Origin of the sequence: Rhodococcus sp. WS1 (assembly GCF_003797745.1) — a bacterium.
Classification (GTDB): Bacteria; Actinomycetota; Actinomycetes; order Mycobacteriales; family Mycobacteriaceae; genus Rhodococcus_F; species Rhodococcus_F erythropolis.
The window spans coordinates 2,186,293-2,301,635 of sequence record NZ_RKLZ01000001.1 but is presented as its reverse complement, the minus strand read 5'-3'; the positions used below and the strand labels follow the sequence as shown (position 1 = coordinate 2,301,635).

Annotated in this window: 104 protein-coding genes (1 of these 104 running past the window's edge); 58 read left to right on the top strand and 46 right to left on the bottom strand. The window is 62.5% G+C overall.

From position 1 onward, the window contains the following. Positions 1-46: 46 nt before the first annotated feature. From EEB12_RS10630 to EEB12_RS10600, 7 genes are all read left to right on the top strand, one after another. Positions 47-892: a M55 family metallopeptidase gene (locus tag EEB12_RS10630; RefSeq protein ID WP_019747026.1), complete on the top strand. Its 846-nt coding sequence runs from the start codon at positions 47-49 to the stop codon at positions 890-892. A 208-nt stretch (positions 893-1,100) separates the two neighbouring features. Next, the gene (locus EEB12_RS10625) at positions 1,101-2,381 is read left to right on the top strand and encodes an MFS transporter (protein ID WP_141487744.1); all 1,281 of its coding nucleotides are present in this window, start codon (positions 1,101-1,103) and stop codon (positions 2,379-2,381) included. A 14-nt stretch (positions 2,382-2,395) separates the two neighbouring features. After that, positions 2,396-3,253, top strand: a complete 858-nt coding sequence (locus EEB12_RS10620) for a tryptophan 2,3-dioxygenase (RefSeq protein ID WP_019747028.1) — start codon at positions 2,396-2,398, stop codon at positions 3,251-3,253. A 160-nt stretch (positions 3,254-3,413) separates the two neighbouring features. Further along, the gene (locus EEB12_RS10615) at positions 3,414-4,508 is read left to right on the top strand and encodes a M20 family metallopeptidase (protein ID WP_020968524.1); all 1,095 of its coding nucleotides are present in this window, start codon (positions 3,414-3,416) and stop codon (positions 4,506-4,508) included. Positions 4,509-4,510: 2 nt separating this feature from the next. Beyond that, positions 4,511-5,449, top strand: coding sequence for a GNAT family N-acetyltransferase (locus EEB12_RS10610; RefSeq protein WP_258537556.1), 939 nt, complete (start codon positions 4,511-4,513; stop codon positions 5,447-5,449). Continuing rightward, positions 5,446-6,561, top strand: coding sequence for an o-succinylbenzoate synthase (gene menC / locus EEB12_RS10605; protein ID WP_020968526.1), 1,116 nt, complete (start codon positions 5,446-5,448; stop codon positions 6,559-6,561). The genes EEB12_RS10610 and menC overlap by 4 nt, the downstream gene beginning before the upstream one ends. A 47-nt stretch (positions 6,562-6,608) precedes the next feature. Further along, a complete protein-coding gene (locus EEB12_RS10600; RefSeq protein ID WP_020968527.1) occupies positions 6,609-8,228 on the top strand; it encodes a PucR family transcriptional regulator in 1,620 nt (539 codons plus the stop codon). 71 nt (positions 8,229-8,299) lie between these two features. On the opposite strand, the gene EEB12_RS10595 is transcribed toward EEB12_RS10600, so the two are convergent. The 3 genes from EEB12_RS10595 to EEB12_RS10585 all read right to left on the bottom strand — a co-directional run bounded on the left by EEB12_RS10595 (position 8,300) and on the right by EEB12_RS10585 (position 10,672). After that, positions 8,300-9,196 carry a serine hydrolase gene (locus EEB12_RS10595; protein WP_020906342.1) on the bottom strand — a complete coding sequence of 299 codons (897 nt, stop codon included), beginning with the start codon at positions 9,194-9,196 and terminating at the stop codon, positions 8,300-8,302. A gap of 173 nt (positions 9,197-9,369) precedes the next feature. Continuing rightward, entirely contained in the window at positions 9,370-10,005 is a 636-nt protein-coding gene (locus EEB12_RS10590; protein WP_019747034.1) for a ScbR family autoregulator-binding transcription factor, read from the bottom strand. A 238-nt stretch (positions 10,006-10,243) separates the two neighbouring features. Next, entirely contained in the window at positions 10,244-10,672 is a 429-nt protein-coding gene (locus EEB12_RS10585) for an HIT family protein (RefSeq protein ID WP_046377986.1), read from the bottom strand. A gap of 87 nt (positions 10,673-10,759) precedes the next feature. Here EEB12_RS10585 and EEB12_RS10580 point away from each other — a divergent pair, with 87 nt between their 5' ends. Then, a complete protein-coding gene (locus EEB12_RS10580; protein ID WP_020906343.1) occupies positions 10,760-12,001 on the top strand; it encodes a glycosyltransferase in 1,242 nt (413 codons plus the stop codon). Further along, on the top strand, positions 11,998-14,148 hold the full coding sequence (locus tag EEB12_RS10575; RefSeq protein ID WP_141487742.1) for an ArnT family glycosyltransferase: 2,151 nt from the start codon (positions 11,998-12,000) through the stop codon (positions 14,146-14,148). The genes EEB12_RS10580 and EEB12_RS10575 overlap by 4 nt, the downstream gene beginning before the upstream one ends. Before the next feature lie 85 nt (positions 14,149-14,233). On the opposite strand, the gene EEB12_RS10570 is transcribed toward EEB12_RS10575, so the two are convergent. The 6 genes from EEB12_RS10570 to EEB12_RS10545 form a co-directional block, all read right to left on the bottom strand. Next, on the bottom strand, positions 14,234-15,538 hold the full coding sequence (locus EEB12_RS10570; RefSeq protein WP_141487741.1) for an HNH endonuclease signature motif containing protein: 1,305 nt from the start codon (positions 15,536-15,538) through the stop codon (positions 14,234-14,236). Between the two features lie 70 nt (positions 15,539-15,608). Continuing rightward, entirely contained in the window at positions 15,609-16,256 is a 648-nt protein-coding gene (locus EEB12_RS10565) for an ABC transporter ATP-binding protein (protein ID WP_070796334.1), read from the bottom strand. A 1-nt stretch (position 16,257) separates the two neighbouring features. Continuing rightward, the gene (locus EEB12_RS10560; RefSeq protein ID WP_141487740.1) at positions 16,258-17,175 is read right to left on the bottom strand and encodes an ABC transporter ATP-binding protein; all 918 of its coding nucleotides are present in this window, start codon (positions 17,173-17,175) and stop codon (positions 16,258-16,260) included. Next, on the bottom strand, positions 17,172-17,993 hold the full coding sequence (locus EEB12_RS10555; protein WP_020906350.1) for an ABC transporter permease: 822 nt from the start codon (positions 17,991-17,993) through the stop codon (positions 17,172-17,174). Before EEB12_RS10555 ends, EEB12_RS10560 begins: the two co-directional genes overlap by 4 nt. Further along, the gene (locus EEB12_RS10550; protein WP_029254541.1) at positions 17,986-19,020 is read right to left on the bottom strand and encodes an ABC transporter permease; all 1,035 of its coding nucleotides are present in this window, start codon (positions 19,018-19,020) and stop codon (positions 17,986-17,988) included. The genes EEB12_RS10555 and EEB12_RS10550 overlap by 8 nt, the downstream gene beginning before the upstream one ends. Further along, complete coding sequence (locus tag EEB12_RS10545) at positions 19,017-20,639, bottom strand: ABC transporter substrate-binding protein (protein ID WP_141487739.1); 1,623 nt, start codon at positions 20,637-20,639, stop codon at positions 19,017-19,019. Before EEB12_RS10545 ends, EEB12_RS10550 begins: the two co-directional genes overlap by 4 nt. Positions 20,640-20,810: 171 nt before the next feature. On the opposite strand from EEB12_RS10545, the gene purD reads away from it, so the two are divergent. The 4 genes from purD (at position 20,811) to EEB12_RS10525 (ending at position 25,956) form a co-directional block, all read left to right on the top strand. After that, a complete protein-coding gene (gene purD, locus EEB12_RS10540) occupies positions 20,811-22,067 on the top strand; it encodes a phosphoribosylamine--glycine ligase (RefSeq protein WP_021333105.1) in 1,257 nt (418 codons plus the stop codon). Between the two features lie 242 nt (positions 22,068-22,309). Next, entirely contained in the window at positions 22,310-23,878 is a 1,569-nt protein-coding gene (locus EEB12_RS10535; RefSeq protein WP_201026968.1) for a GMC oxidoreductase, read from the top strand. Positions 23,879-23,989: 111 nt separating this feature from the next. Then, a complete protein-coding gene (locus EEB12_RS10530) occupies positions 23,990-24,823 on the top strand; it encodes a helix-turn-helix domain-containing protein (RefSeq protein ID WP_031332880.1) in 834 nt (277 codons plus the stop codon). 191 nt (positions 24,824-25,014) lie between these two features. Then, positions 25,015-25,956, top strand: a complete 942-nt coding sequence (locus tag EEB12_RS10525) for an ABC transporter substrate-binding protein (protein ID WP_141487738.1) — start codon at positions 25,015-25,017, stop codon at positions 25,954-25,956. Between the two features lie 6 nt (positions 25,957-25,962). On the opposite strand, the gene EEB12_RS10520 is transcribed toward EEB12_RS10525, so the two are convergent. After that, a complete protein-coding gene (locus EEB12_RS10520) occupies positions 25,963-26,418 on the bottom strand; it encodes a MarR family winged helix-turn-helix transcriptional regulator (protein ID WP_019747049.1) in 456 nt (151 codons plus the stop codon). A gap of 99 nt (positions 26,419-26,517) precedes the next feature. Here EEB12_RS10520 and EEB12_RS10515 point away from each other — a divergent pair, with 99 nt between their 5' ends. After that, the gene (locus EEB12_RS10515; RefSeq protein WP_258537476.1) at positions 26,518-27,597 is read left to right on the top strand and encodes an ABC transporter substrate-binding protein; all 1,080 of its coding nucleotides are present in this window, start codon (positions 26,518-26,520) and stop codon (positions 27,595-27,597) included. Here the strand turns inward: EEB12_RS10515 and EEB12_RS10510 are convergent. Further along, positions 27,533-28,366 (bottom strand): phosphatase PAP2 family protein, encoded by an 834-nt coding sequence (locus tag EEB12_RS10510; RefSeq protein ID WP_153213272.1) that lies wholly within the window; start codon positions 28,364-28,366, stop codon positions 27,533-27,535. The genes EEB12_RS10515 and EEB12_RS10510 overlap by 65 nt on opposite strands. A 117-nt stretch (positions 28,367-28,483) precedes the next feature. Here EEB12_RS10510 and EEB12_RS10505 point away from each other — a divergent pair, with 117 nt between their 5' ends. Beyond that, a complete protein-coding gene (locus tag EEB12_RS10505; protein ID WP_060938451.1) occupies positions 28,484-29,158 on the top strand; it encodes a response regulator transcription factor in 675 nt (224 codons plus the stop codon). A gap of 3 nt (positions 29,159-29,161) precedes the next feature. On the opposite strand, the gene EEB12_RS10500 is transcribed toward EEB12_RS10505, so the two are convergent. The 4 genes from EEB12_RS10500 to EEB12_RS10485 all read right to left on the bottom strand — a co-directional run bounded on the left by EEB12_RS10500 (position 29,162) and on the right by EEB12_RS10485 (position 37,108). Continuing rightward, on the bottom strand, positions 29,162-30,550 hold the full coding sequence (locus tag EEB12_RS10500; RefSeq protein ID WP_060938376.1) for a sensor histidine kinase: 1,389 nt from the start codon (positions 30,548-30,550) through the stop codon (positions 29,162-29,164). A gap of 106 nt (positions 30,551-30,656) precedes the next feature. Further along, positions 30,657-32,054, bottom strand: a complete 1,398-nt coding sequence (locus tag EEB12_RS10495) for a serine hydrolase domain-containing protein (protein WP_021342978.1) — start codon at positions 32,052-32,054, stop codon at positions 30,657-30,659. Positions 32,055-32,074: 20 nt separating this feature from the next. After that, positions 32,075-35,443, bottom strand: a complete 3,369-nt coding sequence (locus EEB12_RS10490; protein WP_019747055.1) for a serine hydrolase — start codon at positions 35,441-35,443, stop codon at positions 32,075-32,077. 54 nt (positions 35,444-35,497) lie between these two features. Further along, on the bottom strand, positions 35,498-37,108 hold the full coding sequence (locus EEB12_RS10485; protein ID WP_019747056.1) for an ABC transporter substrate-binding protein: 1,611 nt from the start codon (positions 37,106-37,108) through the stop codon (positions 35,498-35,500). A 207-nt stretch (positions 37,109-37,315) separates the two neighbouring features. Here EEB12_RS10485 and EEB12_RS10480 point away from each other — a divergent pair, with 207 nt between their 5' ends. The 4 genes from EEB12_RS10480 (at position 37,316) to EEB12_RS10465 (ending at position 41,097) form a co-directional block, all read left to right on the top strand. Continuing rightward, positions 37,316-38,431, top strand: coding sequence for a pyridoxal phosphate-dependent aminotransferase (locus EEB12_RS10480; protein WP_181447623.1), 1,116 nt, complete (start codon positions 37,316-37,318; stop codon positions 38,429-38,431). A 64-nt stretch (positions 38,432-38,495) separates the two neighbouring features. Further along, entirely contained in the window at positions 38,496-39,104 is a 609-nt protein-coding gene (locus EEB12_RS10475; RefSeq protein ID WP_024487531.1) for a TetR/AcrR family transcriptional regulator, read from the top strand. 91 nt (positions 39,105-39,195) lie between these two features. Beyond that, positions 39,196-40,617 carry an adenylosuccinate lyase gene (gene purB, locus EEB12_RS10470; protein WP_019747059.1) on the top strand — a complete coding sequence of 474 codons (1,422 nt, stop codon included), beginning with the start codon at positions 39,196-39,198 and terminating at the stop codon, positions 40,615-40,617. Positions 40,618-40,683: 66 nt separating this feature from the next. Next, the gene (locus EEB12_RS10465; RefSeq protein WP_047889106.1) at positions 40,684-41,097 is read left to right on the top strand and encodes an HIT family protein; all 414 of its coding nucleotides are present in this window, start codon (positions 40,684-40,686) and stop codon (positions 41,095-41,097) included. Positions 41,098-41,112: 15 nt separating this feature from the next. Here EEB12_RS10465 and fes read toward each other — a convergent pair whose 3' ends face one another. Further along, the gene (gene fes / locus EEB12_RS10460) at positions 41,113-42,348 is read right to left on the bottom strand and encodes an enterochelin esterase (protein ID WP_141487737.1); all 1,236 of its coding nucleotides are present in this window, start codon (positions 42,346-42,348) and stop codon (positions 41,113-41,115) included. Between the two features lie 66 nt (positions 42,349-42,414). On the opposite strand from fes, the gene fepB reads away from it, so the two are divergent. The 3 genes from fepB to EEB12_RS10445 all read left to right on the top strand — a co-directional run bounded on the left by fepB (position 42,415) and on the right by EEB12_RS10445 (position 45,494). Next, positions 42,415-43,410 (top strand): Fe2+-enterobactin ABC transporter substrate-binding protein, encoded by a 996-nt coding sequence (gene fepB / locus EEB12_RS10455; protein WP_030534669.1) that lies wholly within the window; start codon positions 42,415-42,417, stop codon positions 43,408-43,410. Positions 43,411-43,521: 111 nt separating this feature from the next. Next, on the top strand, positions 43,522-44,835 hold the full coding sequence (locus EEB12_RS10450) for a sensor histidine kinase (protein ID WP_258537475.1): 1,314 nt from the start codon (positions 43,522-43,524) through the stop codon (positions 44,833-44,835). Continuing rightward, entirely contained in the window at positions 44,832-45,494 is a 663-nt protein-coding gene (locus tag EEB12_RS10445) for a response regulator transcription factor (protein ID WP_019747064.1), read from the top strand. The genes EEB12_RS10450 and EEB12_RS10445 overlap by 4 nt, the downstream gene beginning before the upstream one ends. Positions 45,495-45,590: 96 nt before the next feature. Here the strand turns inward: EEB12_RS10445 and EEB12_RS10440 are convergent, their stop codons facing one another. Beyond that, complete coding sequence (locus EEB12_RS10440; RefSeq protein WP_134998382.1) at positions 45,591-46,523, bottom strand: tyrosine-protein phosphatase; 933 nt, start codon at positions 46,521-46,523, stop codon at positions 45,591-45,593. Positions 46,524-46,773: 250 nt separating this feature from the next. Here EEB12_RS10440 and EEB12_RS10435 point away from each other — a divergent pair, with 250 nt between their 5' ends. From EEB12_RS10435 to EEB12_RS10425, 3 genes are all read left to right on the top strand, one after another. Then, positions 46,774-47,799, top strand: a complete 1,026-nt coding sequence (locus EEB12_RS10435) for an ABC transporter substrate-binding protein (RefSeq protein ID WP_141487735.1) — start codon at positions 46,774-46,776, stop codon at positions 47,797-47,799. A 155-nt stretch (positions 47,800-47,954) separates the two neighbouring features. Then, entirely contained in the window at positions 47,955-48,848 is an 894-nt protein-coding gene (locus EEB12_RS10430; protein WP_019747067.1) for a phosphoribosylaminoimidazolesuccinocarboxamide synthase, read from the top strand. Next, a complete protein-coding gene (locus EEB12_RS10425; protein WP_141487734.1) occupies positions 48,845-50,959 on the top strand; it encodes a S9 family peptidase in 2,115 nt (704 codons plus the stop codon). Before EEB12_RS10430 ends, EEB12_RS10425 begins: the two co-directional genes overlap by 4 nt. 12 nt (positions 50,960-50,971) lie before the next feature. On the opposite strand, the gene EEB12_RS10420 is transcribed toward EEB12_RS10425, so the two are convergent. After that, positions 50,972-51,661, bottom strand: a complete 690-nt coding sequence (locus EEB12_RS10420) for a response regulator (protein ID WP_003945570.1) — start codon at positions 51,659-51,661, stop codon at positions 50,972-50,974. Then, positions 51,658-53,244, bottom strand: a complete 1,587-nt coding sequence (locus tag EEB12_RS10415; RefSeq protein WP_019747069.1) for a sensor histidine kinase — start codon at positions 53,242-53,244, stop codon at positions 51,658-51,660. Before EEB12_RS10415 ends, EEB12_RS10420 begins: the two co-directional genes overlap by 4 nt. A 119-nt stretch (positions 53,245-53,363) precedes the next feature. Between EEB12_RS10415 and EEB12_RS10410 the strand changes: the two genes are divergently transcribed. Continuing rightward, positions 53,364-54,776: a C4-dicarboxylate transporter DctA gene (locus EEB12_RS10410; RefSeq protein ID WP_003945501.1), complete on the top strand. Its 1,413-nt coding sequence runs from the start codon at positions 53,364-53,366 to the stop codon at positions 54,774-54,776. A 131-nt stretch (positions 54,777-54,907) separates the two neighbouring features. On the opposite strand, the gene EEB12_RS10405 is transcribed toward EEB12_RS10410, so the two are convergent. From EEB12_RS10405 to EEB12_RS10395, 3 genes are all read right to left on the bottom strand, one after another. After that, positions 54,908-56,131 (bottom strand): acyl-CoA dehydrogenase family protein, encoded by a 1,224-nt coding sequence (locus tag EEB12_RS10405; RefSeq protein ID WP_019747070.1) that lies wholly within the window; start codon positions 56,129-56,131, stop codon positions 54,908-54,910. Then, entirely contained in the window at positions 56,128-57,405 is a 1,278-nt protein-coding gene (locus EEB12_RS10400) for an acyl-CoA dehydrogenase family protein (protein WP_020906373.1), read from the bottom strand. The genes EEB12_RS10405 and EEB12_RS10400 overlap by 4 nt, the downstream gene beginning before the upstream one ends. 125 nt (positions 57,406-57,530) lie before the next feature. Beyond that, positions 57,531-58,517 (bottom strand): sucrase ferredoxin, encoded by a 987-nt coding sequence (locus EEB12_RS10395; RefSeq protein WP_250885132.1) that lies wholly within the window; start codon positions 58,515-58,517, stop codon positions 57,531-57,533. 122 nt (positions 58,518-58,639) lie between these two features. On the opposite strand from EEB12_RS10395, the gene EEB12_RS10390 reads away from it, so the two are divergent. The 4 genes from EEB12_RS10390 (at position 58,640) to EEB12_RS10375 (ending at position 62,555) form a co-directional block, all read left to right on the top strand. Next, complete coding sequence (locus EEB12_RS10390; RefSeq protein ID WP_020906375.1) at positions 58,640-59,578, top strand: ABC transporter substrate-binding protein; 939 nt, start codon at positions 58,640-58,642, stop codon at positions 59,576-59,578. A gap of 63 nt (positions 59,579-59,641) precedes the next feature. Beyond that, positions 59,642-60,139 (top strand): glutathione peroxidase, encoded by a 498-nt coding sequence (locus EEB12_RS10385; protein WP_003945816.1) that lies wholly within the window; start codon positions 59,642-59,644, stop codon positions 60,137-60,139. A 123-nt stretch (positions 60,140-60,262) separates the two neighbouring features. Beyond that, positions 60,263-60,967: a DUF2334 domain-containing protein gene (locus tag EEB12_RS10380; protein WP_019747074.1), complete on the top strand. Its 705-nt coding sequence runs from the start codon at positions 60,263-60,265 to the stop codon at positions 60,965-60,967. 226 nt (positions 60,968-61,193) lie between these two features. After that, positions 61,194-62,555 (top strand): Ig-like domain-containing protein, encoded by a 1,362-nt coding sequence (locus EEB12_RS10375; protein ID WP_141487733.1) that lies wholly within the window; start codon positions 61,194-61,196, stop codon positions 62,553-62,555. An 8-nt stretch (positions 62,556-62,563) separates the two neighbouring features. On the opposite strand, the gene EEB12_RS10370 is transcribed toward EEB12_RS10375, so the two are convergent. Then, positions 62,564-63,211 (bottom strand): MBL fold metallo-hydrolase, encoded by a 648-nt coding sequence (locus tag EEB12_RS10370; RefSeq protein ID WP_029254557.1) that lies wholly within the window; start codon positions 63,209-63,211, stop codon positions 62,564-62,566. Positions 63,212-63,376: 165 nt separating this feature from the next. On the opposite strand from EEB12_RS10370, the gene purS reads away from it, so the two are divergent. Together purS and purQ are read left to right on the top strand one after the other, a co-directional pair. Further along, positions 63,377-63,616: a phosphoribosylformylglycinamidine synthase subunit PurS gene (purS, locus tag EEB12_RS10365; protein ID WP_003945817.1), complete on the top strand. Its 240-nt coding sequence runs from the start codon at positions 63,377-63,379 to the stop codon at positions 63,614-63,616. Continuing rightward, positions 63,613-64,290: a phosphoribosylformylglycinamidine synthase subunit PurQ gene (purQ, locus tag EEB12_RS10360; RefSeq protein WP_019747077.1), complete on the top strand. Its 678-nt coding sequence runs from the start codon at positions 63,613-63,615 to the stop codon at positions 64,288-64,290. Before purS ends, purQ begins: the two co-directional genes overlap by 4 nt. Positions 64,291-64,373: 83 nt before the next feature. Here purQ and EEB12_RS10355 read toward each other — a convergent pair whose 3' ends face one another. Beyond that, entirely contained in the window at positions 64,374-65,594 is a 1,221-nt protein-coding gene (locus tag EEB12_RS10355) for a pyridoxal phosphate-dependent aminotransferase (RefSeq protein ID WP_141487732.1), read from the bottom strand. A gap of 138 nt (positions 65,595-65,732) precedes the next feature. Between EEB12_RS10355 and EEB12_RS10350 the strand changes: the two genes are divergently transcribed. Continuing rightward, entirely contained in the window at positions 65,733-67,139 is a 1,407-nt protein-coding gene (locus tag EEB12_RS10350) for a PLP-dependent aminotransferase family protein (RefSeq protein WP_141487731.1), read from the top strand. A 57-nt stretch (positions 67,140-67,196) separates the two neighbouring features. Next, entirely contained in the window at positions 67,197-67,643 is a 447-nt protein-coding gene (locus EEB12_RS10345; protein ID WP_019747080.1) for a hypothetical protein, read from the top strand. A 6-nt stretch (positions 67,644-67,649) separates the two neighbouring features. Here the strand turns inward: EEB12_RS10345 and EEB12_RS10340 are convergent, their stop codons facing one another. Beyond that, positions 67,650-68,858, bottom strand: coding sequence for a macrolide family glycosyltransferase (locus EEB12_RS10340; RefSeq protein ID WP_141487730.1), 1,209 nt, complete (start codon positions 68,856-68,858; stop codon positions 67,650-67,652). 180 nt (positions 68,859-69,038) lie between these two features. Between EEB12_RS10340 and EEB12_RS10335 the strand changes: the two genes are divergently transcribed. Next, the gene (locus tag EEB12_RS10335) at positions 69,039-69,329 is read left to right on the top strand and encodes a YiaA/YiaB family inner membrane protein (RefSeq protein ID WP_003945505.1); all 291 of its coding nucleotides are present in this window, start codon (positions 69,039-69,041) and stop codon (positions 69,327-69,329) included. Here EEB12_RS10335 and EEB12_RS10330 read toward each other — a convergent pair. Then, on the bottom strand, positions 69,313-70,434 hold the full coding sequence (locus EEB12_RS10330; protein ID WP_141487729.1) for a sensor histidine kinase: 1,122 nt from the start codon (positions 70,432-70,434) through the stop codon (positions 69,313-69,315). The two genes, EEB12_RS10335 and EEB12_RS10330, sit on opposite strands and share 17 nt — an antisense overlap. After that, positions 70,431-71,144 carry a response regulator transcription factor gene (locus EEB12_RS10325; RefSeq protein ID WP_141487728.1) on the bottom strand — a complete coding sequence of 238 codons (714 nt, stop codon included), beginning with the start codon at positions 71,142-71,144 and terminating at the stop codon, positions 70,431-70,433. Before EEB12_RS10325 ends, EEB12_RS10330 begins: the two co-directional genes overlap by 4 nt. A gap of 215 nt (positions 71,145-71,359) precedes the next feature. On the opposite strand from EEB12_RS10325, the gene EEB12_RS10320 reads away from it, so the two are divergent. Both EEB12_RS10320 and EEB12_RS10315 read left to right on the top strand, forming a co-directional pair. After that, positions 71,360-72,010, top strand: coding sequence for a DUF305 domain-containing protein (locus EEB12_RS10320; protein ID WP_141487727.1), 651 nt, complete (start codon positions 71,360-71,362; stop codon positions 72,008-72,010). A gap of 112 nt (positions 72,011-72,122) precedes the next feature. Further along, on the top strand, positions 72,123-74,201 hold the full coding sequence (locus tag EEB12_RS10315) for a heavy metal translocating P-type ATPase (RefSeq protein WP_141487726.1): 2,079 nt from the start codon (positions 72,123-72,125) through the stop codon (positions 74,199-74,201). Between the two features lie 18 nt (positions 74,202-74,219). Here EEB12_RS10315 and EEB12_RS10310 read toward each other — a convergent pair whose 3' ends face one another. The 3 genes from EEB12_RS10310 to EEB12_RS10300 form a co-directional block, all read right to left on the bottom strand. Further along, positions 74,220-74,990 (bottom strand): alpha/beta fold hydrolase, encoded by a 771-nt coding sequence (locus EEB12_RS10310; RefSeq protein ID WP_024487536.1) that lies wholly within the window; start codon positions 74,988-74,990, stop codon positions 74,220-74,222. 143 nt (positions 74,991-75,133) lie between these two features. Continuing rightward, complete coding sequence (locus EEB12_RS10305; RefSeq protein ID WP_021343034.1) at positions 75,134-75,673, bottom strand: hypothetical protein; 540 nt, start codon at positions 75,671-75,673, stop codon at positions 75,134-75,136. A gap of 51 nt (positions 75,674-75,724) precedes the next feature. Then, positions 75,725-77,326 (bottom strand): ABC-F family ATP-binding cassette domain-containing protein, encoded by a 1,602-nt coding sequence (locus tag EEB12_RS10300; protein WP_141487725.1) that lies wholly within the window; start codon positions 77,324-77,326, stop codon positions 75,725-75,727. Between the two features lie 281 nt (positions 77,327-77,607). Between EEB12_RS10300 and EEB12_RS10295 the strand changes: the two genes are divergently transcribed. Continuing rightward, on the top strand, positions 77,608-78,063 hold the full coding sequence (locus EEB12_RS10295) for a VOC family protein (protein ID WP_019747088.1): 456 nt from the start codon (positions 77,608-77,610) through the stop codon (positions 78,061-78,063). Next, positions 78,060-78,695, top strand: coding sequence for a flavin reductase family protein (locus EEB12_RS10290; protein ID WP_020906389.1), 636 nt, complete (start codon positions 78,060-78,062; stop codon positions 78,693-78,695). The genes EEB12_RS10295 and EEB12_RS10290 overlap by 4 nt, the downstream gene beginning before the upstream one ends. Here EEB12_RS10290 and EEB12_RS10285 read toward each other — a convergent pair. Continuing rightward, positions 78,662-79,258 carry a MarR family winged helix-turn-helix transcriptional regulator gene (locus EEB12_RS10285; protein ID WP_021333122.1) on the bottom strand — a complete coding sequence of 199 codons (597 nt, stop codon included), beginning with the start codon at positions 79,256-79,258 and terminating at the stop codon, positions 78,662-78,664. The two genes, EEB12_RS10290 and EEB12_RS10285, sit on opposite strands and share 34 nt — an antisense overlap. A 107-nt stretch (positions 79,259-79,365) precedes the next feature. Between EEB12_RS10285 and hpaH the strand changes: the two genes are divergently transcribed. Then, positions 79,366-80,190: a 2-oxo-hept-4-ene-1,7-dioate hydratase gene (hpaH, locus tag EEB12_RS10280; protein WP_092765086.1), complete on the top strand. Its 825-nt coding sequence runs from the start codon at positions 79,366-79,368 to the stop codon at positions 80,188-80,190. Beyond that, a complete protein-coding gene (locus tag EEB12_RS10275; RefSeq protein WP_020906392.1) occupies positions 80,187-80,987 on the top strand; it encodes an HpcH/HpaI aldolase family protein in 801 nt (266 codons plus the stop codon). The genes hpaH and EEB12_RS10275 overlap by 4 nt, the downstream gene beginning before the upstream one ends. 14 nt (positions 80,988-81,001) lie before the next feature. Here EEB12_RS10275 and EEB12_RS10270 read toward each other — a convergent pair whose 3' ends face one another. Then, the gene (locus tag EEB12_RS10270; protein WP_020968571.1) at positions 81,002-81,556 is read right to left on the bottom strand and encodes a hypothetical protein; all 555 of its coding nucleotides are present in this window, start codon (positions 81,554-81,556) and stop codon (positions 81,002-81,004) included. A 96-nt stretch (positions 81,557-81,652) separates the two neighbouring features. Between EEB12_RS10270 and EEB12_RS10265 the strand changes: the two genes are divergently transcribed. From EEB12_RS10265 to EEB12_RS10255, 3 genes are all read left to right on the top strand, one after another. Beyond that, on the top strand, positions 81,653-83,470 hold the full coding sequence (locus tag EEB12_RS10265) for a penicillin-binding transpeptidase domain-containing protein (RefSeq protein WP_181447622.1): 1,818 nt from the start codon (positions 81,653-81,655) through the stop codon (positions 83,468-83,470). Between the two features lie 107 nt (positions 83,471-83,577). Then, entirely contained in the window at positions 83,578-85,257 is a 1,680-nt protein-coding gene (locus EEB12_RS10260) for an NTF2-like N-terminal transpeptidase domain-containing protein (protein ID WP_020968573.1), read from the top strand. Positions 85,258-85,287: 30 nt separating this feature from the next. Beyond that, positions 85,288-86,025, top strand: coding sequence for a sulfite exporter TauE/SafE family protein (locus EEB12_RS10255; protein WP_003945554.1), 738 nt, complete (start codon positions 85,288-85,290; stop codon positions 86,023-86,025). 6 nt (positions 86,026-86,031) lie between these two features. Here EEB12_RS10255 and EEB12_RS10250 read toward each other — a convergent pair whose 3' ends face one another. The 4 genes from EEB12_RS10250 to EEB12_RS10235 all read right to left on the bottom strand — a co-directional run bounded on the left by EEB12_RS10250 (position 86,032) and on the right by EEB12_RS10235 (position 90,367). After that, on the bottom strand, positions 86,032-87,504 hold the full coding sequence (locus EEB12_RS10250; RefSeq protein WP_019747095.1) for a peptide MFS transporter: 1,473 nt from the start codon (positions 87,502-87,504) through the stop codon (positions 86,032-86,034). A 57-nt stretch (positions 87,505-87,561) separates the two neighbouring features. Beyond that, a complete protein-coding gene (locus EEB12_RS10245) occupies positions 87,562-87,939 on the bottom strand; it encodes a DUF3054 domain-containing protein (RefSeq protein WP_029537615.1) in 378 nt (125 codons plus the stop codon). A gap of 64 nt (positions 87,940-88,003) precedes the next feature. Then, positions 88,004-88,552: a YceI family protein gene (locus EEB12_RS10240; protein WP_019747097.1), complete on the bottom strand. Its 549-nt coding sequence runs from the start codon at positions 88,550-88,552 to the stop codon at positions 88,004-88,006. 78 nt (positions 88,553-88,630) lie between these two features. Continuing rightward, complete coding sequence (locus EEB12_RS10235) at positions 88,631-90,367, bottom strand: 2-isopropylmalate synthase (protein ID WP_029254569.1); 1,737 nt, start codon at positions 90,365-90,367, stop codon at positions 88,631-88,633. Positions 90,368-90,530: 163 nt separating this feature from the next. On the opposite strand from EEB12_RS10235, the gene EEB12_RS10230 reads away from it, so the two are divergent. After that, on the top strand, positions 90,531-91,211 hold the full coding sequence (locus EEB12_RS10230; protein ID WP_007734477.1) for a FadR/GntR family transcriptional regulator: 681 nt from the start codon (positions 90,531-90,533) through the stop codon (positions 91,209-91,211). Here EEB12_RS10230 and EEB12_RS10225 read toward each other — a convergent pair. Together EEB12_RS10225 and EEB12_RS10220 are read right to left on the bottom strand one after the other, a co-directional pair. Continuing rightward, positions 91,208-92,314, bottom strand: coding sequence for a YbhN family protein (locus EEB12_RS10225; RefSeq protein ID WP_029254570.1), 1,107 nt, complete (start codon positions 92,312-92,314; stop codon positions 91,208-91,210). The two genes, EEB12_RS10230 and EEB12_RS10225, sit on opposite strands and share 4 nt — an antisense overlap. Before the next feature lie 9 nt (positions 92,315-92,323). Further along, positions 92,324-93,802, bottom strand: coding sequence for an adenylate/guanylate cyclase domain-containing protein (locus tag EEB12_RS10220; RefSeq protein ID WP_003945952.1), 1,479 nt, complete (start codon positions 93,800-93,802; stop codon positions 92,324-92,326). Positions 93,803-93,994: 192 nt separating this feature from the next. On the opposite strand from EEB12_RS10220, the gene EEB12_RS10215 reads away from it, so the two are divergent. From EEB12_RS10215 to EEB12_RS10200, 4 genes are read left to right on the top strand one after another with little or no spacing between them, the layout of a single operon-like run. Then, positions 93,995-95,173 carry an AI-2E family transporter gene (locus EEB12_RS10215; protein ID WP_019747101.1) on the top strand — a complete coding sequence of 393 codons (1,179 nt, stop codon included), beginning with the start codon at positions 93,995-93,997 and terminating at the stop codon, positions 95,171-95,173. Further along, the gene (gene macS, locus EEB12_RS10210; RefSeq protein ID WP_141487724.1) at positions 95,166-96,389 is read left to right on the top strand and encodes a MacS family sensor histidine kinase; all 1,224 of its coding nucleotides are present in this window, start codon (positions 95,166-95,168) and stop codon (positions 96,387-96,389) included. The genes EEB12_RS10215 and macS overlap by 8 nt, the downstream gene beginning before the upstream one ends. 28 nt (positions 96,390-96,417) lie before the next feature. Then, on the top strand, positions 96,418-97,050 hold the full coding sequence (locus EEB12_RS10205) for a response regulator (RefSeq protein WP_047269712.1): 633 nt from the start codon (positions 96,418-96,420) through the stop codon (positions 97,048-97,050). A 17-nt stretch (positions 97,051-97,067) separates the two neighbouring features. Continuing rightward, complete coding sequence (locus EEB12_RS10200; RefSeq protein ID WP_029254571.1) at positions 97,068-97,787, top strand: DUF1707 domain-containing protein; 720 nt, start codon at positions 97,068-97,070, stop codon at positions 97,785-97,787. Positions 97,788-97,791: 4 nt separating this feature from the next. Here EEB12_RS10200 and EEB12_RS10195 read toward each other — a convergent pair whose 3' ends face one another. Both EEB12_RS10195 and EEB12_RS10190 read right to left on the bottom strand, forming a co-directional pair. Next, on the bottom strand, positions 97,792-98,244 hold the full coding sequence (locus tag EEB12_RS10195) for a MaoC family dehydratase (protein ID WP_019747104.1): 453 nt from the start codon (positions 98,242-98,244) through the stop codon (positions 97,792-97,794). A gap of 35 nt (positions 98,245-98,279) precedes the next feature. Continuing rightward, positions 98,280-98,807, bottom strand: coding sequence for a cupin domain-containing protein (locus EEB12_RS10190; RefSeq protein WP_141487723.1), 528 nt, complete (start codon positions 98,805-98,807; stop codon positions 98,280-98,282). 150 nt (positions 98,808-98,957) lie between these two features. On the opposite strand from EEB12_RS10190, the gene EEB12_RS10185 reads away from it, so the two are divergent. Together EEB12_RS10185 and EEB12_RS10180 are read left to right on the top strand one after the other, a co-directional pair. Further along, complete coding sequence (locus EEB12_RS10185; RefSeq protein ID WP_047889126.1) at positions 98,958-99,530, top strand: TetR/AcrR family transcriptional regulator; 573 nt, start codon at positions 98,958-98,960, stop codon at positions 99,528-99,530. A 121-nt stretch (positions 99,531-99,651) separates the two neighbouring features. Further along, on the top strand, positions 99,652-101,499 hold the full coding sequence (locus tag EEB12_RS10180) for a DUF2339 domain-containing protein (protein ID WP_141487722.1): 1,848 nt from the start codon (positions 99,652-99,654) through the stop codon (positions 101,497-101,499). On the opposite strand, the gene EEB12_RS10175 is transcribed toward EEB12_RS10180, so the two are convergent. From EEB12_RS10175 to trmB, 3 genes are read right to left on the bottom strand one after another with little or no spacing between them, the layout of a single operon-like run. Beyond that, on the bottom strand, positions 101,474-104,380 hold the full coding sequence (locus EEB12_RS10175) for an MMPL family transporter (protein WP_141487721.1): 2,907 nt from the start codon (positions 104,378-104,380) through the stop codon (positions 101,474-101,476). The genes EEB12_RS10180 and EEB12_RS10175 overlap by 26 nt on opposite strands. A gap of 10 nt (positions 104,381-104,390) precedes the next feature. Continuing rightward, the gene (locus tag EEB12_RS10170; RefSeq protein ID WP_003945733.1) at positions 104,391-105,098 is read right to left on the bottom strand and encodes an NYN domain-containing protein; all 708 of its coding nucleotides are present in this window, start codon (positions 105,096-105,098) and stop codon (positions 104,391-104,393) included. Further along, a complete protein-coding gene (gene trmB, locus EEB12_RS10165) occupies positions 105,095-105,853 on the bottom strand; it encodes a tRNA (guanosine(46)-N7)-methyltransferase TrmB (protein WP_019747110.1) in 759 nt (252 codons plus the stop codon). The genes EEB12_RS10170 and trmB overlap by 4 nt, the downstream gene beginning before the upstream one ends. Positions 105,854-106,052: 199 nt before the next feature. Between trmB and EEB12_RS10160 the strand changes: the two genes are divergently transcribed. The 6 genes from EEB12_RS10160 to epsC all read left to right on the top strand — a co-directional run bounded on the left by EEB12_RS10160 (position 106,053) and on the right by epsC (position 112,562). Further along, positions 106,053-106,949, top strand: a complete 897-nt coding sequence (locus EEB12_RS10160) for a GTPase domain-containing protein (protein WP_019747111.1) — start codon at positions 106,053-106,055, stop codon at positions 106,947-106,949. Then, entirely contained in the window at positions 106,942-108,282 is a 1,341-nt protein-coding gene (locus tag EEB12_RS10155; RefSeq protein WP_258537473.1) for a hypothetical protein, read from the top strand. The genes EEB12_RS10160 and EEB12_RS10155 overlap by 8 nt, the downstream gene beginning before the upstream one ends. A gap of 133 nt (positions 108,283-108,415) precedes the next feature. Further along, on the top strand, positions 108,416-108,754 hold the full coding sequence (locus tag EEB12_RS10150) for a DUF6802 family protein (RefSeq protein ID WP_021333139.1): 339 nt from the start codon (positions 108,416-108,418) through the stop codon (positions 108,752-108,754). Positions 108,755-109,031: 277 nt separating this feature from the next. Beyond that, on the top strand, positions 109,032-110,861 hold the full coding sequence (locus EEB12_RS10145; RefSeq protein ID WP_020906412.1) for a phosphoenolpyruvate carboxykinase (GTP): 1,830 nt from the start codon (positions 109,032-109,034) through the stop codon (positions 110,859-110,861). A 181-nt stretch (positions 110,862-111,042) separates the two neighbouring features. Further along, entirely contained in the window at positions 111,043-111,978 is a 936-nt protein-coding gene (gene cysK, locus EEB12_RS10140; RefSeq protein ID WP_019747115.1) for a cysteine synthase A, read from the top strand. 5 nt (positions 111,979-111,983) lie between these two features. Beyond that, positions 111,984-112,562, top strand: coding sequence for a serine O-acetyltransferase EpsC (epsC, locus tag EEB12_RS10135; protein ID WP_019747116.1), 579 nt, complete (start codon positions 111,984-111,986; stop codon positions 112,560-112,562). 58 nt (positions 112,563-112,620) lie between these two features. Here epsC and EEB12_RS10130 read toward each other — a convergent pair whose 3' ends face one another. The 3 genes from EEB12_RS10130 to EEB12_RS10120 are packed head-to-tail and all read right to left on the bottom strand — an operon-like array spanning position 112,621 to position 114,860. Further along, positions 112,621-112,923 (bottom strand): hypothetical protein, encoded by a 303-nt coding sequence (locus EEB12_RS10130; RefSeq protein ID WP_020906413.1) that lies wholly within the window; start codon positions 112,921-112,923, stop codon positions 112,621-112,623. A 28-nt stretch (positions 112,924-112,951) separates the two neighbouring features. Next, complete coding sequence (locus EEB12_RS10125; protein WP_019747118.1) at positions 112,952-113,911, bottom strand: cation diffusion facilitator family transporter; 960 nt, start codon at positions 113,909-113,911, stop codon at positions 112,952-112,954. A gap of 10 nt (positions 113,912-113,921) precedes the next feature. After that, positions 113,922-114,860 carry an alpha/beta hydrolase gene (locus tag EEB12_RS10120; protein ID WP_134998371.1) on the bottom strand — a complete coding sequence of 313 codons (939 nt, stop codon included), beginning with the start codon at positions 114,858-114,860 and terminating at the stop codon, positions 113,922-113,924. Between the two features lie 148 nt (positions 114,861-115,008). Between EEB12_RS10120 and EEB12_RS10115 the strand changes: the two genes are divergently transcribed. Further along, on the top strand, positions 115,009-115,343 hold the 5' portion of the coding sequence (locus tag EEB12_RS10115; protein WP_410055700.1) for a TetR/AcrR family transcriptional regulator. 178 nt of this gene lie beyond the right edge of the window; 335 of the gene's 513 nt are visible here — the first part of the coding sequence; its start codon is at positions 115,009-115,011; its stop codon lies off the right edge, out of view.

The window sequence follows — 115,343 nt, the reverse complement described above, 5'->3', positions numbered from 1 at the left end:
AAGCGAAGTTATCAATTCAGCCGATTGAGATCGATGGAGGACAGGAATGCACGTCTATATTTCGGTGGACATGGAGGGTATCGCGGGTATCGCGACGCTCGATCAGACGATCCGCGGCGGTGGCGGCTATCACCGTGCGCAGATGCTCATGACTGCCGAGACCAATGCTGCGATCGCCGGTGCGTTCGACGCCGGTGCGACGAGCGTCCTGGTCAACGACAGCCACGGAACGATGGACAACCTGCTTCACGCCGATCTGGATCCACGGGCGCGCCTGATCTTCGGATCACCCAAGATGCAGTGCATGGCCGAAGGAATGACGTCGGATCACGACGTCGCCCTGTTTGTCGGCTATCACGCACCAGCTGGTGGACCCGGCGTCTTGGCGCACACGTTCTCGAGTTTGTTCGCCGACGTCCGCCTCGACGGCAAGTCCGTCTCTGAGACCGACGTCAACACCCTCTACGCTGCCACCCAGGGCGTTCCCGTCGGTCTCGTGACCGGTGACGACATCATCTGTGGCTTGGTGGACGCGGCCTCGCCGACAACCGAGACCGTCGAGGTCAAGAAGGCACACGGATGGTCGGCAACCAATTCGCTGCCGCCGTCGCTGGCGTGCGAGCAGATCCGAGCAGGCGCCGAGCGCGCAGTGCGCAAGGCCGACACACTGAAGCCGGTCGAGCTGCGTGACGAATGGACCCTCGAGATCGTTCACCCCACCACTACGGGAGCTGAACTCGCCGAGGCTGTTCCCGGCTCACGACGGATTTCGGATCGTACGATTTCGCACACACTCGGCAGCGTCGACGACATTCTCGGCCTGATCACTGTCAATGCTCGGCTTGCAGCCGCAGGCGTCTCGACGATCGTGGCAGTCGCTAATCGCACGTGATGAAGTAGCGACTCTATCGCGAAATGCCGCCGACGCCGTGTGCGTCGGCGGCATTTGTCATCTACTGGGGCAGAACATGTTCCGACCGACCAAACGTTGCTTCAGGTATTGGTGAAACGGACCAATGCGGTAGACGTGTTCGCTGTCACACTTCATCAGTCTTTTCAATGTTCTAGTCCATGCGGCACAAGACAATTCGGGAGGCTTGATGAAGGCGGAACGCGTCACAGTGGAAGAACCATTGCGGGGGACCGGCGGTTCGGTTCGAAACATGTTGGACAACAAGTCGATTCGTCGCACAACCACCGTTACGGTGGGGCTGCTCAGTACTATCTGGTTGATCGACATGGTGGATCGCGTCATGATCGGGCTTGCGCTTCCGATGATCGGCGACGAATTCTCGCTCAGCAGTACGCAGTTGGGTGGTGTGGTTTCGGTCTTCGCGATCTTCTACATGCTCGGGCAGGTCCCCGGCGGAATGTTGGCCGACCGCTTCGGACCCAGGCCACTGTTGATCGTCGCCTTGATCCTGTGGTCGGTGTTCACCGCGTTGACAGGGTTCGCGTGGGGTCTCATCTCGCTGATGGTCATGCGTGCGATGTTCGGTATCAGCCAGGGGCTCTTTCCGGCGGCGTCGTTCAAGGCTTTGGCTGAGCGGACGCGTCCGAAAACCAGAGCGACCGCGATGGGTTTCATGCTCGGCGCCAACAACCTCGGCCCCGGCGTCGCACCGCTGATCATCGCGCCGGTCCTCATGGCCGTGGGGTGGCGTGACGCGTTCTGGCTGGTGGCCATCGTCGGCGCTGTGATCGGCACGGTGGTGTGGTTGGTGCTGCCGGCACCGTTGGACACGGACATCTCGGAAGATCCTGAGGCTGCGCTGCAACCTCTGGCGAGCGAGCACTCTCGCGCCGCGGTGTTCAAGTCCGCGTCGGTGTGGAAGTTCGCAATTCTGTTCTGCCTGGCCAACATGTCCGCGTACGGTCTGATGACCTGGGTGCCGAGTTATCTGCTCAACGACAAGGGACTCTCGCTGATCGACACGGGAATCTTTGCCGCGATCCCCTTCATCGTCACGGCGCTGGCCACGATTGTGGGCGGGCGGTTGGTGGACAAGTACTTCCACGACCGGGCTCGGATTCTTCTGGTTCCGTGTATGGCCACGTCGGCAGTCCTGTTGTTCCTGATGACCACCGCTGACACCGTCGCGATGTTCACGTTCTACGAGACGTTGGCTCTAGGCATCAGCGGTCTGTGTTCGATGTCGATCTTCGCGATGCCGTTGCGGGCACTTCCTTCCGAATTCCTCGGTTCCGGAATGGGTTTGATCAACGGTTGTGGTCAGTTCGCCGGTTTCATCACCCCGCTCATGATGGGATGGATGGTGGACCAGTTCTCGTACATGGCTGCATTCGGAGTCCTGGTCGGAGCGACGAGCGCTGCCGCATTGGTGGCCATGATCGTTCCGCAGACCCCGGCGAAATTCTGAGAAGGAGACTGAAGATGTCGGCAACGGACGGCACACGGAAGATCGAAGACGACGTCGTCACCGATTTTTCCGAGAAGATGAGTTACGGGGCCTACCTCGGACTCGATACCCTCCTGGATTCGCAGCATCCGGTGAGCGAGCCGGAACACCACGACGAACTCTTGTTCATCATTCAGCACCAGACCAGCGAGTTGTGGCTCAAGCTGTTTCTCCACGAGATACGGGCGGCCAGAGCAGCGATCGCTGCCGACGACATTCGGGTCGCATTCAAGCGGATCGCACGCGTCAAACACATCCAGGCCACTCTGACCGAACAGTGGTCCGTGTTGGCGACACTGACGCCGGCGGAGTATGCGGAGTTCAGGGGCGTTCTCGGCAACTCGTCGGGGTTCCAGTCGTACCAGTACCGCGCCGTGGAATTCGTGCTCGGAAACAAGAACGCCGGCATGCTGAAGGTGTTCGAATCGGATCCGTCCGCCCATCGATTGTTGGAGACCCTGCTCGGAGAGCCGACGCTGTACGACGAGTTCTGGCGGTACCTGTCCAGGCAGGGTTACGACGTTCCGGCGTCGGCTCTCGAACGAGACGTCAGCGCGCCCTACGTGCGAAACGACGAGCTGATTCCGCTGGTCAAGGCAATCTACGAGAACGTCGAACAGCACTGGACGGCGTACGAGGCATTCGAGGAGTTGGTCGACCTCGAGGAGAGCTTTCAGCTGTGGCGGTTCCGGCATCTTCGGACCGTGCTGCGGGTGATCGGCATGAAGAAGGGGACCGGCGGTTCGAGTGGTGGTGCCGGGTTCCTGCAACGTGCGCTGGAGTTGAGCTTCTTCCCCGAGCTGTTTGCCGCCCGAACAGAGATCGGTACCTGACACACCTGCTTGATGACACACAGTTGCTTGTCACACCCAGCTGTTCGTGACGCACGACGAATCCGAGCCCGAAGGACAGGAGTCTTGGACAAGATCCGACAGGGTCGCTTCGGCCAAGCTTGACTGCGAAGTTGCAAGTCGGTGACAGGAGAGCGTCGGAGTGGACAAGAAATCAATGGTGGCGGACCTGGCGGCGCTGGTAACCGCCGAGTCGCCCAGTTCCGACCTCGGCGCAGTCGATGCATGTGCGGACGTGGTGGCCGACATCGGCGAACGCCATCTCGGAAGCGCCCCCGAACGTATCCGTATCGACGGACGCCAGCACTTGCGTTGGTCGTTCGGCGCGGAGCCGAAGGTGATGCTCCTGGGCCATTTCGACACCGTCTGGCCGCTCGGAACGCTCGCGGAGTTGCCCTGGTCGGTCACCGACAACATCGCCACCGGACCCGGAGTCTTCGACATGAAGGCCGGCATCGTCCAGCTCTTCCATGCGCTCGCATCGCTTCCGTCGCTCGACGGGGTGGTCGTGCTCCTCAATTCCGACGAGGAAATCGGCTCCCCGACTTCGCGCGCACTGATCGAGGAGCAAGCCCGTCAGGTCGACGCTGTGCTGGTACTCGAGGCCGCCGCCGACGGCGCGGTGAAGACCGCGCGCAAGGGTATGTCGCTGTACTGCGTCGACATCGAGGGACGCGCTGCACACGCCGGACTGGAACCGGAGCGAGGTGTGAACGCCGTAGTTGAGCTCGCACATCAGATTCAGGCCGTGGTGGAGCTCGCGGACCCGGCGGCGGGAACGTCGGTGGTTCCGTCCGTGATCAGTGGCGGCACGACCACCAATACCGTTGCAGCGCAAGCGCAACTGTGGTGTGACGTTCGCATGTGGTCCGCGAAGGAGCAGGAACGCATCGACCGTTCGATCCGTGCACTGACACCGGCGTTGGCCGAAAGTCGAATTTCGGTGTCCGGAGGCCCCAACCGTGGACCACTGGAATCAGTGTCTTCGGAGAAGCTGTACTTTCTCGCTCACCAGGTCAGCAGTGAGAGCGGCTTGGGGATGCTTCGCGACTGCGCCGTCGGCGGTGCGTCGGACGGAAATTTCACTGCGGCAGTCGGAACTCCCACATTGGACGGCCTCGGTGCCGTCGGCGGTGGTGCCCACGCAGCGACAGAACACGTAGAGATAGATCAGATGATCCCGCGCGCCACCTTGTTGGCCGGTCTGGTGACGCGAATCCTGGAGGGAGGACTGTGACGATGACGTCGCCGAACAATGTCCAACGCAAGACCGTTCAACCATTCGGAGGTGTATCGCCTTCACGGATGCGGCAAGCAATCAGCCAGGCCGAGCAAGCCGCCCTGCTTGCATGTGTGACTATCGAAACCGTCACCGGGCATGCCGAGTTGGAACAGGTATTCGGTCTGTTCGAGAAGGTATGGCAGCCGGAGAGCGGCAACCCTCCCGTCCATCGGGACATGATGAAAGCGCTCGCGCACTCCGGTAACTACGTCGCCGGCGCTTTTCGTGGCGGAGATCTGATCGGCGGCTCGGTTGCATTCTTCGAGGAACCGCAACATCGTTCGTTGCATTCACACATCACGGGGATCCTGCCGAACGTGCAGAACGGGCACATCGGCCTCGCGTTGAAACTGTTCCAGCGAGCGTGGGCACTGGAACGAGGAATTCTCCACGTGCGGTGGACTTTCGACCCGCTCGTCGCTCGCAATGCCTACTTCAACGTCTCGAAACTCGGTGCGTTCCCGATCCAGTATCTGCCGCGTTTCTACGCGCCGATGAACGACAGTCTCAACGGCGGCGCAGACAGCGACCGATTGCTGATCGACTGGGAAATCGGTAGCAGCAAGGTTTCCGACGTCGTCGCCGGTTCGGGAGAGGTCCCGACTCCCGAGTCGTTGGGAGCGAGCGAACTGTTGTCGATCTCCGAAGCCGGTCTGCCCGTGTTGAAGTCGACCAAGAATCGTTTCGTCACGGTGGCTACACCGAATGACGTGTACACACTGCGTAAGTCGGACCCGGCGGCAGCGAACGACTGGCGCCTGGCAGTCCGCGAGACTCTGGGGGGTGTGCTCGCCGAGAACGGAGTGGTTCTCGCAGTCACCAGGACCGGAAAATATGTACTGGACCGTGCGCCGGGAACACCGGCAGGCAGGACAACAGCGGAGGTTACATCGTGAAGATCGACGGAGTTGAATTACGCCGGGCAGCAATGCCGTTGAAGGCGCCGTTCCGAACCTCGTTCGGCACGGAGACCACCAAGGACGTGTTGTTCGTCAAGGTCGTCACCTCGGAGTCGGCGGGCTGGGGCGAGTGCGTTGCGATGTCCGAGCCTCGCTACTGCTCCGAATACACGGACGGCGCCGCCGAAGTCCTTCGTAAGTTCCTGATTCCGTCTCTGGGTGAACTCACCGATCCCGACGTGCACGCACTGAGCGCGACGATGGAACAGTTCGCCGGACACCCCATGGCCAAAGCGGCACTGGAAACCGCATTTCTCGACGCCGAGTTACGGGCCGCCGGGACGAGCATGTCTTCGTACCTGGGTGCAGTAGTCGATCGCGTACCTGCGGGTGTTTCGGTGGGTATCAAGAATTCGATCGACGAACTGCTCGAAGAGGTAGGCGGGTTCCTCGAGGCCGGATACCTGCGCATCAAACTGAAGATCGAACCGGGCTGGGACATCGAGCCGGTTCGCGCAGTCCGCGAGAGGTTCGGCGACGACGTACTCCTCCAGGTCGACGCGAACACGGCGTACACCCTGGCTGACGCGCGCCATCTCCAGCGGCTCGACGACTTCGACCTCCTGCTGATCGAGCAGCCCCTTCCCGAAGAGGAACTGCGTGGCCACGCCAGGCTGGCCGAGATGATGCGGACGCCGGTCTGCCTCGACGAGTCGATCACCTCCGCGAAGGTCACCGCCGACGCGCTGGCAATCGGTGCGTGCAGCGTGGTGAACATCAAACCGGGACGTGTGGGCGGTTATCTGGAATCGCGTCGTATCCACGACGTCTGCAAGGCCAACGGAATTGCCGTGTGGTGCGGCGGAATGCTCGAGACCGGAATCGGCAGGGCTGCCAACGTCGCCCTTGCCGCGCTCCCCGGATTTGTCCTACCAGGCGATACGTCGGCTTCCGACCGGTACTTCGCCGAAGACATCACCGAGCCGTTCGTACTCGACAACGGTTACGTGAAGGTTCCGGAAGGGCCGGGCATCGGCGTCGAACCGATCCCTGACCTGCTCGAAGCAATCACCACGTCGGTCGAATGGATCGGCATGGATCGGCTTTGACGAATCACTATGACACACTTCGTTCACAGGACGAAGGAGTGATAGACGTGGGCACCGTACGACCTCGCATCAGTTTGGTGCGGCTTCTCGAAGACGTGGGAACTACGGTGCTGAACCCGGTTGTCGGCGACCCGGAGGCGGTCCAGGAGATCGCCTCGGTGGTCATTCACGACCCCGACGACGACTCACCCTCGACACCGGACTCCATGGTGCTGCTCGTCGGCATCACCGGAGGCGAACGTATCGCGGAGTCCGTGGCCGGCCTGGCCGAGCGCGGAGTACGCGTGGTGGTCGCGCGAGTGACCACCGAGGTCAGCGATGCCGACCGTGAATCCATCATCTCCTCCGGCGTTGTCGTATTGACCTTGGCGCGTGGAGTTTCGTGGGTTCAGCTCACAAGCCTGCTTCATTCGGTGCTCTCGGCACGGAACGAAGTCGGGCACATCCACTCGCGCGGAGGTGGACCGGCCGGCGATCTGTTCGCTTTCGCCAACGCCGTCAGCGCACTTCTGGATGCGCCGATCACGATCGAGGACCGAAGCTCACGGGTCATCGCCTTCTCCGGACGTCAGGAAGAAGGTGACGGTCCACGTATCGCGACCGTTCTGGAGCGCCAAGTTCCTGACCAGTACATTCGAGTGCTCGAAGAAGCGGGAGTCTTCGACCGGCTCTATCGCAGCGATGATCCGGTGTGGGTTTCGGCCGAGACCCTCGGTACGAAAATGGGTCGTATCGCCGTGTCCATCAGAGCCGGCGACGAGTTCCTCGGCTCCATGTGGGTGGCAACCGGTGAGCCGATGTCCGAGGACCGGATGCGTGCACTGCGCGATTCGGCCGGGTTGATTGCACTGCAGATGTTGCGGTTGCGCGGCGGCGCCGACGCCGAGCGTCGACTGCGCGCAGACCTGATCGCAACCCTTCTCGACGGTGGATCCGGTGCGGTCGACGCGATGAATCGCCTCGGCCTCGGGACCGGTCCCGCACTCGTGATGGCATTGGGCCGCAGGTCTTTCGAAGGATCGTCGAAGCCGGACGACGCAGCCCATGTGGTGCGGCTGACCGACGCTCTGGCCATGCACCTGGGCGCGGTCCATTCGCAGTCGGCTGCTGCTCTGGTCAACGGAACCGGCTACGCGGTGCTGTCAGTGCGAGGGCATTCCCCGGCAGAAGCCGAGCTACAGGCGTTCCGTGTGGCCTCGGACTTCCTGGACCGAACCGGAGCGTCCGGCGACACGATCATCGGGATCGGCCGGGTCGTGACCAGACCGGCGCAGCTGAGCCGATCGAAGCGCGACGCCGAACATGCCCTCGAAGTGTTGTTGGCGGGACGAGCGTCGGGCAGCGTCGCCACCTTCAGTAGCGTCCACGTCGATGCCATCCTGTTGGAGATCGCGTCGGAAGCTGCAGCCGAAGGGTTCTCGGACCTCGGACCCATCGAGGCGATCGCCAGCCACGACGCAGCTCACGCGACCTCGTTCGTCGACACCCTCGATGCGTGGCTCAACGCCTTCGGTGACGTCGGTGACGCCGCGGCGTCATTGCACGTACACCCCAACACCTTTCGGTATCGTCTCAGCAAGTTGAAGGGTATGGCCGCGTTGGATCTGGACGATCCCAACGTCCGCTTCCGGTTGATGGTGCATCTTCGTCTGCGCGGTCCACGCTAGCTCGAAAGCCGAAAAATGCGGGTCGCACTGATTTCTCAGCGCGACCCGCATTCTTCGTCAGTGGGTTCAGATCAGCTGTTGTTGCGAAGTGCTTCGACAGCGATGCGGCCGACGGTTCCGATGGAGGCGTCGATCTTCGGGGCGCGGTGGGTGAGCTCGTGGGACTTGGTGAAGACACCGACGGCGTAACGCTTGCCGTCCGGGTACGCCACGACGCCGGCTTCGTTTCGTACCAATCCCAGCGTTCCGGTCTTGGCGGCGACAGTGACCTCGTCGGGGAACCCGGACGAAAGGCGGTGCGGCCAGACCTGCTTGCTCATGATGGTTCGGACTTCTTCACAGGCTGATGCGGGGCCGGCTTCGTCCCTCCAGATTGCAGCCAGCAACATTGTGATCTCACGAGGAGTGCTGGAGTTGGAGCGGGCCGGATCCATGACGGAAATTGTCCGAAGAATTTCGATGGGCGGCATTTCCAGCAAGGTGCCCTTGTCGACACCGAGGTCGTCGTAGACCGATTTGAACAGACCACGGCAGTCACGGACCAAGTTGGTCTTCTCCAAACCGAGCCCGCGCAGCGTTGCGACGATGTTGTCGAGTCCGAGGCGTTCGTACAGGAAATCCGTGGCGGCGTTGTCGCTGAAGCTCATCATGAGCAGAGCGAGGTCTCGCCAGCTTGCGGTGACGTCGTCGGCGCAGCCGCCGATACCGATGCCGCCGGAGCGGAACTCGGCGGTCACCGTGGCGTGCTCGGTCGGATCGAGGGTTCCGGCCGCAACTTCACGGGCGTACTGCAGTACGACAGGAATCTTGAAAACGGAGGCGAGGATGACACCTTCGTCAGCGCCGTAGCCGAACTCTTCGCCGGAATCGATGTCGCGTGCGTGGACGAACGCATCGGTCTTCGCTTCGGCGAGTACAGCAGCGATCTCCTGCTGTGCGCTCTCAACGTACGTGGCGGTTTCGGTCATTCGAGAAGCCCTTTCGTCGGTATCCGTATATCTGGGTTATTCGTGGATCTGACGATAGTGAGTCGACGCCGGGGGGTCTTGTACGAATCGACGAAGGTTGGCGCACGGTTCGGTGCTGATACGCCGAATCAACCGATTGTCAGGGTGTTCCGGGGGCAGGGGTGTTCCGGGGGTCAGGACGCATAAGTTTCGAGGCGACGTCCGACCAGTTCGGCGACGTCGGTCCGACGCTTGTCCGAGACCACGCCTGCCAACAGGATGGTGAACAATTCGTCGATACGGTCGTTCAAATCGCTTCGTCTGGTGAGCACGTTCGAAACCAGTTGAACGCCGGTGAATGCCGAGATCGCCACGCGACCCACCGATTCCGGCTCCACGTCGTCGCGGATATCGCCTTCGAGCTTCGCGGCCTCGGCCAGTTTTCGAAGCTCGCGGATCCACACGACGTACGGGCCTTGCGAACCGTCGGCAGAGGCCAATTCGAGGGTAAGTCGGACTCCCGCACGAACAATCGGGTCCGCGACGAGTTGGCGGCCCATCTCGTGGCACACCATGACGAGCTGCTCCAGTGCCGGTGCGCCCGTGGCTGCAACTGCGGTGAAGGCAGTGATCGACATCTGGTGCTGTTCTTCGATGACCGCCTGAGCCAATTCGTCTTTGGACGAGAAGTGGAAATAGACCGCGCCCTTGGTCATCTGCGCCGCGGACACGATGTCATTCATGCTCGTGCTGCCGTACCCCGTGACTTCGAACCGATCAGCAGCGCCTTGAAGAATCTGTCGGCGACTGATCTTGGCACGTTCCTGCATTGCTCCCTTGTCCTCCGACTGTTAACACGTGAACCAGTTTTAGGGCCCTAGGTCCCGGACCAGCGCCCCACGGTAGCAGCGAATCTCGTGCTCGCGCGACAGCGCGAAACGGACTGTTCGGTGTGCAATCGCAGGTCACGGTCGGTAGGAGTGACAAATGCGACCGCCGCAACCTCCGTTGGAGGCTGCGGCGGGGAGTCCAGTTATCGGCCAGCGAAATTCGGTCGAAGGTACGCGATCAACGAGTCGAGACAGTTGACTCGAAGCCGAGGTCGCGTAGCGCCGACTTGAGTTTGGTCTGCGCCTCGTCGAGAGATTCGGGTGACGGCGAAGTATCGGCGCCACTGATGTCGAAGTTCCCCATGTCGTATGCGGGGAAGACGTGAACGTGAAGATGCGGAACTTCCAGACCTGCGACGAGGAGGCCCGCCCGAGGCGCGTCGAACGCCTTCCTCACAGCCTGACCCAGGGTGCGGGCAACCGCGGTGACCTTGGCAAAGAGTTCAGGATCCACGTCCTGCCACTGATCGACCTCGGCTCGCGGTACCACGAGTACGTGGCCCTGCGTTACCGGCGCGATGGTCAGGAACGCGACAACGTCGTCGTCCTCCCACACGAAACGTCCTGGTAGATCTCCGTTGATGATGGCGCTGAAGACTGAAGGCATACCCCGAGATTAGCCCGCGTCCGGTTGCCAGGAAACTCCCAGGCTGGACGCAGGTTCGTCGGAGCCGGCCCGACAAATCTAGGACGCATGACGACAGAAGCCATGCAGACCGCGGGCAGCACGGACGCAGGGGAGCTTTCCGCGACGACTGTAGTGCTGGACGTGGTCGTCCCGGTATACAACGAAGAGGCCGGCCTCGAGACGTGCGTGCGGCGCCTGCGCCGGCATTTACGCACACAGGTGCCATTCTCTGCACGAATTACCATCGCGGACAACGCCAGTGTCGACGGCACGTTGGCACTCGCGCGTTCCCTCGCCGAAGAATTCGACGACGTCCGGGTCGTCCACCTGGATGCGAAGGGCCGTGGTCGAGCACTGCGGCAGGTGTGGAGCGACTCCGATGCCGACGTGGTCGCGTACATGGACGTCGACCTCTCCACCGATCTCAATGCCCTGATGCCGTTGATTGCTCCGCTGCTCTCCGGCCACTCGGACATCGCCATCGGTTCCCGGTTGGCACGTTCGTCGCGCGTGGTACGCGGCCCCAAACGCGAGTTCATCTCACGTAGCTACAACCTCATCCTCCGAAGCGCACTGCATGCTCGCTTCTCCGACGCTCAGTGCGGATTCAAAGCCATGCGAGTCGATGTTGCGCGGCAACTACTTCCGCTGGTGGAGGACACCGGGTGGTTCTTCGACACCGAATTGCTTGTGCTGGCCGAGCGAGCGGGCATGCGGATTCACGAGGTCCCCGTCGACTGGGTGGACGATCCGGACAGTCGGGTGGACATCATTGCCACCGCAGTTGCCGACCTCAAAGGTGTGGTCCGCGTCGGGCGAGCACTGTCGACCGGTTCCCTTCCCTTGGCTGAGCTCAGGGCGAGTTTCGGACGTGAACCACTGGTTCCCGGAGTTCCTCGAGGAATGGTCGGGCAGCTCTCGCGCTTTGCCGTGGTGGGAGTCATTTCGACACTCGCGTACGCACTGCTCTACCTCGCACTGCACTCTGTGATGGGGGCGCAGTGGGCCAACGCCGTCGCATTGCTGGTGACCGCGGTATTCAACACCGCCGCCAATCGAGCCTTCACCTTCGGGATCCGCGGGTCGGAAGGATCCGCCCGTCACCAGATGCAGGGCCTGCTCGTGTTCGGGTTCGGTCTACTGCTCACCAGCGGATCGTTGTTCGTTCTCGACGTCATGGCGCCCGACGCGTCCAAGCACGTGGAGCTTGCCGTACTCGTCATTGCCAATCTTGTTGCCACAGTGAGCCGATTCGTCGCGCTGCGCTGGGTTTTTCGCACTGCACAATCCGTAGGAGCCAATCGATGACCGCCACTGCAGAGACACTCGCCGCGCCGCTGCCGGCGCCGGAACCGCAGCGTCAGGTGCGCCGGGAACCGTGGGCGCTCGGAGTGTTGTTGGTGGGCACCGGAGTCGCCTACATCTGGGGCCTGGGCGCGTCCGGATGGGCCAACTCGTTCTATGCTGCTGCGGTCCAGGCAGGTTCGGTGTCGTGGAAGGCCTTCTTCTTCGGTTCCTCGGATGCTGCCAACTCGATCACCGTCGACAAGCCACCGATGTCCCTGTGGTTGATGTCGCTGTCGGTTCGCATCTTCGGACTCAATTCCTGGGCGATGTTGGTGCCGCAGGCACTCCTCGGGGTCGGATCGGTTGCGCTGTTGTGGGGAACGGTTCGACGGTATTTCGGTGCGGCCGCCGGCCTCATCGCCGGCTTGGTACTTGCGCTCACACCCGTAGCGGCGCTGATGTTCCGGTTCAACAACCCGGATGCCCTGCTGGTGCTCCTGATGATCGCAGCAGTGTGGGCGATGATGCGCGCCGTGCAGGACGGTCGCACCCGCTGGCTGGTGTTGGTCGGTATCTTCTGCGGATTCGGTTTCCTGACAAAGCAATTACAGGTCATGTTGGTAGTTCCACCGCTGGCGCTCACCTATCTGATCGCCGGACCGCCGAAACTGGGTAAGCGCGTACTCCAACTGTTCGCGGCACTGGGCGGACTGATCGTCTCCGCCGGATGGTGGTTGGCAATCGTCGAACTGTGGCCGGCCGACTCACGTCCGTGGATCGGTGGTTCGCAGAACAATTCGATTCTCGAACTGACGCTCGGCTACAACGGGCTCGGACGCTTGAGCGGCAACGAGACCGGAAGCGTCGGCGGCGGCGGAATGCGCGGTGCTGGTGATGCTGCGGCCGGTGCTGCTGCGGGAGGCTTCCCCGGAATGGGCGAGGCCGCAGGCGGTATGGCAGCGGGAGGCATGGCACCAGGTGGTGGCGCCGGTGGCGGCATGTGGGGGAGTACCGGCATTACCCGACTGTTCGAATCTGCCCAGGGCGGACAGATTGCCTGGTTGATTCCTGCTGCACTGATACTTCTGGTGGCTGGAATCGTGCTGCGAGGCAGGGCTCCCCGCGCTGACACACAGCGCGCGTCATTCATCGTCTGGGGACTGTGGCTGTTGGTGACCGGACTGACCTTCAGTTTCATGGCGGGAATCTTCCACGCTTACTACACCGTTGCGCTGGCGCCGGCGATCGCCGCACTGATCGGTTCAGGATCCGTATTCGCTTGGCGTCATCGTGACGTCCTCTGGGTTCGCCTCGTTCTGGCGGTGTCGTTGGCGGCAACCGTCGCGATGGCGTGGGTACTGCTCGGACGCTCGCCTTCGTTCGTACCGTGGCTTCGCTGGGCGATTCTGGTCGTCGGCATCGTCACTGCCGTGGCAGTGCTGATTCCGGCAGCGACGCGAGGTCGATTGGCTAGGGCAGTGATCCTCGCGGCGATCTTCACCGGCCTGGCGGGTCCGACTGCGTACGCGATCGACACGATCAACACTCCGCATACCGGTTCCATAGTTTCGGCCGGACCGAGCGTCGAAGGTGGAATGGGCGGGCCGGGCGGTGGCCGCGGAGGATTCGGAGGATTTGGCGGCATGGCTGACGGCGGTAACCGTCGGACTGACGGGGCAGGGACCGGAACGCCGGGAACGCCCCCTGCCGGAATGGGTCAGATGCCCGGTGGTGCAACAGCTCCGAGTACCACCACATCGACCACCGACGGAACGCGGGGTGCAATGGGCGGCGGCGCAGCCGGTGGTTTGCTTCAGGGCAGCACACCGGGAGCCGCGGTCGTGTCCACACTCGAAGAGAACTCCGACCAGTTCACGTGGGTAGCCGCGGCAATCGGGTCCAACAGCGCATCGGGTTATCAGCTTGCGACGCAGTCACCGGTCATGGCTATCGGAGGGTTCAACGGGAGTGATCCGTCCCCGACACTCGCGCAGTTCCAGCAGTACGTGTCAGAGGGCAAGATTCACTTCTTCATCGCCGGCGGTGGGATGGGTGGCGGTATGAACGCCGAAGGCACCGCTACCGCCATCTCGACGTGGGTGACCGAAAACTTCACCGCCACAACGGTGGACGGAGTAACCCTCTACGACTTGACGGTTGGGGGCTGACCAACATGAACGCACGCCAGGTCCGCATCGGAGGTGCTCCCCCCGATGCGGACCTGGCGTGAAGTTGTATGTCTGAGGTTCGTCCTCAGGTTTTGAAGGTGGTGTTCGCCGGCCGCGGGTGCTGCTGCGGGTCGATCGAGGGTGGTGGGATGAACCAGGGTTTGTTGTCGACGCCGATGCGGATTACCCATTTTCCGACGAAACCCGATTTCCGGTGCATCAGCCGGTGATGTGAACGGCACAGTAGGACAAGGTTGTTCATCACGGTCGGGCCGCCGTTGGCCCAGTGCCGGATGTGGTGTGCGTCGGTCCAGGCCGGTACACATGTGCAGCCGGGGAACGCGCAGCCTCTGTCGCGGGCGATCAACGCCACTCGCTGCTCCGCGGTGACCAACCGTTTCCCGGGTCTCGCATCCAAGGGCGCGCCGTGATCATCGAGCAGAACAGTCGACAGGAAACAATCACAACCGAGGAGTCTGGTCTGCGAGACGGACAGTGGTCCGAGCCACGGCATATGCCCGACATCAAGATCCGACACAGCCGCTCCACCATCAGGAGCAGCGGGTGTTGCGGCGCAGTCCCGATGCTCCGCGAGATCGCGGGCGTTGATGTGCACGTTCACGTGCGGCCGCTGGCCACCATCGTTACCGGTCTTCGCGCAGTCCAGGTAACGCCGGATCAGTTCGGTGAACCCGTCCGCGGTCCGCTTCGCTGCCGACCGGGCATCGGGGGTTCCATCGGGTGCCGGGGTGGGCATCGTCAGATTCGACAACGCCGACAACAGCATTTCGCCGGTGAGGGCGTCGAAATCTCCGCGCACCACCACTCGACCGTTCAGTGTCGATGCGATCCGCAACTCGTTGCGGTCGATGTCTTCGGCGGGTGGAATCTCATCGGATTCGAAGATTCGCTCCAAGGTCGCGATAACACTCCGGACTTTCGTGGTCGTCGACTCCACGCCCGACGCAGCAGCCAACAACAAATCGATGCACTTCGGTAGCGCTTCCTCCGGCATCCCCTTCGGTGGTGATTCGCAGAACGCCACGATCAGCACGGCGTGCTCGAAGGAGCAGTCCCCGACGTCGAACCGGGCCGTCACCGCGGGAAACGGTCGTAGCGCTGCACCGAGGGCGGCGATCTTCTTTCCGTCCCGAACCTGCAGCATCGTGTTCGCCGCCAACCAGGCACCGACACCGCGGCTGGCGATCAGCTGATCATCGGGCCGCATCGAGAGTTCGTCGACCACCGCCACCCGAACGGCCTCGAGACGAAGAATCTCCGCACTCGCCTCGATAGCGGCAGCACGCAACTCAGAAGCAGACAGCTGCCACAGGCGTCCGCGCAACCCCACCGCAGAACCCGAAACCACGTCCGACAGATAGACACTCATTGAATCCCCCGATCCCCTCCCCAAATCATACTCGAACATCCGTTCGAGTCAAGGGTGGATTTCGCAGGGGCTAAGCGCTAATACTGTCGAGGTCGTGGACCGCGTCGCAGCAGGCGCCGAGCAATTCGCGATCATGGCTGATCAGTAATACGCCGACGCCGGTTTCGGTGGCGCGACTCTCGATCAACCGAATGAGCGCGGCCGTCGTGGCGGCGTCGAGCATCGCCGTCGCCTCGTCACAGATGAGGTATTTCGGTTGTTGCGCCAGCGATCTCGCTAGACAGGCGCGCTGCAGTTGGCCGTCGCTCACCTGGTGGGGTCTACGGGACAAGAGATCGGGAGTGAGGCCCACTTCTGCTGCCAGTGCGACCACATCGATTGTCCTACCGGCAATATCGCCGGGTTGACCGATGATCGAGGCGAGCGTCTGCCGAGGGTCGGTTGATGCGCGAGGTGACTGAAACAGCATGGACACCGTCCCGCGCAGTGCCGCGGATACCGAGAATTTGGTACCCACGACGGGTGATCCGTCGATTCGCACCTCGCCTGACCATGGTGCATCCAACGAGGCGAGAATCCTTGCAAGTGTTGATTTTCCGGTGCCCGAAGGCCCGGTCAGGCCGATCAGCCTTCCCGGCGGAATTTCGAGCGAGACGTTCTCGAGAACTGGCCGGTTGCGGTGGTAACCGCTGGTAATTCCCAGAGCTTGCAAACTCATGTCAGCCCACCTTCCGCAGCGTTCGGTACGTGCGGTCACCCAGTGTGACCAGTTCGGTCGGGCCACCGGATTGTTTCGACTCCGGGCGTCGTAAGTGGTAGACGCAGTCATCGGGGAGATCGGTGAGTTGCGGTGGTGATCCGGGCATAGGAGTCAAGCCTCGGGATGGCAAGGCGCCGAGCAGGTCTCGGGTGTAGTCGTGAAGCGGATCTTGGAACACCAGAGCCGCCGGACCGGTTTCCATGATGCGTGATGCGTACATGACGGCAAGTCGATCCGCGACATCGCTGCGGGTGAGTGATGCAAGGTCATGGGTGATGAGCAGGACAGCCGCCCCGGAGTCAGCGCACTCTCGAAGTAATCCCATGACGTGGTCGGTGAGTTCGCGGTCGAGGTTGGCGGTGGGTTCGTCTGCGACGATCACCGATGGATTCCCGGCCAGCGCACCGGCAATGGCAACGCGTTGCGCCATGCCGCCCGACAGTTCGTGCGGGTAACAGTCCAGGGCCGACGGTTCGAGTCCGACGCGAAGTGCCAAGGCGTCGCAAGTGTGATCGCTGCCGAGTGCGTCGATCGTCTCCTGTAGCTGCGATCGCGCAGTCCGGACGGGGGTGAGATGTGTTGCGGCGGATTGTGGAACGAGAGCCACGTGACGCCCACGGAACGCGGTGCCGGAGAAGACGTCGAACTCGAGGTCCGCTGTACCGACGGTGACCGTTCCGGTTCGAGAAGCATTCGGCGGCAACATGTTCATGACCGAGGTGGCGATGATCGACTTGCCACACCCGGATTCGCCGACAAGCGCGGTCACCGTGCCGGCTGGAACGTCGAGGTCGATGTCGCTCGCAGCGTGGACTACGGATCCTCCGGGCAAAGGGATCCTGACGGTGAGGGATTTGATGCGTAGGCCGCGTTTCACAGTCGTAGCTCCGAAGGTCGAGGGGGCGTGAGCATCGACCGCAGGGCCGAACCGGCAACTGCAACAGCGACGGTGGCGATCACAAGGACTGCGGCGGGGAATGCAAGTGTCCACCAACCGCCGAGGAGTAGAGAACTGCGTGCCTCTTCGAGAAGCGTCCCGAGACTGGGTTTGTGCGGGGGAAGACCGAACCCCAGGAAGGATAGTGTCGATTCGTGCCAGACGGCATGGGGCAGCAGGAGAACGACTGCGATCAAGGCCTGTGGCGCCGTCGCCGGCACGAGGTGGCGCATGATCACGTGACGTCGACTTGCTCCCGCGAGAATGGCGGCGTCGATGTAGGGACGCTCGCGCAGACTCAAGATCTCTGAGCGGATGATCCGGGCCACTTGGGTCCAGTGGGTCAGTGCGATCGAAAGCACGATGGCGGCAATGCTTCCACGGAACATCGCGACGATGACGATGCCGAGCAACAGGTGGGGGAGCGCGTTGACGGCATCGGTGCCGCGCATGACGAACCTGTCCACCCAGCCGCCGACCAGTCCGGCCGTAGTGCCGACGGCGACGCCGATCACCGTGGCGAGCAGCGCGCAGGCGAGTGCGATCAGAAGTGAGGTTCTGATGCCTGCAGCTATGCGCACGAATAGATCTCGGCCCGCCGAGTCAGTTCCGAACGGGTGATCGAACGACGGAGCCAGGCGAGCCGCCGAGAAGTCTGTGACTCGGTCGTCGACGTCGGCCAACCATGGGACCAACGCCGCGTACAGCGCAACGAGGATCAGCACGCCGAGGGCGATCTTGAAGCGTCGTTCAGCCATCGGTACTCACTCTCGGGTCGAGGACTGCAACGAGGACGTCGGCAAGCAGTGAGCCGAGCATGACCGTCAATGTCGTACCGACGGTGAGGAACGCGAGCAGTGCCATGTCGAGGTCACGGGCTGACGAGACGATGGCGCCGGCGATCCCCGGCCAACTGAACACCTCTTCCACCAGCACTGCCCCGACTATCAGCTCGGGCAACCGCACGCCGACGATGTTGACGAAAGGTGCCAGTGATGTGGGCAGTATGTGGCGCTTCGTGATGGTCGGCGTCGGGATACCGCGTGCTACCGCGCCGGCGACAAATCCCTCACTTTTCGAACCCACGACGGACTCTCGGACGGCGAGTAGGAGCCACGGCATTTGCGAAATGGCGAGCACCGTAACCGGTAGGACCAAGTGCCGGATCACCTGTCCCGGTGTGGGATCGGCGCCCCCGTCGGTCAGTCCGGCGACCGGGAGCCAGCCGAGAGTCAACGCGAAGAGCGCGATGGCACCCAGCGACAAGACAAACGGCGGAAGTCCTTGGACTACGACGCTCAGCCCGGACACGGTCTTGTCCAGGAATCCTCCACTGCGGATTCCGGCGAGAACACCGAGTGTCAGCGAGGCGAGAATCGCGATGAGGAGTGAGATCCCGACCAGCAGCAAGGTCCATGGCAGACGTTCGAAGATGACTTGGGAAACAGGCTGATTGAACGATCTGGAGATCCCGAGATCGCCGGTGAACACACCCTGGAGCCAATTCCAGTACGTGCTGTACCAGGGGTTGTCGAAACCCATCTGGTCGGCGATCAACGCTTTGTCCGCGTCGCTTGTCGTCATGTATCGCGTGCCGAGGTAGCCGACCAGTGGATCGAACGGTGAGATCGCGGCGGCGGCAAAGAGTCCCGCGGACACCACGGCGATGACCGGCACGATGAACAACACCCGCCGACCGACCATCGTGAGGATGGCCTTTCGGCGGGAGTTGTCACGGTGGCCCCGTGTCGGCCCCGCGTCTGGCCGAACGTCGACCGCTGTCATTGCCCTCGGGCCCACGTCTGCAGTGACCACCACGGACCCCAGGTCACACCGTGTGAGTGTGGCTCGAGTACCGTTCCGGACATCTGCCAGTCGGAATCCTTCGACACGTACGTATGGTCGAGGAACACGAGGATGACAAATCCGGGATCTTCGACGTACGCCTGCTGTACGTCGCGATACGCGGCATCACGCGTTGCCTGATCCAGGCTGCGGCGTCCTACTTCCAAGCCTGCGTCGACTGCTGGATTGGAGTAGTCACTGGCGTTGTCGTAGATGCTGCCGACCCCGGGCGCGATGTACTTCGAGTTCAGCGCGTCGTACGCCTGTGTGTCGGGGTCGAAAGGTTCGTCGCCGCCACCGAGAAGCGTCGAATCCTGGTTGATTCGAGGGTCTATGCGGTCCCAGGAGAGTGCTTCGAGGTCCACCTCGATGCCGACAGCGAGAGCGTCGGAGGCAAATGCCTGAGCGAGATCGCGTCGAACGGTGTCGACGGAGTTGTACATGATCGTGAACTGCGCCCGCTGACCGTCTTTCGAACGGATTCCGTCGGCACCTTCGATCCAGCCCGCTTCGGTGAGTATTCGCTCGGCCTGGGTCGGGTCGTAGGCGAAGGTTGCGTTCGGGTTGTACGAATCGCCGTAGACCTCGGGGATCGGAGTGGCGGCGACGCGGCCGTGTCCGCCCAGGACGTTGTCGATCATCGACTGGCGATTAGCGGCGAGGTTGAGCGCCATCCGCACGGCTTTGTCGCCTGCCACGGGATTGTTCGTCGGGAGTGAGAGTCCGCGCCAGTCTGCTGACTGATGGGCCGTCACGGACATGTTGTCCTTGCCCGAGAACGTATTGGCAAGCAGTGGAGGGAGATTGGTTCCGTCGATCTCGCCGGACACCATACGTTGGGCGCGGGTGTTGTCGTCAGGAACGTAGAGGAGAGTGAGCTTCTTGATCTCCGGCGCACCGTCCCAGTAGTTCTCGTTCGCCTCGAAGACCGCTCGATCCGGTGAGAGGTCGACGAGTGTGTACGGACCCGTACCGACCGGTGCGGTGTTCAACGGCGATTCGGCGGCAAGCCCGGGTGTCGCGAGGGACTCCGATGGAACCATGCCGATCAGCATCTTCGTCAGCAGTGGGGCATACGAGTAGGCGAGGCGGAACTCGACTGTGCTGTCGTCGACGGCCACGACGTCGCTGATCATGTCGTACGACGACCGCGCTTCGGAGGCGGAAGCGGGATCGAGGATCGCCTTGTACGTGGCAACCACGTCGGCGGCGTCGAAGGTCGATCCGTCGGAGAAGGAGACCCCGTCGCGGAGTTTGACCGTCCAGACTGTCGCGTCGGCGTTGGCCGTGGGCATCTCCGCGGCCAGAGACGGCTCGAATCCCGGCATACCGGTGCCTCCAGTGAGCCGGACGAGACCGTCGTACATCTTGGCCTCACCGGCAGCGCCGAACCCTGCGACCGGGTTGTAGCCGCCCAGTTCGTAGCCGTCGGCCAAGACCAGGCCGTCGTTGTTGCCCGAGGAGCCGGTGCCAGTCGGGCTACTGCACGACGTGATCAGAAGTGCGCCGATTGCGGCGGTTGCGGTGAGCGTCAGAACGCCTGGTTTGTGGAGTTTCACGGGTGTCCTTTCCTTGGTGGACAGGTGTCCGAAAACATCTGTTCACCTATTCAGGTATTCATATGATCTCATCTCGAAACGGATATTTCGCACAAAGGTCGAACGCTGGGACCTTGGCCCCGTCAGTGGCACTCCGAGAGCGCTGTTATCGCAGGCCGTAGTCTGTTCCCCGTGCGCGTACTAGTAATCGGCTCCGGAGCCCGTGAACATGCCCTCCTTCTCTCTCTTGCTCGCGATCCAGGTGTCACGGCCCTGATCTGCGCGCCTGGCAATGCCGGGATCGCAAAAATCGCCGAGCAGCACCCCGTCGACGTCGCCTCTGGTGACGCGGTTACCGCGCTGGCCCAGAAGGTCGAAGCCGACCTCGTCGTCATCGGACCCGAGGTTCCGCTGGTCCTCGGCGTCGCAGACGCGGTGCGCGCAGCAGGTATCGCCTGCTTCGGTCCTTCGGCCGACGCCGCCCGCATCGAGGGTTCGAAGGCTTTCGCCAAGGACGTGATGGCTGTCGCCGGCGTCAAGACCGCTCACAGCGAGATCGTCGACAATCCGGCCAAGCTCGACGAAGCACTCGACCGCTTCGGTCCCAACTGGGTGGTCAAGGATGACGGGCTGGCCGCGGGCAAGGGCGTAGTCGTCACGACGGATCGTCTCGCCGCGCGCGATCATGCCGCTGAACTGCTCGAGACCGGGCACCCGGTTCTTCTCGAATCCTTCCTCGACGGTCCCGAAGTTTCGCTCTTCTGCCTCGTCGACGGTGAAACTGTGATCCCACTGCTCCCGGCTCAGGACCACAAGCGCGTCGGCGACGGAGACTCCGGACCCAACACCGGCGGCATGGGCGCGTACACACCCTTGCCGTGGCTGCCCGACGAGATGGTCACGCAGATCGTCGACGACGTCGTCAAGCCCGTCGCTGCCGAGTTGGTCGCACGCGGTAGCAGTTTCTCCGGCCTTCTCTACGCCGGTCTCGCGATCGGTGTCGACGGCCCGGCCGTCGTCGAATTCAACTGCCGATTCGGTGACCCCGAAACTCAGGCCGTGCTTGCTCTCCTCGAAACGCCGCTGGGCGGTCTACTCAATGCGGCATCGACCGGAACACTCGATTCGGTCGGTCCGTTGCAGTGGCGCGACGGTTCCGCTGTCACGGTCGTGATTGCTGCCGAGAACTACCCGGCGACCCCCCGCACCGGCGACGTGATCACCGGAGCCGACGCCGACGGAGTCCTGCATGCCGGTACCAAAAAGCGTGAAGACGGAGCCGTCGTCTCGGCCGGCGGGCGTGTGCTGAGTGTTGTCGGAGTGGGCAAGGATCTGACCGAAGCGCGTGACGACGCCTACGCAAAGATCGCCGACGTCAAGCTTCCCGGCGGTCATTTCCGCACGGACATCGGACTTGGCGCCGTCGAAGGGCGCATCTCTCTTCCCTGACTCGTTCTTTCGGAGGGCCGGTGAACTTTCTGTTCATCGGCCCTTTTCATGGAAAATCAACGGTTCCTCGAAGTTACCCACGAGTATGGACTTCTCGTTCGGTTTCTCCCGGTATATCTCAGCGCGGGGGTCACGGAAAGAGAAGGGCACACTTGAGCATTCGCGCTGGATCCAACGAACGGCACGCACGTACCAATTCCACGCTCTCGCGTAGAAACTTCTTGGCAGCAACAGGATTAGCTGTGGGCGCCGCTGCGCTCTCGTCCTCGTGGACTACGGCCGCCGCTGCGCCCAGGCGAGCATTGAGCGACGGAGACCGTGTCCCTGCGCTCGTGATCGGCAGCGGGTACGGCGGAGCCGTTGCGGCACTTCGGCTGACGCAGGCCGGCATCGACACACACATGGTCGAGATGGGGAAGTCGTGGACCACACCGGGGTCCGACGGCAAGGTCTTCTGCCCGATGCTCTCACCGGACGGACGTTCCTTCTGGCTCAGAGACCGTACAGTTCAACCGGTTTCACACTTCTCCGGCGGCTCGGTGGACAAGAACATCAGCCGCTACGTCGGCGTTCTCGACGCCGAGGACTTCGGCGGGATCAAGGTCTATCAAGGCCGAGGGGTCGGCGGCGGGTCGCTGGTCAACGGCGGCATGGCCGTCACACCCAAGCGCAACTACTTCGAAGAGATCCTGCCCGGGGTCGATTCCAACGAGATGTACTCGACGTACTTCCCGCGGGCCAACGCTGCGCTCGGAGTCAACAACATCGACCCGGCCTGGTTCGAGTCGACCGAGTACTACAAGTTTGCACGAACCGGGCGAAAGACCGCTGAGAGATCCGGTTACACAACAACATTCGTGCCGAATGTTTACGACTTCAACTACATGAAGCAGGAAGCTGCTGGTCAGGTCACCAAGTCTGCCCTGGTGAGTGAGGTCATCTACGGCAACAACGCGGGAAAGAAGTCTCTGGACAAGACGTACCTCGCTGCGGCATCCGCCACCGGCAAGCTCACGATCTCGGCGCTGCACGTCGTGACCTCGGTTGCGCCGGCCGCGACCGGTGGTGGATATCAAGTGGTGATGAACCAGATCAACGAGCAGGGCAACACCGTCGGCACCAAGACGGTGACCGCGGACAAGGTCTTCTTCGCGGCCGGCAGTATCGGTACCAGTAAGCTCCTGGTCGCGATGAAAGCACAAGGGCAGCTGGCGAATTTGCCGGGTGCGGTTGGGCAGGAATGGGGGCACAACGGCAACGTGATGGTGGGTCGCGCCAATCACATGTGGGACGCCACCGGCGCGAAGCAGTCGGCGATCCCCGTGATGGGTATCGACAACTGGGCCGACGCATCTGCTCCTGTGTTCGCGGAAATCGCGCCCTTCCCAGCCGGTACCGAACTGTGGGTCAGCCTGTACTTGGCGATTGCCAAGAATCCGCAACGTGCTCAGTTCCAATTCAACTCGGCAACAGGCAAAGTCGGTTTGAATTGGCAGCGCTCGCAGAACCAGCCGTCGATCGACATGGCGAAGAAACTCTTCGACAAGATCAACAAGAAGGAAGGCACGATCTACCGGACCGACCTCTTCGGTCCGGTGCAGACGTGGGGCGACCAGTTGACGTACCACCCCCTCGGCGGTTGTGTGCTTGGCAAGGCGACCGACGGCTACGGTCGTCTGCCGGAGTACCCGGGACTGTATGTCATGGACGGATCCCTCGTTCCGGGCAATGTCGGAGTCAATCCGTTTGTCACCATCACCGCTCTGGCCGAACGGAATATCGAGAACATCATTGCGAACGACATGAACTAGAGCGGCGACTCGGGGTCAGGTGCGGTGGGATCAACTTCCTGCCGCACCTGCTCTGCGTGGGTAGCGGTTACAGTCACCTGGACAGACGACGGTCGATCCAGGGATGTAGACGTGAGGCGGACAAAATCCGAGGTCGACGGTGATTGGCTCCGGTGGGGCGTGCCGTCGAGCGACGAGCTGGTGGTATCTGAACACGAATTAGACGACGAGCCCGAAGATTTGGTTCTGTGGGGTGGTGCGTCGAGTGCTGATCAACCGGTGACATGGGAAACCCACGCGCACCGATCGAACGAGATTCTGTTCCCTCGTTCCGGCATTGTGGTTGTTCGCTCGGGCGCCCAGATGTGGACATTGTTGCCGGGACGAGGGCTGTGGATACCGGCACTGCATCGACACTCGGTGCGCGTTGCCGCGGGTGCGCAGTTCCTGACGGTGTATTGCGCTGTAGGGCAGGGGCCTTCGCTCGGTGATCGCCCGGTTGCGGTACACGGCACGCCGCTACTCTACGAGTTGTTTCTGCATCTGAGTGCTCGCGAGATGTCGGACGACGCGAGGCGCCGCGCCGAGCGAGTGTTCTTCGACCTCGTTGTTCCCGGCGACGAGCGCGGAGCGATGAAGATCCCCGATTCGGGCCCGGTCGGGCGGATTGCGCGCGACCTGTTGTCCCATCCGGAGGACCCACGCAGTTTCGGAGACTGGGCGAACGAGATCGGCGTCAGCACCAGCACTTTGGCTCGTCGATTCAAGGTGGACACCGGCGTGAGTTTCGGTCAGTGGCGAGTACTGCTTCGGATGAACGTGGCGATGTCCCTACTCGGCCAAGGTGTTGCGGTCGCCGACGTGGCAGAGCAGATCGGATACTCGACGCCCAGTAGTTTCGTCGCCGCTTTCAAACAGTCCACCGGTGTCACGCCGATGGCATTTCGAAAGAACGCGGATCGTTGATCCGATTTCGACATTCTTTGACAAAACTCCGCGATTGCGTCATCCCCTGATCCGCTCTACCGTTAGCCATGTAGGCGAGGCTTACTTTACTTTCCGGGTTCGGGGTTCGCCCGAAACCCGCTCGACAGCATGGGGCAGAAGTGATCGATTTTGTTGCGTCGCGTTCGAAACGCGGTAGCAGGGCCATCTTCATGGCTGTGGCAGTGGCACTTTCGACGGTGCTGGCAGCATGTGGCACCTCGACGACCGACGCGAAGTCCGACGGTGATGCGTGGACGTATGTCGATGCGCGTGGTCAGCAGATTTCACTCGACAAGATCCCTGAACGCATTGTGGCGACGGCGGACACCGCGCCGGTGCTACTCGAATACGGGGTCGTTCCAGTCGGTATCATCGGCTTTTCCAGGCTCGACGAATCCACGTTGAATGCATTCGACTTCAGTGGAATTGCCCATGTCAGCGAGACCGACACAGATATCAGTGCCGAGAAACTCCTGGCAGTGGACCCGGATCTGGTCATCGACATCTGGAGTTCGTACAACGGCGGAAACTTCGGCAGCATCTGGGGCGACGATATCGCTCGCGTCGAAGAGGTTGCTCCCATTGCAGGTGTCAAGATCACCGACGGGGCGCAAGCGGCGTTGGACAACTTCAGTTCGTTGGTCCAGGGTATCGGCGGCACCGACACCTCGCCGGTCTACGCGGCAAAACGGGAAGAGTTGAGTGCGCTCGGTGACCGGGTGCGTGAATTGGCCACATCGCGAACGAATATCTCTGTTGCATACGTGATTCCGTTGGAGTCGAGCCTTGACTACGCGGTGCCGGGATGGACTCCGCTCGGAAGTATTCTCGAAACGAAGGGCGTCGAATTCGCGAAGCTGGACAGCGAGGACGGTTTCTGGGCATCAGCGAGTTGGGAAGAGCCGGGCGTCTTTCCGGCCGATCTCCTCCTGATTCCGCCGACGTGGTCTGACGCACCGGAGCTCAATTCGCCGACGTTCACCAGGCTTCCGGCTGTGGTTTCGGGCCAGGTTGCCTCGGTAGAACTGCGTACGGGGTACAGCCTGACGGGCATCACGGAGCAGATGAGGCGTTTTGCCGACGTTTACGAGAAGAGTGGGAAAGTCACCTGAGTGGCATCATCGCGGTGCGTGAACTCGCAGTGATCGATTGACTCGGTCGAGGATGCCGATGGCAGTGGTCAATGTGTCGAGGTCGCCTTCGTCGAGGGCTGTCAGTTCTTGGGCCAGGACGCCGATGCGTAGTTCGGACCGACGGTCCCGGCGCGCGCTTCGCTCGTCCTTCACGAAAAGCGTGCTCACCCGGCCGTCTGTGGGATCGGGTCGCCGCTCGATCAGGTCCTTGTCGGAGAGGATGCGCACCAGCGTGCTGACGGTGTTCGGGCGTCTGGAGAGGCGATCGGCCACGGCCCCGATGCGAGTGCCGGGATGGTGCGCGACATCGTGAAGTACCTCGGATTGTGCCTCTGGCAAAGTCGCGTCGGTACCCGACGTATCCATGTATTCACGCAGCGCTCGACGCAATTCGAACGCCGCAGCGATGAGTGATCTCGATGCTTCTTCCGCAGTGGGCACGCGATCAGAGTAGCGATCGACCTCGTGTGATCCACGCCCCAAAACTGTATCTGACACAGATATAGTTTACAGTTCCTCAAAGGGTAGGGTCACCTAACCATGACGGTAGATGAAACTGTCATGCTTCACGACGTACGGGACACGATCATGAATTTTGGACAGAAGTCACGCAGTGTAATGCTGATCGGCGCACTGACATTGGTGGCAGCTCTCAGTGGCTGCTCGAGCGACGCCTCGCCCACGGACACTGACATCAGTGCGTCGACTCCGGCGGACTCTGCGTTTGTCGCTCCGCGAGAAGTCCCGGCTGGAATGGGGAGCGGAAAGTCGGACGGCGAATTCCCTCGTACCGTTTCACACTTCAAAGGTGACACCACGATCGAATCGCAGCCCGAAAAGGTTGTCGTCATTTCGACCGGGCAAGCAGATGCGCTTTTATCTCTCGGCGTCGTTCCTGCGGCTTCGACTCGTGGTGACGGTGCGGACCTGGTGCCGCCGTACCTGTTGGCCGCATACCCCGAATTCCGCACCCAGCTAGGTGATGTCGCCGACGCAGGTGGGCGCTTCACACCGAACTTCGAAGCGATCGTCAAGCTCGATCCTGACCTGATCTTGATGAATGTTGCAGGGAAGGATGCTGATTCGCTGTACGACCAGCTTTCGGCAATTGCGCCCACCGTGGCAACGCAGGGGACCGGCGTCAACTGGAAGCAGGACTTCCTGCTGGTTGCCGACGGGGTAGGTAAGACGCAGCAGGCGACGGCACTGCTGGATACGTTCAACGCCGACGCCGCGGCCTTGGGTGCGTCCCTTTCGTCGCCGCCGACAGTGTCGTTCACCCGCCAGAACGGAAATCGCTTGCGCATCTTCGGCATTCCTTCGTTCACCGGCAGTATCGCCCAGGATGCCGGCCTGACGCGTCCGGAGTCGCAGCAATTCGACGACACCTCCCGAGACATCAGTGAGGAAGAGTTGAACGTCGCGGACGCTGATTGGATCTTCTACGGAGTGCAAGGCGGGGACCCGGCGACGTTGACCAACGCGCCGTTGTGGGCGCAGTTACGTGGGGTGATTGCCAACCATGCCGTTGCTGTCGACGACGACGTCTTCTACCTCAATACCGGGCCGACTGCGGCTCGTGAAGTGCTGAAGGTTCTGCAGAGCGCACTGCAGCAGTAGTTGATTCGGACTGGTTGTGCGTGCCGACGAACCGGAAGACTGCTCCACCCGCAGTGACGGCAAGCGTCGCGAGGACAGCTCCGGCAACGACGTCGGTGAGCCAGTGAGCTCCCAAGTAGAGGCGAGTGAGCGCGACGACAACGGTGACCGTCACGGCGAGCAGCATCAGAAGTCGTTTGACGGCCGGTGTTCGGTCGACGCTCACAACGAGAACCGCAATGCCGAACAGCGCTGCTGTGCCCGTGACGTGACCGGACGGGAACGAGTGGCCGGTCTCGAGAAGAACTTGGATGTTGGTCGGCGGACGTTCGCGACCGACGAGCGCTTTGATTACCGTGCTGGCGACTGCCGCACCGCCAACGGTTCCGATCACGATCAAACCTGGAACAACCGAACGCGCTCGCCACGATATGAGCACTCCGCAGGTGATCCCGAGCAGCGCGGTGGCGACCGGGCTACCGAGATCTGTGACGGCGACCGCGATCTGGTTGAGGGCGCCGCTCCGATGATCGACCATCCAGTCGGTCACCGGCCCGTCGAAGCTCGTCAACCACCCGTTTCGATATACCTGGATCGAGAGCGTCACCAGGGCGAGGGCGAGCCCGGACGCGCGTAGCGCTGTTGACCGAACGCTGGAGGCCCGGTAGATCGAACCGAATGCGAACAGCGCGGCTGCCACCACGATTGCGGCAACCGCAATTTCTGCGGTGGTGCTCTCGGTCAAGACTTCGGTGACCACGTTTCGCACGGTCGACACAGTTGCTGGCATGAATGCAGTGTGACGATCAGAAGCTGAAGAAACGCTGAACGTAACTCGGTCATGGGCCCACCGTCTGCTCTACTGGGTGCATCCGAACAACTGCGTGTCGACGAAACGGGGCCGGTGGTGCGAGTACTGGTTGTCGAAGACGAAGTACGCCTGGCCGAGACGATCCGGCGGGGATTGGTAGCCGAGGGATTCGTGACTGCCGTGGAACTCAACGGGGACGACGGATTCGCGATTGCCTGCAGCGACGAATTCGACGTGATCGTTCTCGACATCATGTTGCCGGGCAAACACGGTTACGACATCGTGCGGGACCTACGCGCCCGGGAGGTGTGGACGCCGATCCTCATGCTTTCGGCGAAGGACGGCGAATACGACCTCGCTGATGCTTTCGATCTCGGTGCCGACGACTACCTGGTCAAGCCCTTCTCGTTTGTTGTATTCCTGGCGCGGCTTCGTGCACTGGTGCGGCGTGGCGCTCCCCAGCGTCCATCGATACTCACCGTGGGAGACCTGTCCCTCGACCCCGCCAAACATCAGGTGCTCAGAGCGGGAATCGAATTGACGCTGACGCCACGTGAATACAGCGTTCTCGAGTTCCTGATGCGCAACAACGGAGTTGTGGTCACGAAGACCGAGATCGTTCGCTCGGTCTGGGACACCAACTACGAAGGTGACGAGAACATCGTCGAGGTCTACATCGGTTACCTACGTAAGAAGGTCGACCTCCCGTTCGGAACCCACAGCATCGAAACCATTCGAGGCATCGGGTACCGCTTTGTCGGCACTGCCTGATCTTCAGTCGGTCGGTAGCGGAATTGTCACCTCGAATCGACTTCCACCGCCTACCCTCTCGCTGACGGAAATGGTTCCGTGATGCGCCGCAACGATTTCCGACGCGATGGCGAGTCCGAGTCCGGAGCCACCTCCCTGCCTCGACCGCGGCTGGTCTAGGCGGACGAAGCGTCCGAAGATTCGTTCGCGTTCTGCTGCAGGGATTCCGGGCCCGTCGTCCTCGATCACGATATGGGCTTCGTGGCCGGCTTCGGAACACTCGAGATGCACGAGGGTCTCGGAGTGCCGCACTGCGTTGTCGACCAGGTTTCGCACCATGCGCGCCAACGCCCTCGGGTCTCCGGACACGCGAACCGGAGCAACGGTGGCGGTGACCGCGATCTCGGAGATACCGTCGATCCGCTTCTGCTCGGCGAACAGAATGTCGTCGAGGTCGACGTCGACGACGGTACCGATGGATTCGAGTTCGCTTTCGTCCGAGCGCGCGAGAATCAACAGATCCTCGATCAACTGCCGCATCCGTCGCGCCTCGGGAAGTAGCGCGTCTTCGATCAGTGCGTCGTCGAGGAGATCCGGGCGTCGGTGTGCCAGTTCGAGAGCCGTAGTGATCGTGGACAGTGGACTACGTAATTCGTGGGAGGCATCGCTGACGAATCGTTGTTGAGCAAGTGCGCCTTCGTCGAGGCGCGCCAGCATGTCGTTCATTGTTGTTGCCAGTCGGGCTATCTCGTCGTTCCCGGACGGGACGGGGACTCGTTCACCTTGACGGCCACTCGAAATCGAGGCAACCCGAGCGCGGATGCGTTCCACGGGAGCGAGAGCCGAACCCACCAGGCGGTAAGTGGCAAACGCGGCCAGTCCAAGAACCAGGGGCCCGGCGATGGCGAGCAGAACGGCAACGGTGGTCACCACGGTTTCAACCGGTTCACGGTCGGCGCCGACGAAAACGGTGACCGGTCCGGCCGGCGTCTGAGCGCCTTGTCCGATCAGCCAGTAGTCCTCGTTGTCGGACTTCTTGACCCTTCCATAGGTGTCCGATTCGTCAGGGCCGAGAATGCGTTCGGACAGTAGGTCGCTGTCAGTTCCAGGCGATTGGGCGACTATTCGGTGATCGGCGTCGACGATCTGCACGATTCCGATCTGGCTGTCGGTGGACAGAAGCGAAGGGTCGAGATCGGCTGGGCCCTTCCCGGTGAGTTGCTGGACCAACTGTGCGGCACGGGCCTCGGAGCTGTTCAGTGCGGACAGGTGCAGGGAGTTCGCCAGTACGAAAACCAGTGCAAGCCCGGCGATCACCAAGCAGAAGGCGATCACGAGGGTCGATGCCACGGTCGTCCGGGCGCGCACGCTCCACCGGGACGGGTGCAGAATCGACTCGCCGATGACGTTCATGGCGTCCAGTCTGTACCTTCGCGGCTGTGCATATATACAAAGGCTGTGCATATACAAAGACGGGTGACGCGGCCTCGTAATCGGACCGCGTCACCCGTCTAGAGGATCAAGCCACTCGCTTGGCGGTTCGGCCGCCGAATTCGAGCATCACGGCGCGTCCGGTGTCATCGGTGACGAAGCGCCCCAGCGTCCGCGTGGTGTCGGCGCGAGCAGCGAAGTCGAGATCGTTGACGAAGGCGATCGGGATCGCCGGTGGCCAGACGATGTCCTCGTATTCGCCGAGGTCCTGCGCGCTGCCCATGCGGACGCCGATTCCCTCGTCACCGGGGGCGACGGTCATGGTCAGGTTGCCGGCCTGGTACTTGCCCAGGACGGCGTCGACGGCAGAGGGTTCGGGCTCGACCACGTCGAGAGATGCCGGCGCGGGCAACTCTGCGAGGTTGGCCATGCACCAGTCGACGATCTTCTTGCCGATTCCGCCGCCGAGTGCGTTGGTCAGCACGGTGACGGCGAAGTTCTTCTCAGGCACGGTCAAGAACTCGGAGACCTGGAGGTTGCTGACGTTTCCGCCGTGCCGCACTACCTGGGTGGTTCCGTATCGAGTCAGCAGCCAGCCGATGCCGACTTCCTCGAACATCATCGCGGCGGGACGCTGCGGCTTCTGCATCAGCAACCGGGTGGACTCGTCGAGCGGCTGTCCCTCACCCGGGTGTTCGCCCGACAGTGCGTAGCGTGCCCAGACGAGCTGATCGCGCACCGAGGACCACATTCCACCGCAGGGCGTCATACCGCGGTCCAGTCCGGTCTCGTTGGACACGAACGGCTCACCCTCGCGGATGTAGTGGCCGAGTGCAAACCGGTGGGTCATCACGTCCCAGGGCAGGAACGCCGAGTTCTTCATCTCGAGTGGGTCCAGAACGCGCTGCTTGACCAGCTCTTCGAAGGTCAGTCCACTGATCTTGGCTACGACGTATCCGGCGAGGACGAATCCGGAGTTGCTGTAGGAGAAGACCTCTCCGACGGGAAATTCCTGTCGTAGTTCCTTCAGCCGTGAAATCGATCGACCCAGGGCGTCTTCACCCCAGCCGGCCGAGAGGCTGGCGTCGCCGGTGAACCCGCCGGTGTGCGTCAGAAGATGACGCATCGTGACTGTGCGGGTGGCTTCGTCGTCGGCGAGGATCAGTTCGGGGACGTACTCGACCAGTGGGGTGTCGAGATCGAGTAGGCCGTCCTCGACGAGTGCCATCGCGGCTGTTGCAGCAAAAACCTTTGTGGTGGAACCGATCATGAACATCGTCTTGTCGGTGACCGGGAGCTGGGTTTCGACGCTCTCGATGCCACTGGTGACGACGATGTCCTTGTCGCCGTGCACGATACCGACCGAGACGCCGGGGATGTTTGCCTCGACCCTCCACTGGTCGACGAGTTCCTGAAGCTGTTCTTGCATCTTTGATTCCTCGAGTTCGCTGGCGTTCTGTGTTTCGGCGTTCGGTGTTTCCGTCATCGTATGTGTATCGGTCGTCGTCACGCGTTAACCCGTGGTAGGAAGCGGAATCCGACGTACACGCCGTCGCGGTGCGGCCGTACCGTCGTCCAACCGGCAGCCCCGGGTTGACGGGTGGTCCAGGTCCCCGGGATCTGCGACGGTACGAGAGTGGCCACCGCTGCAGGCTTCTTCGGAGCTGTTTCGTCTTCCTCGGGATTCGGGATGACGTCACCGATGACGGTGATCACAGCCTCGTCAGCGGACTCTCCACGACGGAACTCGATTGCTATTCCGCCCGAGCTGTACTTACCCAGAACCGAATCCGGAATAGACTCCACGCTCGCGGGGTTCGGGGCGAGGGCTTGCGGAGGTTCGAGTCCGACCAATGCGGCCGCGGCTTCGGTGAAGAGATCACGATAGAGGCCGTCTGCTTTGCCGCCGCTGGTCAGCAGCGCGATCGCGACATTGTGGCGGGGGAAGATGCGCAGATATGCGTGCTGCCCGATGGTGCTGCCGTCGTGGCCGAAAATTTCTTCGCCCGACCAGGTTTCGTGGAACCAACCCAGACCCCAGCCCGACTTGTCCGGGAACAGTTCGCTGATATCGATTTCGGGTGTACGCATCGCTGCGGCTGATTTTTCCGACACGATCCGCACACCGTCGACGCTCTGACCTTCGAGAAGGCCGAGTTCCGCGAACGTGAGCAGATCTCCGATGCTGGCAGTGATGCAGCCGGCGGGCCCCATCGAGCGCGTGATCGGCCAGACGGGCATCACGACGGAGTTCCCTGTATGACCGGCTGCCACAGAGTATCTCGGAGTATCTCCGGTCAACGTGAGTGTGTGTGCGAGGCCGAGCGGATCGATGATTCGCTCCTTGAGGATGTCGTCCCAGATGCCGCCGCGAAGAACCTCGACGATACGAGCTGCAAGGACGTACGCGGAGTTCGAGTACGCGAAGCCGTCCTCGAGTGGATGAACCTGACGGAAGTCACGCAGGCCCTCGACGTAGCGTTCGACGACGTCGTCTCCGCGACCCTTGTCGATGAAGAGGTCACCGTCGATTCCGTTGCGATGGTTCAGAAGTGCGCGAACCGTGATGCGGGCGGCTGTTTCCTCGTCCTGCAGTGCGAAGTCGGGCAGGATCGACCGGACGGTCGCGTCCAGGTCGAGCAAGCCTTCGTCGACCAGCTGCATGACCAGCATCGCGGTCCATACCTTGGTGATGGATCCGATCTGGAACAGGGAGTCGGTGGATACCTCGACCCCGGTGTCTGCATTGATCACGCCGGAAGCCACCGTCGTACGGGTGATTTCCTTGCCGCTGGAATCGAGTGTGAGAATACCGAATTGAGCACCGGTGACGCCGTAACGCTCACACAGTACGTCCAGTGAGCGCTTCCATGCGTCGGCGCCGGCAGATGCGTTGGCCAGGCCGGTCTTGGGCAGCTTCGCGGAGGTGTATCGCTTGACCCACTCGATGAGCCGTGTGCTGTAGTCGATTCGGTGCGAGATCGAGCCGTTGACGAGGAACCCGTGGCTTGCACCGGGATACGCCACCAGTCGGGTGGGTACATGCTGCTGGCGAAGTGCGGCGAACCAGGCCTCGGCCTGACCCAGCGGGCACCGCTCGTCCGACTTTCCGTGCAGGATCAGCGTCGGGGTCACCACGTTCTTCACGGCGGCGAGCGGTGAGGCTGCCAGGAGCCCCGCGGAGTTCTCGGGAACAGTGGTGCCGGTGGCGAGCGACGCGAGGTGCGGACCGAAATCGCAGACTCCGGCCATGGCGTTGAAATCGCAGATCAGCCCACCGGCCACCGCCGCGGCAAAGCGATCGGTCTGCGAGGTGAGGTGGCAGGTGCTGTATCCGCCGTAGCTGTACCCGGTGATCGCCAGGCGGTCCCCGTCGACAAGTCCCTCGGCGACAAGTGCGTCGATCGGCTCGAGGAAGTCGGCTTGGTCCGAGGTACCCCAGGCGCCGTTGACGGCATACATGAAGTCTGCGCCGTACCCGTCCGATCCACGTGGATTGAGGGTCAGGATGCGCCAGCCCTGCGCTGCGAGAACCTGGTGGGCGGGGTGATAGGTATCGGCAACGCCGGTCCACGCGTTGTGCGGTCCGCCGTGAATGTCGAGCAGAAGAGGTGCAGCGCCATCAGTTTCGGGAGCGGACAGCAACCAACCATGCACGGTACGGCCGTCGGAGATGGTGAATTCGCGCTCCTCGGCGGCAAACAGGGTCACCTCGGGGAGTGCTTCTGCGGTGAATTTTGTCAGCGTGGTGACAGCGCCGCTGTCGAGATCGACGAGTGCGACCTCGCCGAAGGACTGCTGTGTGGTGACGATGACGGAGGCGACGCGGGCGTCACGGGCAACGGAGAGCGCCGAGACGACCTCGTTGGGATTGGCGACGAGGGAGCGAGAGGTGCCGGTTTCGATGTCGGCTGCATACAGATGCGTCCATCCGCGATCGCGGAGGCAGAACACGATTTCGTCGCGAGTATTCGACAGTGCCGGTGTGCCACCGGGGTAACCGGGCGCGCCGGGCATCACGTTGCGATCGAGATGAGCTGTGAGGGTGACGTCGACCGGTGTCTCAGTTGGGCCGGGGACGGACAGACGGATCAGGTCGGCAGTTCCGACACGGACCTCGGGGGTGCCGATGGCGACGACCGAATCTCCTTGCGGGTGCCACAGTGTGGAGCCCTGCACCCCGGTGGCGTGACCGAGTCGCTGCGGCGGAACTGACAGATCGTCGACGAGGATTCGGTAAGCGCTGAACGTGAGGTTCAGATCGCTGTCCGGTTCGAGATTCGCGGTGAAGGCAAGAGCCGTGCCGTCGGGCGACCAGGACGGTACGTCCGCATTCCAATCACCGTCGGTGAGGCGTCGTACTGCCTTCGTCTCCAGATCGACGGTGTGCAGGTGGCGACGGAAGGTGCCGAGCCAACCGGCGCCGTCCACCTTGTATCCGAGTCGGTCGGTGACGATGGGCGCATTCGGATCGGTGGAGTCCGAACGTGAGATCACAGCGGCGAATGCAATGGCATTTCCGTCCGGGCTCCAGACCGGTGCGCCGGCACCGAGGGGGAGTGATGCTGCTGTGGTGAGGGTTTCGGCCTCGCCGCCGGCGAGCGGGATCAGGTGCAGCTGCGCGGAGTCGCCGACCTTGCGGAGGAAGGCAATCGAAGTTCCGTCCGGAGAGAACCGAGGTGCCGAATCGGCGGGCCCCGCAGTGAGGCGGCGAGCCTGGGAATCGCGGGACACTGCCCAGAGAGATGTAGTTGCCTTTCCGGCAACAATTTCCGAGCGAACGAAGACGACCACGGTGCCGTCGGGCGAGATTGCGGTTTCAGTGGGTGTGACCACGCGGTGGAGGTCGTCGAGAACAAATGGACGGTCAGTCATGTAGATCCTTCGAATCGGAGAAATAGATGCAGACGTAAAGCTTTGTCTTCCGGCTTATTTCAGAACTCGGATGCCTGGGCCCGCCAGGGTTCCACCAATCGGCGCGTACAGGGACGTCGCACCGTTGAAGAACATGAAGTTCGGCGATGTGGATACCGGAACGACGTCAGAAGAGGTGAACAGCGCCTGTTCCGCTTCCTTCCACACCGAGCAGGATTCCTGCCCGGGCAGAACCGAGGCCTTCGCAGCCAGTTCGGTGTACTCGGGATTGTCGATCGATGCGAAGTTGACGCCCGCCGGAGGGGTCGGGCCGGAGAAGTACGGAACGAAGATGCTGGGAGTGTCACTCTGGACGGTCAGACCGATCGAGATCGACCAGGATGTCAGGTCCTTTGCCGCGAACGTATTGGAGATGATGAAATTGTTGTCACCACCGCGAAGCTCTACCTTCGCGCCGAGTTCCTGCCACTGCTTCATCGCGTATTCTGCTGCTGCAGAAGTGGTATCGCGGTAGTTGGCAAAGATGACCGTCAATTGCAGCGATTGACCGTCCTTGGTCAGAACGCCGTCGGATCCGGGCTTCCAGCCGGCGTCGGCGAGGGTCTTCTTCGCCGCGGCCATGTCGAACTTCGGAACTACACCGGTGACACTGTCGTAGTCACATGCCCGCGGATCGACAACGGCCAATGCCGTAGCGCGCGAACCCTTGCCACCGGTGTTGATGTCCGTGTAGTCGTCGAGATCGATTGCCTGCACGAGCGCGCTGCGCACCGCTTCGTCCTTGGTGGGAAGAGCAGCATTGTGGTTGAAGATGAACTGCCCGCTCAAGGTGTTCGACGTCATCGATTCCAGGCCGGACGCTTCCACACGTTCGATATCCGCACCGGCCACCGGTGCTGCGTTCACCGTTCCGGTGAGGACCAGGTTCGCCGTCGTCGCCGCGTCGGTCACGATCTTGATCGTGACGGCCTTGGGCACTCCGAGGGTGTCCGATGTGGTTTCGCCGTTCGGTCCCCAGTTGTATCCGTCGCGGCGTTCGAGCGTCACGTGATCGTTTGCCACTACTTCGGTGATCTTGAACAGGCCGGTTCCGTTGCTGCTGCTGCGAACACTGGCGGGGTCGTCGAGTGCTGCCTGGCATGCCAGTTTGAGAGCACCGATGCGCTCGAGCAGGAAGGGCGCAGGTTCCGCCGTCTTGATCGTGAGCTCGTCGCCATCGGCGGTTGCTACCGCAGTTTCGGGTACCGACGCTCCCAGCCACGGCGAGCCGTTCGTCTTGTCGACGACCCAGTTGATGTTGTTCGCGGCTGTCTGGGCAGTGAACGTCGTGCCGTCTTCACACGTGATCCCTTTTTTGAGGGTGAAGTTCAGCGAAGTTCCGTTCTCGCTCCATTTTTCGGCCAGATACGAGCCCGCTGCACGGGTTTTGGGGTCGATGGCCAACAACGAGTCGTTGGTATAGCTGTTGATTGCCTGCGTGGCAGTCAGGTTGGTGATCAGGGGATGAAGGTTGCCGGGGTCGGTGTTCACGATCGTCGTGAAACTCCCGTCCTTGGCGTAGTCCCCGGAGGTACCGCCGCCAGGATCAGAGGTGCTTCCGCACGAGGCAACCGTGAGAACGCCGATCGTGACCAGAGCCGCGGTGGGCACTGAGCGAGCTTTCATCTGATGCACCTTTTGATCGAAGGATGTCGTTGATCAATGCTGCGCGAGGGACGTGGCCCAGGTCTCGTTGAATCGACTCATGCTGAGCACCTGAATCTGTCGGATCGTCACAAAGGATGGTCGTCGTTTCTCACGGAAGTGTGGTTCGGCTACCGTCGGGGTGTGCGCTCAGAATCTCGTCGATCAGATATCCAGACCTTCCATGTCATGGATGTATGGAAGGCCGCGACCGAACGTCAGCGGACGCACGGTGACGTTCTGACGTTGGCTGCCGGTCAACCGTCGACCCCCGCGCCGGCACCGGTGCTACGTGCGACGCGCGAGATCCTCGGCACCGAACTACTCGGGTATACCGAGACTTTCGGGATCCTGCCGCTACGCGAAGCTATTGCGCGCTACCACAGCGAGCGATCGGGAATAGCCGTCGACGCCGAAGACGTGGTGGTGACGACAGGTTCGTCCGGGGCGTTCACCTTGCTTTTCCTGGCCGCGTTCGACGAGGGCGACACCGTGGTGGTCGCTCGCCCCGGATATCCCGCCTACCGCAACACCCTTGCCGCTCTCGGCTGCAACGTCGTCGAAGTCGACTGCGGGCCGGCAACCCGATACCAGCCGACGGTGGACATGCTCGAGGCCTTGCCGTCGCCGCCTGCCGGTCTGATCGTCGCCAGCCCGGCAAATCCGACGGGCACGGTGATCTCGCCCGAGGAGCTCGCTGCGTTGGCGACGTGGTGCGAGCAGCACGGCACCCTTCTGATCTCGGACGAGATCTACCACGGCATCGGATACGGCGATCAGCACACGTCGAGCGCCTGGGAGACCTCACGCGAATCCGTAGTGATCGGCTCGGTGTCCAAGTACTTCTCGATGACGGGTTGGCGGCTCGGGTGGATGTTGGTGCCGACGTACTTGCGGCGCCCGCTGCAGAGACTCGCGTCGAACATGACGGTGTGTCCACCCGCGATCTCTCAGTACGCCGCCATCGAGGCGTTCTCGGACGAGGCGAAGGTCGAGTTGGACGGGCACGTTCAGCGGTACGCCGTCAATCGTGAACTGCTGTTGACCGGGTTGCCGAAACTGGGCATCACCGAACTGGCTCCCGCCGACGGTGCGTTCTACGTCTACGCGGATATCGGCCATCTGTGTGGCGACGAGGGCGCCACCGCGTGGTGTGCCCGGTTGCTGACAGATACCGGGGTCGCGTTGGCACCCGGAATCGATTTCGACACCGTCCACGGAAACCGGATGGTCAGACTTTCGTTCGCGGGCGCGACAGCCGACATCCAGGAGGCGCTGACCCGCCTCGAGAAGTGGCTCGGGTAACAAACAGCAGGGTCTTCGAGCTGTTTCGCCATGCGGAGGTGCCCTCTGCTGGCACGATGTCGTGGTGTCTTCTGCAGCTACGCCCAAGGGTGAACGACGTCGCCAAGCTCTGGTGGCGTCCGCTGCTGAACTTTTGCTGGAGGGCGGGTTCGACGCCGTTCGTCACCGAGCGGTGGCAACCAGGGCCGACCTTCCTCTGGCTTCGACGACCTATTACTTCGACTCACTCGACGATCTGATCGCGTGTGCCGTCGAGCTCAACGGCAACGCCGACATGGAAGCGATGCGCGCCAGAGTGGCTGCGGTGACCCAACGTCGGCGGGGCGCGGAATCAACCGTCGAACTTTTGGTCGAGCTGCTGCTCGGAGACGAAGAGAAGCGGCCGGAGAGCCGCGAACGATTGATCTCGCGCTACGAACGATTTGTGGCGTGTGCCCGTCATCCCGCGCTTCGTGACGTGCAGTTGCGCCTACGCGCCCAGCTCGACGACCTGTTGACCGATGCGCTTCGACGCTCGGGCCGAACGGCTCCCGAGGGGCAATTGCGCCGTCTTGTCGCGATGGTCGACGGCGCGATGATCACGGCGCTCGGGGAGTACGACCCGGATCCACGCGGGTTGGCCAGAGGAATGCTCTTGGAATCGATCGACGTGATGGCGCCGCCGGTCGTCTAGCTCGGGGGTGACAGCTGCTCTAGCTCGGGGGTGACAGCTGCTCTAGCTCGGGGGTAACAGCACTGCTCGGCCACCGTTAGACTGAGGCCTCGTGAGCCGCATCCCGAATGTCCTTGCCAACCGATACGCCAGCCCTGAGCTTGTTGCTCTGTGGTCTCCCGAGTACAAGATCGTGCTCGAGCGTCAATTGTGGGTGGCGGTGTTGCGTGCGCAGGCAGAGCTGGGCATCGACATTCCGGCCGACGCCATCGACGACTACGAGCGCGTCATCGACAACGTCGACCTGGCGTCCATCGCGGACCGCGAGCGGGTCACCCGCCACGATGTGAAGGCACGCATCGAGGAATTCAATGCACTCGCCGGACACGAGCAGGTCCACAAGGGCATGACCAGCCGTGACCTCACCGAGAACGTCGAGCAGCTGCAGATCGTGCGTTCTCTCGAACACGTCTACAACCACGGCATCGCCGTCGCCGCCCGTCTGGGTGAGCGCGCTGCCGAGTACTCGTCCATCGTGATGGCCGGCCGCTCGCACAACGTCGCAGCTCAGGCCACCACCTTGGGCAAGCGTTTCGCTTCTGCGGCCGACGAGCTTCTCGTTGCACTGACGCGTCTGCGTCAGCTGATCGACCGCTACCCGCTGCGTGGGATCAAGGGCCCGATGGGTACCGCTCAGGACATGCTCGACCTCCTCGACGGCGATGCGGCCAAGCTCGAGCAGCTCGAAGCGAAGGTCGCGGAGCACCTCGGATTCGCTCACGTACTGACCAGCGTCGGCCAGGTGTACCCGCGTTCCCTCGACCACGACGTCATCTCCGCGCTCGTCCAGGTCGGCGCGGGCCCGTCGTCGTTTGCACACACGATCCGCCTGATGGCCGGCCATGAGCTGGTCACCGAAGGCTTCCAGCCCGGCCAGGTCGGCAGCTCGGCGATGCCGCACAAGATGAACACCCGCTCGTGCGAGCGAGTCAACGGACTTCAGGTGATCCTGCGCGGCTACGGCTCCATGGCAGCCGAGCTCGCGGGTGCACAGTGGAACGAAGGCGACGTCTTCTGCTCCGTCGTGCGCCGCGTCGCTCTCCCGGATGCGTTCTTCGCGATCGACGGCATGTTCGAGACCTTCCTGACCGTGCTGATCGAGATGGGCGCGTACCCGGCCGTCATCGAGAAGGAACTGACGCGCTACCTGCCGTTCCTCGCCACGACCCGCGTTCTCATGGCAGCGGTGCGCGCGGGCGTCGGACGCGAGACCGCGCACGAGGCGATCAAGGAGAACGCCGTCGCAGTTGCGCTGGCGATGCGTGAGGAAGGCAAGGAGCCCGACCTGCTCGATCGCCTTGCCGCCGACGACCGTTTGCCGCTCGACCGCGCCGCACTCGACGAGGCTCTGGCCGACAAGGCGGCCTTTGTCGGCGCCGCGTCTGCTCAGGTCGACGCCGTTGTCGCCGAGGTGCAGAAGCTTGTCGACGCCAACCCCGAAGCTGCGGCGTATGCGCCGTCGCCGATTCTGTAAGGGCTACGCCCCCGTGCGCCTTTTCGGTAGTCACCACTACCGAAAAGGCGCACAGGGTCGAAGAGCATGAACTGCATCTTCTGTTCCATCATCGCCGGTGAGGCCGAGGCCAGCGTCGTCTACGACGACGCGAATGTCCTTGCCTTCATGGATATTCGGCCGTTCACATCCGGCCATCTCCTGGTCGTGCCGAAGCGCCACGCCAGTGGATTGTCCACGCTCGATTCCGACGACGGTGCCAGGATCTTTGCCGTCGCACAGAAGATCGCCGCAGCGATGCGTACCGGACCTCTCCCGGTCGACGGAGTGAATCTGCATCTCTCCGACGGAGCTGTTGCGGGGCAGGAAGTCTTCCATGTTCATCTGCACGTCATTCCGCGAAATCGCGGCGACGGCTTCGGCCTGCGTGCACTACCTCGCACGCCCAATCGGGCAGTTCTCGACAGCACGGCTGCCGTCATTCGCGGTGCACTGAACTAGCGGCACCGGCCACTTTCAGGGACTGCCGATCAGTTCGACAACGGAGTCCAGAAGGACACTGCGCCAGCACAACCAGTCGTGGCCGCCGTCGAAGATCCGATACGACACTTGCGCTCCGGCAGCCTTCAACGCCTGTGCGACCGCTGCGCTGTGCCCGACCATGTCGGACTCGTGCCTACCTACTTCGAGGACAACGCGTAAACCGTCCGGCACGCCATCGCGCTCGATGCGTGCGGCGATGTCTCCACCCGGCGGACCGTCCTCGCCGCGCTTCAAGCCTGTCGGCCACCAGAATGAACCGGACCCGCTGGCGACCAGCGCGAAGTGTTCGGGGAATTCGAGTGCTGCGAACATCGAGGCCAGGCCGCCGAAACTCTGCCCTGACACCACCGTTCGCGTTCGATTAGACGAGAAGGGTGCGACGGCGCGCACCTGTGGAAGTAGTTCGTCGACGACTGCACTCCAGTAGTCCCGGTTGCACGGCAATTCCTTCGAACGACGTTGATTGTCAACGGAATCAATGGCCAGCAAAACGCAGGACTTCAGTTTGCCGGTCTGGACTGCACGATCGAAGGCGGCACCTGCTGGCATGACCTCGGCCCAGTGGCGCCCGTCGAGAAGTATCACGAGCGGCCGTTCTTCGAGCGGTGTCAATCCGTCGTCCACGGTCTCGTAGATCCACACCGGCCGCTCGACGTCCAACGTCGAACTGGCCCAGGTGAGCTGTATCGACTTCCTGAAAACTGGAGCATCCCAACCGAACTGGACCGGCGCCGAGGGCATCTCAGCGACGGAACGCCTTGTGTCCACGCCTGCGGAAAGCGGATTGAGTGGGTCGGCAATTCGGTGTTCGAGCAACCCCAACCAGCGGGTGCGGCGGGTCGTGTCTTCCTTGCCTGCTCCCGGATAATCGAATTCGTCGACTACAGACTTCGGCGCCGGGATGATGCTGTAACTGCTGCGCCAGGTGTTCGAGACTTCGGCGGCGTAGAACCACACCGGACTCTCACCGATCCGTTGCATCACGCTGAGTTGTTCCGTGTGATGGTCGGTCAACGAGTTTGCGTCGAGGTAGACGCGCTCGACTTCCGTCTCCTCGGGCTGTCGCCAGAGGAAAGTTACTCGAACTGTATGTGTGTCAACACTTTCGATGATCGGCGTGCCTTGTTGCACTATCCGGTTCCAGAAGGTGTCGATGTCGGGCGAGGCCGCGAGGGAAGCGGACAATTCTGTCACCGCCTGAGTTAGCATGAGCACAGCCTAACCTAATTTCATGGGCTTTTGAATTCGAGGAGTGGTCCGCCAGTGGGCGTCACAATGAAAAAATCGCGCGCCTTGAAGGTGCTCTCCGCAGTCTTGGTGGCAGGGTTCGCTCTCGCCGGATGTAGTTCTGCGGATGCCGATTCCGGTGCTGATTCGGCTGCATCGCAGGGTAATTGGCCCCGCACGGTGGAAACGCCGAAGGGGCCGGTGGAGATCACGTCGAAGCCGGAGAGGATCGTCTCGACCAGTGTGACGCTGACGGGCACGCTGTTGTCGATCGACGCTCCGGTGGTGGCTACCGCATCGACGGGACCGAACACCGACGTATCGGATGCGCAGGGGTTGTTCACACAGTGGGGCGACATAGCTCGAGAACGTGGACTCGCAGTGCTGCCGATGGGCGGAGCGAACGCAGAATCCGTTCTGGCCCAGAACCCGGACCTCATCGTCGTCTCGGCGACTGGAGGTGACTCCGTCGTCGATCTGTACGAACAGTTCACGGCCATCGCTCCGACAATAGTGGTGGACTACGGCGGAAGTAGTTGGCAGGAAGTGGCCGCCGTGCTGGGTGAAGCGACAGGTCTCGAAGACAACGCAGCGGCCACGGTCGCGAAATTCGACAGCGCAGTAGAGGCAGCGAAGGCCAAGATCACACTTCCCCCGCAGCCGACCACCGCGCTCGTCTACTACGAGGACGGCAGCGGCGCCAATATCTGGACGCACGAGTCCGGGCAGGCGAAGTTGCTCACGGCGATGGGTTTCACGGTCGCCGACATTCCCGAGTCTGCGAAGAGCAGTGAATCCATGGGTAAGCGCAAGGACATCATTCAGGTCTCGGCCGAGAACCTCTACGACGGTATCGCGGGCAACACCCTGATCTTGGTCAGCGCCGACGACGGTGCGGTGAAAGCGGTCGAGGCACTTCCCCTGTTGGCGCAGCATCCGGCAATTCGTGATCACCATGTCTATGCCGTGGGGCTCGATACCTTCCGTCTCGACTACTACAGCGCAACCAACATGGTGAACCGGTTGGTCGAGCAGTTCAGCTGATCCATAAGTACTAGTGCTTTCACCCCGAACTAGTCCTTTGGTTGTAGCCGAGAATCGAACATTCCCTTCACGTTCGTCGAATGTGGGACCAAGTGGTGCGCGCATGCCACCATGAACGTCAATCATCGGATGCGGAATGGGGAGTGGATGTTCGACTCGGCTGGTCAGAATGTCTCGGGGCAAGCCCTGGCATCGCGAGGGTGGGGACGTTTCAACCTGAACAACCCGGCCACGGCGGCCGTGATCGTCGGCCTGCTGAGTGTGCCGTGGGTGTTCGGTCTCGCCAGTCTCAAGACTGAACCCGAGACGAGCAATCGAGTGCTGAGCGATCCGGGAACCGTCGTCGGCATCATGGGTTTCCTGACGGTGTTGACCGTTGTGGCGTGTGCGCGCCGGCGGTACCCGATCGCGTACTACCTCCTGACGTTGGCAGGATCCGGCGGATTGATGCTCTTCCTCGGCAGTCGATCGCTGGGGGCCACGCCGCTTTTCTGGTTCGCGATCATGGCAGTGTCCATCCGGGTGAGCGGCATGCGCCTGGTCGGACTGCTGGTCCTCGGAATGGCGATGGACGTGATCTTGGCGTTGTATCTCACCGAGCGGGACGGGCTGACGGTCGCAGAGGTTCAGGTGGGGGAGTTGCCCCACCTGTTCCTCGAGCCGGCGGCAAACACCGTCACGAGTTTTCTGGTCGTCGCCGCCATGGGAAAGATCGTCGCGCGTCTGCGAAAGCAAGCAGTGGAGAACAGTCAGGCGGTAGCGGATCTGCACCGGGACCGCGAACGCAAGATCGCGAATGCCGTTGTCGCCGAACGGCAGGACATGGCACGTGAGTTGCACGACGTCGCGGCTCACCACATGACCGGCATGATCATCCAGGCCCGTGCCGCCGACAAGTTCTTCTCGAGCAATCCCGAACAAGCGCAAGCCCTCCTGGGCGGCGTCATCGAGCAGGGGCAGCGGGCCCTCAACAGCTTGCGGCAGATCGTGGGGATCCTCCGTCTGGGTGAGGAAGACCCCGATTTCCCGACGCCTATGGTCTCCGACATCGACGAGTTGGTGGACGACTGCAGGCGCACCATCTCGTCGATCTCGCTCGAGAAGGTCGGCCGCTTCGACGACCTGGACAGCGGAGTCCAGTTGACGTGCTACCGCATCGTCCAGGAGGCGTTGTCGAACGTCCTTCGCCATGCGCCGGGTAGCGAGTCCAAGGTATGTCTGAGCCGAGAAGCCGGTGCGGTGAGAGTCCGGGTGATCAATACGCTCGGGAATGCTCGTCCGTCCTCCGACGGGCAAAACCTCGGAATTGTGGGAATGCGCGAACGCGCGACACTCATGGGTGGTCAACTGGACGCCGGACCGAATTCGGAAGGTGAGTGGGCTGTGCAGGCACTGGTGCCGGTGAACGGGAGGATCAACGCATGATCGACGTCCTTATTGCAGACGACCAGCAGGTGGTACGGCAGGGGTTCGAACTGTTTCTCTCCGGCCACCCCGAGATTCGCGTCGTCGGGCATGCCAAGACGGGAGTCGAGGCGTACGAGCAGGTGCGTGCACTGCGTCCGGACGTCGTACTGATGGATATCCGAATGCCTCACGGTGACGGGTTGACCGCGACCAGAGAGGTCCTTGCCGAGTTTCCGGCGACCCGCGTCGTCGTGATCACCACGTTCGATCTCGACGAGTACGTTTTCGAGGCGCTCGACAGTGGCGCCGCAGGGTTCCTGCTCAAAGACGCCGATCCCGAGGAGCTCTCGTCGGCAGTGCTGACCGTGGCCGAGGGTGGCTCGGTGCTCTCTCCGAGATTGACGTCGAGACTGATCGTGGAGTTCGCGAGGCGCAAACCGGCACCGATGTCCACGGCGCGCTCCGGATCGGATCACGGTCTCAGCGCGCGTGAAATGGATGTGGTGCAGTTGCTGTCACAAGGCTTGGGAAACAACGACATCGCAGATTCCCTCAGCCTCGAGCAGAGCACGGTGAAGTCGCACATCAGCAACATCTGCAAGAAGCTGCAGGTGCGTACCCGTGTGCAGATCGTCATCTGGGCGTACCGAAACAACGTGATCGCCGTATCGCGCTGACGCACGGGACGCTGCGGCGCATCCGGCACGGCGCGGGCAGAGAAAGTCCACGTGCCCGGGTTCGACCCCTCGTCGAACCCGGGGCAGCTGGGTCGCTCAGCCCAGCAGTTTGGCTTTGAGCGTCATGACGGTCGCCGGACTCAGACCCAAGCCCTCGGTCAGGTAACGATCGACCGACCCGTAGGTCTGGTCCAACTGGGCGAGGCCGGCATCGAGATAGCTTGCCTCGACACCCAACAGGGGCTCCATGTTGACGGCCATCTGTTCGCCCAGGCTCGCCGCGATGCCCGCGCGCGTGGCCTTCATGCCTTCGGCTGTGTATTCGTTGGTCAGCAAGTAGTCGTTCATGATCACCGAGCGGTCGACACCGGCGATGCTCAGCAGCAGAAACGACGTCCAGCCGGTGCGGTCTTTACCTGCAGTGCAATGGAAGACCTGTGCGCCTTCGGTTTCCGCGAGGCCCGTGAGCAACTGTGCGAACCCGGCTCGCTCCGTCGCTCCGGTGACGAAGGCGCGGTTCATGTCCTGCATCATCGATCGTGAGTCATCGGGGGACTTGATCTTCGCGACCATCTCGGCGATGTTCCCGGACAGGATCGGAATGTTCTCGTACGCAACCCCGTCGGGCAGGACATCCGGCTTGCTGGCGATCTCGGGTTCCGTGCGCAGATCGTAAACCTTTGTCAGTCCCAGCTTTTCGAGAATGCTCATGTCATCGCCCTTGGGCGTGATCGCGTTCGCGCGGTAGAAGACTCCCTTGTTCACGGGCAGACCGAGAGTTCCCGAGTATCCGGCGCCGGTGCCTGCGACATCGCGGAAATTGTCGATCCCGTTCAGCCGCGGAGCATCTGGGGTTTGCTCGGCACTGCCGAAGTTGCTGGATCCGAAATCCAGTGAGCCGAACTGTGGAGCCGAGGGGGCAGGTTCGGCGTGCGCGATCGAGGCGCCGAAACCGGTGATGAGAAAGCTACTGGTCAACGCAATGGCCGCGGCAGACCGTAGCGAGCACGTGCGCGTGGATCGGGACATGTGTGAGCCCTTCGTCGAGCGGAGAGAGTGGCTGGTCGATGAGGTATCGCGAAGGCAAGGTAGCGAGTTCGCGTGTCCGATTCGAGAGGAATCTTGCTTTGCTCCCTCTCAGTGGGAGGCGTGCTGCTGTGAGCGTGAGTGACTCGGGAGGCGCAGTTCATTCCTCGAGACCTGTGTTTGTGTAAAGGTCCAGTGCCCTGATATTGGTTAGCCTCACCAAATCAATTCCGGAGCAGTCCGGTGCGTTCAGATGGAGTTCAACATGCGGGTTCAAGGTCTGTCGTGGTTTCGCCGCGCAGTGGTGATCGGCGCAGCAGCTGCGCTGGCGGTCGGCGTCGCCGGCTGCAGCAACTCCGAGGAGGCGTCGTCCGAATCGTCGACGACAGCCGCGAGCTCGCAGACCCGTGTCTTCGAGGCACAGAACGGATCCATCGAGATCCCGAGCGACCCGCAGCGGATCGTGGCCTGCGGATACGCAGTTCTGCCGCTGATTCAGGCGGGAGCGAACCTGGCAGCAGTATGTGAGTGGACCCGTGAACTCGGCAACATGGACGACAAGACCAAGGCCGCTTACGAAGCTCTGCCGAAGGTCGCGCCCGACGGCAACGTCTCCCAGCTCAACTACGAGGGAATCGTCGCTGCCGAGCCCGATCTGATCATCATGGGTGTTCCCGCTCGTGTCGAAAGCCAGCTGGACATGGCGCAGCTCAAGGCGGCCGCTCCCGTCGTCTTCCTGGGACCGACGGTTCCTGCTGATTGGCGAGTGCTGGGCGAGCAGTTCGCCGATGCCGCGAATGTCTCCGACACCTACGGCGAGTTCAAGGACGACTACGACGCCAAAACCGCCGAACTGGCCGCGAAGTACAAGGACAAGCTCGGCTCGTTGACCTTCGGCGGCGTGTGCAACGTCTGCAAGCCCGAGGCCGGCACCTTCTCACGCGAGTACGCGTCTTCGTACACGACCAATCTCTTCGACGGACTCGGACTGCAGTTCCCCGGCACCCCCGCCGACATCCACGTCGAACAGGTATCCATCGAGAAGATCGGCGAAAATCTCGGAAATGTCGACGTGATCGTCTACGGCCTCAACGCCGACGGCTCGATGTCTCCGCAGTTGCAGGAGCTGGTCAATTCCGAGCTGTGGAAGGAATTGCCCGCAGTGAAGGCCGGCAACGTCGTCCAGGTCCAGCATTCGCTGGCCGCGACCTATCAGACGGCTCTTCTGACGCTGGATTCGATCGACGAGGGCCTGTCGAAGCTGCCCGCAAACCAGTAGTTCATCGACTGTGACGGTGGCCTCTCGCCTGCTGGCGAGGGGCCACCTGCATATCCGGATGAGCAGGGCGGACAGCTCTCCGAACGGCGAGGACGCTCACCTGTCCCGGCTACCGGGGTTCTGTACGAACTGCGAACGCCCGATAGGGTGACCGGGTGCGTCCTACACTTGATTCCTACACTCATCTGGCCGGTGGCAAGGTCCGTGACCTTTACACGATCGACGACGAGCATCTGCTGCTTGTCGCGAGTGATCGGATCTCGGCCTACGACCACGTGCTCAGCACGCCGATCCCGGACAAGGGTCGCGTGCTCACCGCGATGAGCGTGTTCTTCTTCAACGTCCTCGGTGGCACCAACCACCTGGCCGGCGAGCCCGACGACGATCGCATCCCGGAAGAGGTTCTCGGCCGCGCTCTCGTGGTGCGCTCCCTCGACATGGTTCCCGTCGAATGCGTCGTTCGTGGCTTCCTCACCGGCTCCGGCCTGGTCGACTACAACAACACCGGCGCAGTGTGCGGCGTCGCGTTGCCCGAGGGCCTCGTCGAGGCGTCGCGGCTGCCCGACCCCATCTTCACCCCGGCGTCCAAGGCAGCTCTCGGGGATCACGACGAGAACATCAGCTTCGATCAGGTAGTGGAGAAGGTCGGCCAGAAGCTGGCAGTGCAGCTTCGCGAGGACACTCTCGACGTTTATGCCCGCGCCTCCAACTTCGCGGCCGATCGCGGAATCATCCTTGCGGACACCAAGCTCGAATTCGGTCTCGACTCCGGTGGAAACCTCGTGCTCGCCGACGAGGTGCTCACCCCCGACTCGTCGCGCTACTGGCCTCTCGAAGGCTACGAAGCGGGCAAGGTGCAGCCCAGTTTCGACAAGCAGTTCGTGCGCGACTGGCTCACGAGCCCCGAATCCGGCTGGGACCGTAGCTCGGACACGACACCGCCGCCGTTGCCGCAGGAGATCGTCGACGCGACTCGGGCACGCTACATCGAGGCGTACGAGCGCATTTCCGGTCTGTCCTTCGACGATTGGGTCGGTCCCAGCGCATGAGCCTGATCCCGCCGGTCGCAAAGAAGGTCCCCGCCGAACGTACCCATCACGGACACACGTTCGTCGATGACTACGAGTGGCTGCGGGACAAGGACAACGCCGAGGTAGTCGCATACCTCGAAGCCGAAAACGCGTACACCGACGAGCAGACGGCCGCGCTCGAGCCGTTGCGCGAGAAGATCTTCCAGGAGATCAAGTCGCGGACGCAGGAAACCGACATGTCGGTGCCCACTCGCATGGGCAAGTGGTGGTACTACTCGCGCAGCGTGGAAGGCAAGTCGTACACCGTCCAGTGCCGGTGCCCCATCGCCGGTGAAGACGACTGGACTCCGCCCAACCTGACGCCCGGCGTCGAGCTGGCGGGCGAGCAGATCCTCATGGACGGCAACGTCGAAGCCGAAGGGCACGAGTTCTTTTCGCTCGGCGCGTTCTCCATCAGCGAGGACGGCACGTTGCTCGCGTACTCGGTGGACATCGTCGGCGACGAGCGGTACACCTTGCGGTTCAAGAACCTCGAGACCGATGAGATGCTCGCCGACGAGATTCCCGATACCGCGCCTGGCGCCACCTGGGCGATCGACCACAGTCACGTCTTCTACATGACGGTCGACGATTCCTGGCGTCCGGACACCGTGTGGCGTCACAAGCTGGGAACGCCGCAGAGTCAAGATGTTTCGGTGTTCCACGAGCCCGACGAACGGTACTGGGTTTCGGTGGGGTCTACCCGCAGTGAGAAGTACCTGATGATCTGGGTCGGTTCCAAGGTGACCAGCGAAGGCTGGATGCTGGAATCGGCGAACCCGGAAGGCGACTTCCGCGTCATCATCCCGCGTCGCGAGGGCGTCGAGTACGGCGCTGAACACGCAGTGATCGGGGGAGAGGACCGCTTCCTGATCCTCCACAACGACGTCGTGGACGGAGTCAAGGCCGAGAACTTCGTGTTGGTGGAAGCTCCTGTGTCGGATCCGACGAACATGACGACGCTGATCGAGCACAGCGCAGACGTTCGTCTGGAAGAAGCCGAAGCCTTTGCCGGACACCTCGTCCTGAGCTACCGCCGCGAGGCGCTCACTCGGGTTGCCGTGTGGCCGTTGACGGATGACGGCTACGGTGAGCGTCACGAAATCGACTTCGACGAAGAACTCTTCAGCATCGGTATGGGGTCCAATCCGGAATGGGCGCAGCCCACCATCCGACTCGGCTTCACGTCGTTCATCACTCCCGGGCAGGTGTACGACTACTACGTCGCCAGTGGTGAACTGGCACTGCGTAAGTCGCAGCCTGTTCTCGGTGACTTCGATGCGAGTAATTACGAGCAGCGTCGCGACTGGGCAGTGGCCGACGACGGAACCCGCATTCCGCTCTCGATCGTGAGGCGCGTAGGTGCGCCGGAAGGTCCCGCGCCGCTGCTGTTGTACGGCTACGGTTCCTACGAGGCGAGCATCGACCCGTCGTTCTCGGTTGCCCGCTTGTCGTTGCTCGATCGCGGCGTCGTCTTCGTGGTCGCACACGTGCGCGGCGGCGGCGAGATGGGTCGTCACTGGTACGAAAACGGCAAGACGCTCACGAAGAAGAACACCTTCACCGATTTTGTCTCGTGCGCAAAGCATTTGATCGACACCGGTGTCACGGCGGCCGATCGGATGGTTGCCGACGGCGGTAGTGCGGGTGGATTGCTGATGGGGGCTGTCGCCAATCTCGCTCCGGAACTGTTTGCCGGCATTCTCGCCAATGTTCCGTTTGTCGACCCGCTGACGTCGATTCTCGATCCGTCGCTGCCGTTGACGGTCATCGAGTGGGACGAATGGGGAGATCCGCTGCACAACAAGGACGTCTACGACTACATGCGCTCGTACAGCCCGTACGAGAACGTGGAAGCCAAGGACTATCCCGCCATTCTTGCGATCACGAGCATCAACGACACCCGCGTTCTGTACGTGGAGCCGGCCAAGTGGGTCGCGAAACTGCGCGCCACGAAGACCGGTGATGCTCCGCTACTTCTCAAGACCGAGATGAGCGCCGGACACGGCGGTGTCAGCGGTCGGTACGAGAAGTGGAAAGAGGTCGCATTCGAGTTCGCCTGGGTTCTCGACACGGTCGGCGCAAACTAGCTTCTGTGTCAATCAGGTTCTGCGGTAACGAACCTGAGGGCGCCCAGCGCGCCCGTACTCGGTCTCCCGGGTGAGCATGCCGTCGTCTGCCAGCTTTTCCAGGTAGCGCCAGGCTGTCACCCGGGACACGCCGACCGATGCTGCCACCTCTGCAGCGGTCACGGGTCCCTCAGAATCCCGGACAGACGCTGCGACGAGCCCGAGTGTTTGAGACGCAAAGCCTTTCGGTGCCGCTGCTCGATCGTCGGACGTTCGTAGCGCGGACATCGCGCGGTCGATGTCGTGTTGACTGACCGCAGACTCTCCAGCGGGAAGTGCTGCACGATATTCGAGGTAGCGCTCGAGCTTGTCGCGGAATGCTGCGAAAGTGAACGGCTTGAGAAGATAGAGGACGATCCCGCGAGCCACGGCGCTTCGGACCACCTCCAGATCGCGCGCCGAGGTAACCGCGATGATGTCCGGACTGGGCCGCAACCCGCCCAGGGCGGAGGCCACGTCGAGACCGCTGGCGTCGGGCAACCCGATGTCGAGCAGGACCAGGTCGATGGGCTGGTCGGTGGCATTGGCCGCCGTAACTGCACGCACGGCGGCGTTCCCGGAATGAACCACGCCGTGGACCACGAATTCCGGCACACGCTCGACGTAGGAACGGTGTGCCTGCGCGATCAACGGTTCGTCGTCGACTATCAGTACACGGATCATCTCGGTGCTTCCGCCTCGCGCAGCGGGATACGGACAACCAGCATGGAGCCCATCGCCGGCTCGCTGGTGAGCGTGCCGCCATGCCGTTTCACGACTTGAGAGACCAGTGCGAGACCGAGTCCGCGAGAGCCGGATTTTGTGGAGTAGCCACGGCCCTTGGCCTTTTCGAGTGCTTCGGGTGTCATTCCCGGGCCGCTGTCGGCGACGGCAACAACCATCATCGAATCCTCTTCCATTACCGTCACTTCCACCCACGGAGACTCGCTCGCGCGCGATGCGTCAATAGCATTGTCCACGAGATTGCCGACCAGCGTGACCAACTCGCGTGCATTGAGCGAAGGAACCGGACCGAGCGCGGTGTCTTCCGTGATGGTCAGGTCGACCCCGCGTTCGGTCGCTTCGCTCATTTTCCCGAGCAGTAGTGCGGCCAGCGCCGGCTCGTGGACCGCATTCATCAGACGATCGATCAGCTGTTGGGACACCCGCAATTCGTTGGTGGCGAAGGCCACTGCGTCCTCGTTTCGCCCCAACTCGACCATCGTGATGATCGTGTGCAGACGATTTGCGCTCTCGTGGGCTTGCGATCGAAGCGACTCGGCAAAACTACGTACCGAATCCAATTCCCCGAGTACGTTCTGAAGTTCGGTGTGATCGCGAATTGTCAGCACGGTGCCAATTCTGTTGCCCTCCCACTCAACCGGGTGTTGGTTGACCACCAGCACACGCTTGTCGGTGAGGTGCACTTGATCCTTCGCGGGAGAGGCGTCGTCGACCCGCATGGTCTCGGGGATGGATGAAAGTGGCACGGGCCCGTCCGGTAGATCGAGGAGGCGACGTGCTTCGTCGTTGACGATGTCCACTCTCGCGTCTTTGCTTCGGCCTTGCCCGATCACCACCAAACCCTCACCGATGCTGTGCAGTACGGCGTCGTGGTGCTCGTACATGGTGCGCAGTTCGTCCGGAGCCATTCCCAGGGTCTGTCGCCTGATGCGTCGGCTCACCAGAAGTGAACTCAGGAGGGCGGCAAGAAGACCGCCGCCGGCAACGAACAGGATGACCGGAACACTTTGGGCGAACTGCTTGCTGATCTGCTCGCGGGTGACACCGGCAGAAACCAGACCGACCAGGGTTCCGCCGGAATCGTAGACAGGAGTGACTGCGCGGATCGACGGCCCCAGTGACCCGGCGTACGTCTCCGTGAAGGTCACGCCGGCGAGTGCGCGGTCAATGTTTCCGTTGAACAGTTGACCGATCAGCTCCGGGCTCGTGTGGGTGAACCGAGTGCGATCCGGCGCCATCACCACGATGAAATCGACGCCGGTTGCCTGTCGGATCTTCTCGGTCTGTGGTTGCAGAATCGCGGTCGGGTCCGGACTCGTCAGGGCGGCCGCCGTCGAATCCGACAGGGCGAGAGTCTGCGCTATCGAGCTCACCTGCCTGCGGATCGCGTCGTCGCTGTCTCGGCGTTCGTCGACAACTGCGAGCGCGGCCCCCACGCCGATGACCAGCGCCAACAACGCCAATTGCAGGAGCAGGATCTGCCTGGCGACGCTCATACGTCGGCCGGTCTTTCGTTCGACCATCGAGCGCCTCCTGAACGTAATGAACACAAACTTCCGGGCCCACCTGTTTGCAACAAGAATTCTCCACGACTCGAAGTGATCCCGATCACTTCACAGATATCCGATCCAAAGGACACCCCATGAGCAGCACGGCAACAGGGACAGTAGACGGTTCCCCACAGCCCGAGGGCACCAAGGCAAAGCGCGACAAGACGCATTGGCTCTACATGAGCGTCATCGTCGCGGTTATCGGCGGCATCCTCGTCGGTTGGCTCGCACCCGAGTTCGGTAAGTCCGTCGGTGTACTCGGCACGTTGTTCGTCAGCCTGATCAAGATGATGATCAGCCCGGTCATCTTCTGCACCATCGTGCTCGGCATCGGCTCGGTTCGAGCTGCGGCCAAGGTCGGCAAGGTCGGCGGCCTCGCACTCGCCTACTTCATCGGGATGTCCACCATCGCACTCGCGATCGGCCTGGGCGTCGGCAACCTGCTCAACCCGGGCAGTGGCCTGAACATCACGCCCAACGCGGCCTCCGTGGCCAAGCTTGCAGATCAGGCCCACAGCGCGGGCGGTACCTGGGACTTCATCGCGTCCATCATTCCGACGTCGATGCTGTCCTCCCTCACCGCCGGCAGCGTGCTGCAGACTCTGTTCGTCGCCCTTCTGGTCGGCTTCGCGATCCAGTCGCTCGGCAAGTCGGGTGAGCCGATTCTCAAGGCCGTCGGATACATCCAGAAGCTCGTGTTCAAGATCCTGACGATGATTCTCTGGCTCGCCCCGATCGGTGCTTTCGGCGCCATCGCCAGCGTCGTCGGCCAGACCGGTTTGAACGCCGTCGTCCAGCTCGGAACCCTGATGATCGGCTTCTACCTGACCTGCCTGATCTTCGTCTTCGGTGTTCTCGGAACGCTGCTGCGCGCGGTCACCGGATTCAACATCTTCAAGCTGGTCAAGTACTTGGCCCGTGAGTACCTGCTCATCTTCGCCACGTCGTCCTCCGAATCGGCACTGCCGCGTCTGATCGCCAAGATGGAGCACGTCGGCGTCGAGCGCACCACGGTGGGCATCGTCGTTCCCACCGGCTACTCGTTCAACCTCGACGGCACCGCGATCTACCTGACGATGGCCTCGATCTTCATCGCCGACGCCATGGGACAGCCGCTCGCCTTCGGTGAACAGCTCTCGCTGCTGGTGTTCATGATCATCGCCTCCAAGGGCGCTGCGGGAGTCAGCGGCGCCGGTCTGGCCACGCTGGCCGGCGGACTTCAGAGCCATCGCCCCGAGCTTCTCGACGGCGTCGGACTCATCGTCGGAATCGACCGCTTCATGTCGGAAGCGCGAGCGATCACCAACTTCTCGGGCAATGCGGTCGCGACTCTCCTGGTCGGCGCGTGGACCAAGACGATCGACAAGGAACGCGTCATCGAGGTGCTCGACGGGAAGATTCCGTTCAACGAAGCCACGATGCTCGACGACGAGGACGAAGAAGAGCAGCACAAACTCGAAACGGCTCCGACCGGCACCAAGCAGTCATTTGTGAGCCATCACTAGATACTTCCGCTCTGCTGAACGTTTGACCGCACAGCAGGCGCGGAACCCGATCTACGATCAGTGATCCTGGTCGTAACGATGAAAGAGACCGCCGCACCAACCGTGCGACGGTCTCTTTCTGTTCGTGGGTGCTATGTGTACCAGGTGGGTTCGGGAATCTCGCCGGTCAGAAAACGACTACCGACTTCACGGCGCTTGTACGCGAGCGGATCGTGAAGGGTATGCGTCCGGATGTTGCGCCAGTAGATATCCAGGCCGACATCGTTGGACGTGGCTCTGGCACCGGTCAGTTCGAAGATCTTGTTGCTGATCTCCAAGGAGACGTCGGCGGCGCGAAGTTTTGCGGCCGCAATGCGTACGGCGAGGTCGCCGCGAGCCTGCTCGGTGAGGTTTTCGCGAGCGTCGTGGAGCACGGCGTCGGCCTCACGGCTGACCTGATCCACGAAGGCCTCCGCCGCCCACAGCTTCGATTGCAAGTCGCCGTAGCCCTCACGGAGGTACCACTCGTCGGTTGCGATTTCGCGGTTGTCACCGCCGTACGGCCATGGACGCGTACGGGTTCGGGTGTACTCGGCCGCAGTGTCCAGTGCGCCACGGGCGATCCCGAGGTAGAAGTTCGCGAACACGATCTCGATCGCGGGGAAGTTCAGGGTGTTGTAGACCAGAGGTTGGAATTCCTTGTCGACAAAGCCTGCCGCACTTGCCCAGTCGACCTCGACGTCGTTGATCTCGACACTGCCCGAATCGGTGAGGCGCTGCCCGAGGTTGTCCCAATCGCCGCGGAAGACTATGCCGTCCTGAGCAGTCGGCACGATAGCGAACACATGCGTCGCAGTTCCGTCGATGATTCCTTCGAGCACCGTGAGGTCGGTGACTCGTCCGCCGGTGGAAAACGACTTCACACCGTTGAACACCAGGGTGTCTCCGCGGTCCACGACGGTGAGGTCGGTATCTCGAGGATTCACTGCGCCGCCGAAGAAGAATCGGTTGCTCGTGTACAGCTCCTCGACCGCGGAGATCTGCGGATCGGTTCCGACCAATCTGGCTGCCCATGCCCACAGGTAGTGATACCCGAGCAGTTGCCCGATCGAGCCGTCGGCGCGCGCGATCTCCCGAACCACCTTGTAGGCGGTCTCCCATCGCTGCCCACCGCCGCCGAACTCGATCGGACCCAGCAGTGTCACCAGACCACTGTCCTTGAGCAGCTGGACTTCTCGGAACGGTGGTTCGCCGGCTCGGTCGCGGGCGAGCGCGTCGACGGCAAGGACGTTGCTCACCTCGCGAGCGCGGTCGATCCAGCCTTCGGATGTGTCGGGAACGCCGACGAAGACTTCGGTTTCACTGGTCACGGTCATGCCTGTACATCCTTTTCGGTCGGTGCAGTCCCGATGGCCCACACGTAAATCGGTTCGGTTCCGTTGATTTCGTAGTCGCCGACAACTTTGGATTTGAAGACGACCGGATTATGACTGGCCACGGTGCGCGCGTTGCGCCAGAACCGATCGAGATCGAGGTCGCGGCTCACTCCGGAAGCGCCGAGTGCGTCGAAGATCTTGGCCGTGGCTGGAACGACGAGTCCGATCGAGGCGACTTGCCCTCGCCCCGAATCGATTTCGGCTGCGATGTTGGCGGCTTTCTCTTCCTCCGGCGAGCCGGAGAATGCGGCTTCGTATGCCCATTGGGACGACTGTGCTGCGTGCAGCGCCACGGCCTCGGCTGCAAAGGCAGCCGAGGACACCTCGCCGACAACTTGCTGGATCTGCGAATCCTGCGCGTATCTCGGAGCGTTGCCGTGACTGAAGGTTCGAGTACGAGAGGCGACTCGACGAGAGATCTCGGTGGTCGCAGCCTTGGCGATGCCGGCGAGAGTGGCGAGATGGAACAGTTGGTAGAACGCGGTCTGGTATTTGAATCGCGTCGAGAAATCGAAGATGTTCTCCGGCTGGACTATTGCGTTCTCGTAGACGGACGAGCCGGAGCCAGTCGTCTGCTGGCCGAACCCGTTCCAGTCGTCACTGTGTGTGACACCGGGTTGTCTCGCTTCGACTGCGGCGATCACGAATGCGCCGGTGTCGGTGCGCTGCGAGTACAGGTCGATCCAGTCGGCGAAAATGGAACCCGTGCTGTAGAACTTTGCCCCGTTCGCCAGGAAATGGTCGGCATCGGGTGCGGGCGAGACCTTGGTGTTGGCTTCGCCCAATGCAACGTCGCCGATTTCGGTCCACGCGTTGCCGACCAACTGTCCCTCCGCGAAGCGTCGGAGCCAGGTGTCACGCTCAGGCCCGGGGTCGGCGACCAGTCGGTCTTCGACAAACGCGAAATGACCGCGCAGTGCCTGGGTGATGTTGGAATCGGCGCTCGACAACTCGACTAGTAACCGGATCAATTGCGGGATGCTCGCGCCGGATCCACCGTGTGTTGTCGGCACCCGAACGGCGCCGAAGCCTGCTTTCTTGAGTGCGTCGATCTGTTGGAAGGGAAGCACGTGATCGCGTTCGCGTTCGACGACGGCTTGTGCGATGTCCGCGAAGATCGGACGGAATTTTGCTGCCAGTGTTTCGTAGTCGACCTCACTCTTGATCGGATCTGCAGACCGGGAAACGGCATTCGGCGTCAGTGCGGTGGTCATGGGAAGAATGCAAGCTGTAATCACCAGGGGCGTCGATCCTTCATCGCGACCTGATTCGAAGTGTTGTCAGTCCGCGCAAATCTCGGTTCGATGGCCTGCCGGGCAGTTGGGCCGGAATCGAATGGTCAGTGCGATTGCTCGTGAAGGTGTTCTACGATCCATCCGTTCCATTCGACAGTTCCTCCGGAACCACAATCGTGTCGGAACGGCTGCCCTGGAGAGCCGGGTCGAACGACCACGCGAAAGTCTCTCGCCTCCAATCGAAGATCGACAGTCGTATGTTCTCCGTCGACGCTCTCGGCGACACTCTCGAGTGCGTCCGTCGCGACGATGCCGGTAACGCGTCGGACTGCGTGTTCGGCGGCCTGAGCGGCCTGTGACAGTGCCGCTCGGCCGCGCAGGTGCAGCAGCTCCAATTCTCCGGCTTGGTATTTTTCGGCTGCATCGATCGCGGAGTTGCCGTCCAGTCGGCTGAAATAGACTGCGGCGGGCCACGCAATCATGTTGGCCGCGAATCGATCTCCGCCGATGTGACTGCATTCCCACACATCTGCGATCTGTGCCGCGTTCAGCGCCGACACGACCGGGCGACCGAGTTCCGCGCAGCACGCATCCTTCTTTCCATGTGTGCAGACCGCGAAGAGCGGTTCCGTGCGGGAGCGGCCGAAGTCGGGTTCCACACCGGTGGCCATCGATTCGAACGGCAGTACCGACAGGTCCTCGTATCGGTCGACCGACCCTTCCCGCATCCACTGACGTGTGCCGTCCGTCCAGGCGAGTACGCACATCGGGGTGAGGACTCGGCGGTTGCGGGGCCGCCGGATCACCACGAGGCGGATACGACCCTGCGCTGCGTAGATTTTTTCGGTGAGTGCGACTGGGAGAACGTCGTCAGGAGCGGACGCCGGCCAGGGGCCGGGGTGCTCGATCAACACCCACAGATGTGTCATTCCGGCGCGACCGACCATCGGTTCGCCGGCGGTCGACGACTGCCGTGTACAGGCGTGAGGGCGTCGACTGGTTTGCGGATTGGCGACAAATTCCGGAAAGCACTGCATAGATGCCTTCCCCAGGACACCGTCGCTGCAGGTGTGGCAGGGAAGGGAAGACATGATGAGGCTCCAGTCTCGTAGGTTAGGCTCACCAGACTATTGGATGGTGAATCCTTTGCTCAGCCGTGGTGAATGCGCGTGGCTGTGACGGTCGAAAGCAGTCGGTAACAGGAGTGTTGGGAATGAAACGCAGTAACTCGCGGGCGAAGTACGTGCTGGGTGGTTTTGTCCTCGCCGCCATCGTGGCAACGACAACGGCGTGTGGCAGTGACGACAAGACGGATACCGACAGTCAGTCCGCCGACACCGTGCACGCGGTCACCCATGCCCGCGGAACCACGGACGTACCGATGGATCCGCAGAGAGTTGTCGTGCTCGAGCCGGTTCAGCTCGACACGTCGGTAGCGCTGGGCGTGATTCCCGTGGGCACCGCGGTCCTCAGCGAGACGACCGGTGTTCCGGCGTACCTCGGTGAGAAGGCCGCGGAGATCGAGATGGTCGGCACCGTCGCGGCGCCGAACCTCGAGAAGATCGTCGCACTGAGCCCGGACCTGATCATCGGAACGGAATCGCGGCACGGTGATCTGTACGAGCAACTCGCTGCCATCGCGCCGACCGTCTACATGGCGACCCAGACCGATCCGTGGCAGGACAACGTCCAGTTCGTCGCAGAGGCGTTGAACAAGACCGATCAGGCAGGCGAACTGCTCGGTGACTACACGGCACGCTGCGAGGAAGTGGCGAGCAAGCACAGCACCGAGGGCAAGACCGCTCAGCTCATCCGTCCACGCGACGACGTTCTGACGCTGTACGGACCCACGTCGTTTGCCGGAAGCACTCTCGAATGCGCGGGACTCACGATTCCCGCACGCGACTGGGAGAACTCGATCTCCGTCGACCTCTCCCCGGAATTCGTCTCCGGAGCCAACGCCGACCTCATCCTGGTCACCTCCGCGAAGCCGGCAGATGCCAGCACGATGCCGAAGGCCGTGGCGGACAACGCCGGATTCTTCCCGAACCCACATCTGGTCGACATGTCCTACTGGATCACGGGCGTCGGACCGCTCGGCGGCCTCACCGTTCTGGACGACCTCGATCGCATCCTCGGAGCATCGAAGTAGCAGTGGACGAGAAGTAGCAGTGGGCGAGAACTGGCAGTCGGCAAGAGTCGCTAAGTTGGACCTATGACAACTCCAGTACAGAACATCGCGATCAACACCCTCGGTGGCGTGCCCACCTCGTTGGGTGAATACGACGGCCGTGCCGTGCTCGTGGTCAACGTGGCATCCAAGTGTGGACTGACCCCGCAGTACTCGGCGCTCGAGAAGCTGGCCAGCGAGTACGCCGATCGCGGTCTGACCGTGATCGGCATCCCGTGCAACCAGTTCATGGGGCAGGAACCGGGTACCGCCGAAGAGATCGAGACGTTCTGCTCCACTACCTACGGCGTCACGTTCCCGCTCCTCGAGAAGATCGAGGTGAACGGCGAGAACCAGCATCCGCTGTACGCCGAACTCACCAAGGCTGCCGACGCCGAAGGCGCTGCGGGCGACATCCAGTGGAACTTCGAGAAGTTCTTGATCGGACCGGACGGCACCGTCGTCAACCGCTTCCGTCCGCGGACCGAACCTGACGCTCCCGAGGTTGTCGCCGCCATCGAAGCCGCGCTTCCCAAGAATTAGTAGCCGCGCTTCCCAAGAATTAGTAGCTGCGCTTCCGAAGAACTAGTAGCTGTGCTGAAAACTGCCGCCGGATGATCATCCGGCGGCAGTGTGCTGTTCACCCACAGCTGCCACTATCGGAGTATGTCCGCAGAACTGATCGTGTCGGTATCCGGAATCAGAGACGAGACATGTTATCTCGCTGCCGGATTCGCAGACGAGATGGACGCTCGAGGTGTCCGCCTGTCGCTCCTGGTGGCGCCGCGACTGAAGGACAAATACCGACTGGCCGACGACGCGGTGACGACGGCCTGGCTGCGTGAGCGTCGTGAGCACGGCGACGCCATCGTTCTGCACGGCTACGACCAGGCCGCGACCAAGCGTCGTCGAGCCGAGTTCGCCACTCTGTCGAAGCACGAGGCAAAACTGCGACTACTCGCTGCGGATCGGGTACTCGAGCATGCAGGTCTTAGGACCCGGGTGTTCGCACCGCCGCGCTGGGTGGCGTCGCCTGGTGCCATGTCGGTGTTGCCGGAGACCGGCTTTCGGACGATGGCAGGCCTCGGCGCAGTACACGATCTGACCCGTGGAACCTTGCAGCGGGGAAGGGTTTTCGGTATCGGCGAGGGCTTCAAGGCCGAGCCGTGGTGGTGTCGCGCATTGGTTCTCGGAGCCGGGCGCGCCGCCAAGCGTGGGGGACTGGTCAGATTGTCGATTACTGCCAAGCAGTTGGGAAACGAGGGCCCACGTCAGGCTGTTCTCGACGCTGTGGACCTCGCGCTTTTTCATGAGGCCACCTCGCAGGTATACCGATGGAACTCCCCGTCGCAGGAACTCGGCGCTGCCTGAATTCGGTCATTGGCAACCATTCGATAGCTGCGAGATGGTGCCGTGTGTCCGGGTTGCCCGAGCAGGCAGACTCTTCGCATTTATCCCGTTCCTTGCAGGCAGTAGGGCCGATTAGGTCAAAGTCGCATAAAGTGGACGTTGAATTCGAGTATGGCGTCGCCCAACCTTTTCGCTGCTACAGTGCGTGCAGTTAATCTGCCGCTAGTAGACGAAGTTGAGGTTCACCATGCGCGCACGAGGGTTCTCCAAGTCGGCCGAGGGTCTTGTCGCTCTCTCTGTGGGCGCAGTCGTCTGTGCTGCAATCGTCCCGGCAGTTGCGTCTGCCGCTCCGACCGGCGTGGTTCACACGCTGCCGACGGGCGGTGTCGACGGCGGTGCGAGCGAAGGCACCCGCACCGCAACTGTCGACGACGAAGGTGAGCAACTCGCACTGCGGCTTCACAAGATGAATCTGCGGGGATCCGACTTCTCGATGGCCGTACAGGAAAGCGGCGGCGAACTGACCGATGTGGTGATCCCGGCGCCCCGTTCGTACATCGGCAGTGTGGAAGGGCATCCGGACGCAATCGTCTCGGCCATCGTCGACTCCGCCGGAACACTGCGCGGGCAGGTGATTTTCGATCGTGGTGCTTCGATCGAGTTCGTGGGATCCGACGTGGTCGGTCGCAGCACGGCGCCGATCGACGCAAAACCCAAGTGGCCGAACACCTCTATTGCGTCGGCCTCGGCCGCAAGCGTCGGCAAGACGGTGAAGCAGTTCGTGGTGGGATTGGATCTCAGTGGCGAGTGGTACTCCGCGCACGGCGCAGGCAGTCCCGCCGTCGCTCTGGATCGGGCCGAGGAATCAATGGCCCGAACCGCTGCCATCTGGATCAGAGACGTCGGAATTCGACCGATCCTGGGTCGGGTTGTCCTTCGCGCCGATGCCGCGAGTGACCCGTATTCGAGCAGTTGTGAAAACCTCGACCAGTTGGAAGGTCTGTGGTTCGATCAGGTCGGCACGAGCGTCGACCAGGCGACTGTCGTCTGCGCTTCCGGTGGCGGAAATGCCTACTACTCGAGGTTCGAACTCGATCACAGCTACGCGCAGGTCGGGGCCGAGCCCGATGGCAACTTCAGCCGCGTTCTCCGCCACGAGTTGGGCCACAACTTCTACGCCGACGACTATCACGGCGGCGGCGCCGAGGGATCGACCATCATGAACGGCAACGACCTCTCGCGCTTCGACGGCACCGAATTCGCTGCCATCGTCGATGCCGCCGACGTGGCCTCGGATCGACTCGACGACGTCGGTCGGTACACGACAAGCCCGATCCCGCCGTACGCCGCACTCGACACCGCGCAGATCCGCTCAGGTGGCACAGTCACCGTCGACGCCGCCGCGAATGATCATGACAGCAACGGAGATTCGATCAAGGTAACCGGGGTCGAGGCGACGTCACTTCTCGGTGGCACCGTAAAGCTCGAAAACGGCGAAGTGGTGTTCGAGGCCGGAACGAAGACAGGCACCGACAGGATTCTCTACACACTCACCGACGCGGCCGGTGGGACGAGCACCGGCTGGATCGTCGTCGATGTGAGTGCGTGAGGACTGAATCAGGCGACTTCGACGCTCGACTCCTCGCCGAGAACTCGGAACTCGGTACCGTCGGCAGCCATTTCCGAGTAGCGACCGTAGAAGATGCCTGTGGCTTCGTCGCGGATGATCGCTTGATGGATGGGAACCGCGACGCGCGGCGCTACCGCACGGAGGTAGTCGATGGCCTCCGAGATCTTGAGCCACGGTGCGGCGGCGGGAAGGGCAAGAACGTCGACCTTCTGTTCGGGGACGTAGAGGGAATCGCCGGGATGCATGAACTGCGCCGGGTTGGTGGCGTCGCCGAGGAGGAACGCGGTGTTGTCGATCATCGGTAGGTCCGGATGGATGATCGCGTGCTCTCCGCCGGTCCCGGTCACCTCGACGTCGCCGATGCTGAACCGGTCGCCCGGCCGGACTCCCGTCCAGCGCCCACCGAGCTTCTCAGCCGTCTGCGGATCGCTGTACAGCACCGCGTCGGGGTTCGCTTCGGCCAGTTCGGGCAGCCGCGCCGGGTCGGCGTGATCGGGGTGTTGATGTGTCACGAGGATGGCGTCGAGGCCGGTGATGCCTTCGAATCCGTGCGAGAAGTTGCCGGGATCGAAGAGGATTTTCGATCCGTTCAACTCCACGAGCACACAGGAATGGCCAAAATGTGTCAGTCGCATGATTTCGAGTATGCGCCGCCCTGGAGTGACTCGCAGGCGGGTTTCGCGGGTGTTGGCCGTCACGCCCCGATCACTCGATGCGAACCATCTCGGGTGCGCCCGGTAAACTGGCCATCACCCGAGCGTTTCACTCCGGGTTCGCGCACTAGTACCGAGGAGCAGCACGTGGCCCGTGTCGTCGTCGAAGTCATGCCCAAGGCCGAGATTCTCGACCCCCAGGGACAGGCAATTGTCGGGGCACTGTCTCGCCTGGGCTTTGCAGGAGTATCCGATGTCCGTCAGGGCAAGCGGTTCGAGTTGGAGATCGACGGCAGTGTCGAAGACGCCGAACTCGAGAAGATCGCCGAAGGCCTGCTGGCCAACACGGTGATCGAGGATTGGACCGTCAGGCGAGTCGAGGCATGAGCGCACGTATCGGGGTTATCACGTTCCCGGGCACGCTCGACGACATCGATGCTGCTCGGGCCATCAACCTGGCCGGCGGTGAAGCTGTCGAACTCTGGCACGGCGACGCAGACCTCAAGGGTGTCGACGCGGTTGTCGTTCCCGGCGGATTCTCCTACGGCGACTACCTTCGTTGCGGCGCGATCGCACGTTTTGCTCCCGCGATGGGCAAGGTTGTCGAAGCAGCCAAGGGCGGCATGCCGGTCCTGGGCATCTGCAACGGTTTCCAGATCCTCTGCGAAGCAGGTTTGCTCCCCGGTGCCCTGACCCGTAACCAGGGTCTGCACTTCATCTGCCGCGACGAGTGGTTGACGGTCGAAGCCAACAACACGGCTTGGTCCTCACGCTATGAGGCCGGCGCCCAGATCCTCATCCCGCTCAAGTCGGGTGAAGGTCGCTTCCAGGCTTCCGAAAATGTTCTCGACGAACTCGAGGGTGAAGGCCGCGTCGTCTTCCGCTACTCGGAGGAGAACCCCAACGGCTCGCAGCGTCGTATCGCCGGTATCTCTTCGGCCAACGGCCGCGTCGTCGGTTTGATGCCGCACCCCGAGCACGCCACCGAGGCTCTCACCGGACCGAGCGACGACGGACTCGGCTTGTTCTACTCGGCACTCGACGCGATCGTCACTGCCTGATCGCCTGCTGATTTTCACCACTGAACGCCGACCGGAAATCCGGTCGGCGTTCAGTCGTTTGTGGGGGCGTCCCGGTTCTCGGGTTACTGGCTGTAGGAACTGAGGAAGTTGCCGAGACGCTCGAGGGCGATCGTGAGGTCGTCGGTGTTCGGCAGGGTCACCAACCGAAAGTGGTCGGGTTCGATCCAATTGAACGCGCGGCCGTGACTGACCAGAATCTTCTCCGATTCCAGTAGATCGAGAACGAACCTCTCGTCGTCGACGATGCCGAACTTGTCGACGTCGAGCTTCGGGAACAGATACAGCGCGCCGTCGGCCTGCTGACAGCTGATCCCGTCGATGCTGTTGAGCGTGCTGTGCGCGAGATCGCGCTGTGCTGTCAGTCGGCCCTGCGGGAGCAGGAGGTCCTCGATGGATTGGCGTCCGCCGAGTGCGGTCTGGATCGCGTGCTGCGCCGGCACATTGGCACACATTCGCATGTTGGCCAGCAGTTTGATGCCTTCGATGAAACTCGACGCCCGCTCGAGTGGTCCGGTGATGGCCAGCCATCCGGCTCGGAACCCGCAGACGCGGTAGGCCTTGGACAGCCCCGAGTACGTCAGACACAAGACGTCTCGCCCGGTCATCGACGCAAGGTTTGTCATGGATCGGCCGTCGTAGACGATCTTCTCGTAGATCTCGTCGGCGAAGAGCATCAGGTCATGCTTGCGGGCAATGTCGACGAAGCGTTGCAGCACCTCCGTCGAGTAGACGGCGCCCGTCGGATTGTTGGGATTGATGACGACAATCCCTCGGGTACGCGGAGAGATCCGGGCTTCCAGATCGTCGAAGTCCGGTGCCCAGCCCTGGCTTTCATCGGTGAGGTAGTGAACCGGCGTGCCGCCGGCAAGTGAAACCGAAGCCGTCCACAAGGGGTAGTCGGGAGCGGGAATCAGGATCTCGTCCTCGGGATTGCAGAGCGCCTGCATCGTCAGCGTGATCAGTTCGGAGACGCCGTTTCCGAGATAGATCTCGTCGACGGTGACGTCGGTGATACCCCGCGTCTGGTAGTACTGGACCACCGCGGTGCGCGCCGAATACAGTCCGCGAGAATCGCAATATCCCTGGGCGGTAGGGAGATTGCGGATCATGGCCATCATGATTTCGTCCGGTGCTTCGAATCCAAAGGGGGCCGGATTGCCGACGTTTAGTCGCAGGATCGTGTGTCCCTGATCCTCGAGTTCTTCGGTCTTGTCGAGAATTCGTCCTCTGATGTCGTACCTGACATTCTCGAGCTTGCGGGCCTGATCGATGGGTGTGTTCACGCGGTTACGTACCTCTCCGGTTCGGGTGGGCGATTTGTGTTTCAGATGAGAAGGGCGCCTCAGGGTTCGGTCTGGAAACGGACATTGATTCGCGATAGCGCTAGCGGCGAGAGGGGAGTAGCGCTACTATGATTCGACATGTCCAATGATAGCAGTTCGAGGATTGTCGCAGCCTTGCGCGAATGGATCGCGACGGCTCCTCCAGGCGCGAAGCTTCCGTCCACTCGGTCGCTCGTGAGCCTGCACGGGGCGAGCCCGGTCACCGTGCAGAAGGCGCTGCGAACGCTGGTATCTCAGGGGGTTGTGGAGGCTCGTCCCGGTGTGGGGACCTTCGTACGCGCCGCACGCGTCGTGCGACCCAACGACTACGGGTGGCAGACAGCGGCGCTCGGATCGCCGAACTATCGTCTGCAGCTGCCTATTGCGCTGCAGTCCACCTCCAACGACGTGATCGCGCTGCATTCCGGCTATCCGGCCCGAGAGCTGTTGCCCGAAGGTCTGGTTCGTGCAGCCTTCACCAGGGCGACGCGAACCGACGCCGTGTTCAATCGGCCCCTCGCCGCCGGGCTTCCGGAACTGCAGTCCTGGTTTGCCTCCGAATTGGGTTCCGCAACTCCCGCCGGGATCACTCCGCCGGGGCCGAACGACGTGGTTGTACTTCCCGGCAGTCAGGGTGGGCTTGCGACGTCCTTCCGCGCGTTGGTGGGGGAGGGGCGTCCGTTGCTCATGGAATCGCCGACCTACTGGGGTGCGATCCTGGCTGCCGCCCAGGCCGGAGTCACGGTCATTCCGATCTCCAGTGGTGCCAACGGTCCTGATCCCGACGAGCTTTCGCGTGCATTCGAACAGACCGGTGCCCGTGCGTTCTACGCACAACCGAGCTTCGCGAGCCCGACGGGAGCGCTGTGGTCGCCGTCGTTGGCTGACAAGGTTCTCGACACCGTCCGTCGGCACGGCGCCTTCCTCATCGAGGACAGTTCGGCGCTCGACTTCGGAATCACCGCAGATCCCAGCCCCATTTCTGCACGCGACGACAGCGGACACGTCGTCTACCTTCGTGCACTGACCAAGAGCGTGTCGCCATCGGTGCGAGTTGCCGGATTGATCGCCCGAGGCCCGGCCTACGAGCGGATTCTTGCTGATACACAGGCAGATTCGATGTATGTCAGTGGGATGCTGCAAGCGGTAGCGCTCGACGTCGTGACCCAGCCGGCCTGGCGCACGCACTTGCGCCGGCTTCGTCACCAACTCGAGGCCAGACGCGACCTCCTCGTGTCGAGTCTGCGCGAGCATGCGCCGGACGCTCACCTCGACGCTGTCCCGCAAGGCGGACTCAACCTCTGGCTTCGGCTCCCGGACACCACGAATCTCGAACGTGTCGTGCAGGACTGCCGGTCGGCCGGCGTCATCGTCGGGGCCGGTGACGATTGGTTCCCGGCAGAACCGACCGGAAAGTTCTTGCGGCTCAACTACGCCGGACCGAACCCGGGTGAGTTCCCCGACGCCGCCCGCATCATCGGCCGAGCAATCACACAACATATGTAGAACTTCACCTCGCTGGTGGTTGACCTGAACTTCCGTTGAGGTTTTATCGTCGTGTCCATGAACAAACAAGCGATGCAGCCACCGGCCAATCAGCCGATCGGATTCTGGACAGCGCGCGCCGGTGAAGCGATTCGCGCGCGCACGCGCGGAGCGCTCGAAGCAATCGGCGTGACCCAGCCGGGGTGGTGGGTCCTGCACCAACTTTCGCTGCACCCTGAAGGGGTGGAGCGAGCTGTCCTCCTGCGAACGATCGGTCCGAACGAATCAACCGACGTGATCGACGCGGCCGTCGACTCTGCTCTCGACCTGGGCTGGGCGCGTGAAGACGAGTCTGTCCTTCTCCCTACTGATGCGGGCACCCAGCAGTTCGATCGCGCCGCGCGGGTACAGCAGATGCTGCAGGAAGAGCGGATGCAGGGAATCAGCGAAGAAGAATTCGTCACCACCATCACGGTTCTGCAGCGAACCGTCAAGAACGTGGGCGGCGACGCCTGGCACTGGTAGCCACCACTACCGCCGCCCGCTGTCTGGCAGGGCGGCCTCGATCAACTCGACGGCACGAGATACACCGCCCGCCGCTGCGAGTTCTTTTGCCAACTCTGCACTGCGTCGGCGGAACTCGTCCGAGCTCACCCGAGTCAGCGCCTCTCGAAGCTCTACTGCCGTGACGGTAGCGCCGTCGACGCGTACTGCGACACCGGCGTCGACGAGTGAGTCGGCGTTGCCGAACTGATCGACGGCTTGCGGCACCGCGATCATGGGCGTGCCGGTCACGAGTCCCTCGCTGGATCCGCCCATACCCGCGTGGGTCACGAACGCGTCGGCCTGCTGCAGAATCGCGAACTGCGGTACCCAGCGGTGTATTTCGACGTTGTCGGGTAGTGGTCCGAGATCCGAGATCTGCACCTGCTTTCCGATCTGGAGGACGACGTGCCAGCCGTCCGTCGGGCCGAAAGCCTCGACGCAGGTGCGATAGAAATCCGGATGATCGGTGAAGGCTGAACCCAGCGAAATCAACACAAGCTTGCGTTCGGGATCCGGGTTCACCCAGGGTTGGTTGCTCGGTTCGAGTGCGGGGCCGACAAACGTGTAGACGTCGCGGTTCACTCGATCGGCGTTGGGCTGCATCGATTCTGCGATCAGCACGATTGCACGGGGTGGGCGTCCGGTGAACTCACGCGGATCGACCTCGACGCCTTCGGCGCGGAAGAACCGGGCCTCCCGATCGAGCAGGTCGACGCCTCTCGGATCGGAACGAATCTCGTCGTACATCGGTGCGGCGTCGTCTTCGTAGCCGTCCCAGGCAACATACGTCGGCGACAACTGGATGATGGGAACGTTCCACTGCTGAGCCAGTATTCGCGCGGGGATCCCGGCGATGTCGTAGAGAAAGAGGTCGGGACGGTCGTCGTCGTAGATTTGGCGCAGCTGCGGCAGCATCGCCTCGTAGTCGTCCTGGAAAATCGTCAACTGATCGATCAGATCCCCATCCCAACTCTTCTCCGGTTCGGCGCCGTCAGGGGAAGGAACGAGGCTGGGCAGCGTGGAGACGTACGGTGCGAATTCAGCCCCGGTCGCCTCGATGACCTCGCGCATCGACTCGTCGTTGGCGTAGGTGACGCGGTGACCGGCGGCGACGAGACGCGCGATGATCGCCAGGCTTGGATTGACGTGGCCAGGTGCCGGAATGCTCACCATGGCGATATGTCTGCGGGTCATCGATCACTCCTGCCGTCTGACTGTTGTCGAACAACAACTGTTCTGGAACAACTCCGGATACCGGACCGAGACTATCCACCAGGATGGGTAACGGCATCTGATTTTTGCCGGGGAAGTACCGTGCGCACTCGAGTAGGACTACGCATCCGAGTGCCGGGATGGGCGAGCAGACTTCGAAGCATGAGCACACCGACAACACCTTCGAAGACCACCGCAGCCTTCTATCTGCAGGCCGGAATAGCCTTTGCCGTCAGTTTTGTCGGCACCCTCCTCGGAATTGCGTATCTTCCGATCGATGCGTGGCAACGCGGATTTCTCGGAATGTCCTTGCTGTTCTTGGTCACCAGTACGTTCACGTTGGCCAAGGTGATTCGTGATCAGCAGGAGGCGTCTACCGTCAGGGTTCGAGTGGACGAGGCTCGACTCGAGAAGTTGATCGCCGAGCACGATCCGTTCAAGGCAGCTGCCTGAGTCCCATCGGCAAAGTGAGGACGAGGGTGCTGCCGAGCGGCTGCTCGTTGCGGCGGGCCGTCAGGTTGCCGCCATGCGCCAGCGCGAGGCTCCTCGCAATGGTGAGTCCCAAACCAGAGCCGTCGGATCGATCACCGCGATGGAAACGGTCGAAGACGGATTCGAGTTGGTCTGCGGGAATTCCGTCACCGGTATCGGTGACGGACACCGTGAGGTGATCACCTTCCCGTGCGAGTGTCACCTTCACCGAACCTCCGGTTGGAGTGTGCCGCAACGCGTTTTCGAGCAGGTTGGCGAGGATCTGTTCGATTCGTTGGCGATCGACCTCGGCCGTGACCGGTTGCGGAGGCAGGGCGGTTGTCAATTCGACTCCACGATCGGCAAAACGTGGCCCCGCTGCTGCCGTTGCGCTGCAGACGATGTCGTCGAGATTCTCGGTCCGGCGATCGAGTTCGAGAGCGTGTTCGTCGGCAGCGGAGACGTCCGCCAGATCGCACGACAGCCGACGCAGACGTTCGAGTTGATCGCGCATCACCGACCACGACGAAGGATCTGTCGGCACAACTCCGTCCTCGATACCGTCCACGTACGCAGCCAAAGTCGATACCGGAGTGCGCAATTCGTGGGCAAGGTCGGCAAGCAGTCGTTTGCGGACCCGATCCGAATGATCAAGGCGTGCAGCCATGTCGGCGAATGCCGTTTCGAGACGCGTGAAATCGGCATCTACGTCGGACCTGCCGATAGTCACGTCGAAGTTCCCGTCGGCGACGCTTTGCGCCGCCTCTGCCAGCATGGTGATCGGTGCCGTGACGCGTCGGACGATGTAGACCGCGGCGATGCCTGCGCCCACCAGCGCGACCGCGATCCCGCACAACAGAGCAATGGTCATGGTCTGAGCGAATGCTTCTTCGGTGTGGGTACGGACATTCGAGTCTTCGATGCCGGCCATCATGAGGTGGTTGTGAAAGAGCGGGGCAGCGACGGCGATGGCAACGGCGGCGATGACGAGGCAGGCGACGAACAGGACGGCGAGCTGCGCGAGCAGTAGTTTTCCGCGTAGCCCGAGTCTTTTCATGACGACCGCGTTCATGACGACCGTGTTCATGACGACCTCAGGGAGTATCCGACGCCCCTGACGGTTCTGATGAACCGCGGATCGGTCGCGTCGTCGCCGAGTTTGCGGCGTAATGCACGGACATGGACGTCGACGATGTGCTGGTCCCCGAACCAGGGCGACCCCCACACCGAGGCGATGATCTCGGCCCGACTCCAGGCTGCGTCGGGTCGGGATGCGAGCGCGGACAACAGGGTGAACTCGGTGGGGGTCAGATCGACCAGGTTGTCGTCGACACGGACCGTGCGGGCCAGGACGTCGATGTCGAGTCCGGGAGGCGTTGGCAGCACTTTCGGCAGCAAACTCGACGCGCGTGGCCGTCTGAGCAGAGCTTTCACTCGCGCAACCAACTCGCGGGGGCCGAAGGGCTTGACCACGTAGTCATCCGCGCCGGCCGCCAGACCCGTCACCTTGTCCGACTCTTCACCGCGGGCGGAGAGCATCAGGATGTACGCGTCCGAGAAGGTGCGGATTCGTCGGCAGACTTCCATGCCGTCGAAGCCCGGGAGCATCAGATCGAGCACGATCAGCGCGGGCTCGAATTCGCGCACCGAACGTACTGCGCTCGGCCCGTCGTGGGCGAGGCGAACGGTGAATCCTTCGCGTGTCAGATAGTTGGCGACAACCTTCGCGAGGGCAGTCTCGTCGTCGACGACAAGAACACGCCCCGATTCCTCACCAGGTCGTAGTTCGGCGCTCATCAAACCGAGGTTAGTCGACTGCGTGTCTGCATTGCTGTCGTGTGGTGGTTTCCGCTCGACTGTGAAGATTCGATGAAGGAAGCCTGTTTGGGCCGGTTATCGGGCTTCGAGGCGGATTTTCGCCGGTAACGTGGCAACTGTGCATGTGCAGCATTGTTGTCAAATCAATTGTGGTGCAGTGCATATCGAACAGAATCAATTCTCGGGAGTGAAACATGTCTTTGACGGTCAGGAAGAGCGCCGCACGGTTCGTACCGGTTGTGGCAGCGGCAGCACTGTTGATTGCCGGATGCTCGGACAACTCCGGGGAGAGCGTCAACCATTCTTCCGAAACAACCAGCGTCGCAGCACAGTCGGAGATTCCTGCGGGTGTCAATGCTGCCGACATCGAGTTTCTCGAAGGGATGTACCCGCATCACGCGCAGGCATTGGACATGGCCAGAATGGTCGACGGTCGAACCGACAATGCCGAACTTCTCTCTCTTGCAGCGCAGATAGAGGCAGCGCAAGGCCCGGAAATGGCTCAGATGACGGAATTGCTGACGAAGTGGGGACGCCCCGATCCTTCGTCGAGTTCGATGGAGGGCATGGATGATTCGGCGCATGCGGGACACGGCGTCGGGATGGCCGAGATGCCGGGCATGATGTCGGCCGACGACATGACCGCCCTCACCGACGCCAGTGGCGCGGAGTTCGACAAGTTGTGGCTGACGATGATGATCGAGCACCACAAGGGTGCCATCACCATGTCCCAGACCGAACTCGACAACGGGCTCGATCCATCGGCGGAAAAGATGGCAGAAGCGATCATTGCCGGTCAGCAGGCGGAAATCACTCAGATGGAAGCGATGTTGAAGGGGAAATGAACGGTTGACCTCGGCCGCGTGACCTTGCTCGGTGGCCGAGTCGGGCATACGTTCGAGGCTGATGGTTTGACCGCTGCAGTGCCGAAATCACACGCGAGGGGATGACCGCCACATGGATCACAGTCAGATGGACCATAGCGAGACGGACCATAGCGCGATGGACCATAGCCAGATGGAGCACGGTGCACACGGTGGTCACGCGGATCATGTCGCACAGTTCCGGACGTTGTTCGCAGTCATGCTGGTAATCGCAGTTCCGGTTGTTGCGGCAGATGCGATGTTCGCTGATCTGGTCGGGTACACATTGCCGGAAAACGCTCTGGTGGAATGGATCTCACCGGTACTCGGCACCGTGATGTACTTCTGGGGAGGCAAGCCGTTCCTCACCGGCGCTGTCGCCGAAATACGTTCTCGGCAACCCGGAATGATGCTTCTGATCGCACTTGCCATCACCGTTGCCTTCTTCGCTTCTTGGGCTGCAAGTCTGCACTGGGTGGATCACACTCTTGATTTCTGGTGGGAGCTCGCGCTTCTGATCGTGATCATGTTGTTGGGTCACTGGATCGAGATGCGTTCGCTCAGTCAGACATCGAGCGCCTTGGATTCGCTTGCCGCTTTGCTGCCCGACGAGGCCGAACGGGTGGTGGGGGAGTCGGTGGAAACCGTGCCCACCGCAGCTCTGGCCACCGGCGACCTGGTGATAGTTCGTCCCGGCGCCCGCGTTCCCTCGGACGGAACGGTCGTCGAGGGAAGCGCCGACATGGACGAATCCATGATCACGGGCGAGTCGAAGACCGTCCGCCGGACTGTCGGAGATCAGGTGGTGGCCGGCACCGTAGCCACCGACTCGGCACTTCGGCTTCGAGTCACCGCTGTGGGAGAAGACACCGCGCTCGCCGGTATCCGGCGCCTGGTCGAACAGGCCCAGAACTCGTCGAGTCGTGCTCAGGTGTTGGCGGACAAGGCCGCTGCTCTGCTGTTCTGGTACGCACTGGGCGCGGCAGTGCTGACCGCGATCGCCTGGAGTATCTGGGGCACACCCGAGAGCGCAGTCACCCGGACGATCACCGTTCTGGTGATCGCCTGCCCGCACGCGCTCGGGTTGGCGATTCCGCTGGTCGTCTCCATCGCGACGGAACGGGCAGCTCGGGCTGGGATTCTGATCACCGACCGCATGGCCCTCGAGGCGATGCGCAACGTAGACACCGTTCTCTTCGACAAGACCGGCACTCTCACCAAGGGGGAGCCCGCAGTGGTCGGTGTGCGCGGCGTCGACGGGTACTCCGACGACGAAGTTCTCAGCGCAGCCGCTGCCGTCGAATTCGACAGCGAACATCCACTCGGGCGCGCCGTCGTCGCAGCAGCGCGGGAGTTGTCGCTCGAATTCACTTCGGGTTCCGACTTTCAGGCGCACAACGGGATCGGGGTTGCTGCGGACGTCGGCGGCGTTCGCGTCGGTGTCGGCGGACCGGGGATGTTGAGATCGGTCGGGGCCACAGCGATCCCGGGGACCGAAGAGTGGCTCAGTGACGGGTCGACGGTCCTGCATGTAGTGCGTGACGAGAAGGTAATCGGCGCATTGGCATTGGCCGACGAGATTCGCCCGGAATCAGCATTGGCCGTCGACGCCCTCCACGCTCGCGGTGTTCGAGTGGCCATGGTCACCGGAGACGCGGAGGCCGTGGCTCATTCGGTCGCCCGCAGACTCGGAATTGACGAGGTCTTCGCCGAGGTGCTTCCTCAGGACAAGGGCGCGCAGGTATCTCGGCTTCAGGCTGCGGGCCACCGCGTTGCGATGGTCGGTGACGGGGTCAACGATGCGCCGGCACTCGCCCAGGCGGATGTGGGTATCGCGATCGGTGCCGGAACCGACGTGGCGATCGCATCGGCGGGAGTTGTTCTGGCCAGCGATGATCCGCGTTCGGTGAGCTCGGTCATCGAGCTGTCCCGCGCCACCTACCGCAAGATGGTTCAGAACCTCTGGTGGGCAGCGGGATACAACGCGATCTCGGTTCCCCTCGCTGCGGGAGTACTGGCGCCCGTCGGGTTTGTGCTGCCGATGGAGGTCGGAGCAATCCTGATGTCGGTATCCACTGTGGTCGTTGCCGCGAATGCCCAGTTGCTGCGACGCTTGGACTTGCGGCAACCACCGGTGACCGCGTTCGAGTCGAGAGTGCTCACACCGCAGTAGTGAGCGGATGAAGGCGGACTACTGTCGGCTGAGGAACGGAACGAGCGCACGCAGCACAGCTTCGGAGTCCGCGACTGCGCTCGCGTGATCAGCCCCCTCGATCACAGTCAAGGCACTGTCCGGGATCAGCGACGCGAGATGCTCGGTATCCGGCAGGCGCTCGCGATCTCTCGATCCGACGAACAACAACGCCGGTGTGGTGATCCGTTGAAGCACGGCGTCGTCGATGCCCTGCTCCTTCTCGGCCCGGCGCATGTAGGCCGCGAGTGCGAGGGCATCGTTGATTCGAAAGGCAGTCGCAGTCTGTGGATCCACCGGTTTGCCGCGCCTCGCGCCCCAACCGCTCAGAAACCCCTCGATACCGCCGCTTTCGAGTGCGTCGATGCAGCCTGGGAAGAACAATGCGTCGAACGCCCCCGTCATCGGCCGGCTACTACCGCCCCCGACGGTCAGCGATCGCACCCGTTCGGAGTGCTCGACAGTCAGCGACATCACCGAGCGCCCGCCGAACGAGTATCCGAGGACGTGCGCCGGTTCGAACGGAGACTCCGTGTCGAGGATCTCCAGGAGATCGCCGACCACCAGATCCATTGCATACGAATCGGAGTCGTGTGGTTTGTCACTGCGTCCGTGACCCCGCATGTCGACGAGGATCAGACGATACTGTTCCTGGAGCGCCTTGACGTACCCGAAGCCACGCCAGATGGAGCGCGACAACGCTGTGCCGTGCACCATCAACAGGGGTGGGCCATCGCCCACGATCTGATAGGCGATCCGCGCACCGTCCACCGGATTTCTCACGTCGTGCAACACCCGTCCAGTATGGGTGCCAGCTACTACGCACACGAACTCGAGTAGTCGTCCGGAGCCATTCCGACGGATGCCGTGAACTTTCACGACCAGTCGAGCAATCAACTCGGCCTCCCTCAGAGCTACCGGTCACTGCCCGGCCGGGCAGTACCCACCGTTCCAAGCAGTGCATCGGTGAAGGGGTCTGCCGTGCTGACGCCTGCGGCTATGCCCCGAAGCAGAGCCTCGAAATCAGTGGCAACTACGGTGACCTCCTCGAACTCAGGCTCTCCCCCACGGACAACCTGACCGTCCGGTGCGAGCGCCAGGTACTCGTACCCATTGCGTACCGACAGCAGAACCGGGAGGTGAGTGGACCAGAAGGCGTTGATCGCCGCGCGCTCAGCCGGCCCGGAAGCGACCGCCAGGCTCTCGTGCCGGAACGCATTCCAAGGAAACGCCTCATCACTGACGCCGACTCCACCGGCATAGTTCTCCGCCGAGAGAAACCACACCTGGTCGTCGGAACTGGCAAGTACGGAGAACGAACTCGCCCACACGATGAGTTGATCACAAACGCCGACCAGCGGTTGCGGAACTGGGGCAGAGGCCGATCGAGTAGGTTCTTCGCGAACCCAACCTGCGATCGACAGCGCGGCGGTTGCGTCGAGGTGAAGGCACATCGCCCCACAGTAAGGCCAGACCGTCTCGCACCGATAGCGTCAACCGTCGGCCTACTCGGGATCGATGTCCTGAATACCATTCTCGTCCATGCTGATCCATCGCGTTATGCCGATGTCGCGCAGGAACGGCAGATCGTGACTCACCACCACCATGGCACCGCGGAAATCGGAAAGTGCCTGCGTGAGGTGAGCGAGACTCGGTAGGTCCAGGTTGTTTGTCGGCTCGTCGAGAAGAAGCAGCTGGGGCGCGGGTTCGGCCAGAAGGATCGTCGCTAACGCCGCGCGCAATCGTTCACCGCCGGAGAGCGCAGAAGCCAACACATCGGAATCCGTTCCCCGGAAAAGGAACCGTGCCAACTGCCCACGAATTTCCTCGGCTGTCGCGTGTGGCGCGGCCAAAGCGACGTTGTCCGCCACCGAGAGATTCTCGTCGAACACGTCGAGACGTTGGGGGAGCGCACGAGAGGCTACGAACGGAGTCGACGCAGCGAGTGCATCGAGCAATGTTGTCTTGCCGATTCCGTTGCGTCCCAGTAGCGCAATCCGCTCCGGCCCGGTGATCTGGAGCGATACCCCTTGGCCGCTCCGCAACGTCACCTCGGCGAGCCGCGCAACCTGCTGCCCCGGATGAACCTCTGTAGCAGGAAGGTCCAGGCGAATCTCGCGATCGTCTCGAAGGAGTTCCTCTGCCTCCGACAGGGCGGACTTGGCCTCGTCCACCTTCCCGATATGGTTGAGGGCCAGCTTTCCGGCCGAAACTTGGGCTTGGCGTTTTCGTTCCTGCGCGATAATCAGTGGCACCCGCTTGTTCTCGAACATCTTCTGCCCATAGCGCTTACGTCGGTCCAGCTTTGTTCGAGCGTCGATCAGCTCGCGGCTCTGCTTCGCCAGATCGGCCTTGGCGTCGCGAACGGTGGCGAGTGCGTTTTCCTGCTCAGCGGTCACGACCTCCTGGTAGTGCGAGTAGTTGCCGCCGAACACGCGTAGATCGCCCCGACGTAGTTCGACCGTGTACTCCGCGGTGTCGAGCAGTTCCCGGTCGTGGCTGACGATCAGTACGGTTCCCGGAAACTGTTGGACTGCAGCATGAACTCGTGATCGAGCGTCGCGGTCCAGGTTGTTGGTCGGCTCGTCGAGGAGCAGCACCTGCGGATTCTTCAGCAGCGTTGCGGTCAGGCCGAGTAGGACGGTCTCTCCGCCTGAGAGGGTGCCGACGGTTCGGCTCAGTGCCGCCGTATCCGGAACTACCTTCGCGAGGCCGAGTCGATGCAAGGTGGAGAGAGCGCTCTCCTCGATATCCCAGTTGTTGTCCACGAGTGCAAAGTCGGACTCGGATCCGTCACCGGTTTCGATGCGGTGCAAAGCGTTTCGTAGTTCGTGGATACCGAGGATGCCGTCCACCCGAACACTCGGATCGAGTGTGATGTCCTGACGGAGGTAGCCGACCTCGCCGGAAGCGGTTACTGATCCGGATCCCGGTGAGAGCTCTCCCGCGATCAATCGCAGCAGAGTCGACTTTCCCGATCCGTTAAGTCCCACGAGACCGACACGGCCACTGGGGAATACGAAGTTGGTGCGGGAAAAGACTGATTCGCCGTCCGGCCAGATGAAGGTGAGATCCGAGAGCGACAGAGAAGGATGGGATTGGGTCATGAGTACTCCAGAGGGTGCTTGGACTGTGCGCCCGGCTCAGCAATTGCTGATGGGTGCGAGTGCCTTCGCGTGATGAACCTCTAGAGGAGCAACGGCCCGTTTCCTGTTCTGTCGGGAATGATTCGTGTTCCAGGCTAACGCGGTCGACCTGGCGGTGCAATGGGTTATTCGAGTCCGGCTCCTTGTGATCTTGACAATAGGCAAACGCATCGGCATTGTTACGCCTGCCAGATGATATGGCTGCCATACTAAATATGCGAGCAAGTATCAGGGAGGAAATCATGGCCGTAGAGGTACTCGAGTTGCATCACATCGGGTTGGGGATGGGGAATGACATCGCCGACCGAACCCGCGACTACTACCGGGACGTTCTCAATCTGACCCAGGATGCGGGACGCTGGCACATTCCCGGCATTCATGGTTACTTCCTCGATATTCCGAGTGACGTGCAGATTCATCTTCTCGGTAGCGACGGACCTTCGCCCTACAGCAAGGGGCCGGGCAAGGATCCGGTGGAAAATCACATAGCGCTCGCGGTCGCTGACATCGGGGCCGCCGAACGTGAACTGGACAAGCTCGGTGTTGAGTACTTTGCTCTGGACAACGTCGCCTCGCCCGACCTCAAGCAGTTGTTCGTGCGTGACCCGGCCGGCAACCTCGTCGAACTCCACCAGGTCGGATTGTGCAGATGCCGTAAGAGCCTGCGCGCCCAGCCTGCGGCCGGTGCGAACGAATGATTTTCGACGTGGGGGAGATGGCACCGAAGTCTCGCTACAACCTCCTCGCCTCCCTCATCGTTCCGAGACCGATAGCCTGGATCACGACGGTGGACGTCAGGGGCTCGGTGAACGCCGCCCCGTTCTCGTTCTTCAATCTGATGTCGGGAACGCCACCGCTCGTGTGCATCGGGATCGGCGCTCGTGAGGGAATTCCGAAGGATACTGCTCGAAATATCGGCTACACAGGTGAGTTCGTGATCAATCTTGTAGATCTCGAGTCTGTCGAGAGTATGAATATCACCGCCGGAGACTATCCAGCCGCAGTCGACGAAACGGCTGTCGCGGGTCTGGAACTGGTTGCTTCACAGAGCATTGCGCCCCCTCGGTTGGCAAGAGCACCAGTTTCGTTGGAATGCGTGGAACAACAGACGTTGTCGATCGGCTACGGGCGATCGATCGTGGTCGGCGAGATCACGACCGCACATGTCGACGACGAGCACGTGTTGGATCCGAGCCGAGGCCACATCGACGGTGCTTCGCTCGATCTCGTGGGGCGAATGCACGGTGGCGGTTGGTACACAACCACTTCCGACCCGTTCAGACTCGCTCGGGTCGATCAGCCTTCAGTCGAGTCCGGATCTTTGAAATGAGTCCACCACTTGCCGAGGATTCGGCCGAGGTCTTTTCGGTCTCGATCGGACAGAGGGGCGAGGAGGTCACGGCAAGCCTCTTCGAAGGCAGGAACCGTCTCCGCGACAGTGCCTTTCCCGATTTCCGTGATCTGGATGGGAGTGGACCGGCGGTCGGTCCCGGTCCGAGTGCGCTCGACGAATTCGCGCTTCTCGAGCCAGTCGAGGACGCCGGTTGCACTGGCACGGGAGATCCCGAAGTAATCCGAGATGCCGCTCGGTGTCTGCCGCATGTATGGCTCGTCTGTGTCGCTGATCGCCTGAGCGGCAAAGATGAGCAGAACGTCGAGCTTTCGTTCGGAAATCTCGAACGGTTCGAGGCTTCGGTTCACCGAACCGATGATGTCGTCGGCCAGCCACAGCGCGAGCAGCCCCAGTCGAGCAGCGGCAGGGTCGTCGGCAGATCCGTACTGGTCGAACATTGCCAGGACGGGTTCCATAGCTTCATCAGCGGTCCGTTTGCTGCGCTCGGCATTTGTTCCCGCCGCGCCGCGCCGATCGGCATTTGTTCCCGTCGCTTCCACGAATCGAGCTTACAAGTCTGCAGGCCGACCGCGGCAATGCGGCGGAAGCGTCTCGCGCGCGGATCGCTGCACTCACCTCCCCCAGAAATCTCGACAGCAGGAGCGTCATGCTGACTGAACGTCAAATACGGACCGCCGCCGAAGAACTCGACCAAGCAGAGCTGTCCGGTGTGCAGGTCGGACAGCTCTCCCTCGGATATCCGAAGATGGACCTCGACGACGCCTATGCAATTCAGACCGCATGGGTCGCGAGAAAGCTTGCCAGGGGCAGGACGATCATCGGTCACAAGATCGGGTTGACTTCGAAGGTGATGCAGCGTGCGTCGAACATCACCGAACCTGACCACGGGGTACTGCTCGACGACATGCTCTTTGCCGACGGTTCCGAGATACCCAATGGGCGCTTCATTGTTCCGCGGGTGGAGGTGGAGCTGGCGTTTGTCCTCGATCGGGACCTCAGTGGCCCCGGCGTCACACTGTACGACGTACTCGACGCGACGCGGTATGTCGTTCCGGCGGTGGAGATCATCGACGCGCGGATCGTGCAGGTCGACCCGGGATCAGGTCGAACACGAACAGTGTTCGACACCATCTCGGACAATGCAGCGAACGCCGGAATCATTCTCGGTGGGCGTCCGGTGGTACCGAACGAGACCGATCTGCGCTGGGTGTCAGCGCTCTGCTATCGAAACGCAGTTGTCGAGGAAAGCGGAGTAGCTGCCGCGGTCCTGAATCATCCGGCAATCGGTGTTGCGTGGCTCGCGAACAAACTCGGACGTCTCGGTGTCGGACTGAAAGCCGGCCACGTGATTCTTGCCGGCTCGTTCACCCGTCCGATCCAGGCGCAGCCGGGGGACACCTTTCACATCGACTACGGCTCGCTCGGCACCGTCTCGTGTCGGTTCGCCGAGACCGGACAAGGGGAACAATGACAACCAAGCCGTTCAAGGTCGCGCTTCGGTCCGATACTGCTCCCGCCCTCGGTTTGTGGCTCGGGCTCGGTGAAGCGGTCACTGCCGAGATATGCGCCGGGGCCGGGTTCGACTGGGTGTTGATCGACTCCGAGCACGGTCCGAACGACCTCCGGTCGGTGGCGGATCAGTTGCGAGCTGTTGCAGCTGATGCGGTCGAACCGATCGTGCGCCCGCCAAGCACCGACGCCGTTGATATCAAGAGACTTCTGGACATCGGCGTGAGAACGCTACTGCTGCCGATGGTCGAATCCGGTTCAGCGGCGAGGGATGCCGTTGCCGCAACACGATATCCGCCGTTCGGGAACCGCGGCGTCGGTAGCGCCCTCGCTCGCGCCTCACGATGGAACAGAGATGTCGACTACCTCGAAAATTCCGCGGACGGAATAACTCTCATCGCGCAGATCGAAACCCCCGGCGCTGTGGCGAACATCGGCGATATTGCGGGCACAGCCGGTATCGACGCTGTCTTTGTGGGCTTGTCGGACCTCGCTGCGACGTCGGGTCATCTCGGACAGCCGCTGCATCCGCAGGTGCAGGAGGCATTTCGATTCGTGGTGGACGAGTGCACACGAATCGGAGTTCCGGTGGGAACTTTGGCGGGGTCGGACGCCGTGGCCGACTTTGCGATCGGTCTCGGTTGTCGATTCGTGGCAATCGGGACCGACGTCGCGGTGCTGGTTCGAGGCTGTGAGACCTTGTTGGAAAGGTATCGTGCTCCGAAAGCTACTCGTGGAGTTGAAGTCTCGGTCTACTGAAAATCGCACGGTCCTCAGATTTTCGGGCCTTCGGACCGAAGATCGTCGACCTTCGACATTGCTTCGCGGAGTTCCGTGAGCCATTGTTCGCTGTGCTTGCCCGCCAACCGGACTGTCCACATGAGAGCGTCCGCTCGCGAGCGAGCAACTCCCGCGTCCACCAAGGTGTCGAGAACCTTGCGTTCGGGCTGACGTAGTCGTGTCATCACCGGAACTGCGAGATGTGTGAACAGGACGGTCTTTTCGTCCAGGCGTACACCCCAGGCGACCTTGCGTCCGTAGCGAGCCTCGGCCTCGTCGGCGATGCGCATCCGGTCGGCGCGCGTGGTTTCACGAAAGCGCGAGATCCTTCCGTCCGCGGCGGCCTCGCCACCGTCGACTGACGGGAGTTCACCGATCACGACGATTTCTTCGCGGTCGACCTGGACGTCGGCGGTCCCGGTGAACCAGTCATCTGGAAGTCGACCGGCAAACCAGTCGGACGCATCACTCGCGTCGGGAACCGATGCTTGTTGCCAACCTCCGGGACGGCCGAACCTGCGGTCGCCGGAGCTTTGTGAGTTCTTCATGGCGTTCTCCTCGGAAAGCTGGTGGAGCATGACGTGCGTTTATTGCACTGATTACATGATTACACCGATAGTCGAACCGGCGCCACAAATTCGGGCATGATCGGAGTCGTGCGCCTTTCACACGCTCGTCAGAGCTTCCGAACTTTCCGTCGTCCCGTGGCTGCCGTGGCTCTGGGGGTATTGGCCGCAGGATCGGTAGTTGCCTGCAGTTCTGGCCCTGATCAGCCGAAATCAGTGGCAGAGGAGTTCGCCTCCGCGCTCACGTCGGATGACGTACAAGCGGCGGCAGCCCTGACCACCGATCCGGCGGCGGCCTCGACTGCGATTTCGGCTCTGATCGACGGGCTGGGCAAGGACGAGGGAACATTCACCGTCTCCGACGCCACCGAGTCCGGTGATTCTGCGGGGACGTTCACACTCGATGCGGCGTGGAAGTTCGGTGAAGGTCAGGACTGGAACTACTCGACGCAGGGAAGCGCGTCGAAAAGCGGGGACAACTGGCTGATCCAGTGGGACCCGGCGCTGCTGGCCCCGGACCTGACCTCCTCGACCACTCTGCGCTACACGCCCACGACCGGTGCGCCGCCGTCCGTGCTGGACGCGGCGGGTCAGCCGATCATGGAGCAACAGGTGGTGACGCTGGTCAATCTGGATTCCGCTGCGGTTCCTCCGGTGGACACGGCAGCCGTGGCCGCCCTGCTCTCGCCCGTCGCACCGACGATCACGGCGGCATCGCTCAGCGGCGACCTTGCGTCGGCGAACGGGAAGCCGGTCACCGCAATCACTTTGCGTGCCGAGGATCTTGCACCGATCGAAGAGCGGTTGGCGGCGATTCCCGGAGTGAGCTTGGCGCCGCAAGCGCGGTTGCTCTCGGTGGACAAAACTTTGGCGTCGCCGACGTTCAGTGGGCTGTCCGATCTGTGGCAGGAGGGGCAGGACAAATCCGCAGGCTGGGCGGTGCAGCAGGTGAAGCAGAACGGAACCGTCACCACCGTCGCCGGCCAAGACGGGCCGGTTGCTCCGAACATCGCGACCACCATCGACCGACCACTGCAGCTCGCCGCCGAGAACGCGCTCGCCGGGGTGACGCAACAGGCGGCGATCGTAGCGCTACAGCCGTCGACCGGAGCGGTGTTGGCGGTGGCCCAGAATGCCCCCGCCGACGCACAGGGCCCCATTGCGTTGACCGGCCTGTACCCGCCGGGGTCCACGTTCAAGACCGTGACGACCTCCGCGGCGCTGCAAGCCGGCGTCGCTACACCGGACACCGTTCTGGCGTGCCCGGGTACCGAGAACATCGAGGGCCGTCAGATCCCCAACGACGACGAGTTCGACCTCGGATCGGTTCCGCTGCACACCGCGTTCGCGAAGTCGTGCAACACCACCATGGCCAGGATGGCCGTCGGTCTGCCTGCCGATGCTCTACACAACGCGGCTCTGCAGTTCGGGCTTGGCGTCGACTACGTCACTCCGGGCCTCACGACGGTGACGGGCAACGTCCCCGATGCGAACACACCCGCCGAACGCGTCGAGTCCGCGATCGGACAGGGCACGGTGACCGCCACGCCTTTCGGGATGGCTCTCGTGGCGGCCTCGATCGCCAACGGGACGACACCCGCGCCGATGTTGGTCAAGGGACAGCCCGGCGTGGCAGATCAGACCGTGGCACCCGCGCCCACCGAGGTGACCGAACAGTTGCGGGTGATGATGCGCGAGACCGTCACAGGCGGTACGGCAACGTCGTTGCAGGACATTCCGGGGCTTCTGGGCAAGACCGGTACGGCCGAAACCGAAGGTGGTCCAGCACACGGGTGGTTTGTCGGAATCAAGGGAGATCTCGCATTTGCGGTGTTCATTGCCGGCGCGGACAGCTCTTCGCCTGCGGTGCAGGTAGCGGGCACTTTTCTGCGCTGAAACCTGTTTTCCGTTGCAGTTGGATCACGCCGTCGTAGCTCAACCGTGACACGTTCGTAGGCATCCCGTGCTTGTTACTCGTGTGACAGAAGTAAAGAGTTACATGCATGGGGCCCGGAGGACAGCACAACCGTCGTGGAAAATATGTCGTTGCTTCGATAACTGCTGTCGTTCTGACAGTGGCGCTCGCGTCATGTGTCATCGGTGGGGAGAAGAAAACCGACGCCGCTTCGGTGGTGGAAGACTTCGTCACCGCCCTCAACAACCACGACGCCGAAGCTGCTGCGGCGCTCACGTCGTACCCCAACGCAGCCCGGCCCTCGATCCAGCAGATGTTCGACGGACTGGCCGCCAAGTCCACCGACTTCGACGTCGCTCAGGTCATGGATCTGGGTAGCGACTCCGGACTCTTCACACTCGACGCGTCCTGGAACTTCGGCGAAGGCAAGGACTGGAGCTACCAGTCGCAGGGCGAGGTTCGCGATCTTTCCGTCGGTTGGCGGGTGTCCTGGGACCCGTCAGTCCTGGTTCCCGACCTCGGAAACGGGCGCACCGTCTCGTACACCCGCACCGACGCTGCGCCGCCGAAGGTCGTCGACAGCACGGGCACCCTGCTCATGAACGAGCAGACCATCAACGCGATCACTCTCGACCCGGCGACCATGCCGGACCCCGTCGACACCACTCGTCGCCTCGCCGCAGTTCTCGAACCCGTCGCACCGTTGGTGACCTCGGAGTCGATGCTGGCCGACCTCGCGGCCAACCCGGGCAAGCCCGTCACCGCCGTACTGCTCCGCGATCCCGACTACGCGTACCTGGAAAGCGATTTTGCAATCCCCGGCGTCGTCGTGGTCAAGACACCCAAGCTGATCGCCTCCGATCGTCGTATCAACTCGCCGCTCCTGGACCCGCTTCGGACCGTGTGGCAGGCCAATCGCGACGCCACCGCCGGTTGGGCGGTCAACCTGGTGGAGTCCAACGGATTCCCGATCAAACAAGCCGGCTTCCAAGGACCTCCCGGCCCCGACGTCGCCGCAACCCTCGACTCGCACGCTCAACTCGCTGCGATCGAAGCCGTCGTCAGTGCAGGTACTCCCGCCGCCATCGTCGCGATCCGCCCGTCGGACGGCGCCATTCTGGCTGCAGCACAGAACAATCAGGCCATCGAACAGGGCCCGATCGCATTCACCGGGTTGCGCCCGGCCGGCGGCGCCCTCGATTTGGTCCGCCTCGCATCGTCGATGCAGAACGGCGTCGACCCCGGATCTGTGTCACCCGAACAGTTGGCCGACACCGGGCAGCAACTCGGACTCGGCAACGGCTTCCACATTCAGGGACTCGATCAGCAGACGGCAGTACTTGCCGCGAACCGCCCCGGCGTGGACCAGGCGATGAACAACGTCATGGCCAACAAGACGTCCAACGACGCGGACGCGCCGACAGTGACTCCGTTCGGAATGGCGATGCTTGCGGCATCGATCGCCCGCGGCAGTGCCCCGCTGCCGATGATGGTCTTCGGACAACCGGCTACCGCCGACGTCACGCCGACGGCATTGCCCGGCGACGTCAACAATCGTCTGCGCGACGCCATGCGAGGGGCCGGCGGACTGGCCGGGTACCCGGACATGATGGCGGCCGGTGCAGCGAGCGGTGACGATCGTTGGTTCTACGGATCGCGCGGAGACTTCGCGTTTGCAGTGTTCGTCGCAGACGCCGACGGCGGCGATCGAGCAATGCAGATGACGGACAAGCTCTTCCAGGAACTCGGCAAGCCTGCCGACAAGTAGTACCAGGCACCGCGGGTAGATTCCTGGTTCGTGAACCTGCTCGATTTCCTTTTCCTCGTCGTAGCGGGATTCTTCAGCGGTCTAGTCGGTTTTGTCACCGGTCTCGCATCGATTGTTTCGTATCCGGCGCTGCTGAGCGTCGGGCTTTCGCCGGTCAGCGCGAACATGACCAATACCGTCGCGTTGGTGGCCGTCGGCGTCGGCGCATTGGCGAACTCGTCCCGTGAAGTTGCCGACACCGGTCCGAAACTTGTTCGCTGGTCTCTCTATTCGGCTGCCGGTGGCATCATCGGTGCCCTGATTCTGTGGCTGGCACCGGAAGGTTCGTTCGAATCCGTTGTGCCGGCGATGGTTGTGTTCGCCTCGCTCGCGCTGCTACTGCAACCGAAGATTCGTGAGTTGTCCGGCGGCGGTGACCGTCCCGGAATCTACTCGGCCGCACTGTTTGCCGTCGCGGTCTACGGCGGCTATTTCGGTGCCGGTGCCGGCGTCATCTTCCTGGCCGCGACGCTCATCCTCACTTCCGAAACGGTGTGGCGTGCAACGATCCTGAAGAGCTTCTTTCTCGGCATTGCCAATCTTGTGGCTGCACTCATCTTCGCCTTCTCCGGACAGGTGCATTGGGTGGCCGCGTTGGCGATGGCGCTCGGAGCGTTGGCCGGAGGTTGGTGTGGCCCGCCCGTAGTCAAGAAAATCCCGCCATCGGTACTGCGTGTGGCAGTAGCGATAGCGGGATTCGTGTTGGCTCTGTGGTTGTGGGTGAAGTGAGACCGCCTACTTCACGCCCTGCATCAGCTTCTTGATCCAGGGTGAGGCAAGAGCAAGAAGTACTCCGATTCCGATTGACGAGAAACCGATGATCAGGAAGAACGGGCGACTGTCGTCGATGTCGAAGTAACCGGCCAAGGTTCCCGCCATCGAAGAACCCAACGCAACGGACAAGAAGAACAACGCCACCATCTGGGTGTGGAAATGCTCGGGCGCGAGTTTGGTTGCAAGGGAAAGGCCGACGGGGGACAGGAAGAGTTCCGCGAAGGTGAAGAGCAGAAGCACTCCGGCAAGGCCGAGGAGCGGTGCACTGTTCGGTCCGCCACCGGTGATCGGGATGAACGCCAGGAACGCCAGACCCATCGTGCCGGTACCGAGCGCGAACTTGATCGGCGACGACGGCTGACGGTCACCGAGTTTTGTCCACATCGCTGCAAACACACCGGCAAAGATGATGATGAACACCGGATTGATCGACTGCACCCACGTCGGCGGGAAGTCCCAACCGAAGAGATTGCGGTCCAGGAGTTTGTCGGAGATCACCGGCACGGTGGTGAACTGCTGCTGAAACAGCGACCAGAAGGCCGCGCTCGCAATGAACATCGGGATGAACGCAAAGACTCGACTGCGTTCGACCTTGGTCACCTTCTTGCTGGTGAGCATGAGGAGGAAGTAACCGACCGACGCGACGATCGTGAGTCCGACAACGACGTCGGACATGTTGTCCGCGGTGATCAAACCGGTGATCGAGGCGACCGCGACGACGACGATCGCAGCAATGCCGATCCCGATGTAGAGCGCGCGCTTGTCCGCGGGCAACGGGTTGCCGGGCTCGGCTCCGATTCCGTGAAGATGCTTCCGACCCAGCGTGTACTGGATCAGGCCGAGAGCCATGCCGACGGCGGCGAGAGCAAAACCGGCATGGAATCCCCAGGCGTCCTGGACGGCTCCGGTGAGCAGTGGACCGACAAGACCGCCGATGTTGATGCCCATGTAGAAGATGGAGAATCCGGCGTCGCGGCGATTGTCCTGTTCGGAATAGAGGTCTCCGACCAGAGAGGTCGCATTGGCCTTCAAACCGCCGCTGCCGAAGGCGACCATGACCAGGCCGACGCCCACACCCCACATGCCAGGAAGAACAGACAAGGCGATGTGGCCGGCCATCACCAGCGAAGCGCTGTAGAAGAGCGTGCGCTCGGAGCCGAGAAGTCGGTCCGCCACCCACGCGCCGAGAATCGTCGACAGATAGACGGTGCCGCCGTATGCGCCGACGATGCTGGTCGCTGCCGCCTGACTGATGCCGAGGCCGCCGTCGCTGACGCTGTAGTACAGGTAGTAGATGAGGATGCCTTGCATCCCGTAGAAGGAGAATCTCTCCCACATCTCGACGCCGAACAGGTTCGCCAGCGCAAAGGGTTGGCCGAAGAACCCCCGGTCTTCTTTCTCGCTACGTTCGACGGGCTCCGTAGTGTTGCTCATTCGAAAAGTGTCCTACGTGCTCGGGCATTTCGGGTGGTTCCGAGCCGTGGAGTTTGGTTACGACTTGGTGCGGATTTTCACTACCAGCGGAGCGAGTGCGCGCCAACCGAGAAGGAACGCGCCGAGGACCAGCGTCGCGACGACGATGAAGCTGAATTGGGTGCCCTGGCCACTCAACACTCGCAGGATCATGCCGATGACGACGGCGCCGAGCCAAACGACAATGCCGGTGGGAAGAAGGAGAACGGCGTTGAACTTGTCGCGGTACAGCGCGAACGTGGCAGCCCATCCGATCACCAGGCCGGTCAGGAAGGGCCACGATGTCTTCGCCAGACCGGCGAGCGCATTGGCTTCTTCGTGGGTACGGCGCCCTATCGCGCAGAAGATTATGACAAGAATGGCGTCGATCAGCAGGAATGGTGCGTACTTCTTCACGCTCACACCATACGACTGTGCGCCTTTATTAACCGCGGGCGGTTAATAAAGGCGCACAGTGCTGTTAGGCCTGGAGGCCGGCTTCGATCTCGAGGGTGATCGTGATCTTGTCGCCGACAACTGCTCCGCCGCCTTCGAGGGGCATCTCGATGGAGATGTCGAAGTCCTTGCGGTTGATGACGGTGGTGGCTTCGAATCCGGCGACGGGGCCCTGGCCCATGCCCGGGTTGACGCCGTTGAACTCGAGGTTCAGCTCGACCTCGCGGGTGACGCCGTGGAGCGTGAAGTCGCCGGCGAGGACGAAGTCGCTGCCCTTGGAGCGCACTGCGGTGGACTTGAAGGTGGCCTTCGGGAACTTCTCGACGTCGAAGAAGTCAGCGGACTTGATGTGGCCGTCGCGCTGCTCGTTCTTGGTGTTGATGGAGTCCACGGAGATCTCGGCCTCGACGGCGGGGGTTCCGTCTTCGGCAACGGTGATCGTTCCCGAGAACTCGTCGAACGTTCCACGAACCTTGGAAACCATGAGGTGGCGAACCGAGAATCCGACAGTGGAGTGGACGGTGTCGATGACCCAGGTTCCGGCGGTCAATGTGGGCAAGGTTGCGGTGGTCATGGAAGCTCCTGAATAAGTAGTTGAATGTTCAAGTTCTTGTAGCTTCAACTATGGACCCCTGGAAATCCTTCCGCAAGATCATGTGAGCTGCATCACAGTTTGTGTACTGGCGGCATAGACCGCGTGAAGCGCCGACGCTGTCACTGACTGATGCACCGCAATGCCCCAGCGCCCTTCGCCGTTCACCACGCATTCTGCGATGGTGACTGCCGAATTCGCACTACCGGAAGACTCCGGGTTGCGGGGCAGTGAATGCTGGGTGAGCGAGACGACCTCGACGTCCGAGCCCTGTTCCGTCAGGATCTTGCTCAATGCCTCGACCGGCCCGGACGCACTCGCGGCGGCGGTGACCTCGCGTCCGTCGCGATCAATGGCGATGAACAACTGATCACCGTCGGCGGTGTGTTCCAGTGAGTACCGACGCACTCCTCCGTTGTACCCGTACTCGCGCAGCAGCAGTTTCCACAGCTGGTCGGCGGTCATTTCGGTGCCCGAGTCGTCGGTCTCGAGCTGCACCCGCGAGGCGAAGTCGATTTGCAGGCGCCGCGGGAGTTCGACCCCGTACTCGGTCTGCAACAGATAAGCGATTCCGCCTTTGCCCGACTGGCTGTTCACACGAATCACCGCCTGGTAATCGCGGCCGACGTCGGCGGGGTCGATCGGCAGATAGGGGACTGCCCACGGCGCCGATCCCGGATCGACGCCGGCAGCCTCCGCACTCTCGTAGTGATGGGCGAAGCCCTTCTTGATCGCATCCTGGTGGGTTCCGGAAAATGCCGTGTACACGAGATCGCCGCCGTACGGGTGGCGCTCGTGGACGGGAATTCTGTTGCAGTACTCCACCGTTCGACGGATCTTGTCGATGTCGGAGAAGTCGATTTCCGGATCGACGCCCTGTGCATGCAGATTCAGCCCCAGCGTGACCAGGTCGACGTTGCCCGTGCGCTCGCCGTTGCCGAACAGGCATCCCTCGACGCGCTGCGCGCCGGCCAGTACTGCCAGTTCGGCACATGCAACCCCGGTGCCGCGGTCGTTGTGCGGGTGGACCGAGAGAATCACCGAATCGCGTCGGGCCAGGTTCTGGTGCATGTATTCGATCTGGTCGGCATAGATGTTGGGGGTGGCGATTTCGACTGTGGCAGGCAGGTTGTGGATGACCGGGCGGTCGGGACTGGCGTCCCAGAGTTCGGTGAGGCTGTTGCAGACCTGCAGGATGTAATCGGGTTCGGTGAGGTTGAAGACCTCGGGGGAGAACTCGAATCGCCACCCGTCGTGGCCTTCGCCGCCACGGGCCACGTCCTGCGCCGCGCGGAAAATCATGTCGTGCAACTCTTCTCGCTCTTTGCCGAGAACCACGTTTCGCCACGTCGGCGCAGTCGCGGTGTACATGTGGACGACCGCGTTTGGCAGTCCCTCGATCGACTGGTACGTCCGATCGATCAAATCCGTACGCGCGGCGGTGAATACGACGATGGTGACGTCGTCGGGAACGAGATCGAACCGCACCAGGTCGCGAACGAAATCGAAATCGGTCTGGCTCGCAGAGGGATAGCCGACCTCGATTTCCTTGTAGCCGATCGCCACCATCAGTTCGAACATTCGGCGCTTGCGTTCGGGGTCCATCGGTTCTGCGAGGGCTTGATTACCGTCACGCAGATCGACGGGCACCCACAGGGGCGCCGCGGTGGTGCGATTGGACGGCCACGTTCGGTCGAAGGTCGGAATGTCGACGCGATCCCACGCGGCGCGATAGCGCTCGGACGGCATGGGTGACGGCTTCTGGTTGTTCCAGCGGTTGGCGCGGGTAGTACTCATCTTCGGTTTCTCCTGCGGTCGAGTCGAGAGACCAGCATGGCGAAACCCCGCGGAGGGGTGCCGGTCTGTCAGGCCCCGCCGCGGCAGTCGAGAAGGAGTGCTCCTGTAGCCATGCGGGCTACACTAGAACGAAATCACTTATCAGACAACCTGAGGAGTTAACGTGTCACCGATCGTCGAGCGTCGGCTGCTCACCGACCAGGCTGCGGAGTTGCTGCGAGCGCGGATCGTGAGCGGTGAATGGGAAGTCGGCGCCAAACTTCCAGGTGAAACCACTTTGGCTGCGCAGTTGGGTATCGGTCGGTCCACCATCAGGGAAGCGGTGCGGACCCTCGCGGGCCTCGGCATGCTCGAATCGAGACAGGGTGCCGGCGTCTTCCTGCGGAGTACGACGCCTCCGGATCAGTGGCCGCGCGTGCTCGAAGCCGAGGCGATTCTTCATGTCGTCGAGGTGCGAAATGCGGTCGAGATCGAAGCGGCTCGGCTGGCGGCACAGCGCCGCGATGCCGTTGACGTCGCGGCTCTGCGGCAGGCGTTGGACGGTAGAACTGCCGCCGCGCACTCTGGGGACGCAGCGTTTGTCGACGCCGACATTGCGGTCCACCGGGCAGTGGTGGATGCGGCACACAATCCCGTGCTGTCGGAACTCTTCGAGACTTTTGTGCCGCGTCTGCGGGCCGCGTTGATCGAGTTGATCGCGGTTCTGGACCTGCATCCACACAGTCAGCCGGATGCGGACGAGCATCGAATGTTGGTGGACGCCATCGAAGCCGGCGACGCGGAGGCAGCGGTACGGATCAGCCGGGCACACCTCGACGACATGGCGGCAGCGTTGCGACGTTAAACGCCCGGCTGTTCGCGGCGTTCGAACTCGAGATCCATCTCGAGGTCTTCGTGGTGGGTTGCACGGAATGACACGAGGAAGATGAGCCATCCCACCAGAGCGACAAGTACGAAACTGATTATCCGATAAACGAATACCGCTGCTGCGGCTTGCGCCCAGGTAGAGCCCGCCATGGTCAGTGCTGTGATGAGCACGGGCTCGACATAGCCGAGACCGCCCGGCATGAGGGGAATACTGCCCACCGCTTTCGCCGCTGTGAACGCGATCAGCAGGCCGGCGAAGGACGGATCGGCTCCTACTGCCCAACAAGCGAAACCGAGACAGAGGACGTCGGCAACTCGGTGAACTGCCGACCATCCGAAGGCAACCGCAGTGTCGGTCCGACTGAGTTCAACCGAGTCCAGTTGCTTGAGGATTTCGGACCAACGGTGCATACCGCGCCCGGTCGGGTTTTTGCGGGAACGGTTGTACAGCGCCAGAACTCGGTGCCCGATGCGTTCGATGCTGCCGGGATTCTGGGCTACGTATCGCAACGCCAGAAACAGTGCTGCCATGCCGACGAGCGAAATCGTCAGCGTCACCGGGCTGACCTTGGTGCCGAACGCCACTGCGCCAGTGGCACCGAGTAGTGCCAGAGTCGCGGCGGCGATGACACCGCACATTGCCAACTGCCAGGACGCGACAACCGGCGTCGCCCCCCACTTTCGAGTCTGCTTGTACGTGAACGCTGTCGAGAAGACCTGGCCGGCAGGCAACGTCAACGCCATCGCCGTGCTGGCGTAGATGACCGAGAGGTTCTTGAGGTGACCGGCGACAACACCTGCCGCGTTGAGAAGGCGCTGCTGAACGGACGCGTAACCACTGAGGGACACCGCCTGGGCGGCTACACAGGCAGCCACCCAACCCCAATGGATTTCGGTGAGAGCTTGCCAGTACTCGTTGAGACGAGGCCACAGGATGATTCCCTCGACGATCAGAAGGGCGATCAGAGCCACCCCGAGCAGCCACTTCAACCACCAGAAGCGCCCTCTGGCCCGACTGGTCTCGGCCACGGGCGAGCGTGGTCGTCTCAGTCGCCGTGGGGTATTTCCAGGCTGAGCCATCGACTCACCCTAACCAATTTGATCCGGATCGACCTCTGGATACTTTTCGGGCCACGCCAGATGCGTCAGTCGTCGGCGCCCACGCAGTTGGACTTGCTCGCCGAGTTCCCACTCGGCCTGTTCCTCTTCGTCGGCGAAATACAGCGCGCTCGTCGACGCCAGCACTCGGCTGGGCCGAAGTTTCGCGAGCTCGGTGAGCCGTGATGCTTCGTTGACCGGATCGCCGATCACGGTGTACTCGAAACGTTCGGCAGCACCGATGTTGCCGGCGACCGCGAGTCCCGCGCTCACGCCGATACCGACGTCCAAGCCGGTGATGTCGTTGAGCTTGAACCGCAGCTCGCGAGCCGCCGCGAGGGCTGCCGTCGGAGCGTCGGGTCGATCGAGTGGTGCACCGAAGATGGCGAGCGCCGCATCACCCATGAACTTGTTGACAAAACCGTGGTGGCGATCGATGACGTCGACGACCACACGGAAGAACTCGTTGAGCAGTTCGACCACTTCGCCCGGCGGGCGCTCGGCCGCGGCACCGGTTGATCCGACCATGTCGACGAACAGAACTGCCACGAATCGAGTTTCGCCGCCCAGTTCGGTACCGAACTTCAGCGCGCGCCGGGCCACGTCCTCGCCGACGTGCTGGCCGAACAGCTCACGCAGCAGGCGACGCTCGTCGGACTCTTTCATCATGCGGTTGAATCCGACCTGTAGCCGGCCGATCTCACTGCCGTCGAACACCTCGACGCGTACGTCCGTGGCGCCGCGCTGCACTCGCTCGATGGCGCGTCGCAGTTGTCGGATCGGATCGGAGATCTGAGTAGCCGTCAGCATCGACAGTGCAAAGGCCTGCACGATCGCCATGATCGAGATGAGCAGGATCGCCCACGCGAGCGAGTCGGGGGAGAACTCGAGATCGGTCGTGAGCTGCGTCGAGCACAGCAAGATGATGCCTGCGACGGGCATCAGCGTGCCGAGTCCCCAGGTCATCGCCAGCCGGGTTCCGACGCCCGGCGCCATGGTCCGATCGAATTCGCCCTCGCTCAACGCCTGGGCGGCGACCGGACGCAAGATGCGCTCGCCGAGCATGTAGGTGAACCCGAAGGTCGTGGTCGCGGCCATGCAGACCGTCACGATCACGGCGATCGCGAGTCCGGGCATCTCGGTGATGGTCAGGAACACGAAGATGATGCCGCCCAGAATCCACAGCACCAGGTGGACGATGGCCTGGCGAAGCGGCGCGTGCAGTGCCGCCATCTGCTCGGACCTCGTCGGCGGACCCCCGCGCAGCCGCCAACGGATGACCGACTTCAACATCATTGCCGCCGCGGTGAGGCTGACGGCACCGGCGAATGCCAGGTAAACGCCGAAGATCGCGAAGTTGCGGACCCGGTCGGCAACTATCGCGTCGGACTCTTGGATCGGAACGCCGTACCGCACGAAAGCGAAGACCAGCACCGCGCCGATCAGATTGGCCGCGAGCATGGAGAGCATATAGAGGGGCCACCGGCTGCGGATGGTCACCGCTATTGCTCTGTATGAGGCCCGCACAGGGTTCAATTTAGCTGGCAGAGCTCGAAGTGTTGGTACGCGCGTCCGATTATTGGTCCGCTCACCTGTGTCGGCCGGTCCGGTTAGGCTCGCGAGGTGAACGCAAACAGGGGGCGTGCGGAGCGAGCTTCGAGGATGAACAAACCCATCTCCGCCGACGCTCGGGCGGTGCACCCGGGCGTGCGCATCGCGGCGGAATGGTCGTGGCGCCTCATCGTGATCTTTGCCGGGCTACTGGTTCTCGGATATGTGGTTCTGCGCCTCGAGACCGTGCTCATCCCGGTGGGGCTGGCTCTACTGGCATCGGCTCTGTTGATTCCGGTTGTCGATCGGCTACAGGTGTGGGGTGTTCCTCGCTCGGCAGCCGTGATCGTCGTTCTGCTTGCCTCGATCGGACTGGTCGCGGGAATCATGACGTTTGTCGTCGAGCAGTTCATCGACGGGTTGCCCCAGCTCACCGACCAGTTCACGGCCAGTGTCACGCAGATTCAGAACTGGCTCACCAGCGGACCGCTGCATTTCAGTGAGGACCAGATCCGCCAGGCTGGTGATTCGGTCGTCAAGTCGGTGCAATCCAATCGTGAGTCCCTGACCAGCGGCGCCTTGACCACAGCGACGGTCATCGGCGAGATCTTCACCGGGGCATTGCTGACGCTGTTCACTCTCATCTTCTTCCTCTACGGCGGCGACCAGATCTGGCAGTTCGTCACCCGGATCGTTCCCACCGACGCTCGTCGTCGCGTGCGGATCGCCGGTTCTGCAGGTTTCGGGTCGCTGATCGGTTACGTGCGGGCCACGGTCGCGGTTGCCGCCGCCGACGCGATCGGTATCGGTGCCGGCCTGGCGATTCTCGGGGTGCCGCTCGCCCTGCCGCTGGCGTCGTTGGTGTTCATCGGCGCGTTCATCCCGATCGTCGGTGCATTTCTGACCGGTTTTCTCGCGGTGCTTGTCGCTCTGGTCACGAAGGGTTTCCTGACGGCACTGATCGTCCTCGGCATCATCATCGGCGTCATGCAGCTCGAAGCGCACGTGATGCAACCGCTGTTGTTGGGTCGCGCTGTTCGCCTGCATCCGCTGGCAGTCGTTCTCGCCATTACAACGGGCATCGTCCTCGCCGGAATCGTCGGCGGGCTCTTGGCTGTTCCGATCGTCGCGGTCCTGAATACCGCCATTCGTTCCCTCCTCGCCGACGACCCGGATATCGCGTATGCCGAACTGCACGTCGAAGATCCGGAGACCCCACTGTTCCCCGCCGAACCCGACGAGCCGCGCGCCGAGCCTCGCATCGTGAACCCCACTCCTCCCGATGACTGAGCCCACCCGCCGTCGTCGGCTGCACTATCAGCCGACCGTTCGCGAGGCGTCGGGCGTCGACACCGACCCTGATGCCCCGCTGTGGCGGGCGGCGCAGGCATTTCGCCTTGTCACGCTGGTGTACGCGATCAGCTACCAGTTCGCTTCGGCCTCCGACTACACCAACTCCCGGCTCAGCTGGTTCTTCGTCGCTCTGATGGCCGTGTGGACCGGGGTGTCGGCACTGTTGCTCGGGACCTCCGGTGCGTTGTTCGGGAAGAAGCTGCCGAGGTACCAGGTGGTGATCGCCGATCAGGTGGTCGTCATCTTGCTGATGGCGTCGACGAGGCTGGTCTCCGACCACGAGTGGTATCAGAATCACCAGACGCTCCCCACCACGCTGTGGGCCACCAACGCGGTCATCTCCGCGGCAATTCTCGGCGGGCCGTGGCTCGGTATGGCGTCCGGAGTTGTCATTTCGGCGGCCAGCGCGATCATCCGCGATCAGGTCAACCTGGATCTCTGGCGCGATGCGACGGCTCCCGTTCTCGTATCGGTTGGTCTGGCGTTGGGCTTGGCCACCACCACCGCTCGGCGCTCGCATCGGCAACTCGAACAAGCCGTACGTCTGGCGGCGGCTACCGAAGAGCGCGAACGTTTGGCACGCGAAGTGCACGACGGCGTTCTGCAGGTGCTGGCGATGGTGCGCCGGCGAGGAGCCGCACTCGGCGGCGAGGCAGCTGAGCTGGCCGCGCTGGCCGGCGAGCAGGAGGTCGCGTTGAGAATGCTGATTTCCGAGCAGGTTTCGGGTGCCGCGGCAGATGTCGGCGGACAGACAGTGGATCTGTGTCCGCTGCTGACCACGCAGGCCAGCACGTCGGTGTCGGTGTCGACGCCCGCGCACCCGGTCGCGATCGAGCGCGATCGAGCCATCGAACTGGCAGCCATCGTCGACAATGCCCTGTCCAATGTCGGGCTGCACGCCGGTCCTGCGGCGAAGGCGTACGTATTGCTCGAAGATCTGCCGGACGAGGTGATCGTCAGTGTCCGCGACGACGGCGTCGGAATCCCCGAAGGTCGCTTGGCGCAGGCCGAGGCCGAAGGCCGCATGGGAGTATCGAAGTCCATTCTCGGTCGAGTACAGGTGCTCGGCGGAACTGCAGTCCTGCAAACGGGGCCGGGGGAGGGCACCGAATGGGAGATCAACGTTCCGAAGGGGAAGAGTGAGCGTGGCTGACGAAAAGGGCGAGAATCCGGTGACGGTGATGGTCGTCGACGATCACCCGATGTGGCGCGACGGTGTCTCCCGGGACCTCGAAGCCGCGGGCTTCACCGTGAGCGCCACGGCGGAGGGTGTCGAGAGTGCGCGCCGCCGAGCCGCCGCCGTGCAACCGGCCGTGGTTCTGATGGACATGAACCTGCCGGACGGAAACGGTGCCGACGCCACCACCGCGGTGCTCGAGGTTTCGCCGAAGAGCAAGGTACTGGTGCTTTCGGCCTCCGCCGAGCGTGACGACGTCCTCGACGCGGTCAAAGCCGGAGCGTCGGGTTACCTGGTCAAGAGTGCTTCGGTGGCGGAACTTCTCGAGGCCGTGCGAGCGACTTTCGACGGACAAGCCGTCTTCACACCCGGCCTCGCCGGATTGGTGCTCGGCGAGTACCGCCGGATGTCGACGGCACCGGCCGACGATCGCGCACCCGAGCTGCCTCGGCTCACCGACCGTGAGACCGAAGTGCTCCGTCTTGTCGCCAAGGGGCTGAGCGCAAAACAGATCGCCACGAGGCTCTCGCTCAGCCACCGGACCGTCGAAAACCATGTGCAGGCAACGCTTCGGAAGCTTCAGTTGGCCAATCGCGTCGAGCTCACGCGATACGCAATAGAACAAGGTCTCGAATAACGTTTATCCTGGAAATCATGGAGGCCAGGAATCTACGCGTATCCGATGCCGAACGAGAGCACGTCGGCGAGCTGCTGCAGAAAGCTGTCGGTCAAGGGATGCTCTCGCTCGGTGAGTTCACCGAGCGCATGGACACTGCCTTGGCTGCAAAGACGCGAGGTGAGCTCAACTCGGTTCTCGCCGATCTTCCGGGCATCACGCTGATCTCCGACTACGACCCACCCGCGTATCCCAATGCAGGTCAGCCGATGTACCAAGGCCAGCCGTATCCTGCGCCGACGTACCAACCCCAACCGCCGCCGGTTCACCCGAGCCCGCCTTACCGCGCTCCCGTCGGCGCTCCGGTTGTCGGTAACTACGGAACGGCAAATGCTGCCGTGATTCGTGGACGAATGGCGACGGTGACGCGGAACGGCGCATGGATCGTTCCTCCCGCTGTCGTGGTCGATACCAGAATGTCCAGTGTGACTATCGATTTCACGCGCGCTGTGATGCAGACGCAGGTCGTGAACATCTCGATCGACGACTACGCCAGTTCGATCTCACTGATCGTTCCTGAAGAGGCGACGGTGGACATGAACGGTGTCGAGGCAGTCGGGGGAAGCGCGTCGAACAAGGTTCGTTCCGGCCCGCAGATGGGTCCCCTGCACCTGGTGGTGCACGGCAAGGTGCGATTCGGCAGTGTCACCGCGAAGCATCCCTTCGGTACCACGATCCGAAAGATGTTCGGCTCCTGACCTTTCAGTGATACGCGCGGGTCAACATCTCGGCGACGCACACGGGTTTGTCACCGTGTTCTCGTTCGAATGTCTGGGTCACCGTGATCTGGACGCCGCCATTGATCGGTTCGACTTTGCTCAACGTCGCACGCATGCGAACGCGAGAGCCAACCGGAAGCGGAGCAGGCAACCTGACCTTGTCGAATCCGCAGTTGAGAGCAAACGCAAAACCCTCGAGCGAGAACATCGCATACGAGAACATGGGGCCGAGTGAGAGCGTGTAGTTGCCGTGCGCGATCGTTCCACCGAACGGTGACTCCTTCGCGCGATCCACATCGACGTGAATCCACTGATCGTCGCCGGTGACCCGGGCGAACTCGTCGATGGACTCCTGCGTGACATCGTGCCAGTCGCTGACGCCCAACTCTTGGTTCAGGTTGGCGCTGAGGTCTTCTGCTCCGGTGAGTACAAGCATGAATCTTCCTTTGATCGGTAGGTGCTGGCAGTCGGTCAGTGACTTTCGATGCCGAATCCCACACCGTGCGTCTGTGCGATCTCGGCGGTGGCAACGAGATCGAATTCGATCCCGAAATCTGCTTCTACCCGCGCTGCAACCGATTCCGCGGCGGAACCTGCTTCGGCCAGTAGTTTCGGCATCAGTTCGAACAGGTCTTCCATCCCTCCGGGCGTGATGATTTCGAGAATCCGTGCTGGAGCGTCGTCGGGATTCCACACGGCGTGCCACTGGCCACGCGGTTTGAAGATCATGGCGCCAGTCTCCGCGTAGACGACCTCGTCTCCGACCATCGCTGCGACGCGGCCACTTTGAACCACCGTGTACTCGTCTTCGCGGCTGTGGCGATGGACCGGTGAGGTCATCGAATGCGGAGCGATGCGGTGTTGTACAAGAGAGAATCCTCCCTCGGTTTGTTTGCTTCGAACCATCATCCGGACGCCGGTGGCCGCGAGAGTCCCGGTGAGATCTACGTCCGGTCCGAGGACGGTCGTCGTGGTGTGGTTTGCGGAAGTCGGTGACATCGATTTGGTCCTTTGCCGTCGTGAGCGTCGTTGGCTGCGCTCCGGTTTCGATTCTCGAATCATGTACCAATCGGTCTAGTGATGCAAGGCTTTGGCTATTTATGCACTTCAAGTGTTGTCGATATGTGTACTGATCGGTATGTTGAACTTATGTCTACGAGGGATTTGTTGGTCGATGCCGCTGCCGACTTGTTGCAGCGGAAGGGGTACGCGGGAACGGGTGTGTCGGAAGTGCTCTCGGCGAGCGCGACCACCAAGGGGTCCTTGTACTTTCACTTTCCCGGTGGCAAGGAAGAACTCGCAGGCGAGGCTCTGAGGCGACGCGGTGAGGCAATGGCCGATTTCATCCGGCATCTCCTGGAGAGCTCACCCGATGCCGCCACCGCGATCTCGGCATTTGCTGCCGCACTGGCTGCGCGTTTGTCGGATTCGGACTACGAACGTGGATGCGCCCTGGCTACGGCAACACTGGATGCCGCAACCGAATCAGAGGTCATCCGTGGTGCTTGTGCGGACGGGTACAACTCGTGGCTGGGGCTGCTGGCTCAGCGCCTCGAATCCGACGGTTGGTCCCGCGAAGACGCAGAGTCCGAGGCAATTCTCGCTCTGTCCGCACTCGAGGGCGCGCTTGTCCTCGCTCGGGCGCGTCAGGATCCCGCTCCGCTTCACACTTCGGGTCGGTTGCTCTCCGAACGATTGCGGAATGCAGCGCCTCGGCGATAGTTCCCTGTCGGTCGATGGTGCTGTCAGTCGAAGGTGTCCTCAGTTGAATACGAGAAGTCCCCAGGCTGATCGAGTAGTACTACTCATCTGATCGGTTCGGCCACGCAGCAAGCTCGTAGCCATGACCACACCGAGTTCTTCCGCCGTCGATCCGCGACTGGTGACCGCCCTCTCGGCCGAGTGCGACAGCATCGGCCGGCAGTTGCGCCACATGGGTCAGAACCTGTCGATCCTGCAGACTCAGCTGGCCTCGGCTACTGTTCCCCCGCCCATGCCGGTAGTTCCGGCACCCGCAGCTCCGGCGCCACAGATGCCGCCAATGCGTCCTCAGCAGAACGTGCCCACCTGGCAGCCGCCGACGTATCCGGTTGCCGCACCTCGCCAGCCCTGGTGGCAACGCGACGGTGTCATCAGTCGACTCCTGGCCGCCGCCGGTGTAGCCGTCACACTGATCGGCGTCGTGATGCTGCTGGTACTTGCAGCGCAGGCCGGATTCTTCGGACCGCCGCTGCGGGTGCTCGGTGGCGCACTCCTTTCCGGCGCCTTGGTGTTTGCCGGAGTGCGGGTCCACGGACGACCAGGTGGCAAAGTGGGAGCGATTGCTCTGGCTGCCACCGGTTTTGCGGGAATGTACCTCGACGTCGTCGCTGCCTCTGTTCTCTACGGTTGGGTGACGACGCCGCTCGCGGTGGTGATTGCCTTCGGGATTGCCGCGGCCGGGGTTGCTTTGGCGGTGAAATGGGATTCCGAATCACTGGCACTCATGATCGTTCTGGGCGCAGCGGTGCTGGCTCCCGTGTTGACGTCGGGAATATCGTTGACCCTCATCGGTTTCCTCTTCGCGATCCAGTCGGCGACATTCTCCGCCCAGCTCGGTCGTGACTGGAAGTACCTGGGTATGGCGCGCACCGTACCCGTGGTTCTCGCGCTGCTCGTAGCGGTAGCGTCGAATGCAATCTTCAGCGAATCCGGTAACAGTGCAGTGCAATTGGTGATCAGTGCCAGCGTGGTTGCAATCGTGGGGGCCGGCTGCGCGATGGCCGTGCAGTGGAGGGGTTCGCCCTCGCGTGACGGCATTGCAGGGGCGTGGTCCACCGCTACCTTTGTTGTCTCGTCTCTTCCGCTGATGAGCGTCGGAGCCGTGCTCGGGCGCACCGAATCCGCAGTGCTGTACGGAATTGCAGCGCTACTACTACTTTCCGCTGCAGCGGCGGCCAAGCCTTTGCCGACGCAACTACGATTCGGACTGGGCGCAACCGGCGCTCTCGCATTGTTGCTGTGCTGCTTGTCCGGGGCGACGGAATCTCTGGCCGTACCGCTGGTCCTCACCGTCGGCATGATCTTCCTCGGAGTCTCGCTGTATGCGGGTTCGCGCTTCGTCTTCGCCCTCGGAACCGCCTTTGCGGCAATCGGATCGATCGGATACCTCACGACGGTTCCGCCGGAAGCGTTGACGACTGCCCGTGCCGCATCCATGCAACTCGGTGCGATCACGGCACTCTCGAGCCTGACGGCGATAGGTGCACTGGTGACGCTGGTGTGGGCGATTCACCGACTGAAGTTGATCGCCGATTCGAATGCGGCGGTTCTATGGGCGGCCGCAGGGTTTGGTGTCCTCTACGCGGTGACGTGTGCGCTCGTCTCGTCCGGCGTCGAAATCTTCGACAGTGCAACCGGATTTGTTGCCGGGCACAGCGTTGCAACCATCGTCTGGATGCTTGCCGCCACGTCAGCGCTGGTGCTCGGCCTGAACAACCGTCAGCATGCTCGCGTTTTGCTCGGAGCTGGTCTTGCTCTCACCAGCGCGGCAGTGGCCAAGCTGTTCCTCTTCGACCTGGCCACGCTCAGTGGGCTGGTGCGCAGCGCTGCCTTCCTGGTGGTCGGCTTGCTGCTCCTGCTGGTCGGGACTCGTTATGCACGAGCCTTCGCCAAGCAGGAGCAGGTCAGCTCCGCTTCTGGCGAGCGATGAGCTCGCTGACACTGATGGCGCCTGCGTCGTCAGGTCGGTGCCTGCCGGTGGCGTTGTCGTCGCCGTCAGAGGCATCCGAGACTCGGGGCTCGGTGGGACGACGCTCCGGAGCGATCGGTGGAGGCGGCGACTGGGGGGTCGCCTCCACCGAGGTCGGGGCCGAGCCGTTTGTTGCAGCGCCATTTGTTGCAGAACCGTTGGTAGCACCGTTTGCAGAGCCATTCCGGCTCGAGCCGTTGGTACCTGAACCGCTGCTTGCCGAACCGTTAGTACGCGAAGGCGTCCGCACCACCGGCAGCGGCCGTGAGGCCGGGGGAGTCTGTTCCCGAGCCCGCAGGTCCGACAACCAACTCTCGATGGGACGCTCGGCCGGCGCAGCGGGCGTCGGGTTTCTCCGCTTGTCGGTGGTGTTCGGTTGCGGTCGGTACGAAGGATTGGGGACCGGTGCCTCGATCAAGTTCTGGGGCGCGCTGGCTGCACTCCCGATATCGAGACGACGTCGCGGTGCCGGCTTCTCCGCGGCAGGTGTATCCGTGTTCGGTGCCTTGATCGTCATTTCGCTGAGCGGAATGGGCTCGGTGAGAGGATCGGGAACACGAGGTCCGCTTTCCGGCTGTGCAGCCGGGGCAGGCGGCGGCATGACCCGCGAGGCCGCTTCGATCTTGCGCGGCTGACCCGGTCCGGCGATCGCACCGACAGGCGCGATCTGCGGGACGTTTGCGAGCACAAGTTCGTTGTCGAGGATCGGCTCACCCAGCCCGATCTTCTGCTGGATCCGCTTCATCCAGGCCGGGGCCCACCAGCAGTCGTCGCCGAGCAGTTTCATGGTCGCGGGGACCAGGAACATTCGGATCAGTGTGGCGTCGATGATCAGCGCGGAGATCATGCCGTACGAGATGTACTTCATCATCACCAGATCGGACAGGCCGAATGCACCGGTGACCACGATCAGAATCAGTGCGGCAGCGGTGATGATCCGGCCGGTATGTGCCGTGCCGATTCGGATGGATTCGGTAGTACTTGCGCCCTGCGCTCGCGCTTCGACCATGCGGGAGAGCAGGAACACTTCGTAGTCGGTCGACAGGCCGTAGACGATCGCGATGATCAACACCAGGACGGGAGACATGATCGGTCCCGGCGTGAAGTTCAACAGACCGGAACCGTGCCCGTCGATGAAGATCCAGGTCAAGATTCCGAGCGTCGAACCCAGGCCGAGCGCGCTCATCAACGCAGCCTTGATGGGCAGGACGAGCGAACCGAACGTCAAGAACATCAGCAGCGTCGTCAGCAGGATGACGGATACGACCATCAGCGGCAGACGGTCGAGCAACGCATCGACGCTGTCCTGCTCGATGGCCGGAGTACCGCCGACGAGCACAGTTGTGCCCTCGGGCCAATCCGCGGATCGCAGATAGTCGATGGTGGGACGTGCCTCGTTGCGCTCGGTCAGACCGGCTTTGAGGACGTTGACACCGTCCTTGGTCGCAACCTCCGGGGTGAACTTCTCGACCAGACCCGGCGCAGCGTTTGCGGTCTTGGAAATCTGACCGAGAGTGGTGTTGTCCGCTCCCTCGATGACGAGTCGAACGGGCTCGGTGCGATTGCCCGGGAAGAGTTCGTCGAACTGCGCCTGCGCGACACGCGTGGGGCTGTCCGGGGGCAGGTACGTCTCGTTGATACCGCCGAACTTGATGCCCGTCAGCGGAATGATCATCAGCAGTAGAGCCGCGACGATCGGGACCGCGACCTTGAGCGGATGCTGCATGACCCAGCGGGTGAGCTTGCCCCAGAAACCGTTCTCGATTTCCTCGTTGGTCTTGGTCTGGCGCAGCTTCTTGAAGGTCAGCGCGTCGATCCGTTTGCCGAGAATGCCGAGAATCGCGGGAAGAATCGTGATGGACGAGATCGCGGCAAGCATGACGGCCGCAATGGCGCCGTAGGCCACCGATTTGAGGAAGCCCTGCGGGAACAACAGCAGACCGCCGAGGCTGACGGCAACCATGGTCGCCGAGAACATGACCGTTCTACCCGCCGTCATGACCGTTCGGCGTACTGCGGTCGGGGTGTCGTACCCCTCGGCTATCTCTTCTCGGAAACGGCTGACGATGAACAGTCCGTAGTCGATCGCGAGACCCAGGCCGACCAGAGAGACCACGGGCGCAACAAACGCGTTGACCTCGGTGAAGTTGGTGATCAGTCGAATGATGCCGTTGGCGCCGATGACGGTCAGACCGCCGACGATCAACGGGAGGGCTGCAGCGACGACGCCACCGAAGACGAAGAACAGCAGGACACCGACGGCGGGAATCGCGAGCATTTCCATGCGCTTGATGTCGTTGGCCATCGTGTCGTTGAGCGAATTCGCGACAGGTTGCAGGCCGGCGAGTTGCACGTCGACGCCGTCGATGTAGAACTGCGACTCGACGTCGCGGAAGTTGTTGGACACCGCGGTGTCGTTGTCGCCGGCGATCGCGATGCTGGTGACCGCGTGTTGCTTGGTCTTGTCCGCCAGGGCCGCCACCGAGAGACCGTTGTCGACCTTGAAGTACGAGCCGTTGATCTTCATGATCTGGTCGGGGTTGTCGGCGACGAGCCGCTGCAGATTGTCGATGACCTTCGCTTGGAACTCGGGGTCGTCGACGGTCTTGCCCTCCGGCGCCGTGTACAGCGCCAGAACGTCACCCGTCGTGCTGCGTCCGAACGTGCCGTCAGCGAGTTTTGCAGCCTCTACCGATTCCGACCCCGGATCGTCCCAGCCGCTCTGGCTGAGATGATCCTGCAGGCTCAGGCCGTACGCAGCGAGCCCGAGGAGCCCCGCCACCATGACAGCGATGACGGTGAAGCGGGCTCGATAGACGATGCTTCCCCAGCTGGCGAACACTGATCAACTCCTACTCGGCAACACTTTTTCGCCCGATGAGCAGGGCAGAAAGCGGTCGGAACGGCTGCAACCAGGCGCCCTCGTCGGGCAGGGTGTCCAGGCTTACCCGTGGCAGAGGCTCACGGAAGACACCTGGGATGTCCTCGAGATCGACGAAGTCCAAGATATCGGACGACACAGCCCAGCTGGCGTGTTCACGGAACCCGAGAACCTGGACCGGGATACCGGTTGCTGCGATGTCCTCGAGAGGTTCGCGGAACGCTTGGCCGTCGGCGGACGCGACCATGATTCCGGCGAGGCCCTCGCCGTACCGGAGCGCGATGTGCTCGAGCATGTCCGAATCGACATCGCTGTCTTCATCGACCTTCGGCTTGGCGAACACCGCGAAACCCACGTTACGCAAGGCTTCGACCCAAGGACGAACGACGTCGGCGCTGCCGGACGCGATGTTGGTGAAGACGGTCGCTTCAGGCTCGAGCGTGCCGCTGTTCTGTGCGGACAGTTCGGCGGTGCGAGAGAGCAGCCAACGACCCAAAGCGTCGAATCGTGGCCGGTAGGCGGCGGTAGGCCGGCCACCGAGGATGGCGCCGAGGCCCATGTCGAGGTTGGGGGCGTCCCAGACCAGAAGCACCCGCTTGGGGTGGCGGGAGTCACGACCGAAGTCGAGAGGAGATTCCGACGACGTCACGTCGTCGGATAGCTGTTCGCTGACGCTCATGCTCTGATCTTCCCCCATATAAGCTCGGTGATTGCACTACCGACCTTATGGGCTTTGTCCTCGAACTTGGTGACCGGACGCTCGTGGGTCATCGGAGACTCCCAGTCGAGTGCGGTCAGCAGTGGCTCGGCATTGCCGGCTTCTTCGATCCATTCGGCGTACTCGGCGTGATCGGTTGCCACGTGCAGGACTCCGCCGGGCTTGAGGCGGTTGGCGATCAGCGCGAACGTCGGCCCCTGCAGGAGGCGACGCTTGTGATGGCGGGCCTTGGGCCACGGGTCCGGGAAGAACACCCGGACGCCCGTCAGGGACTCGGGGGCGACCATGTTCTCGAGTACGTCCATCGCGTCACCGCGTAGTACGCGGACGTTGGGAATCTCTTCACGCTCGACCTGCTGGAGAAGCTGCGCGAGCCCCGGGCGGTACACCTCGATCGCGATCAGGTTCACGTGCGGTTCCGCCTTGGCCATAGCGGCCGTCGCGGTGCCGGTACCCGAACCGATCTCGATGATCAGGGGTGCCTCGCGTCCGAACCAGGCGTTCGCGTCGAGCGGTGTGTCCGAGACGTCGGCGCCGATGAGCGGCCACTGACGGTCCCAAGCCTGCTGCTGCGCGTCGGTCAGCGCACCCCGGCGAGAGCGAAAGCTGGTCACTCTCGGATGGAGACGGGACCCCTTGGCGTGGTCCGTCTGCCCCGTGTCAGGGGTCTGCGGTGCATGCTGATCGGCTTCGTTCACGAACCCATTGTCACGCATGACCCCCGTTTAGCGCAGACGGGTCTGAAGTTTGAGTTGAGACTTTCTGCGGAAAGTCCTGAAACAGCCGACTTCGGACAGCCAGCGAAAGAGTGGTGTCACCTGCCGTCCTTGCCGAGAACCTGACAGAATCTCACCGACACGATGGGGACGTGGGGTGGGGATGAACACAGGATTTGCATGCAGTAATTGGTCACGAATGTTGCCCGCAGAATCGATCGACGACGCCTGCGCGGAGCCGATCGACCACTTGCGCGCTCTGGCATATCGGCTGACGTCGATCGATTCGGGAGCCGCAGAGGCGGTTCACTCGGTGCTCGGATCGCTGAGCGCGCCGCTCGAATTGGTGGTCGCCGGGCGAGCCGGGGTGGGGCGGTCGTCGTTGGCGCGGATCCTGGGGCGCGACGACCGGTTCTCGCGCAGAGTCGTCGGCGCACCGGTTGTGGTGACCGAGTCGCGCGCGTTCGACGTCCCTGGAACGTCGAACCCCGATCTGGGTCGTCGTTGCGTTGTCTACGTGGTGGTCGACGCGGTCCGCGACGTCGACGGCCGAGCCATTGCCCGAGTTTCCGATCGTGTGGTCGTCGCTGCGAACAAGGCTGACTTGTTCGGGCCGCGCTGGGACGAGGCGCTGGGACGGGCCGCGGAGATCTCGGAGACCGTCGGCGTGCCCACCGTTCCGGTGGAGACGCTGACCGGGCGCGGCGTCGAAGAATTGTTCGCGGCTCTCGGCCCTGTTCTGGAGGCGCAGTGGTGGGGCCGGGTCGAGCAGATCGGCCCGGCGCTGAGGCGATCTGCCTCGCACAGCGCTGCGGGCAGGGACGAGATCGAGTTGTATCTGAGTTCGGACTCCGCGGTGTTGTTCGGCGCCGCGGCGGCGATGATGAGCCCCGAAATTCGAGCCCTGCGTCAAGGCGAGCCTCCCGATCCTCGTACCGCCGACGACGCGGGCACATGCAGCCGGTGGTGGGGCGAGCTCGTGGACGAGTCGGAACAGGCTCCGCAACAAAGGGTCTCACTGATTCGCCGCGGGTATGTGCGTCGGTGGGCGCAGCTCGGGGGCGATCGCTCCGCTCCGGCGGTGACCGATGGATAGCGTTTCGGTACTTCCGGATTCGGTGCTGCGCGTGGTGCAGCGATGGAATCCGGCATCCGATCCGGGTCGCCAGGTCGCCGCCGAAACATCCAGTGGCACTGGAATTTACGTTGTCGGCCCACCGAGGTGTGGACGGGAAGACGTCGCCCGGATGTTCGATGCTTCGGATGACTGTTCGACAGTGACACGCGAGGTGGACGCCGACGTCGTACTTCTGGTCGTCGACGCCGCCAGTGTGATCGGACGCGAGGATCTTCTTCTTCTCGACGACGCTGCAGAGAGCGGAATCCCGGTGGTGGTCGCGCTGACCCGCATCGACGTCTACCGAGACTGGCAGGCTGTGCGCCGGCGTGATGCCGAGATTCTCGCGTCGCACTGCACCGCTTTTGCTCAGGCCCCGGTGGTCCCGATTGCGCCTGGTCAAGAGCAGTCGCTCGTTGCCGTCGTGAGCCGGGCGGCACGGGAGAGGGAAGCAGGCGGTTCGGATTCCGGTGTCATCGCGCAGACGCGCCGGATAATCGAGATAGAGATCCGGAATCTGCGTGACAGCGTTTCTGGTGCCGAACTGCGGGCCGAGCGATCACAGTTGCTCGCAGACCGTGACGGCCGGCGAGGCGAACGCCTGGTGCAGGTGCGAAGCCGACTGCAACGAGCGCGCGGGGATCTGTCACAACAAATCGCCGAGGCAACCCGGGCGACGGTCGCCGGGGCACGTGCCTGGGTCGATGCGGCCTCGCGAGCCGAATTGGGCAGCTTGCCGACGCGACTGCAGCACGAGGTCGACCATCACACCCGGGTGTTCGATGCCGCGATGGCGGCAGCGGTGGAAGTGGCGGGCACGACCGGATACATGCCTTCCCCACGGATTCCGGAGGGCCCGCCGCGCCGTCAGCGCGGAAACGAGGACCGGGTGACAATTCTTGTCGGCGCGTCCGCGGGTCTCGGCCTCGGCCGTATCGCGGTGACTCCGCTGGAGATGATTCCGGCCCTGGAGTTCGCGAGTATCCCCGTGACGTTGGTTCTGGGTGGCGCCGCGGCGTGGTGGTTGGCGCGAACTCGCGGGCTGACGGCGGATCGTGCCTACTCGAGGTCGTGGATCGTCGAATCGATGTCGACGGTTCGCGCACAGTGGGAGCAGCGAGTCCAGAGCGTTCTGCTCGAGGCCGAGGCGGATCTGGGAGCGGCGATCATGGCGGAGAGCCGCGAGCAGGTGGCGTCGGCGCAGGCCCGAATCGTGGAGATCGACGGTGAACTTCGTGAGCTTGCCGCGGCCAGATCAGGGCAACTGGCGTCGTGCGAGCGCGACCTCGCCGTTTTGAACGCCGCCTACTGACATTCCGCGAGTGCAGAGTTCTCCACAGCGCCGCAATTTCGGCCACGACTGATCGTCGGGGTCTGGTAATACTGAGCGGACGGTTTCGGTAGGGGTTGCCGAAGCAGTAGGTCACCATCCAGTAGGGGGAGTAATGGACGCATTTCTGATCACGGCCGGACACATCGACGGGCACGAAGCCGAAGCGCTCGATCCTGGGCGTATCGAGCCCGAGACCTTCGGGCCCTCGTCGGGACCGGTCGATGCCGGCGACCTGAACTTCGACGCCTTCGACTTGGACGGTGACGGAACGGTCGACAGCCGTGTCGTCCACTCCGACGACGACGTCGTGATCGTGTCCGATTTCGATCGCGACGGTAGCGCCGATCGCCTCACGATGATCGAGTCGGACGGCGACTACTCGGCCTGGGAATGCAGTCGAGACGACGAAGGCGCCCTCGTGTGGCAGAAAATCGATGCCGGAGCGCTCTGAAAAGGTTCCGTTTATGTGCTCTGAGCGCCGGGTAGGCACCTGAACACACCAACTGAATCGTTTCTGTGACATTTCTGACCGCACCCGATTACCTGCAGGTGAACAGCCAGCGTTAACCTCAATACATAGGACACCCGGCGTCCGTGAAATCCACGTGAGTGGATGACGCGGCTGGACCCCGTCGAGAGGGGGACACCGGGATCGACTGGTATCGGGGCGCTGCAGTTTGCATCCGGTGTCACGAGAACCCGGTTCCGGCTCACCCCAGGAGAGTTTGATGACCTCAGCGACCATTCCCGGTCTCAATGGAACTGACGGCACGCCCCCCACGCAGCACAAGGAACTGCTTGCATGGGTGCAAGAGGTTGCCGAACTCACCCAGCCTGATCGCGTCGTCTTCGCAGACGGCTCGGACGAAGAATGGGACCGACTGACAACGAAGTTGGTCGAGGCAGGAACCTTCACCCGCCTCAACGACGAGAAGAAGCCGAACTCTTTCCTCGGCAACTCCGATCCGTCCGATGTCGCGCGAGTCGAATCGCGTACGTACATCTGCTCGAAGGAAGAAATCGACGCAGGTCCCACCAACAACTGGATGGACCCGGCGGAGATGCGCACCCTCATGGGTGACCTGTACCGCGGTTGCATGCGTGGACGCACCATGTACGTCGTGCCGTTCTGCATGGGCCCCCTCGACGCCGAGGATCCGAAGCTGGGCGTCGAGCTCACCGATTCCGAGTACGTCGTCGTCTCCATGCGCGTCATGACCCGCATGGGCAGCAAGGTTCTCGACAAGCTCGGCACCGACGGATTCTTCGTCAAGGCGCTGCACTCCCTCGGCGCTCCGCTGGCCGATGGCCAGGAAGATGTCGCGTGGCCGTGCAACGACACCAAGTACATCACTCACTTCCCCGAGGATCGTGAGATCTGGAGCTTCGGTTCCGGCTACGGCGGAAACGCTCTCCTGGGCAAGAAGTGCTACTCGCTGCGTATCGCTTCGGCAATGGCGCACGACGAGGGTTGGCTGGCCGAGCACATGCTCATCCTCAAGCTCATCTCGCCCGAGGACAAGGCCTACTACATCGCGGCGGCATTCCCCTCCGCTTGTGGCAAGACCAACCTCGCGATGATCCAGCCGACCATCCCCGGATGGCGCGCCGAGACCCTCGGTGACGACATCGCCTGGATGCGTTTCGGTGAGGACGGACAGCTCTACGCCGTCAACCCGGAATTCGGTTTCTTCGGCGTGGCTCCCGGCACCAACTGGTCGTCGAACCCCAACGCCATGCGCACCATCGACCAGGGCAACACGGTCTTCACCAACGTCGCTCTGACCGACGACGGTGACGTCTGGTGGGAAGGCCTCGAAGGCGACCCGCAGCACCTGATCGACTGGAAGGGCAACGAGTGGACGCCCGAGTCGGGCACCCATGCGGCTCATCCCAACTCGCGTTACTGCACCCCGATGTCGCAGTGCCCGATCATGGCTCCCGAGTGGGACGACCCGAAGGGCGTGCCGATCTCGGCAATCCTGTTCGGTGGACGCCGCAAGACGACGGTTCCGCTGGTCACCGAGGCTCGCGACTGGCAGCACGGCGTCTTCATGGGTGCAACGGTCGGCTCCGAGCAGACCGCAGCAGCCGAAGGCCAGGTCGGTACGGTTCGCCGCGATCCGATGGCAATGCTGCCGTTCCTCGGCTACAACGTCGGTGACTACTTCCAGCACTGGATCGACCTCGGCAAGTCCGCGGACGCGTCCAAGCTCCCCAAGGTCTTCTACGTCAACTGGTTCCGCCGTGGCGACGACGGACGCTTCCTGTGGCCAGGCTTCGGCGAGAACTCTCGCGTCCTGAAGTGGATCGTCGAGCGCATCGAGCACAAGGCTGCCGGCATCGACACCCCGATCGGCGTCGTTCCCACCGGATCGGCACTCGACATCGACGGCCTGGACGTGTCGGACGCCGACATCACCGAGGCCCTCGCGGTCAACATCGACGAGTGGAAGGCCGAGATCCCGCTCATCGAAGAGTGGTTCGACTTCGTCGGCGAGAAGCTGCCGACCGGCATTCGTGACGAGTTCGAAGCCCTGAAGCAGCGGTTGGCCTGATAAACCGCCCCCGTATGTAGTGGCCTGATGCCGCATTGGTTCAATTTGATGAACCGATGCGGCATCGGTCGTCTGTATGCCCTTGCCTGTAGCCGTTAAGCAGTTCAGCCGTTATGCAGTTCAGCCGTAAAGCAGTGATCAGCGAGCGGGTCGACACACTCGATCCTCAGGAGGACCAGATATGAGCGGGATCTACAACAACGTGACCGAATTGGTCGGGCGCACCCCGATCGTGCGGCTCAACCGTCTGACCGAGGGCCTGGACGCACAGGTCGCCGTCAAGCTCGAGTTCTACAACCCGGCCAACAGCGTCAAGGACCGGATCGGCGTGGCAATCATCGACGCCGCCGAGAAGTCCGGTGCACTCAAGCCCGGTGGCACCATCGTCGAGGGCACCAGTGGTAACACCGGTATCGCACTCGCCATGGTCGGTGCTGCTCGCGGCTACAAGGTCATCCTGACCATGCCGGAGACCATGTCCACCGAGCGTCGCGTGATGCTGCGTGCTTACGGCGCCGAGATCGTCCTTACCCCGGGCTCCGAGGGCATGGCCGGTGCAGTCGCCAAGGCCAAGGAAATCGTCGAGCAGACCGAGAATGCTGTCTCGGCCAGCCAGTTCGCCAACCCGGCCAACCCGGCCATCCACGAGGCAACGACGGGCGAAGAGGTCTGGGCCGACACCGACGGCGCCGTCGACATCTTCGTGTCCGGCATCGGCACCGGCGGCACCATCACCGGCGTCGGACGCACCCTTCGCAAGTACAAGCCCGAGGTCAAGATCGTGGGCGTCGAGCCCATCGACTCGCCGATCCTCAACGGTGGCCAGCCCGGTCCCCACAAGATCCAGGGAATCGGCGCGAACTTCGTGCCCGACGTCCTCGATCGCGAGATCTACGACGAGATCATCGACGTCTCGTTCCCCGATTCCATCGAGGTCGCTCGCGCACTCGGAACCCAGGAAGGCATCCTGGGCGGCATCTCGTCCGGTGCCATCGTCTGGGCCGCACTCGAGTTGGCGAAGCGTCCGGAAAACGCCGGCAAGCTGATCGTGGCTGTCGTGTGTGACTTCGGCGAGCGTTACATCTCCACCCCGCTGTTCGAACACATCCGGGACTGAGACTTGTGAGTATCCTCGGGACAATTCGCGAGGACCTGCAGGCTGCGCGCGGTCAGGATCCTGCCGCGCGCAGCAATGTGGAGAACGCGCTCGTTTATTCAGGGCTGCATGCCATTTGGGCGCATCGGGTTGCGCATCGCATGTGGGTCGTCCCTGCGCTACGCGGCCCGGCGCGAGTGCTCTCGCAGCTGACACGCTTCGTTACCGGCATCGAGATTCACCCCGGTGCCACCATCGGTCGACGGTTCTTCATCGACCACGGCATGGGCGTCGTGATCGGGGAGACGGCCGAGGTCGGTAACGACGTGATGCTCTATCACGGCGTCACCCTGGGTGGTCGCTCGCTCGAGCAGGTCAAGCGTCACCCGACGCTGGGAGACCGGGTCACCGTCGGCGCTGGTGCCAAGATCCTCGGACCTGTCGTCATCGGTGAAGGTAGCGCTATCGGCGCCAATGCCGTTGTCACCAGAGATGTTCCGGCCGAATCCATCGCGACGGGTATCCCGGCGGTGGCGCGGCCACGGACCACCAAGGAAAAGCTGGTGGACCCGAACAGTTACATCGATCCTGCGATGTACATCTGAAGCATTCCTTCTTCGATGGCCACCCTCGTGTAGACGGCGGGTGGCCATCGGCGTCTGTTCAGGCTCGCGTCAGGTGCCACCCGCGACGTCCCAGTACGACGGCCGTCGCTGCGCCCAGTGCCGCCCCGATCAGGGGATAGCAGGCCAGGACGAGCCAGCGCGGTCCGTCTAAGGGTTCGTAGGCGGTGGCTATCGTCGATTCGGTGTCCCGAGCCATCTGCATGTCCCGAAATGGTACGTAGGAACCCTGATAGACGATGGTCTTGTCTTGACTGGTCATCACGTCGATCAGACTGCCCACCAGGGGAATTCCCCCGACGACAAATCCCAGAACCGCCAGAATCACGATCAGTGCGCGCATCGAACGAGCCTATCGCCCGGCCGGAAGTTCAGACTGCGATCGACGGTTCTTCGGGCGTCGAGAGGGTCAGGATCGCCCGCACGACGCGTGGACTCTGCTCGAGTGAGCGTTCGAGTTCGCGCAACGTGTGGGCCACTCGGGATTCCGCGTAGTCGCCGACCAGGTCGACGCTGGCCACCAGGTACACCTGCCGCGGACCGAGGTATTCCATGCGCAGGAACGTGATTCGGTTGATCTCGGGCAGTTGGGTGAGAGCTTCGACGGCTGCTGCCCGCAGCGTCGGTGAGGCCTCTTCGCCGACCAGGAATCGGCGGTTGCGATCGATCAGGATGATCGCGATGACTCCGAGAAGTATGCCGACGAAGATGGAGCCGAGGGCGTCGGGGATCGGTGAACCGGTGATCTGGTGCAGTAGGACGCCGACGAATGCGATGACCAAACCGATCAGTGCCGCAGCATCTTCGGCGAACACGGCCCGGGTCGTCGGGTCGGACGTGTTGAGCGCCTGGGCCATGACGTCGCGGTTCACGGCGGATGCTTCGGTTCGGAGTTGCTTGTACGCCTGCCGGAACGAGATGCCTTCGAGGATGAACGAGACGCCGAGGACTGCGTAGGCGACACCGAAGTCGGTGGCCGGTTCGGAATGGAACAGTTCCTGGATGCCGTGGGTGATCGACACACCTGCGCCGAGCGCGAAGAGTCCGAGGGCGGCGAACATCGACCAGATGTAGGCCTCCCGGCCGTACCCGAGTGGCTGGTCTCGGTCGGGAACCCTTTTCGAGCGGCGGTTCGCGATCAGCAGCAGCACTTCGTTGCCGGTATCGGCCCAGGAGTGGGTGGCCTCGGCGACCATCGATGCAGATCCGGTGACGATGGCGGCCGCCGTCTTGGCCCCGGCGATCAGCGCGTTAGCCGCAAACGCCAGTACGACTGTCGTGGTGCTCTCGTCGCCGTTTCCCGTCGGCTCGGCCTTGGGTTCGATGCTCACGAACTTCAGGCTAGGCGGGTGGCGACGGTTTCGTGCGGTGACGCTCGGCGACGGAGCGCAGCAGTGTGTCGACGGCGTCGTGGAACTGCGTCAGGCCCGGCTCTTCGACGGGAAAGTGCCCGCACCCGTCCAGCATCACGAATTCGGTGGGTGCGTTGATGCGGCGGAGGAACTGCAAGCTCAGTTCGGGTGGCGTCCATCGGTCGTCGGCCGGGTGGGTGAGCAAGACGGGCGTCGTCCGAAATGCTTCGGGTGCGGTGTGCTCGAACGAGAAGTAGCTGCTGAGGAATCCGAGTGGCACCCGAACACCGCCACCGCGCGGATCGGTTGCGCACAGCGTCGCGAGTTCACGGTTGCTGCTCATGTTCGCGACGTCGGCGACCCAACGGATGGGCACGCGGATACGGCCCACCAGTCGTTCGGTGCGGCGCATCAGGGGAGCGCCGTAGACACCCATCGGGCCGAAGCGCGCCGCGGCAGCTCTGGCCGACGGATTCGAGGGATCGAGCAGACAGGTGGCGACGACGGCGTCGGCCAGACCGGTCCGCGCGGCTACCTCGTAGGCCAGCAGACCGCCGATGCTGGCGCCCAACAACACCAGCGGCCGATCGTCGGCTGCCTTCTCGTCCCGGACGAGATCGCAGAGGAGAGCGACCCACTGCTCGTACCGGACGCCGGCGGGATCGGCTACGACGGTGTCGCCGTACAGCGGAAGATCGGGGAAGAGGACTTCGGCTCCGAGTTTCACGCCGATCCCGGCGAACGGCCACAATGCGCCCGAGTAGCCGCCGGCGCCGTGGATGCCGAGAACACGAACCGGCGCGTCTGGAACCACTGCCCGTGCGACGTGGACGGTGTTGCCGTTCCACTCCCACCACGTCGGGGTCGGCGCCGGCATGTGGTCGGTGTACCGGTCGGGCATAAACTTCGAGTAATCGGCGCTGGTCACCTACACAATTCTCGGTATCGGCGTCGCGGCTGACAACTCGCATCGGAGGACCGTGTCGACTCGGCGGAAAAGGCCCTCCCAGCAGCGCTCGAGGGCTACCTACGACGCGATCCTGGAGGCAGCTACTCGCGTTTTCGCGTCGGAGGGCATGGCAGCGACCACCAACCGGATCGCTGACGAAGCAGGGGTGTCGGTGGGCTCGCTCTACCAGTATTTCGGCGACAAGTACGAGATCCTTGCGGAGTTGGCGAACCGTCACGTGAGTGCTGCGCGGGAGAGTTTTGCGCTCTGCCTTGCCGACATCGTCGAGCGTGAACTCGCCCCGGACGAGGCCGTCCGGATGTTGGTGGAGTGCGCGGTCGAAGTGAACAGTAAGCCGCGAGAGTTCTTTCACCTGCTCTACGATCAGGTTCCGCGTACGCGTGAGCTCATCGCGCAGGTCGAAGGAATGAATCGGCAACTGGTACTGGGTTTTTCGGAGTA

What these genes read in the sequence shown, in the direction of transcription:
- EEB12_RS10630 (WP_019747026.1), top strand. Translation starts at nt 47, where the DNA reads ATGCACGTCTATATTTCGGTGGACATGGAGGGTATCGCGGGTATCGCG.
- EEB12_RS10625 (WP_141487744.1), top strand. Translation starts at nt 1,101, where the DNA reads ATGAAGGCGGAACGCGTCACAGTGGAAGAACCATTGCGGGGGACCGGC.
- EEB12_RS10620 (WP_019747028.1), top strand. Translation starts at nt 2,396, where the DNA reads ATGTCGGCAACGGACGGCACACGGAAGATCGAAGACGACGTCGTCACC.
- EEB12_RS10610 (WP_258537556.1), top strand. Translation starts at nt 4,511, where the DNA reads ATGACGTCGCCGAACAATGTCCAACGCAAGACCGTTCAACCATTCGGA.
- EEB12_RS10595 (WP_020906342.1), bottom strand. Translation starts at nt 9,196, where the DNA reads ATGACCGAAACCGCCACGTACGTTGAGAGCGCACAGCAGGAGATCGCT.
- EEB12_RS10590 (WP_019747034.1), bottom strand. Translation starts at nt 10,005, where the DNA reads ATGCAGGAACGTGCCAAGATCAGTCGCCGACAGATTCTTCAAGGCGCT.
- EEB12_RS10585 (WP_046377986.1), bottom strand. Translation starts at nt 10,672, where the DNA reads ATGCCTTCAGTCTTCAGCGCCATCATCAACGGAGATCTACCAGGACGT.
- EEB12_RS10580 (WP_020906343.1), top strand. Translation starts at nt 10,760, where the DNA reads ATGACGACAGAAGCCATGCAGACCGCGGGCAGCACGGACGCAGGGGAG.
- EEB12_RS10575 (WP_141487742.1), top strand. Translation starts at nt 11,998, where the DNA reads ATGACCGCCACTGCAGAGACACTCGCCGCGCCGCTGCCGGCGCCGGAA.
- EEB12_RS10570 (WP_141487741.1), bottom strand. Translation starts at nt 15,538, where the DNA reads ATGAGTGTCTATCTGTCGGACGTGGTTTCGGGTTCTGCGGTGGGGTTG.
- EEB12_RS10565 (WP_070796334.1), bottom strand. Translation starts at nt 16,256, where the DNA reads ATGAGTTTGCAAGCTCTGGGAATTACCAGCGGTTACCACCGCAACCGG.
- EEB12_RS10555 (WP_020906350.1), bottom strand. Translation starts at nt 17,993, where the DNA reads ATGGCTGAACGACGCTTCAAGATCGCCCTCGGCGTGCTGATCCTCGTT.
- EEB12_RS10550 (WP_029254541.1), bottom strand. Translation starts at nt 19,020, where the DNA reads ATGACAGCGGTCGACGTTCGGCCAGACGCGGGGCCGACACGGGGCCAC.
- EEB12_RS10525 (WP_141487738.1), top strand. Translation starts at nt 25,015, where the DNA reads ATGGCTGTGGCAGTGGCACTTTCGACGGTGCTGGCAGCATGTGGCACC.
- EEB12_RS10515 (WP_258537476.1), top strand. Translation starts at nt 26,518, where the DNA reads ATGACGGTAGATGAAACTGTCATGCTTCACGACGTACGGGACACGATC.
- EEB12_RS10510 (WP_153213272.1), bottom strand. Translation starts at nt 28,366, where the DNA reads ATGCCAGCAACTGTGTCGACCGTGCGAAACGTGGTCACCGAAGTCTTG.
- EEB12_RS10500 (WP_060938376.1), bottom strand. Translation starts at nt 30,550, where the DNA reads ATGAACGTCATCGGCGAGTCGATTCTGCACCCGTCCCGGTGGAGCGTG.
- EEB12_RS10495 (WP_021342978.1), bottom strand. Translation starts at nt 32,054, where the DNA reads ATGACGGAAACACCGAACGCCGAAACACAGAACGCCAGCGAACTCGAG.
- EEB12_RS10490 (WP_019747055.1), bottom strand. Translation starts at nt 35,443, where the DNA reads ATGACTGACCGTCCATTTGTTCTCGACGACCTCCACCGCGTGGTCACA.
- EEB12_RS10485 (WP_019747056.1), bottom strand. Translation starts at nt 37,108, where the DNA reads ATGAAAGCTCGCTCAGTGCCCACCGCGGCTCTGGTCACGATCGGCGTT.
- EEB12_RS10480 (WP_181447623.1), top strand. Translation starts at nt 37,316, where the DNA reads ATGGATGTATGGAAGGCCGCGACCGAACGTCAGCGGACGCACGGTGAC.
- EEB12_RS10465 (WP_047889106.1), top strand. Translation starts at nt 40,684, where the DNA reads ATGAACTGCATCTTCTGTTCCATCATCGCCGGTGAGGCCGAGGCCAGC.
- fes (WP_141487737.1), bottom strand. Translation starts at nt 42,348, where the DNA reads ATGCTAACTCAGGCGGTGACAGAATTGTCCGCTTCCCTCGCGGCCTCG.
- fepB (WP_030534669.1), top strand. Translation starts at nt 42,415, where the DNA reads ATGAAAAAATCGCGCGCCTTGAAGGTGCTCTCCGCAGTCTTGGTGGCA.
- EEB12_RS10450 (WP_258537475.1), top strand. Translation starts at nt 43,522, where the DNA reads ATGAACGTCAATCATCGGATGCGGAATGGGGAGTGGATGTTCGACTCG.
- EEB12_RS10445 (WP_019747064.1), top strand. Translation starts at nt 44,832, where the DNA reads ATGATCGACGTCCTTATTGCAGACGACCAGCAGGTGGTACGGCAGGGG.
- EEB12_RS10440 (WP_134998382.1), bottom strand. Translation starts at nt 46,523, where the DNA reads ATGTCCCGATCCACGCGCACGTGCTCGCTACGGTCTGCCGCGGCCATT.
- EEB12_RS10435 (WP_141487735.1), top strand. Translation starts at nt 46,774, where the DNA reads ATGGAGTTCAACATGCGGGTTCAAGGTCTGTCGTGGTTTCGCCGCGCA.
- EEB12_RS10425 (WP_141487734.1), top strand. Translation starts at nt 48,845, where the DNA reads ATGAGCCTGATCCCGCCGGTCGCAAAGAAGGTCCCCGCCGAACGTACC.
- EEB12_RS10420 (WP_003945570.1), bottom strand. Translation starts at nt 51,661, where the DNA reads ATGATCCGTGTACTGATAGTCGACGACGAACCGTTGATCGCGCAGGCA.
- EEB12_RS10415 (WP_019747069.1), bottom strand. Translation starts at nt 53,244, where the DNA reads ATGGTCGAACGAAAGACCGGCCGACGTATGAGCGTCGCCAGGCAGATC.
- EEB12_RS10410 (WP_003945501.1), top strand. Translation starts at nt 53,364, where the DNA reads ATGAGCAGCACGGCAACAGGGACAGTAGACGGTTCCCCACAGCCCGAG.
- EEB12_RS10405 (WP_019747070.1), bottom strand. Translation starts at nt 56,131, where the DNA reads ATGACCGTGACCAGTGAAACCGAAGTCTTCGTCGGCGTTCCCGACACA.
- EEB12_RS10400 (WP_020906373.1), bottom strand. Translation starts at nt 57,405, where the DNA reads ATGACCACCGCACTGACGCCGAATGCCGTTTCCCGGTCTGCAGATCCG.
- EEB12_RS10395 (WP_250885132.1), bottom strand. Translation starts at nt 58,517, where the DNA reads ATGTCTTCCCTTCCCTGCCACACCTGCAGCGACGGTGTCCTGGGGAAG.
- EEB12_RS10390 (WP_020906375.1), top strand. Translation starts at nt 58,640, where the DNA reads ATGAAACGCAGTAACTCGCGGGCGAAGTACGTGCTGGGTGGTTTTGTC.
- EEB12_RS10385 (WP_003945816.1), top strand. Translation starts at nt 59,642, where the DNA reads ATGACAACTCCAGTACAGAACATCGCGATCAACACCCTCGGTGGCGTG.
- EEB12_RS10380 (WP_019747074.1), top strand. Translation starts at nt 60,263, where the DNA reads ATGTCCGCAGAACTGATCGTGTCGGTATCCGGAATCAGAGACGAGACA.
- EEB12_RS10375 (WP_141487733.1), top strand. Translation starts at nt 61,194, where the DNA reads ATGCGCGCACGAGGGTTCTCCAAGTCGGCCGAGGGTCTTGTCGCTCTC.
- EEB12_RS10370 (WP_029254557.1), bottom strand. Translation starts at nt 63,211, where the DNA reads ATGCGACTGACACATTTTGGCCATTCCTGTGTGCTCGTGGAGTTGAAC.
- purQ (WP_019747077.1), top strand. Translation starts at nt 63,613, where the DNA reads ATGAGCGCACGTATCGGGGTTATCACGTTCCCGGGCACGCTCGACGAC.
- EEB12_RS10350 (WP_141487731.1), top strand. Translation starts at nt 65,733, where the DNA reads ATGTCCAATGATAGCAGTTCGAGGATTGTCGCAGCCTTGCGCGAATGG.
- EEB12_RS10345 (WP_019747080.1), top strand. Translation starts at nt 67,197, where the DNA reads ATGAACAAACAAGCGATGCAGCCACCGGCCAATCAGCCGATCGGATTC.
- EEB12_RS10340 (WP_141487730.1), bottom strand. Translation starts at nt 68,858, where the DNA reads ATGACCCGCAGACATATCGCCATGGTGAGCATTCCGGCACCTGGCCAC.
- EEB12_RS10335 (WP_003945505.1), top strand. Translation starts at nt 69,039, where the DNA reads ATGAGCACACCGACAACACCTTCGAAGACCACCGCAGCCTTCTATCTG.
- EEB12_RS10330 (WP_141487729.1), bottom strand. Translation starts at nt 70,434, where the DNA reads ATGAACACGGTCGTCATGAACGCGGTCGTCATGAAAAGACTCGGGCTA.
- EEB12_RS10325 (WP_141487728.1), bottom strand. Translation starts at nt 71,144, where the DNA reads ATGAGCGCCGAACTACGACCTGGTGAGGAATCGGGGCGTGTTCTTGTC.
- EEB12_RS10320 (WP_141487727.1), top strand. Translation starts at nt 71,360, where the DNA reads ATGTCTTTGACGGTCAGGAAGAGCGCCGCACGGTTCGTACCGGTTGTG.
- EEB12_RS10315 (WP_141487726.1), top strand. Translation starts at nt 72,123, where the DNA reads ATGGATCACAGTCAGATGGACCATAGCGAGACGGACCATAGCGCGATG.
- EEB12_RS10305 (WP_021343034.1), bottom strand. Translation starts at nt 75,673, where the DNA reads ATGTGCCTTCACCTCGACGCAACCGCCGCGCTGTCGATCGCAGGTTGG.
- EEB12_RS10300 (WP_141487725.1), bottom strand. Translation starts at nt 77,326, where the DNA reads ATGACCCAATCCCATCCTTCTCTGTCGCTCTCGGATCTCACCTTCATC.
- EEB12_RS10295 (WP_019747088.1), top strand. Translation starts at nt 77,608, where the DNA reads ATGGCCGTAGAGGTACTCGAGTTGCATCACATCGGGTTGGGGATGGGG.
- EEB12_RS10290 (WP_020906389.1), top strand. Translation starts at nt 78,060, where the DNA reads ATGATTTTCGACGTGGGGGAGATGGCACCGAAGTCTCGCTACAACCTC.
- hpaH (WP_092765086.1), top strand. Translation starts at nt 79,366, where the DNA reads ATGCTGACTGAACGTCAAATACGGACCGCCGCCGAAGAACTCGACCAA.
- EEB12_RS10275 (WP_020906392.1), top strand. Translation starts at nt 80,187, where the DNA reads ATGACAACCAAGCCGTTCAAGGTCGCGCTTCGGTCCGATACTGCTCCC.
- EEB12_RS10270 (WP_020968571.1), bottom strand. Translation starts at nt 81,556, where the DNA reads ATGAAGAACTCACAAAGCTCCGGCGACCGCAGGTTCGGCCGTCCCGGA.
- EEB12_RS10265 (WP_181447622.1), top strand. Translation starts at nt 81,653, where the DNA reads ATGATCGGAGTCGTGCGCCTTTCACACGCTCGTCAGAGCTTCCGAACT.
- EEB12_RS10260 (WP_020968573.1), top strand. Translation starts at nt 83,578, where the DNA reads ATGGGGCCCGGAGGACAGCACAACCGTCGTGGAAAATATGTCGTTGCT.
- EEB12_RS10250 (WP_019747095.1), bottom strand. Translation starts at nt 87,504, where the DNA reads ATGAGCAACACTACGGAGCCCGTCGAACGTAGCGAGAAAGAAGACCGG.
- EEB12_RS10240 (WP_019747097.1), bottom strand. Translation starts at nt 88,552, where the DNA reads ATGACCACCGCAACCTTGCCCACATTGACCGCCGGAACCTGGGTCATC.
- EEB12_RS10235 (WP_029254569.1), bottom strand. Translation starts at nt 90,367, where the DNA reads ATGAGTACTACCCGCGCCAACCGCTGGAACAACCAGAAGCCGTCACCC.
- EEB12_RS10225 (WP_029254570.1), bottom strand. Translation starts at nt 92,314, where the DNA reads ATGGCTCAGCCTGGAAATACCCCACGGCGACTGAGACGACCACGCTCG.
- EEB12_RS10220 (WP_003945952.1), bottom strand. Translation starts at nt 93,802, where the DNA reads ATGCTCTCCATGCTCGCGGCCAATCTGATCGGCGCGGTGCTGGTCTTC.
- EEB12_RS10215 (WP_019747101.1), top strand. Translation starts at nt 93,995, where the DNA reads ATGAACAAACCCATCTCCGCCGACGCTCGGGCGGTGCACCCGGGCGTG.
- macS (WP_141487724.1), top strand. Translation starts at nt 95,166, where the DNA reads ATGACTGAGCCCACCCGCCGTCGTCGGCTGCACTATCAGCCGACCGTT.
- EEB12_RS10205 (WP_047269712.1), top strand. Translation starts at nt 96,418, where the DNA reads ATGGTCGTCGACGATCACCCGATGTGGCGCGACGGTGTCTCCCGGGAC.
- EEB12_RS10200 (WP_029254571.1), top strand. Translation starts at nt 97,068, where the DNA reads ATGGAGGCCAGGAATCTACGCGTATCCGATGCCGAACGAGAGCACGTC.
- EEB12_RS10195 (WP_019747104.1), bottom strand. Translation starts at nt 98,244, where the DNA reads ATGCTTGTACTCACCGGAGCAGAAGACCTCAGCGCCAACCTGAACCAA.
- EEB12_RS10190 (WP_141487723.1), bottom strand. Translation starts at nt 98,807, where the DNA reads ATGTCACCGACTTCCGCAAACCACACCACGACGACCGTCCTCGGACCG.
- EEB12_RS10185 (WP_047889126.1), top strand. Translation starts at nt 98,958, where the DNA reads ATGTCTACGAGGGATTTGTTGGTCGATGCCGCTGCCGACTTGTTGCAG.
- EEB12_RS10180 (WP_141487722.1), top strand. Translation starts at nt 99,652, where the DNA reads ATGACCACACCGAGTTCTTCCGCCGTCGATCCGCGACTGGTGACCGCC.
- EEB12_RS10170 (WP_003945733.1), bottom strand. Translation starts at nt 105,098, where the DNA reads ATGAGCGTCAGCGAACAGCTATCCGACGACGTGACGTCGTCGGAATCT.
- trmB (WP_019747110.1), bottom strand. Translation starts at nt 105,853, where the DNA reads ATGCGTGACAATGGGTTCGTGAACGAAGCCGATCAGCATGCACCGCAG.
- EEB12_RS10160 (WP_019747111.1), top strand. Translation starts at nt 106,053, where the DNA reads ATGTTGCCCGCAGAATCGATCGACGACGCCTGCGCGGAGCCGATCGAC.
- EEB12_RS10155 (WP_258537473.1), top strand. Translation starts at nt 106,942, where the DNA reads ATGGATAGCGTTTCGGTACTTCCGGATTCGGTGCTGCGCGTGGTGCAG.
- EEB12_RS10150 (WP_021333139.1), top strand. Translation starts at nt 108,416, where the DNA reads ATGGACGCATTTCTGATCACGGCCGGACACATCGACGGGCACGAAGCC.
- EEB12_RS10145 (WP_020906412.1), top strand. Translation starts at nt 109,032, where the DNA reads ATGACCTCAGCGACCATTCCCGGTCTCAATGGAACTGACGGCACGCCC.
- cysK (WP_019747115.1), top strand. Translation starts at nt 111,043, where the DNA reads ATGAGCGGGATCTACAACAACGTGACCGAATTGGTCGGGCGCACCCCG.
- EEB12_RS10130 (WP_020906413.1), bottom strand. Translation starts at nt 112,923, where the DNA reads ATGCGCGCACTGATCGTGATTCTGGCGGTTCTGGGATTTGTCGTCGGG.